93 protein-coding genes, 1 tRNA gene and 4 pseudogenes are annotated in these 89,282 nt (G+C 65.4%); 44 read left to right on the top strand and 54 right to left on the bottom strand.

From position 1 onward, the window contains the following. From ACFE7D_RS00490 to ACFE7D_RS00460, 7 genes and pseudogenes are all read right to left on the bottom strand, one after another. Nucleotides 1-116, bottom strand: a pseudogene (locus tag ACFE7D_RS00490) (ATPase); the annotation flags it as partial. 19 nt (nucleotides 117-135) lie between these two features. Next, complete coding sequence (locus ACFE7D_RS00485; protein WP_375393468.1) at nucleotides 136-348, bottom strand: F0F1 ATP synthase subunit C; 213 nt, start codon at nucleotides 346-348, stop codon at nucleotides 136-138. Nucleotides 349-406: 58 nt separating this feature from the next. Next, a complete protein-coding gene (locus ACFE7D_RS00480) occupies nucleotides 407-1,165 on the bottom strand; it encodes a F0F1 ATP synthase subunit A (protein WP_375393467.1) in 759 nt (252 codons plus the stop codon). Between the two features lie 48 nt (nucleotides 1,166-1,213). Beyond that, the gene (locus tag ACFE7D_RS00475; RefSeq protein WP_375393463.1) at nucleotides 1,214-1,504 is read right to left on the bottom strand and encodes an AtpZ/AtpI family protein; all 291 of its coding nucleotides are present in this window, start codon (nucleotides 1,502-1,504) and stop codon (nucleotides 1,214-1,216) included. Between the two features lie 173 nt (nucleotides 1,505-1,677). Beyond that, nucleotides 1,678-2,049, bottom strand: coding sequence for a YdbL family protein (locus tag ACFE7D_RS00470; protein WP_375393466.1), 372 nt, complete (start codon nucleotides 2,047-2,049; stop codon nucleotides 1,678-1,680). Nucleotides 2,050-2,057: 8 nt separating this feature from the next. Beyond that, nucleotides 2,058-2,285 (bottom strand): YnbE family lipoprotein, encoded by a 228-nt coding sequence (locus ACFE7D_RS00465; protein WP_375393462.1) that lies wholly within the window; start codon nucleotides 2,283-2,285, stop codon nucleotides 2,058-2,060. Beyond that, nucleotides 2,282-5,590, bottom strand: a complete 3,309-nt coding sequence (locus tag ACFE7D_RS00460) for a YdbH domain-containing protein (protein WP_375393465.1) — start codon at nucleotides 5,588-5,590, stop codon at nucleotides 2,282-2,284. The genes ACFE7D_RS00465 and ACFE7D_RS00460 overlap by 4 nt, the downstream gene beginning before the upstream one ends. A gap of 139 nt (nucleotides 5,591-5,729) precedes the next feature. Here ACFE7D_RS00460 and radC point away from each other — a divergent pair, with 139 nt between their 5' ends. Together radC and purB are read left to right on the top strand one after the other, a co-directional pair. Next, nucleotides 5,730-6,419, top strand: a complete 690-nt coding sequence (gene radC / locus ACFE7D_RS00455) for a DNA repair protein RadC (RefSeq protein WP_375393461.1) — start codon at nucleotides 5,730-5,732, stop codon at nucleotides 6,417-6,419. Between the two features lie 166 nt (nucleotides 6,420-6,585). Further along, nucleotides 6,586-7,890, top strand: coding sequence for an adenylosuccinate lyase (gene purB / locus ACFE7D_RS00450; protein ID WP_375393460.1), 1,305 nt, complete (start codon nucleotides 6,586-6,588; stop codon nucleotides 7,888-7,890). 1 nt (nucleotide 7,891) lies between these two features. Here the strand turns inward: purB and astD are convergent, their stop codons facing one another. Next, complete coding sequence (gene astD / locus ACFE7D_RS00445) at nucleotides 7,892-9,304, bottom strand: succinylglutamate-semialdehyde dehydrogenase (protein ID WP_375393459.1); 1,413 nt, start codon at nucleotides 9,302-9,304, stop codon at nucleotides 7,892-7,894. 54 nt (nucleotides 9,305-9,358) lie between these two features. Next, nucleotides 9,359-10,744 carry a protein adenylyltransferase SelO family protein gene (locus ACFE7D_RS00440; protein ID WP_375393458.1) on the bottom strand — a complete coding sequence of 462 codons (1,386 nt, stop codon included), beginning with the start codon at nucleotides 10,742-10,744 and terminating at the stop codon, nucleotides 9,359-9,361. Between the two features lie 79 nt (nucleotides 10,745-10,823). On the opposite strand from ACFE7D_RS00440, the pseudogene ACFE7D_RS00435 reads away from it, so the two are divergent. Both ACFE7D_RS00435 and ACFE7D_RS00430 read left to right on the top strand, forming a co-directional pair. Further along, nucleotides 10,824-11,667: pseudogene (locus ACFE7D_RS00435) on the top strand (alpha/beta fold hydrolase). A 135-nt stretch (nucleotides 11,668-11,802) separates the two neighbouring features. Further along, complete coding sequence (locus tag ACFE7D_RS00430) at nucleotides 11,803-12,918, top strand: glycosidase (RefSeq protein WP_375393457.1); 1,116 nt, start codon at nucleotides 11,803-11,805, stop codon at nucleotides 12,916-12,918. Nucleotides 12,919-13,076: 158 nt separating this feature from the next. Here the strand turns inward: ACFE7D_RS00430 and ACFE7D_RS00425 are convergent, their stop codons facing one another. The 3 genes from ACFE7D_RS00425 to ACFE7D_RS00415 are packed head-to-tail and all read right to left on the bottom strand — an operon-like array spanning nucleotide 13,077 to nucleotide 14,499. Next, on the bottom strand, nucleotides 13,077-13,490 hold the full coding sequence (locus tag ACFE7D_RS00425; RefSeq protein ID WP_375393456.1) for a hypothetical protein: 414 nt from the start codon (nucleotides 13,488-13,490) through the stop codon (nucleotides 13,077-13,079). Further along, on the bottom strand, nucleotides 13,487-14,242 hold the full coding sequence (locus ACFE7D_RS00420) for a prepilin peptidase (protein ID WP_375393455.1): 756 nt from the start codon (nucleotides 14,240-14,242) through the stop codon (nucleotides 13,487-13,489). The genes ACFE7D_RS00425 and ACFE7D_RS00420 overlap by 4 nt, the downstream gene beginning before the upstream one ends. After that, the gene (locus ACFE7D_RS00415) at nucleotides 14,239-14,499 is read right to left on the bottom strand and encodes a hypothetical protein (RefSeq protein ID WP_375393454.1); all 261 of its coding nucleotides are present in this window, start codon (nucleotides 14,497-14,499) and stop codon (nucleotides 14,239-14,241) included. The genes ACFE7D_RS00420 and ACFE7D_RS00415 overlap by 4 nt, the downstream gene beginning before the upstream one ends. 86 nt (nucleotides 14,500-14,585) lie before the next feature. On the opposite strand from ACFE7D_RS00415, the gene ACFE7D_RS00410 reads away from it, so the two are divergent. The 8 genes from ACFE7D_RS00410 (at nucleotide 14,586) to ACFE7D_RS00375 (ending at nucleotide 20,819) form a co-directional block, all read left to right on the top strand. Further along, a complete protein-coding gene (locus ACFE7D_RS00410) occupies nucleotides 14,586-15,773 on the top strand; it encodes an acetyl-CoA C-acyltransferase (protein ID WP_375393453.1) in 1,188 nt (395 codons plus the stop codon). A gap of 317 nt (nucleotides 15,774-16,090) precedes the next feature. Next, nucleotides 16,091-16,879, top strand: a complete 789-nt coding sequence (cobA, locus tag ACFE7D_RS00405) for a uroporphyrinogen-III C-methyltransferase (RefSeq protein ID WP_375393452.1) — start codon at nucleotides 16,091-16,093, stop codon at nucleotides 16,877-16,879. After that, on the top strand, nucleotides 16,876-17,172 hold the full coding sequence (locus ACFE7D_RS00400) for a DUF2849 domain-containing protein (RefSeq protein WP_375393451.1): 297 nt from the start codon (nucleotides 16,876-16,878) through the stop codon (nucleotides 17,170-17,172). The genes cobA and ACFE7D_RS00400 overlap by 4 nt, the downstream gene beginning before the upstream one ends. A 207-nt stretch (nucleotides 17,173-17,379) precedes the next feature. Further along, nucleotides 17,380-19,026 (top strand): nitrite/sulfite reductase, encoded by a 1,647-nt coding sequence (locus ACFE7D_RS00395; protein ID WP_375393450.1) that lies wholly within the window; start codon nucleotides 17,380-17,382, stop codon nucleotides 19,024-19,026. Continuing rightward, complete coding sequence (locus ACFE7D_RS00390) at nucleotides 19,019-19,456, top strand: DUF934 domain-containing protein (RefSeq protein WP_375393449.1); 438 nt, start codon at nucleotides 19,019-19,021, stop codon at nucleotides 19,454-19,456. Before ACFE7D_RS00395 ends, ACFE7D_RS00390 begins: the two co-directional genes overlap by 8 nt. Beyond that, nucleotides 19,449-20,210, top strand: a complete 762-nt coding sequence (locus ACFE7D_RS00385; protein WP_375393448.1) for a phosphoadenylyl-sulfate reductase — start codon at nucleotides 19,449-19,451, stop codon at nucleotides 20,208-20,210. The genes ACFE7D_RS00390 and ACFE7D_RS00385 overlap by 8 nt, the downstream gene beginning before the upstream one ends. A 55-nt stretch (nucleotides 20,211-20,265) precedes the next feature. Then, nucleotides 20,266-20,499 (top strand): DUF433 domain-containing protein, encoded by a 234-nt coding sequence (locus ACFE7D_RS00380; RefSeq protein ID WP_375393447.1) that lies wholly within the window; start codon nucleotides 20,266-20,268, stop codon nucleotides 20,497-20,499. Further along, nucleotides 20,496-20,819 (top strand): DUF5615 family PIN-like protein, encoded by a 324-nt coding sequence (locus ACFE7D_RS00375; protein ID WP_375393446.1) that lies wholly within the window; start codon nucleotides 20,496-20,498, stop codon nucleotides 20,817-20,819. The genes ACFE7D_RS00380 and ACFE7D_RS00375 overlap by 4 nt, the downstream gene beginning before the upstream one ends. Before the next feature lies 1 nt (nucleotide 20,820). Here the strand turns inward: ACFE7D_RS00375 and ACFE7D_RS00370 are convergent, their stop codons facing one another. Then, nucleotides 20,821-22,308: a replicative DNA helicase gene (locus ACFE7D_RS00370; protein WP_375393445.1), complete on the bottom strand. Its 1,488-nt coding sequence runs from the start codon at nucleotides 22,306-22,308 to the stop codon at nucleotides 20,821-20,823. Nucleotides 22,309-22,406: 98 nt separating this feature from the next. On the opposite strand from ACFE7D_RS00370, the gene ACFE7D_RS00365 reads away from it, so the two are divergent. From ACFE7D_RS00365 to ACFE7D_RS00345, 5 genes are all read left to right on the top strand, one after another. Further along, nucleotides 22,407-22,904: a UPF0262 family protein gene (locus ACFE7D_RS00365; RefSeq protein ID WP_174285936.1), complete on the top strand. Its 498-nt coding sequence runs from the start codon at nucleotides 22,407-22,409 to the stop codon at nucleotides 22,902-22,904. After that, complete coding sequence (locus ACFE7D_RS00360; RefSeq protein ID WP_375393444.1) at nucleotides 22,901-23,350, top strand: cytidine deaminase; 450 nt, start codon at nucleotides 22,901-22,903, stop codon at nucleotides 23,348-23,350. Before ACFE7D_RS00365 ends, ACFE7D_RS00360 begins: the two co-directional genes overlap by 4 nt. 78 nt (nucleotides 23,351-23,428) lie before the next feature. Further along, a complete protein-coding gene (locus ACFE7D_RS00355; protein WP_375393443.1) occupies nucleotides 23,429-23,740 on the top strand; it encodes a hypothetical protein in 312 nt (103 codons plus the stop codon). A gap of 28 nt (nucleotides 23,741-23,768) precedes the next feature. After that, nucleotides 23,769-24,125 carry a hypothetical protein gene (locus ACFE7D_RS00350; RefSeq protein ID WP_375393442.1) on the top strand — a complete coding sequence of 119 codons (357 nt, stop codon included), beginning with the start codon at nucleotides 23,769-23,771 and terminating at the stop codon, nucleotides 24,123-24,125. Further along, nucleotides 24,122-24,568, top strand: coding sequence for a hypothetical protein (locus ACFE7D_RS00345; protein WP_375393441.1), 447 nt, complete (start codon nucleotides 24,122-24,124; stop codon nucleotides 24,566-24,568). The genes ACFE7D_RS00350 and ACFE7D_RS00345 overlap by 4 nt, the downstream gene beginning before the upstream one ends. Nucleotides 24,569-24,732: 164 nt before the next feature. Here the strand turns inward: ACFE7D_RS00345 and ACFE7D_RS00340 are convergent, their stop codons facing one another. From ACFE7D_RS00340 to rsmI, 4 genes are all read right to left on the bottom strand, one after another. Beyond that, on the bottom strand, nucleotides 24,733-26,037 hold the full coding sequence (locus ACFE7D_RS00340; protein ID WP_375393440.1) for a homoserine dehydrogenase: 1,305 nt from the start codon (nucleotides 26,035-26,037) through the stop codon (nucleotides 24,733-24,735). A gap of 321 nt (nucleotides 26,038-26,358) precedes the next feature. Then, complete coding sequence (gshB, locus tag ACFE7D_RS00335) at nucleotides 26,359-27,309, bottom strand: glutathione synthase (RefSeq protein ID WP_375393439.1); 951 nt, start codon at nucleotides 27,307-27,309, stop codon at nucleotides 26,359-26,361. A gap of 95 nt (nucleotides 27,310-27,404) precedes the next feature. Next, nucleotides 27,405-27,773, bottom strand: a complete 369-nt coding sequence (locus tag ACFE7D_RS00330) for a YraN family protein (RefSeq protein WP_375393438.1) — start codon at nucleotides 27,771-27,773, stop codon at nucleotides 27,405-27,407. Beyond that, nucleotides 27,770-28,615 (bottom strand): 16S rRNA (cytidine(1402)-2'-O)-methyltransferase, encoded by an 846-nt coding sequence (rsmI, locus tag ACFE7D_RS00325; RefSeq protein WP_375393437.1) that lies wholly within the window; start codon nucleotides 28,613-28,615, stop codon nucleotides 27,770-27,772. Before rsmI ends, ACFE7D_RS00330 begins: the two co-directional genes overlap by 4 nt. A 10-nt stretch (nucleotides 28,616-28,625) precedes the next feature. On the opposite strand from rsmI, the gene ACFE7D_RS00320 reads away from it, so the two are divergent. Beyond that, nucleotides 28,626-29,837 carry a penicillin-binding protein activator gene (locus tag ACFE7D_RS00320; protein WP_375393436.1) on the top strand — a complete coding sequence of 404 codons (1,212 nt, stop codon included), beginning with the start codon at nucleotides 28,626-28,628 and terminating at the stop codon, nucleotides 29,835-29,837. Between the two features lie 12 nt (nucleotides 29,838-29,849). Here the strand turns inward: ACFE7D_RS00320 and hemW are convergent, their stop codons facing one another. After that, a complete protein-coding gene (hemW, locus tag ACFE7D_RS00315; RefSeq protein WP_375393435.1) occupies nucleotides 29,850-31,025 on the bottom strand; it encodes a radical SAM family heme chaperone HemW in 1,176 nt (391 codons plus the stop codon). 42 nt (nucleotides 31,026-31,067) lie between these two features. On the opposite strand from hemW, the gene ACFE7D_RS00310 reads away from it, so the two are divergent. Then, a complete protein-coding gene (locus ACFE7D_RS00310; protein WP_375393434.1) occupies nucleotides 31,068-31,649 on the top strand; it encodes a CAP domain-containing protein in 582 nt (193 codons plus the stop codon). A 187-nt stretch (nucleotides 31,650-31,836) separates the two neighbouring features. Here ACFE7D_RS00310 and ACFE7D_RS00305 read toward each other — a convergent pair whose 3' ends face one another. The 7 genes from ACFE7D_RS00305 to ACFE7D_RS00275 form a co-directional block, all read right to left on the bottom strand. Further along, complete coding sequence (locus tag ACFE7D_RS00305; protein ID WP_375393433.1) at nucleotides 31,837-32,193, bottom strand: hypothetical protein; 357 nt, start codon at nucleotides 32,191-32,193, stop codon at nucleotides 31,837-31,839. 422 nt (nucleotides 32,194-32,615) lie between these two features. Beyond that, complete coding sequence (gene mmsB / locus ACFE7D_RS00300) at nucleotides 32,616-33,608, bottom strand: 3-hydroxyisobutyrate dehydrogenase (protein ID WP_375393464.1); 993 nt, start codon at nucleotides 33,606-33,608, stop codon at nucleotides 32,616-32,618. A gap of 51 nt (nucleotides 33,609-33,659) precedes the next feature. Next, nucleotides 33,660-34,436: an enoyl-CoA hydratase gene (locus ACFE7D_RS00295; RefSeq protein WP_375393432.1), complete on the bottom strand. Its 777-nt coding sequence runs from the start codon at nucleotides 34,434-34,436 to the stop codon at nucleotides 33,660-33,662. A 67-nt stretch (nucleotides 34,437-34,503) separates the two neighbouring features. Then, nucleotides 34,504-35,544 carry an enoyl-CoA hydratase/isomerase family protein gene (locus tag ACFE7D_RS00290; protein ID WP_375393431.1) on the bottom strand — a complete coding sequence of 347 codons (1,041 nt, stop codon included), beginning with the start codon at nucleotides 35,542-35,544 and terminating at the stop codon, nucleotides 34,504-34,506. Between the two features lie 205 nt (nucleotides 35,545-35,749). After that, a complete protein-coding gene (locus ACFE7D_RS00285) occupies nucleotides 35,750-36,895 on the bottom strand; it encodes an acyl-CoA dehydrogenase family protein (protein WP_375393430.1) in 1,146 nt (381 codons plus the stop codon). Beyond that, nucleotides 36,892-37,302: a hypothetical protein gene (locus ACFE7D_RS00280; protein ID WP_375393429.1), complete on the bottom strand. Its 411-nt coding sequence runs from the start codon at nucleotides 37,300-37,302 to the stop codon at nucleotides 36,892-36,894. Before ACFE7D_RS00280 ends, ACFE7D_RS00285 begins: the two co-directional genes overlap by 4 nt. Nucleotides 37,303-37,307: 5 nt before the next feature. Next, a complete protein-coding gene (locus tag ACFE7D_RS00275) occupies nucleotides 37,308-38,840 on the bottom strand; it encodes a CoA-acylating methylmalonate-semialdehyde dehydrogenase (protein WP_375393428.1) in 1,533 nt (510 codons plus the stop codon). A gap of 127 nt (nucleotides 38,841-38,967) precedes the next feature. Between ACFE7D_RS00275 and ACFE7D_RS00270 the strand changes: the two genes are divergently transcribed. Next, nucleotides 38,968-39,486, top strand: a complete 519-nt coding sequence (locus ACFE7D_RS00270) for a hemerythrin domain-containing protein (protein ID WP_375393427.1) — start codon at nucleotides 38,968-38,970, stop codon at nucleotides 39,484-39,486. 17 nt (nucleotides 39,487-39,503) lie between these two features. On the opposite strand, the gene ACFE7D_RS00265 is transcribed toward ACFE7D_RS00270, so the two are convergent. After that, complete coding sequence (locus ACFE7D_RS00265; RefSeq protein WP_375393426.1) at nucleotides 39,504-40,622, bottom strand: aspartyl/asparaginyl beta-hydroxylase domain-containing protein; 1,119 nt, start codon at nucleotides 40,620-40,622, stop codon at nucleotides 39,504-39,506. Between the two features lie 47 nt (nucleotides 40,623-40,669). Next, on the bottom strand, nucleotides 40,670-43,816 hold the full coding sequence (locus ACFE7D_RS00260; protein WP_375393425.1) for a TonB-dependent receptor domain-containing protein: 3,147 nt from the start codon (nucleotides 43,814-43,816) through the stop codon (nucleotides 40,670-40,672). A 195-nt stretch (nucleotides 43,817-44,011) separates the two neighbouring features. Here ACFE7D_RS00260 and ACFE7D_RS00255 point away from each other — a divergent pair, with 195 nt between their 5' ends. Beyond that, nucleotides 44,012-44,548, top strand: coding sequence for a hypothetical protein (locus ACFE7D_RS00255; protein WP_375393424.1), 537 nt, complete (start codon nucleotides 44,012-44,014; stop codon nucleotides 44,546-44,548). A 28-nt stretch (nucleotides 44,549-44,576) separates the two neighbouring features. On the opposite strand, the gene ACFE7D_RS00250 is transcribed toward ACFE7D_RS00255, so the two are convergent. The 6 genes from ACFE7D_RS00250 to ACFE7D_RS00225 form a co-directional block, all read right to left on the bottom strand. Next, nucleotides 44,577-44,816, bottom strand: a complete 240-nt coding sequence (locus tag ACFE7D_RS00250) for a hypothetical protein (RefSeq protein WP_375393423.1) — start codon at nucleotides 44,814-44,816, stop codon at nucleotides 44,577-44,579. A 66-nt stretch (nucleotides 44,817-44,882) separates the two neighbouring features. Next, complete coding sequence (locus tag ACFE7D_RS00245) at nucleotides 44,883-46,646, bottom strand: putative 2OG-Fe(II) oxygenase (protein WP_375393422.1); 1,764 nt, start codon at nucleotides 46,644-46,646, stop codon at nucleotides 44,883-44,885. Continuing rightward, nucleotides 46,643-47,398 carry a FadR/GntR family transcriptional regulator gene (locus tag ACFE7D_RS00240; RefSeq protein ID WP_375393421.1) on the bottom strand — a complete coding sequence of 252 codons (756 nt, stop codon included), beginning with the start codon at nucleotides 47,396-47,398 and terminating at the stop codon, nucleotides 46,643-46,645. Before ACFE7D_RS00240 ends, ACFE7D_RS00245 begins: the two co-directional genes overlap by 4 nt. A 46-nt stretch (nucleotides 47,399-47,444) precedes the next feature. Further along, entirely contained in the window at nucleotides 47,445-48,077 is a 633-nt protein-coding gene (locus ACFE7D_RS00235; RefSeq protein WP_375393420.1) for a 2-dehydro-3-deoxy-6-phosphogalactonate aldolase, read from the bottom strand. After that, nucleotides 48,074-48,973, bottom strand: a complete 900-nt coding sequence (locus ACFE7D_RS00230) for a 2-dehydro-3-deoxygalactonokinase (protein WP_375393419.1) — start codon at nucleotides 48,971-48,973, stop codon at nucleotides 48,074-48,076. Before ACFE7D_RS00230 ends, ACFE7D_RS00235 begins: the two co-directional genes overlap by 4 nt. Further along, nucleotides 48,970-49,887 (bottom strand): SMP-30/gluconolactonase/LRE family protein, encoded by a 918-nt coding sequence (locus ACFE7D_RS00225; RefSeq protein ID WP_375393418.1) that lies wholly within the window; start codon nucleotides 49,885-49,887, stop codon nucleotides 48,970-48,972. Before ACFE7D_RS00225 ends, ACFE7D_RS00230 begins: the two co-directional genes overlap by 4 nt. A 74-nt stretch (nucleotides 49,888-49,961) precedes the next feature. On the opposite strand from ACFE7D_RS00225, the gene ACFE7D_RS00220 reads away from it, so the two are divergent. After that, the gene (locus tag ACFE7D_RS00220; RefSeq protein WP_375393417.1) at nucleotides 49,962-50,774 is read left to right on the top strand and encodes a hypothetical protein; all 813 of its coding nucleotides are present in this window, start codon (nucleotides 49,962-49,964) and stop codon (nucleotides 50,772-50,774) included. Continuing rightward, nucleotides 50,771-50,896 (top strand): hypothetical protein, encoded by a 126-nt coding sequence (locus tag ACFE7D_RS00215; RefSeq protein ID WP_375393416.1) that lies wholly within the window; start codon nucleotides 50,771-50,773, stop codon nucleotides 50,894-50,896. The genes ACFE7D_RS00220 and ACFE7D_RS00215 overlap by 4 nt, the downstream gene beginning before the upstream one ends. Before the next feature lie 74 nt (nucleotides 50,897-50,970). Here the strand turns inward: ACFE7D_RS00215 and ACFE7D_RS00210 are convergent, their stop codons facing one another. After that, a complete protein-coding gene (locus ACFE7D_RS00210) occupies nucleotides 50,971-53,145 on the bottom strand; it encodes a family 1 glycosylhydrolase (RefSeq protein WP_375393415.1) in 2,175 nt (724 codons plus the stop codon). 571 nt (nucleotides 53,146-53,716) lie between these two features. Here ACFE7D_RS00210 and glf point away from each other — a divergent pair. Both glf and ACFE7D_RS00200 read left to right on the top strand, forming a co-directional pair. Beyond that, nucleotides 53,717-55,660 carry a UDP-galactopyranose mutase gene (gene glf / locus ACFE7D_RS00205; RefSeq protein WP_375393414.1) on the top strand — a complete coding sequence of 648 codons (1,944 nt, stop codon included), beginning with the start codon at nucleotides 53,717-53,719 and terminating at the stop codon, nucleotides 55,658-55,660. A 400-nt stretch (nucleotides 55,661-56,060) separates the two neighbouring features. Continuing rightward, on the top strand, nucleotides 56,061-57,296 hold the full coding sequence (locus ACFE7D_RS00200) for a DUF2252 family protein (protein WP_375393413.1): 1,236 nt from the start codon (nucleotides 56,061-56,063) through the stop codon (nucleotides 57,294-57,296). Nucleotides 57,297-57,351: 55 nt separating this feature from the next. Here ACFE7D_RS00200 and ACFE7D_RS00195 read toward each other — a convergent pair whose 3' ends face one another. The 7 genes and pseudogenes from ACFE7D_RS00195 to ACFE7D_RS00165 form a co-directional block, all read right to left on the bottom strand. Next, the gene (locus tag ACFE7D_RS00195) at nucleotides 57,352-59,142 is read right to left on the bottom strand and encodes an IlvD/Edd family dehydratase (RefSeq protein ID WP_375393412.1); all 1,791 of its coding nucleotides are present in this window, start codon (nucleotides 59,140-59,142) and stop codon (nucleotides 57,352-57,354) included. A gap of 106 nt (nucleotides 59,143-59,248) precedes the next feature. Then, nucleotides 59,249-59,689, bottom strand: a complete 441-nt coding sequence (locus ACFE7D_RS00190; RefSeq protein WP_375393469.1) for a hypothetical protein — start codon at nucleotides 59,687-59,689, stop codon at nucleotides 59,249-59,251. 40 nt (nucleotides 59,690-59,729) lie between these two features. Beyond that, nucleotides 59,730-59,825: pseudogene (locus ACFE7D_RS00185) on the bottom strand (UTP--glucose-1-phosphate uridylyltransferase); the annotation flags it as partial. 104 nt (nucleotides 59,826-59,929) lie between these two features. Further along, on the bottom strand, nucleotides 59,930-60,118 hold the full coding sequence (locus ACFE7D_RS00180) for a hypothetical protein (RefSeq protein ID WP_375393411.1): 189 nt from the start codon (nucleotides 60,116-60,118) through the stop codon (nucleotides 59,930-59,932). Beyond that, nucleotides 60,093-60,617, bottom strand: a complete 525-nt coding sequence (locus tag ACFE7D_RS00175; protein ID WP_375393410.1) for a ferritin-like domain-containing protein — start codon at nucleotides 60,615-60,617, stop codon at nucleotides 60,093-60,095. The genes ACFE7D_RS00180 and ACFE7D_RS00175 overlap by 26 nt, the downstream gene beginning before the upstream one ends. A 109-nt stretch (nucleotides 60,618-60,726) precedes the next feature. Continuing rightward, entirely contained in the window at nucleotides 60,727-60,879 is a 153-nt protein-coding gene (locus ACFE7D_RS00170; protein WP_375393409.1) for a hypothetical protein, read from the bottom strand. Nucleotides 60,880-61,120: 241 nt separating this feature from the next. Then, nucleotides 61,121-61,210: transfer RNA gene (locus ACFE7D_RS00165), tRNA-Ser, on the bottom strand. A 145-nt stretch (nucleotides 61,211-61,355) separates the two neighbouring features. Between ACFE7D_RS00165 and hspQ the strand changes: the two genes are divergently transcribed. From hspQ to lptG, 14 genes are all read left to right on the top strand, one after another. Next, nucleotides 61,356-61,745 carry a heat shock protein HspQ gene (hspQ, locus tag ACFE7D_RS00160; protein WP_375393408.1) on the top strand — a complete coding sequence of 130 codons (390 nt, stop codon included), beginning with the start codon at nucleotides 61,356-61,358 and terminating at the stop codon, nucleotides 61,743-61,745. 120 nt (nucleotides 61,746-61,865) lie between these two features. Then, nucleotides 61,866-62,210, top strand: coding sequence for a 50S ribosomal protein L21 (gene rplU, locus ACFE7D_RS00155; protein ID WP_375393407.1), 345 nt, complete (start codon nucleotides 61,866-61,868; stop codon nucleotides 62,208-62,210). Nucleotides 62,211-62,223: 13 nt separating this feature from the next. After that, nucleotides 62,224-62,499: a 50S ribosomal protein L27 gene (gene rpmA / locus ACFE7D_RS00150; RefSeq protein WP_375393406.1), complete on the top strand. Its 276-nt coding sequence runs from the start codon at nucleotides 62,224-62,226 to the stop codon at nucleotides 62,497-62,499. A gap of 181 nt (nucleotides 62,500-62,680) precedes the next feature. Next, on the top strand, nucleotides 62,681-63,229 hold the full coding sequence (locus tag ACFE7D_RS00145; protein ID WP_375393405.1) for a GNAT family N-acetyltransferase: 549 nt from the start codon (nucleotides 62,681-62,683) through the stop codon (nucleotides 63,227-63,229). Nucleotides 63,230-63,272: 43 nt separating this feature from the next. Then, nucleotides 63,273-63,866, top strand: coding sequence for a TetR/AcrR family transcriptional regulator (locus tag ACFE7D_RS00140; protein ID WP_375393404.1), 594 nt, complete (start codon nucleotides 63,273-63,275; stop codon nucleotides 63,864-63,866). Between the two features lie 185 nt (nucleotides 63,867-64,051). Further along, nucleotides 64,052-65,098, top strand: a complete 1,047-nt coding sequence (gene obgE / locus ACFE7D_RS00135; protein WP_375393403.1) for a GTPase ObgE — start codon at nucleotides 64,052-64,054, stop codon at nucleotides 65,096-65,098. A 30-nt stretch (nucleotides 65,099-65,128) separates the two neighbouring features. Further along, entirely contained in the window at nucleotides 65,129-65,686 is a 558-nt protein-coding gene (locus ACFE7D_RS00130) for a Uma2 family endonuclease (RefSeq protein ID WP_375393402.1), read from the top strand. 31 nt (nucleotides 65,687-65,717) lie between these two features. After that, complete coding sequence (gene proB / locus ACFE7D_RS00125; RefSeq protein WP_375393401.1) at nucleotides 65,718-66,818, top strand: glutamate 5-kinase; 1,101 nt, start codon at nucleotides 65,718-65,720, stop codon at nucleotides 66,816-66,818. Next, nucleotides 66,815-67,717, top strand: coding sequence for an NAD-dependent epimerase/dehydratase family protein (locus ACFE7D_RS00120; protein WP_375393400.1), 903 nt, complete (start codon nucleotides 66,815-66,817; stop codon nucleotides 67,715-67,717). Before proB ends, ACFE7D_RS00120 begins: the two co-directional genes overlap by 4 nt. A gap of 43 nt (nucleotides 67,718-67,760) precedes the next feature. Beyond that, nucleotides 67,761-68,009, top strand: coding sequence for an acyl carrier protein (locus ACFE7D_RS00115; protein WP_375393399.1), 249 nt, complete (start codon nucleotides 67,761-67,763; stop codon nucleotides 68,007-68,009). Then, on the top strand, nucleotides 68,006-69,268 hold the full coding sequence (locus ACFE7D_RS00110) for an aminotransferase class I/II-fold pyridoxal phosphate-dependent enzyme (RefSeq protein WP_375393398.1): 1,263 nt from the start codon (nucleotides 68,006-68,008) through the stop codon (nucleotides 69,266-69,268). Before ACFE7D_RS00115 ends, ACFE7D_RS00110 begins: the two co-directional genes overlap by 4 nt. 50 nt (nucleotides 69,269-69,318) lie before the next feature. Beyond that, complete coding sequence (locus tag ACFE7D_RS00105; RefSeq protein ID WP_375393397.1) at nucleotides 69,319-71,253, top strand: ATP-binding protein; 1,935 nt, start codon at nucleotides 69,319-69,321, stop codon at nucleotides 71,251-71,253. 85 nt (nucleotides 71,254-71,338) lie between these two features. After that, a complete protein-coding gene (gene lptF / locus ACFE7D_RS00100) occupies nucleotides 71,339-72,538 on the top strand; it encodes an LPS export ABC transporter permease LptF (protein ID WP_375393396.1) in 1,200 nt (399 codons plus the stop codon). Next, complete coding sequence (gene lptG, locus ACFE7D_RS00095; RefSeq protein WP_375393395.1) at nucleotides 72,535-73,632, top strand: LPS export ABC transporter permease LptG; 1,098 nt, start codon at nucleotides 72,535-72,537, stop codon at nucleotides 73,630-73,632. The genes lptF and lptG overlap by 4 nt, the downstream gene beginning before the upstream one ends. A gap of 3 nt (nucleotides 73,633-73,635) precedes the next feature. Here the strand turns inward: lptG and ACFE7D_RS00090 are convergent, their stop codons facing one another. Then, nucleotides 73,636-74,727, bottom strand: a complete 1,092-nt coding sequence (locus tag ACFE7D_RS00090) for a fatty acid desaturase family protein (protein ID WP_375393394.1) — start codon at nucleotides 74,725-74,727, stop codon at nucleotides 73,636-73,638. 155 nt (nucleotides 74,728-74,882) lie between these two features. Here ACFE7D_RS00090 and ACFE7D_RS00085 point away from each other — a divergent pair, with 155 nt between their 5' ends. Beyond that, entirely contained in the window at nucleotides 74,883-76,037 is a 1,155-nt protein-coding gene (locus ACFE7D_RS00085; protein WP_375393393.1) for an N-acetyltransferase, read from the top strand. A gap of 28 nt (nucleotides 76,038-76,065) precedes the next feature. On the opposite strand, the gene ACFE7D_RS00080 is transcribed toward ACFE7D_RS00085, so the two are convergent. From ACFE7D_RS00080 to ACFE7D_RS00055, 6 genes are all read right to left on the bottom strand, one after another. Next, nucleotides 76,066-76,863, bottom strand: a complete 798-nt coding sequence (locus tag ACFE7D_RS00080; protein WP_375393392.1) for a transporter — start codon at nucleotides 76,861-76,863, stop codon at nucleotides 76,066-76,068. Then, on the bottom strand, nucleotides 76,860-77,630 hold the full coding sequence (gene xth / locus ACFE7D_RS00075) for an exodeoxyribonuclease III (protein WP_375393391.1): 771 nt from the start codon (nucleotides 77,628-77,630) through the stop codon (nucleotides 76,860-76,862). The genes ACFE7D_RS00080 and xth overlap by 4 nt, the downstream gene beginning before the upstream one ends. 8 nt (nucleotides 77,631-77,638) lie before the next feature. Beyond that, nucleotides 77,639-77,977: an iron-sulfur cluster insertion protein ErpA gene (gene erpA, locus ACFE7D_RS00070; protein ID WP_174285983.1), complete on the bottom strand. Its 339-nt coding sequence runs from the start codon at nucleotides 77,975-77,977 to the stop codon at nucleotides 77,639-77,641. Between the two features lie 40 nt (nucleotides 77,978-78,017). Further along, nucleotides 78,018-79,211: a M23 family metallopeptidase gene (locus ACFE7D_RS00065; RefSeq protein ID WP_375393390.1), complete on the bottom strand. Its 1,194-nt coding sequence runs from the start codon at nucleotides 79,209-79,211 to the stop codon at nucleotides 78,018-78,020. Nucleotides 79,212-79,449: 238 nt separating this feature from the next. Beyond that, the gene (locus ACFE7D_RS00060) at nucleotides 79,450-79,905 is read right to left on the bottom strand and encodes a peroxiredoxin (RefSeq protein WP_375393389.1); all 456 of its coding nucleotides are present in this window, start codon (nucleotides 79,903-79,905) and stop codon (nucleotides 79,450-79,452) included. Further along, a complete protein-coding gene (locus tag ACFE7D_RS00055) occupies nucleotides 79,898-82,615 on the bottom strand; it encodes a bifunctional [glutamine synthetase] adenylyltransferase/[glutamine synthetase]-adenylyl-L-tyrosine phosphorylase (RefSeq protein ID WP_375393388.1) in 2,718 nt (905 codons plus the stop codon). Before ACFE7D_RS00055 ends, ACFE7D_RS00060 begins: the two co-directional genes overlap by 8 nt. A 31-nt stretch (nucleotides 82,616-82,646) precedes the next feature. Here ACFE7D_RS00055 and ACFE7D_RS00050 point away from each other — a divergent pair, with 31 nt between their 5' ends. Further along, nucleotides 82,647-82,826 carry a hypothetical protein gene (locus ACFE7D_RS00050; protein ID WP_375393387.1) on the top strand — a complete coding sequence of 60 codons (180 nt, stop codon included), beginning with the start codon at nucleotides 82,647-82,649 and terminating at the stop codon, nucleotides 82,824-82,826. Nucleotides 82,827-82,829: 3 nt separating this feature from the next. On the opposite strand, the gene ACFE7D_RS00045 is transcribed toward ACFE7D_RS00050, so the two are convergent. The 3 genes from ACFE7D_RS00045 to ACFE7D_RS00035 all read right to left on the bottom strand — a co-directional run bounded on the left by ACFE7D_RS00045 (nucleotide 82,830) and on the right by ACFE7D_RS00035 (nucleotide 84,587). Next, on the bottom strand, nucleotides 82,830-83,486 hold the full coding sequence (locus tag ACFE7D_RS00045; RefSeq protein WP_375393386.1) for a sigma-70 family RNA polymerase sigma factor: 657 nt from the start codon (nucleotides 83,484-83,486) through the stop codon (nucleotides 82,830-82,832). Between the two features lie 95 nt (nucleotides 83,487-83,581). Continuing rightward, nucleotides 83,582-83,719, bottom strand: a complete 138-nt coding sequence (locus ACFE7D_RS00040; protein ID WP_375393385.1) for a hypothetical protein — start codon at nucleotides 83,717-83,719, stop codon at nucleotides 83,582-83,584. 64 nt (nucleotides 83,720-83,783) lie between these two features. Continuing rightward, nucleotides 83,784-84,587: a response regulator gene (locus ACFE7D_RS00035; protein WP_375393384.1), complete on the bottom strand. Its 804-nt coding sequence runs from the start codon at nucleotides 84,585-84,587 to the stop codon at nucleotides 83,784-83,786. A gap of 239 nt (nucleotides 84,588-84,826) precedes the next feature. Here ACFE7D_RS00035 and ACFE7D_RS00030 point away from each other — a divergent pair, with 239 nt between their 5' ends. Further along, nucleotides 84,827-84,988, top strand: coding sequence for a hypothetical protein (locus ACFE7D_RS00030; protein WP_375393383.1), 162 nt, complete (start codon nucleotides 84,827-84,829; stop codon nucleotides 84,986-84,988). 125 nt (nucleotides 84,989-85,113) lie between these two features. Then, nucleotides 85,114-86,643, top strand: coding sequence for a sensor histidine kinase (locus ACFE7D_RS00025; protein WP_375393382.1), 1,530 nt, complete (start codon nucleotides 85,114-85,116; stop codon nucleotides 86,641-86,643). Nucleotides 86,644-86,867: 224 nt separating this feature from the next. On the opposite strand, the gene tatC is transcribed toward ACFE7D_RS00025, so the two are convergent. Genes tatC through ACFE7D_RS00010 form a run of 3 tightly spaced genes read right to left on the bottom strand, consistent with a single transcriptional unit; the run spans nucleotide 86,868 to nucleotide 88,405 of the window. Further along, complete coding sequence (tatC, locus tag ACFE7D_RS00020) at nucleotides 86,868-87,641, bottom strand: twin-arginine translocase subunit TatC (protein WP_375393381.1); 774 nt, start codon at nucleotides 87,639-87,641, stop codon at nucleotides 86,868-86,870. Next, nucleotides 87,638-88,108, bottom strand: a complete 471-nt coding sequence (tatB, locus tag ACFE7D_RS00015) for a Sec-independent protein translocase protein TatB (protein ID WP_375393380.1) — start codon at nucleotides 88,106-88,108, stop codon at nucleotides 87,638-87,640. Before tatB ends, tatC begins: the two co-directional genes overlap by 4 nt. A 60-nt stretch (nucleotides 88,109-88,168) precedes the next feature. Beyond that, entirely contained in the window at nucleotides 88,169-88,405 is a 237-nt protein-coding gene (locus ACFE7D_RS00010; protein WP_174285995.1) for a Sec-independent protein translocase subunit TatA, read from the bottom strand. A gap of 187 nt (nucleotides 88,406-88,592) precedes the next feature. Here ACFE7D_RS00010 and ACFE7D_RS00005 point away from each other — a divergent pair. After that, nucleotides 88,593-89,282, top strand: a pseudogene (locus ACFE7D_RS00005) (chemotaxis protein); the annotation flags it as partial.

Raw genomic sequence — 89,282 nt, 5'->3', positions numbered from 1 at the left:
CGCTCGATCCGGGGCACCATCGCCTTGCCGATCCCGAAATAGATCAGCGCAAACACGATCGCGAGCCAGAAGAACTGGGACGCGTAGATTTCGCCGATCTGGGATAGCTGTGGCATCGGGCTTGTCCGCTCGCGCTTACTTGACGACGAACAGGATGAGGATTGCGACGACGAACGCGATCAGGCCGAGCAGCTCGGACGCCGCGAAGCCGATGAACAGGCGGCCCTGCTGGCCGTCCGCAGCACCCGGGTTGCGAAGCGCGCCCTCCAGGAACGAACCGAAAACGTTGCCAACGCCGAGAGCGGACAGGCCGACGCCGATCGCTGCGAGGCCGGCACCGATGTACATTGCACCAAGATCAGTCATGTCGAAACTCCTTTGGAAATCATTAGGTTATACCCCGACCCTAGTGCAGATGCACCGCGTCGTTGATGTAGAGCGTGGTCAGCAGCGCAAAGACATAGGCCTGGATCGCGCAGACGAGCAGTTCGAGCGCCGAAACGCCGACGATCATGAAAAAGCTCAATATGCTGACGAGGATGCCGAGCGGCCCATGCGCGTTGAGCCCCTGAACGACGAAACTGCCGAACACCTCGAGCAGGATATGCCCCGCGGTCATCGCGACGAACAGTCGCAGGCCAAGCGAAAAGGGGCGTACCAGGAACGACACCAGCTCGACCGGGATGATGACCGGCATCAGCAGCGCCGGTGCGCCTTTCGGCACGAACAGCGAGAAGAAATGGAAACCGTGCTTCCAGAAGCCGACGACCAGCACGATCCCGAAGGAAACGAACGCCAGCACCGCGGTGACGGTGATATGGCTCGTCACCGCGAAGGTGTGCAGACCGGGCAGGATCGCCAGCGGCAGGACGCCGATGAAGTTGGCAAACAGGATGAAGAAGAACAGCGAGAAAATGTAAGGCGCGAATTTCTTGCCCTCGGGCCCGATGTTGACGCGCATCATGTCGTCGATGAAGCTGATCGCGCCTTCGACCATCACCTGCCAGCGACCGGGGATCAGCTGACGCTTCAGCCCGCCCGAAACGAAGACCGCCAGCAGCACGAACACCACCACCATGAACAGCGCGGAGTTGGTGAACGACAGATCGAACTTGCCGACCGTGATATGACGGCCGAGCACCGGCTCGACCTGGAACTGTTCCATCGGATCGATCTGACCGGCCACTTTACCCTCGTCCGCTATTGGAGGCGTTCATTCCGCGCGCTCCTTGGAAATACGGTAGATGTTGCGGAACGCAACGATGATGCTGAGGACGAGCAGGATCAGCAGCAGCCAATGCCCGGTGCGAAGCCACCGATCCAGCACCCAGCCGAGCAGCGCGCCGCCGATCGGCACGCCGACGAGTTCGGCCAACACGCGCGACCCCTGCCCGTAACCCTTGGCCGGTGTCCGCCGATCCGCGCCCGACGCACGCGCATCATCGGCCGCACGCGCAGTCGCGATGCGGGCGTCGAGGTCGTCGATCTGGCGGTCGTCGGCCAAAAAATGCTTCCCGATAAAGAAACGCCGCCGGCCCGGGGGGCGGCGACGAGGGCTCACGACGGGCGAACCCGTGCTGGCTGGCGTTTAGGAAACGGGTCGGGCCAAGTCAACCGTCGGGGGCCATGGCGTATTCCTCGACCGCCATGCCGGGCTTGTCCCGGCGTTACGGATAATCAAATACACCGCGAATCGCGTTCCGGCGCGGCGGCGGTGCGGGTCTTCCATATGCCTTCAGGCGTCTTGTACTTCTCGCCCGGCCTGGTCTGCTCGATCAGGTTGCAGCCGCTGGTAAACGCCAGTTGCTCGACAGTCGCGCCGCTGACCGTTGCTTTTTGCGTGTAGGCCGCCTTGCGCTGAATGTTGATGCTGTTCACCAGTGCGCGATATTCGCCGCTGCCTGTGCCGACGAGGCCAAGATAGCCATCGGGCTGCTCGCCCACTTCGCCCGTCGACCGCGCGGCGGCATAGGCCGGGTCGCGCTGCGCCCAGGCGCTGCTCGCCGTAAGAGCCGACAGCGCCAGGGTGCCGGTAATGATGCCAACCATGATGTTCATCAGAAAATCCCCGGATTCTGCTGGATCAGTGCCTTCGCCGCGCCATCGAGACGATAGACTACTTGCTGCGTGACGTTGATGTTCAGGTTGATCTCGATGGGTTTGTCGGGCGCGGAGACGTTGACGCACCCGCCAAGCCCTGCGCTTGCCAACACCACCGCGATCGATCCGCGAACGCGCACGAAACTCGTGATCCTCTCCGGCTTCGTCAATCCTGTTTCGCTCATGGCACGGTCCTGCTTGCGGGGGGCTGAATGGGGGCCGGCACCGAACTCGGTTGGGGCGCGGCCCGCTTTTCCTGTTCCTCGATCAGCGCCGGCAGATTGCGTTCGATCAGCCGCCGGGGATCGTAGAAGCTCGCCGCCGAATCGAGAAGCCCACGAAACGGCGCGCGGATCGTGACGTTGAACACGAATGGCAGCCGCTGGAGCCGACGAACGAGGAAATTGGACTTCGCCCCCGCGCCCTGGCTGACGCCCGCGAACCGCACCGCGGTCACCATCTCGCCCGACAGCGGCCCGTTCATCGTGATCGACAGGCGCTGGTAGCGAAGCGATTTCAGCGCCTGGAACGCCAGATTGCCCCAGAAGCCAAGGTCCTTCTGGCCGATTTCACCAACATAGGCGATGCCGCCCCCGCCGCCCCGGACGGTCAGTGTACCGCGTTCGATCCGACCACCGCTTTCATCGAAGATCATCGGCAGTACGCCGTCGAACACCCCCGTCGCGTTCAGATTCTTGAAGTCGAACTGCAGGAGGAACTGGTCCGCCGCCGCACCATCGACGCGTAAGGTGATCCGGCGTTCGGCGGGCGCGGCGAAATCGAGCAGAGTCGGGTCGAGCGTCAGCGTGCCGCCTGCAAAGGGCCAGCGCGCGCTATCCACGACGATGCGTGCACCGGGCAAGGTCTGGTAGACGATGCGACCGTCATTGACCGCGATGCCGGGATTGATCGTGCGCACCGTCGCGACCTGACCTGGCGCGCTCTGCAGCGACAACAGGTCGGTGAAGACGATCTCCCCCGCCAGCCCCGTCACCGGCCCGAACGCCGCCGCCAGATCGAGCGCGCCGGTGCGGAACCGGCCCATGCTGGTCACGCCGGTCCGCGACCAGGCGATATGCCCGGCACCGGCGATATCGCCCTTCACCGCCGCAATGACGCCGTAGGTCAGCGGGGTCAGCAGGTCGGGCTGGAACGTGTCGGTGAAGGCCAACACCGGCACCGTCAGGTCTGCGGTGCCAGCGCCGGCGGACAGGTCGTGGCGGATCGCGACGTCCGCGACCTTCACACCACGCGTCGGTTCGTGCAGCGCACCCGTCGCATCGATCCGGCCGTTCGCCAGCGTCAGCACGACGCCACGCGCGGAAAGCGGCTTGAACCGCGCATCCTCGTCCACGTCCGCGACGCCGAGCGTCCCACGGAGCGAAAGAACCCCACCAGCGAAACGCCAGTCGCCGGCTGCAGCCGACAACGCCAACGGCACATTGGCGATCGTCCCCGCCCCGCCCGCGAACCGGCCGGCGACCCTGCCACCCGTCGCGGTTCCCGACAATTGCCCGAAATCCAGCTGCGTCTGCCGATCGCTCGGTCCCAGCAGCGCGTGGACACCGTCGACCGCGAAGCCCGCGCCGGCCATCCGAAGCACCGCTTTATCCGTTACCAGCGAAAAGGGGCTTGCCCCGAGCGTTCCGGCTACCCGCACGGCGGCAAGCGCCGCGCCGCCGCCGACCAGGCCGCCCGCGACGTGGACCAGCGCACCATCGACCGGACACAGCCCGGTACGCACCCTGCCGAGGACGAGGCCGGACAGCATCAGCCGATCGAAGCCGATCACCGTACAGCGATCGTCGACCAGCAGACCCGCCGCACCCCAGTGGGCGTGGATCGGCAACGTCAACCCTGCCACCCGCCCCGCCCCCACGGGGCCGGACAGCGTGGCACGGGTCGATACCCGCGTGCCGCCACGACCGGCGACGAACGCGACCGGAGTCAGCGTCAGCCGCGCACCGCCTGCCGCATAGGGATCGACCGTCGCGATGCCGCGGACGGGATCGTCCGCTTTCGCCTGATGAAGCGACGCGCGTATTCCGGGCATCCCACCGCCAGCGACGGCCAGATTGCCATCGATCGTGACGGTGCGTTTCGCGATATCGATTCGCACGCCATCCCCGCCCGACAGCGCCGCCCGAACCCCGCTCGCGCTCGCCAGCCGCGCCGCTTCCACGCGGACGACACCCTGCCCACGCGCCCACGCGAGCGCGACATTCGCGGTGACGCTGACATCGCGCGCCGCTGCGGTGACAGCGTATCCCGATGCGGCTACGAGAGGCGCGATCGGCGTTCCGGTGACACCGGATATCACCGAAGCAATCGCGGTTTCGAGCGAGGTGCCCCACCCCTTTTCTCCTCCCCGGTCTCCTCCCCGGCGAAGGCCGGGGTCCGGTCGCGAAGCGCGCGCGACGGCGCGGTGCACTCGATCGCCAAGGGTCTCCCGGCGGGGCCCCGGCCTTCGCCGCGGAGGGGGTGAGGGTGCGATCGGCAAGAAGTCAGTGCCAAGAAGGACATTCGCGACCCTGACGGTCCCGTCGAATGCGCTCGTTCCGCCAAGCCTGTACGCCCCCGCAACCGCGACTTGGCCTGCGCCCATCGACCCGGTCCTCGGCGCGATGAGCGACACCGCAACCCGCCCCTGGGTCTGCGCCGCGGTGCCCTCGAACGACACATCGCCGTGCGCACGTTGCGCCGCATAGCCCGCCCCGTCGAGCCGCCCGATCGTCAGCACTGCGCGTCCCGTCCACCGATTGAGATCGGCGGTGAGCGTGGTGTCGAGATCGGCGGCGATGCCCCCTACCCGGCCGTCGGCGCACACGATTCCATCGACACGCACCGGGCCGCGTAGCGTCGGTCGTCCCGCGGTCGTGGCGACACGCAAGGCCGCGGCGACCTGCGTCCCGGCGCAACCCAGCGCCATCATGCGATCAGATACCGCCGCTACCGTCCCGCGGAACCCGTCGTCGAGCCGCCCGGACCCGACGATCTTCACGCCCACGACCCCCGCCTGCGTCGCCAGCCGCATCCGCGCATCGGCGATCGCGACATCGATCGCCGGCAACGCGAAGGGCTGGCCCGACGCGGCCGGCAGCAAGCGATCGATCGTACCGAGCGAAACACGACCGCGGACCATGGTGCCGCGGAGGCGAACATGCCCGACGCGCAATCCCGTCAGCCGCGCGCCGCCGAACCCGATCGCGGTCTCGGTCTCGATCCAGTCGGCGACAAGATCGGGCCGCGCCGGGTCGCCGATGACGACATTCGTCAGCCGCTGGTGCCCGGGCCCCAGAGCTGCCAGCGTATAGCGCGCCGGGACACCTGCTGCCGCGAGCGTGCGTGTTATATACCCCTCCGCGATCGGCTTGCGGTCAATCCACAGGAGGAGGAGCGCACCGAGCAGGATCGCCGCGACGACGATCGCCGCACGCGCCGCGCGACGGGAAGCCGGGCGATACGGGATTGGTAGCGCGTCGGGGCGCATGTCGCTCACTCGCCCGCTCCCGGTCGTTACTCGATCGTCACTTAAGCGGCGCAGCAGTGCGGTGGCAACTGCATGCGATCGGATCGGAATCCGATCCATCATGGTCCCTGCCGGCCCGAACGGCGCTAGCTTCGCCCGGATGAGCGACGCCGATCCTGCGGACGATCATGCCGGCCACCGCGCCCGGCTGCGGCGGCGGCTGTTCGAGGGGCGCGGCGATTCGCTGCTCGATCACGAGCTGATCGAGTATCTGCTCGCCACCGCGATCCCCAGGCGCGATACCAAGCCGCTCGCTTGGGCGTTGCTGCGCGAATTCGGCGGGATCGGCGGCGTGCTGACTGCCGATTCGGAGGCATTGTCACGCGTGTCCGGCATGGGCGAGACGTCGATCGCCGCGCTGAAAATCGCACATGCCGCCGCGATCCGCCTGCTGCGCGACGGGATTACCGCGCGCCCCGTCCTCGCCAACTGGCAGGCGCTGCTCGATTATCTGCGGGCGGACATGGTCCATCACGCGATCGAACGGTTCCGCGTCCTCCACCTCAACACCCGCAACATGCTGATCCGCGACGAGGTGATGAGCGAGGGCTCGATCGACCAGGCCGCGGTGCACGTCCGCGAGGTGATCCGCCGCGCGCTGGAGCTGGGTTCGGCCTCGATCATACTCGTCCACAATCATCCCTCCGGTGACCCCGCCCCCAGTCGCGCCGACATCCAGATCACCCGCCAGATCGAGGAGGCGGGCAAGCGCCTCGGCATCGCGGTCCACGACCATCTCGTGATGGGCGCGAACGGGCATGTGAGTCTCAGGGCGCAGGGTTTGATCTAAAACCTCCGTCATGCCGGACTTGATCCGGCATCCATCGTGCGGCGCAATCCACGGTTCTGGTTCGCGGCACGATGGACCCCGGCGCAAGGCCGGGGTGACGGAGGATTTGTCCCCGCTCCCCCACGCTGCTACCCGGCGCGCTTCCCGCGCCTGTCGAAAGCACATCATGGTCCCCCGCTATTCCCGCCCCGCGATGACCGCGATCTGGACCCCCGAAGCGCGGTTCCGGATCTGGTTCGAGATCGAGGCGCATGCGACCGAAGCGCTGGCCGAGCTTGGCGTCGTGCCGAAATCCGCAGCGAAGGCGTTGTGGGACTGGTGGGCGACCAACCCCGTCATCGACGTCCCTGCGATCGACGCCGTCGAGGCGGTGACGAAGCACGACGTCATCGCCTTCCTGACATGGGTTGCTGAGCAAGTCGGCGACGAAGCGCGCTTCATGCATCAGGGGATGACATCGTCCGACGTGCTCGACACCTGCCTCGCGGTGCAACTTGCGCGGGCGAGCGACGTGCTGATCGCCGATATCGACGCTCTGCTGGCAATTCTGAAACGCCGCGCGATCGAGTACAGGCTGACCCCGACGATCGGGCGCAGCCACGGCATCCATGCCGAGCCCGTCACCTTCGGGCTGAAGATGGCACAGGCCTATGCCGAATTCACGCGCAATCGCGAACGGCTGGTAACGGCACGGGCGGACGTCGCGACCTGCGCGATCTCGGGCGCGGTCGGCACCTTCGCCAACATCGATCCGCGTGTCGAGGCGCACGTCGCGGCGAAGATGGGCCTGTCGGTCGAACCCGTCTCCACCCAGGTCATCCCGCGGGACCGGCACGCGATGTTCTTCGCCACGCTCGGCGTCGTCGCCTCGTCGATCGAACGCCTCGCGACCGAAGTCCGTCATCTGCAACGCACCGAAGTGCTCGAGGCGGAGGAGTATTTCTCGCCGGGGCAGAAGGGCTCGTCGGCGATGCCGCACAAGCGCAACCCGGTGCTGACCGAAAACCTGACCGGCCTGGCGCGGATGGTCCGCGGCTATGTCACCCCCGCGCTGGAGAATGTGGCGCTTTGGCACGAGCGCGACATCAGCCATTCGTCGGTGGAGCGCTATATCGGCCCCGATGCGACGATAACGCTCGACTTCGCGCTTGCCCGGCTGACGGGGGTTATGGACAAGCTCGTCGTCTATCCCGGACGGATGCTGAAGAATCTGAACAAGATGGGCGGCCTGATCCATTCGCAGCGCGTGTTGCTGGCGCTGACCCAGGCGGGGATCAGCCGTGAAGATTCCTATCGGGTGGTCCAGCGCAACGCGATGAAGGTCTGGGATTCGGACGGCGCGCTTTCGTTGCTGGAATTGCTGAAGGCCGACCCAGAGGTGACGCTGAGCGATGCCGAGCTGGAGGACAAGTTCGACCTGGGATATCATCTGCGCCACGTCGACACGATCTTCGCGCGCGTGTTCGGGTAGCCTAGCCGTCCCGCATGCCGATGCCGATGCTCGCCCGCGCCGAATCCGCCTCGCTCGACACCACCGGATAGGCGCAATAATCCGCGGCGTAATAGGCGCTCGGCCGGTGGTTGCCGGACCAGCCGATCCCGCCGAACGGTGCGTTCGATGCCGCGCCGTTGGTCGGTTTGTTCCAATTGACGATCCCCGCCCGCGCGTTCGACCAGAACCGGTCGTATAGCGCGGGTGTCTGGCTGACGAGGCTGGCGGACAGGCCGTAGCGCGTGTCGTTCGCCTCGGCGATCGCGGCGTCGAAATCCTGGGCGCGGATCACTTGCAGGATCGGGCCGAACAATTCGATGTCCGGCCGTTCCGCCATGTCGGTCACGTCGATCATCGCCGGAATCAGGAACGGCTTGTCGGGCACCGGCCGCTCCAGATGGCGGAGCGGACGGCCGCCGCGCATCATCAGCGCCAGGAAGCTTTCGGTCAGCTGGTCCGCCGCCTCGTTGTCGATCACCGGCCCCATGAAGGGTGCGGGATCGTCGTGCGGGCTACCTACGATCAGCCGGTCGATGATGGTGTTAATCGTCGCGACCAGCGGCTGCGCCATCGCTTCCTCCACGATCAGCCGCCGCGCGGCGGTGCAGCGCTGGCCTGCGGAGGTGAAGGCGGACTGCACCACCAGCACCGCGGCAGTGTAAAGATCGGGCGTGTCCCACACGACGATCGGATTGTTGCCGCCCATCTCGAGCGCCAGGATTTTTTCAGGCTTGGTCGCGAACGCGCGGTTCAGATTGATACCGGTCCGTGCGGAGCCGGTGAACAACAGCCCGTCGATCCCCGGATGGGCCGCGAGCGCCTGCCCCTCCGCGGGCCCGCCGATCACGACGCGGATACATCCCTCCGGCACGCCTGCGGCGCGGTAGCATTCGACGAGGAACGCACCCGAAGCCGGCGTTTTCTCCGACGGTTTGAAGACCACCGCGTTTCCGGCGAGCAACGCGGGGACGATATGACCGTTGGGCAGATGCGCCGGGAAGTTATACGGCCCCAACACCGCCAGCACGCCGTGAGGCTTGTGGCGAAGCGCGATCCGGCTGCCCATCGACGCGTCGATCCGGCGTTGCGCGGTGCGTTCGGCATAGGCGGTGACCGATATGTCGACCTTCGCCACGACCGATGCGACCTCGCTCCGCGCCTCCCATAGCGGCTTGCCCGTCTCGCGCGCGATCAGGTCGGCGAAGGCTTCGCTGCGCTGGCGAACGACATTGGCGAAACGGCGCAGCGTTTCGACACGCACCGTGAGCGGCAGCGCGGCCCAGGGTGCCCAGGCAGCGCGGGCCAGACCGACCTCATGATCGGGATCGCTGACCGGATTGCGCCAGAGAAGCGCACCGGTCGCGGGTTCGTGCGAGAGGATCTCGTTGGCCATGCGCGCGGAACTAGGCGAATGGCGGTTGAGCGGCAAGATGGCGACACCGACACCTTATCCTCCGCGAACGCGTGGGAATAATGGGGCCAGCGCGGCCCCCATCTCTCGGATCGCCGCCACTTTCGCCGCCAGCACCGACCAGTCGTCCCGCTCCGCGATCGCCGCCCAGATCGCCTCGACCTCGTCGATCAGCATCGAACAGGGCTCCCCCGACCAATAGGGATGCGACCGGTCGTTGCGCGGCATGTAAGCGGCAAGTGCCGCGCGAACCTCGGCCCATGCATCGCCATATTCCTCCGGCAACACGCCGCCGAACGCATCGAAGAAGAACCGGTCGATCCCGACCCCGGTCCTCCGCAACGCGCGCTCGATCGTCTGGACCAGCGCGCGGTCCCCCTCGCCGTCACGCCCGACGACGCCGAACCGCCACAGGATCGCCGCCGCCACCGCTTCCTGATAGCGTGCCGGAAACGCCTCCAGCGCCGCGACCAGCGGGTCGCTGTCCGCAATCAGCCGCAACGATGACGCCAGCTGCATGACGTCCCAGTGGATCGCCTCCGGCTGACGCCCGAAAGCGTACAGCCCCTCGCGATCGAAATAGGCCGCGACGAACCCCGGATCCCAGGTCGGCGCGAACCGCCACGGGCCGTAATCGAAGCTCTCGCCGGTCACATTGATATTGTCCGAATTCAGCACGCCGTGCACGAACCCGGCGGCCATGTACGACGCCGCGAGCGTCGCCGCGCGGTCGACGACCAGTGTGAGCAGCCGCGCCGGATCGTCGCCCGGTTCGTCGTACAGCCGGTCCAGCACATAGCCGACCAGCCGCCGCATGGTCGCTTCGTCGCGCAGATACGCCAGCCGCTGGAACGTGCCGATGCGGATATGCGAATGGCTGAGCCTGACCATCACCGCGCCGCGGGTCGGGGACGGCTCGTCGCCGCGATCCAGCGCCTCGCCCGTCTCGATCAGCGACAGTGTGCGGCTGGTCGGGACGCCGAGCGCCTCCAGCATTTCGGTCGCCAAAATCTCACGTACGCCGCCTTTGAGCGTCAGCCGGCCGTCGCCCGACCGGCTCCATGGCGTCCGGCCCGACCCCTTGGTACCAAGGTCCATCAGGCGGCCGTCCCGCCCGCGCATCTGCGCGAAGGTGAATCCGCGGCCGTCGCCGATATCGGGATTGTACATGCGGAACTGGTGCCCGTGATAGCGCAGCGCCAGCGGTTGCGGCAGCGTATCCGGCAGCGGCACGAACTGCCCGAAATGGCGCACCCACGCGTCGTCGGTCAGCCCCGCCAGCCCGATCTCGGCCGCCGCCCGGTCGTTGCGGAAGCGTAGCCGCGCATCGGGGAAATCCGCCGCGACGACCAAGTCCCACATATCGGGACCTAGCGAGCGGAGTATGGTCTCGGGGCGATAGGCTTGCGGGTCGATCGGCATCCCGCGATATGGCGGACGCACGCCCAAGGACGCAACCATGGCCGCCTATCAAAACGTCTATTAGCGGTCGAACGACGGGTTGCGGCTACATGCGCGCGATTATCCGGGTGGCGACAGCGGCAGAGGCCGGCCACCGATCCTGTGTTTGCCGGGGCTGACCCGGAACGCGCGCGATTTCGACGGGCTGGCGGCGAGGCTCGCCGGGAGATGGCGAGTCATCGCGCTCGATTTCCGGGCCGGGCGGAGAGTGCTTATGCCAAGGACGCGATGACCTGCGTCCCGTTGACCTATGTGCAGGACGTCGCCGCCCTGCTCGCCGCGCACTCGCCGCGCACTCGCCGCGCATTCGATCGACCGGTACGTTGCGATCGGCACGTCCCTGGGCGGGATCGTCACGATGCTGCTTGCGGGCACCGGCGGCGGCGGAATCGCCGGGGCGGTGCTGAACGATATCGGGCCGGAGATCGAGGCCGCGGGGTTCGGGCGGATCCGCGGCTATGCCGGCAAGGCGAGCGCGTTCCCCACTTGGGTGCATGCCGCACGTCACCTCGCCGGGAGCCAGGCGATATCTATCCGACTGGGCGATCGAGGCTTGGCTCGCGATGGCCAAGCGGCTGTACCGCCGGAACGGCGCGGGGCGGATCGTGCTCGATTACGACCTGAAAATTGCAAAGCCGTTTCGCGTGGCGGGCGCTGAGGCCGGCCCCGACATGTGGCGCGCATTGTCGGGGTTGCGTACCGTGCCGACGGTCGTCGTGCGCGGCGGCCGGTCCGACGTGCTGAGCGCGACGACCGCCGACCGGATGGTCGCGACTTTGGATCGGGGGGTGCTGGCGACGGTGCCGGGCGTCGGCCATGCGCCGCTACTGACGGAGCCCGAGGCGCAGGAGGCGATCGATGCGTTGCTGGAGCGGGTTCTCTAACCTCCCCTCCCGTTTACAGAAGGGGATTGAGGGGTGGGCGCTCCCTGTCCACAAGCAGCGTCCGTGGTGATAGCGAGCGCCCACCCCCGGCCCCTCCCGCTTGCAGGAGGGAGCAAAGCTAGGAACGCCCATGCCATGACCCACCTCCACGACGCGCTGATCTTCACGCCGAACGATGTCGACCTGTCCCGATCCCCGCTCGCCGGCAAGATCGACGCAGAGACGTATGTGCTCGGCGCGTTCAATCCCGGGCTCACGCGGCTCCCGAGCTGTAATTTGCTCATGATGGTCCGTGTCGCCGAAGCGCTTCGGACGCCGATCGTCGATGGCTATGTCCGATCGATTCGCTGGCAGCAGGGCGAATATAGGCTCGACAGATGGCCACTGGCGCTGGTCGATACCGCCGATCCCCGCACCATCATCATGCGCGGCGGCGGGTGGCGGATCATCGCGTTGACATCGCTGTCCTGGTTGCTGCCGGTCGAACTGGACCCGCAAGGACGGCGCGTCGTCGCTGTCCATTACGACCGTGCGATCGTGCCCCGCGCCTCGTACCAATGCTACGGCGTCGAGGACCCACGGATCACAAAGGTGGAAGACCGGTATCTTATGACGACGTGCTCGGTCAGCCCGGAGCGGCAATGCGCGACGCTCTACACCTCGGCGGACGGTATGGACTGGACGCTGGAGGGGATCGTCCTCGATCACCAGAACAAGGACATGCTGATCTTTTCCGGGCTGATCGGCGGCCGATATTGGGCGCAGACGCGGCCGCTCGGCGACATGTATTTCGCTTACCCGCCGGACAGCAAATGGCGGCCGGGGCCGTCGATCAATCTGGCCCGCTCGCCCGACGCGCTTCATTGGAAACCGCATGAAGCGCCCGGCATCCGCCCTCATGCCGCGACGATCGCAACGGCGCGGATGGGCGGGGGTGCGCCGCCGGTGCTGACCGACCAAGGGTGGCTGACCCTGTGGCACGGGGTCGAACCGTCGGGCGTGATCGGCATCTACCGTACCTATTGGTCGCTGCTCGATCGCGACGATCCGTCGGTGACGCTTCGCGCCGAACACGTGCCGCTGCTCGAGGCCGCGCCTGCGCTGACCGAGCCGCTGAAAGACCTTATGTACATCGACAACGTCGTCTTCACGACCGGGATCGTCGATGGCGGTGACCATTATGTCGTGGCCAGCGGCGAGGCGGACCTGGCCTGCCGAATCACGCATGTCGCGAAGAGCATATTCGGGTAAGTCTTCCCGTTTACGGGGAAGGACTTACGCTATTTCATTTGCTGTGCGATCGACCGCTTCGTCGCCGCGCCATAAGGAGGCTTCAGCCCCGAAAGCTTGCCGATATCGAACCGGCTCTGCTTGAATACGGACTTGACGTGGCTGAACGTCCCCCATCCTCAGGTGCAGCCGATCAGTCCTGCGACCGGCATTATGATCGTGTCATGGCCCGGACGATCGATCCGCAGCGTCGCGTCGGGCACGGTCGCGCCCTGGGTCAGGTCGGCGCGGGCAGTGACCGCCATGTCGAGCGTCGCGATGACGTCACCCAGGGCATATGTCGTAACGCCTGCAAAGCCGTAGCCCCCCACCCCCGACTGCGCGGTGCGCGGATAATCCGCGACGACGCCGTCGATCGACAGGCGAACCGCGGCTGGATCGGCGACCGCCATCGCGACCAGAATCCGCTTTTCCCCGGAACTCCACAGGAACGCGGCGCACCCGGTCGCGGGCAATTGCTGTTTGGGAATCGCGCCGACCGTCACGCCGTTCGCCGCGGCGGCGACCTGCAACGCGAGAAGAAGCGCGATCATGACGCGATCGATATCATGAAGACCCAAGCCGGGTAAGCCGCGATCGCGAGCAGCGTCCCGAGCGGCATCGCCGCATCGCGCGCCATCGCGCGTCCCCGCACACGCTGGAGCAGGACGAAGCCGAGCCCGATCAGGCATCCGACCAGCAGCACCGCGGGCAGTGTCCGCCACCCAAGCCATAGCCCGATCGCCCCCAACAGCTTGGGATCGCCCCCGCCAAGCCCGACCCGGTGCCGAACGAGCCGGTACGCGCGCGCGGTCGCCCATAATAATCCGAACCCCGCGACGCCGCCGATAAGCCGGTCCGCGATCGGCGGATCGAGCCCGGCCCCGCCGCCCGCTAGTCCGATGATCGCCAGCGTACCGGTCAGCCGGTCGGGCAACCAAAACGCCATCACATCCAGCATCGCCAGCGCGATCAGCAACCAGCCGAACACCGCGCCGGCCACGCCCGACCATCCCGGCGCGACGAGGCCTGCCACGACACCTACCGCGAGCGAAGCCAGTTCGATCGCCGGATGACGCGGATCGATCGCCGCCCCGCAATCCCGACACCGCCCCCGCAGCACAGCGTAGCTCAAGACCGGCACGAGATCGCGTGCGCGCACCGGCGCATCGCAGCGGTCGCAGCGCGACCGGCCGCGGATCACCGACCGCCCCGCCGGCCAGCGGATCACGAGCGCGGCCAGGAAACTGCCGACGATCGCCCCAACCCCGCCAAGCAGGATCGCCCAGGCCGCCGCTTCGTTCATTCCTGGCGCGATTGATCCTTGGCTTGCGTGAAATAGCGGTACACCCCGATCAGGTCGATCACCAGCAGCACGACATTCTGTGTGCCGAGCGCCCAGTCGCGGGTCAGCAATCCCCCCGCGATCCAGGCCAATGCCGACACGCAGAACAACACCATGCCCCAACCCGTATCGCGCTTTCCCAGATCGAGCGCGACGATGGTTGCAGCGATCATGCCGGTACCGGCGGCAGCCCATTTCAGCTCAGTGATGATATCCATATGGTCGCCTACGCCCTCGCGCCGGCTTTGTAATTGACCGGGGTCAATCCTAGATGCAGTGCAGCATAAATTTGGGAAAACTTGTCATGGCCACTGATCCTGTCGTCATTCTGTCCTACGCGCGCACCCCGATGGGATCGTTCCAGGGCAGCCTCGCCGGTGCGTCCGCGACCGAATTGGGCGCGACCGCGGTGAAGGCAGCGGTGGAACGCGCCGGGATCGCAACCGACCGGATCGACAAGATCTTCATGGGCAACGTGCTGCCGGCCGGGCTTGGCCAGGCACCTGCGCGGCAGGCGGCGATCGGTGCCGGCCTGCCTACCTCGGTCGAAGCGACGACGGTAAGCAAGGTCTGCGGATCGGGAATGCAAGCGGCGATCTTCGCGCACGACATGCTGGCGGCGGGGTCGGCCGACATCATCGTCGCGGGCGGTATGGAGAGCATGTCGAACGCGCCGTATCTGATGAAGAAGCACCGCGCGGGCGCGCGGATCGGACACGATACCATCTACGACCACATGATGCTCGACGGGCTCGAAGACGCTTACGACGTGGGCCGCGCCATGGGCACTTTTGCCGAGGATACCAGCCGCGAATACCAGTTCACGCGAGCCGCGCAGGACGATTACGCGATCGAGTCGCTGACCCGCGCGCTCGGTGCACAGAAGGGCGGCGCGTTCGACGCCGAGATCGTCGGCGTGACGATCAAGGGGCGCAACGGCGATACCGTCGTATCCGCCGACGAGCAGCCGTCGCGCGGCGACCCCGAGAAGATCCGAAAGCTGAAGGCCGCGTTCGCAAAGGAGGGAACGATCACCGCAGCCTCCTCCTCCTCGATTTCCGATGGCGCCGCGGCGTTGGTGTTTACCCGTGCATCCGTCGCCGAGGCCGAAGGGCTGAAACCCGTCGCCCGCATCGTCGCTCATAGCGCGCACGCCCAGAACCCGGAGCATTTCACCACCGCACCAGTCGGCGCGGTCAGGAAACTGCTCGCCAAGACTGGCTGGACGGTCGACGAGGTCGACCTGTTCGAAATCAACGAGGCGTTCGCATGCGTGCCGATGGCCTGGATGCACGATCTGGGCGTCGATCATGCGAAGGTGAACGTCAACGGTGGCGCGACGGCGCTCGGTCATCCGATCGGCGCATCGGGGGCACGCATCCTGACGACGCTCATCGCCGCGCTGCAACGAACCGGCGGCAAGCGCGGCATTGCCAGCCTGTGTATCGGCGGCGGCGAGGCGACGGCAATGGCAGTGGAACTCATATCCTGATTCGATTCGGCGTGGCCGATGGCCCAAGATGTGGTCGGAAGTGGACGAACCACACGCTACGTCACCGCGGAAATCGCTTCCGGTAAAGAGGCGTTGGCTGAACTGCGACGGGAAGCGAGCATGGATGGCGGCCATCGCGGAAGCGAAGCCGGATTTGGCTGTGTAGGACAGCGGTTTTATCTTCGTCGTGCCGGGACGGGCCCGGCATGACGGCGTCTTGTGAAATCCTATCGCGCAGATAGGCAAAAGCTTCCCTTCACCCCGCCAAAGCATCACCGCTGTTGCGGCACTCCGTTGCGAGGCGCATTTGCAACGACATGGCCACCCTCCTCGATCCCGATGCCCGCGGGCGTGTCATTCTCGTGGGGGCGGGTCCGGGCGATCCCGGGCTCCTGACCGTTCGCGCGGTCGAGGCGATGAAGATCGCCGACGTGGTCGTTCATGACGGGCTGATCGACCCCCGGGTGCTCGATCTCGCGCCGGCTGCCGCGCAGCGGATCTCGGTCGCCAAGCAGCGCGCGCGGCACACGCTGCCGCAGGAGGCGATCAACACGCTGATCGTCGCGCATGTGAAGACCGGCGCGATCGTCGTGCGGCTAAAGGGTGGTGACCCGTTCATTTTCGGGCGCGGCGGCGAGGAGGTGGAGGCGGTGCGCGCAGCCGGATTGCCGGTCGAGGTGATCCCCGGCGTATCGGCTGCGCTCGGCTGCGCGGCGGAGGCGATGTTGCCGCTCACGCATCGCGACCATTCTTCGGCGGTGTCGTTCGTGGCGGGGCAGTGCAAGGGCTTGGCAGATCAGGACTGGTCGGGGCTGGCCGGCCAGGGCCGAACGCTGGTGATCTACATGGGCGTCGCCACCGCGTCCGACATCGCGGACAAGCTCATGGCGGACGGGGTCGCCCCCGACATGCCCGTCGCGGTGCTGGAACGCGGCACGCTGACCGGCAGCCGCGCGCTGCGGACTCTGCTCGCCGACCTCGGCTCCATGGTAGCGCGCGAAGACGTAAAGAGCCCGGCGATCATCGTCGTCGGCGAGGTCGTCGAACTGTCCGACGCGACGGACAAGCTGGCGCGCTGGGCGCGGATCGCCGAGGACGTATCGTGAAGTTGCTGACCGGGAACGACCTGCCGACGGGCGACGTGATCTGGTGGACGGGCAATGGCTGGTCGCGCCATGTCGAGGATTCGGGGGATGTCGGCGTGGACGGCGAACCGGTCGCTCGCGTCGAGGAAGGCGCGCGCCGCGTGACCGGTGCCTATGTGATCGATGCGACCCGGACCCCGGACGGCCCCCGCCCCGCCCACATCAAGGACCGGATCCGCGCGCTCGGGCCGACGGTCCGCCCCGACCTGACGCTGAAGCCTGCCGATCCGGCGGCGGGGAACTGGGTGATATGAGCGTTCTCGAGAATTCCTCCCCGCTCGCGGGGAGGGGAACCAGCGGATCTGGTGAAGGGGGCTTACCGCAAGCGACTCCCTCGTGGATAACCCCCTCCACCATGCTGCGCGCGTGTTCGAGCGAGATCGTGTCCGCCAGACACGATCTTGGCAGGCCGGGAGCCTGCCAAAGCTCGAACACCCTCCCCGTAAACGGGGAGGAATTGAATGTATAAATACGACACCCACGACCAGGCGATCGTGGACGCGCGCGTCCACGAATTCCGCGACCAGGTCGAACGGCGCCTCGCCGGCCAGCTGACCGAGGACCAGTTCAAGCCGCTTCGGCTGATGAACGGCCTCTACCTCCAGCTGCACGCCTATATGCTGCGCGTGGCGATCCCGTACGGTACGCTCGACGGACGCCAGATGCGGATGCTGGGACATATCGCGCGGACGTACGACCGTGGCTATGGCCATTTCACCACGCGGCAGAACATCCAGTACAACTGGATCAAGCTGGAGGACGCGCCCGATATCCTTGCCGATCTGGCGACGGTCGAGATGCACGCCATCCAGACCAGCGGCAATTGCATCCGCAACATCTCGTCTGACCAGTTCGCCGGTGCCGCCGCGGACGAAGTCGCCGATCCGCGGCCCTGGGCGGAGCTGATCCGGCAATGGAGCACCTTTCACCCCGAGTTCAGTTTCCTGCCCCGCAAGTTCAAGATCGCGGTCATCGCGTCCGATGAGGACCGCGCGGCAATGCGACTGCACGATATCGGCATCCAGCTCGTCGAGCGTGCAGATGAAACGGGGAACTCCGTGTTAGGCGCGAAGATCTTCGTCGGCGGCGGCATGGGTCGGACCCCTATGATCGCACCGGAAATCAAGGACTTCGTCACCGCGGATGACCTGATGAGCTATCTGGAAGCCGCCTTGCGCGTCTACAACCGCTACGGCCGGCGCGACAATATCTACAAGGCGCGGATCAAGATCCTGATCCACGAGATCGGCGCGGCGGACTATGCCCGTCAGGTGGAGGAAGAGTTCGTCGCGGTCAAGGCGCTGGGCATCGACCCGCCGGCGGCCGAACTCGCGCGGATCACCGCCTTTTTCGGCGAACCGGCGTTCGAGGCGAGTCTACCCGACGAGATCGATCGCAGCGATCCCGATTTCGCGGTCTGGGTCGATCAGAATGTCCGTCCGCACAAGCAGCCGGGCTACGGTATCGTCACGATCAGCCTGAAACCGGTCGGCGGCATCCCCGGCGACGCGTCCGCGGACCAGATCGACCTGATGGCCGACCTGGCCGAGCGCTACTCGTTCGACGAGCTACGCGTGACGCACAGCCAGAACATCGTGCTGCCGCATGTGCGCAAGGCGGACCTGCACGCGCTGTGGACCGCGCTGTCGACCGCCGGCCTGGCGGAGGCGAACCTCGATCTCATCAGCGACATCATCGCCTGCCCCGGGCTCGATTATTGCAGCCTGGCCAATGCCCGCTCGATCCCCGTCGCGCAGAAGATCGCGACCCGCTTCGCCTCGCCCGAACGCCAGCGCGACCTGGGCGAGCTGAAGCTGAAGATCAGCGGCTGCATCAACGCCTGCGGCCATCATCACGCCGGTCACATCGGCATCCTCGGCGTCGACAAGAAAGGCACCGAAAATTACCAGCTGCTGCTCGGCGGATCGGCAGCGGAGGATGTCAGCCTTGCCCGGATCACCGGCCCCGGCTTCTCGGAGGACGGTATCGTCGATGCGATCGAGCGCGTGACCGACAAATACCTGGTGGTCCGCGAAGAAGGCGAACGCTTTCTGGACACTTATCGCCGCGTCGGGTTCGATATTTTCAAGGCGGCGATTTATGAGTGACGCCGTCGCTATCCTCCGCTTCCGTACCGACGAACCGCATGATGAACCAGCGGTTGTTCTCGACGCGTTTCTCGCCGGCCAGACCGACACCACTGCGGTCGGGCTGGAAGCGGGCGATGATGCGCGTGCATTGCTGCCGTATCTTGGCCGGATCACGCTGATCGAGGTCCGTTTCCCGAGCTTCCGCGACGGCCGCGGCTATTCGGCCGCCAGCATCCTGCGCGAGGGCGGCTATACCGGCGAACTGCGCGCCGCAGGCGATGTGCTGGTCGATCAGATGCTCTTCATGCGCCGCTGCGGCTTCGACAGTTTCGCCCCCGATGCGCCGGTCGATCCGGCAGTCCTGCAACGTAGCATCGACCGCTATGCCGGGAATTACCAACCCGCCGCCGATGGTGCCGTTCCGGTCTGGAGACAGCGACATGGCTAGCGCCGCCGCCCGCGCGCTCGACTTTATCGATGTCGCCCCCGCTTTCACCGCCGACGACGCGGCCGCGCTGGAGGCAGGGTTCGTCGGCGTATCGACGCAGGATATGCTCGCCCAGCTGCTGACCGGCGAACTGGCGGGCCGGGTCGCGGCGGTGTCGTCCTTCGGCGCGGAGTCGGCGGTGCTGCTCCACATGATCGCGCAGATCGACCGCGACGTGCCCGTCATCTTCACCAACACGCAAAAGATGTTCGGCGAGACATTGGCGTACCGTGACGAACTGGCGGAAAAACTGGGCTTCACGGACCTGCGCGTCTACCGCCCCGATCCGCGCCTGCTCGCGGCCAGGGACGCAAGCGGCCTGCGCTGGTCCTACGACCCGGACGGCTGCTGCGACCTGCGCAAGGTCGAACCGCTGCGCCGCGCGCTCGCGCCGTTCGACGCCTGGATCTCGGGCCGGAAGGGCTTCCAGGCGAAGACCCGATCCGCGATCCCGCGGTTCGAGATCGACGAGGGCAAACTAAAGCTGAACCCGCTCGCCGATTGGGACAAGCCTCGGCTCGACGCCTATTTCGACGCACACAAACTGCCGCGCCACCCGCTGGAGGCGCAAGGCTATCGCTCGATCGGCTGCGCGCCCTGCACCAGCAAGGTCCAGCCCGGCGAAGACCCCCGCGCCGGCCGCTGGCGCGGCTGGGACAAGGTGGAATGCGGCATCCACGTGCCGGAACGACCGGGCGAGGAGCCGGTGTTCTGAACCGTGTTCGGATGCGAAACTTGACGCTGTTGAACGGCCGGACCATCTTTGGAAGATGACCTTCGCAGACTTTCCCCGGATCGCAGTCGATCCCGCGATTTGCGGCGGACGGCCCATTGTCGCAGGGACTCGGGTGCGGGTATCCGACGTGCTCGAAATGCTCGCAGCCGGCACTGCACCCGACGAAATCGTCAGGGATTTCCCGTATCTCGCCCATGACGACATCCGTGCCACGCTGGGTTACGCAGCGATGATGGCCGGTCACCCGGTCGTGCTGGCGGCCGAGTGAGGTTCCTGATCGATGCGCAGTTGCCGCCGGCACTCGCGTCGTGGCTCAACGAGCAAGGACATGAGGCAGACCATGTCGCCGATATCGGCCTGCTCGCGGCATCCGACGTGACGATCGCCCTTCATGTGAAGGCAACGGGTTCGATCCTGGTGAGCAAGGATGCCGACTTCGTACTGCTGCGCATGCCCGACCGGTTCCCGTTCGTGTGGATGCGTTGCGGCGATGCTACCAATCGAGCGCTCCAGGCTTGGCTCGCGACGCGCTGGTCACAGGTGATCGACCTGCTCGAAGCGGGCGAACGGTTCGTCGAAGTCCGCTAGCTCAATATTCCGCCAGGTCCGAGAATTTCGTGATCGTCGGGTCGAACTTCATCCGCACCTTGCCCGTCGCACCGTGGCGCTGTTTCGCGACGATCAATTCGGCGAGGCCGTACACGCGCTCCATCTCGCTCGCCCAGGCAGCATGGTCCTCGAAGATTTTCGAATTGTCGCCCTCTACCGGACGCTTGGGTTCCTTCGACGCGACGTAATAATCCTCGCGGTATACGAACCACACCATATCCGCGTCCTGCTCGATCGATCCCGATTCGCGCAGGTCGGACAGCATCGGCGTCTTGTCTTCGCGGCTTTCGACCGCACGGCTCAGCTGCGACAGCGCCAGCACGGGCACGTTCAGGTCCTTCGCCATCGTCTTCAGCCCGCGGCTGATCTCGGAGATTTCCTGGACGCGGTTGCCGTCCTTGTTCCTGCCCGATCCGGTGAGCAGCTGCAGGTAATCGACCACGACGAGCCCGATCTCGTTATCGTGCCGCCGCTGTAGACGCCGGACGCGGGTGTGGAGTGCGCCGATGGTGAGGCCGCCGGTATCGTCGATGAACAGCGGCAGGTTCTCCAGCTCCGCGGCGGCGGCGGCGAGCTGGCCGAACTCGGCGCGGCTGATCTTGCCCATGCGCAGATTTTCCGAGCTGATCCGCGCCTGTTCGGACAGGATGCGCGTCGCGAGCTGGTCCGCCGACATTTCCAGCGAGAAGAATGCGACCTTCGCGCCGACCGAATCGGCTTTCGCGATCCCGTCCGCCATGTCGCGCATCCATCGCCGCGCGGCGTTGAACGCGATGTTGGTAGCGAGCGAGGTCTTGCCCATGCCGGGTCGGCCGGCGAGGATCATCAGATCGCTGTGATGCATGCCGCCGATCTTGGCGTTGATGCTGTCGATGCCGGTCGTGACGCCCGACAGATTGCCGCCCGAATTGAGCGCGCGCTCGGCCATCTTCACCGCGGCGGTCGTCGCCTGGGCGAAGGTCTTGACGCTGCTCTCCGCGCCACCGTCGGCGGAGACCTTGAACAGTTCCTCCTCCGCCAGTTCGATCTGGGCGCGCGGGTTCACCTCCTCCGACGTGTCCATTGCCCGGTCGATCAGCGTACGGCCGACCGACACCAAGGCACGCAGCATCGCCAGATCGTAAATCTGCTGTGCGAACTGGCGCGCACCGATCAGCCCGGCACCGCTGCCCGTCAGCCCGGCGAGATAGGCCGGGCCGCCCAGTTCCTTCATCCCCTCGTCCGCGTCGAACATCGGGCGAAGCGTCACCGGGGTCGCGAGCATGTCGTTGCTGCGAAGCGTCTTGATCGCGGCGAAGACCCGGCCGTGCAGCGGTTCGAAGAAATGCGCCGGCTCCAGCCGGTCGATGACGTCGTCCGCCAACCGGTTGTCGATCATCATCGCGCCGAGCATCGCTGCCTCCGCCTCGACGTTGCGCGGAAGCTGCGGTTCGGGCGCGGCGTGGGCTGGGAATGCGAGAGTAGCCATCCGGTTGCTTCTACGCGGCTCGCCCCGCCGCTCAAGCGTCGTGCGATGGAATGCTGGGGATAAGTGACACGTCCCCGCACCGGCGCTAACGATCCGTGATGGGCGACCCCCGGATCATCGCGATAGACCTCGACGAACGCAGTCTCGGCTGGCGGTCGGCGGATATCGAACAGGAACGGCGGATCGCGATCTTCGACCTGATCGAGGGCAATCATTTCGCGCCGCAGCGTCAGCATGCCGATGGCTATGCGGGGCCGTACCGGATCAAGCTGGAGTCCGAAGAGGGACGGCTTGGCATCCATATGTACCGCGAGGACGGGTCGCATCTGGAGACCCTGGTGCTGGCGCTCGGGCGATTTCGCCGCCCGATCCGCGATTATTTCGCGATTTGCGACAGCTATTTCCAGGCGATCCGTGCCAGCACGCCGCAACAGATCGAGACCGTCGACATGGCGCGGCGGGGTATTCACAACGAAGCCGCCGAACTGCTGAAGGATCGGCTGGCGGGAAAGATCGAGGTCGATTTCGACACCGCACGGCGGCTGTTCACCTTGATCTGCGTCCTCCACATCCGCGGCGACGAAGGCATGCGATGACCGACGAGATCGACCGCCTGATCGACGCGGCGCGTGCCGCCTCGGCCCATGCCCATGCCCCCTATTCGCGCTTCGCGGTCGGTGCCGCGCTGCTGATGGCGGATGGCAGCATCGTGACCGGCGCGAATGTCGAGAACGCAAGCTACGGCCTGTCGCTGTGCGCGGAAACCGTCGCGGTCGCGACCGCCAGCGCGCAGGGGCGGATCGCACAGATCGTCGCGGTAGGGGTCATCGGCGGCGCGATGGACGCGGACGGTCGGGCGACCGGCGACCGACCGGTCAGCCCCTGCGGCCGTTGCCGCCAGGTGCTGAACGAGGCGGCGCAGATGGCGGGGATCGACCTGCCCATCCATTGCGGTGCAGCCGAAGGCGACGCGGTCGCCAGCTACGCCTTGTCGCAATTGCTGCCGGACGCGTTCGGCCCCGCGGATCTGGGCATCGTCTGACCGTGCGAAACCCGGTCGCGAAGACCGGCGAGACCTGCTAACTGTTGCATACCGACACAAGCGCGACGGAGACGAACGATGGGAATGCTCGACGGACTGCTCAGCCAGGTGACCGGGAATGTCGATGTAGACACGCTTGCGGCAAAGGTCGGGCTGACCCCCGATCAGGTCGAACAGGCGATGACCGCGCTCGGCCAGGCACATGGCCAACCCGGCGACACGGTGGCGACGGCCGCGGACAATACGGGGATCGAGCCGAACAAGCTGCAGGACATTGTCAGCCATATCGGCGGCGAGGGCGCATTGGGCCAGTTCGCCGGCCTGCTGGAAGGACAAGAGGGCGGCATCGGCGGGATGCTCGGCGGGTTGAAGTCCAAGCTGTTCGGCTGATCGCCGAGCCGCAGCGCCGGAGGCCATGATGCTCCTTGCCCTGCTGATCCGGACGGCGGACCCGGCGGCATTGATCGCCGGGGAGAAGCTGCGCACCACCGCGGAAACGCGGTGCACCGTCAATCCGGACACGACCGACATTACCGTGTGCGGGCTTCGCCACGCCGACCGGTTCCGCGTGCCCTTCGTGACCCCGACGGTGGCGCGGGGCGACGATGTCGTGGCCGAGCGCGGCAAGCTGCTCCACCGCAATACGCCGATCCAGGACCTCAGCCCGTTTCTGGTGGGTGGCGGGTTGGCTGGCGTGCATGTCGACATAGCATTCGGTCCCGGCAGCGGATCGGGCAAGGTCGATGCGGGCGGTATCCGGCCGATGGCACCGTGACGGCACTTGCGTTGTTCCTCCTGCTCCAGACCGCCGCGTCTCCGACGCCGCCCTTGGCCCCGAAGCAATGGTCGATCCTGCAAGCCCCCTGCGCGGCAGCAAGCGACGATCAGGGCAAGGACATCGTCGTCTGTGGTCATCCCGATGCGATCACGCCGCGCCTGCCGCTGCCGCAGTTCCGCGGGCCGCCCGATCATCCGGTGCCGTCCAACCCCGATCTGTCGGCCGCGGTCGCGCTCGACGGACCATCGGGCAGAGGCGAATGCGGTGCGTATGGCGAAGCCTGCCCCGTCGCGGGGGGCGGGTATGTCGTCCCCAAGCTGGTCGCCGGCGCGATCGATCTCGCGCAGAACGGGTTCAAGAAGCGCCACTACAAGGACAAGGGCGTATCGATCCCGCTCGACGATCCGCCGGCGGACACCGCGGGGCGGTTGCTGCCGTAGATCGCGCCCAATCCGTAATCCTCCCCACCGTCACCCCGGACTTGATCCGGGGTCCATGGTGCCGTGAGCGAAACGACAAGAGCCTCCGACGGCGCGCGCGCCGCCCGATAGACCCCGGATCAAGTCCGGGGTGACGAAGAAGGTTGAGGTGCATTGTACCCCCTTCACCCCAGAATATGCATCCACAACGGCTGTCCCACGACGCTCGGCGACCCGCGAAGTTTCTCCAGTGCCTGCGCGACGCAGCGTTCGGGCCCTTCGTGCGTCACGATGGCGATCAGCACCTGGCCGTCGGTCATGACCCCGCGCTGGATCAGGCTTTCGATCGACACGCCCGCATCGCGCATCGCCGCGGCGATTTCCGCCAGCACGCCGACCCGGTCCGCCACGGCGAAGCGAAGATAGGCGCGCCCGCGCCGGTCGCCGGTGTCGGCGCGCGGCATCGCGGTCAGCGCGGCGACCGGCATCGCGAAGGCCGGCCCATATTCGCCGCGCGCGATGTCGATCAGGTCCGCGACGACCGCCGACGCGGTCGGCCCGTCGCCGGCACCTGCGCCCTGAAACAGCAGGCGACCGACGAAATTGCCCTCCGCCACCACCGCATTCAACGATCCGGTGACATGCGCCAGCGGATGGTCGATCGGCACGAGATGCGGATGGACTCGCTGGAACAGCCCGTACGGCCCCGCCTCCGCGATCCCGAGCAGACGGATCCGGTACCCGAGCGACGCCGCCTCCGCGACATCGGCGGCCATGATGTGACGGATACCGCTCGACACGACATCGGCAAAGGCGGGCCTGGTGCCGAACGCGACGGACGCCAGGATCGCCAGCTTGTGCGCCGCATCGACGCCGTCGATGTCGAAGCCGGGGTCGGCCTCGGCATAGCCCAACGCCTGCGCCTCGTTCAGCACCTCGGCGAAGTCGTGGCCGCCGCCCTTGTCGGCGGGCGCTTCCATCTTCGACAGGATGAAATTGCAGGTGCCGTTCAGGATACCGTAGACGCGCGCGATCTCGTTCGCCGCGGCACCGTCGCGCAGCCCCTTGATGACCGGTATGCCGCCTGCGACCGCCGCCTCGAACGCCAGTGGTGCCCTCCCCGTCTCGGCGGCCGTCGCCAGTTCCATACCGTGATGTGCGATCATCGCCTTGTTGGCGGTAACGAAACCCTTCCCCGCCAACAGCGTCCGCCGCGCCAGCGTCAGCGCGGGGCCGTCCGATCCACCGATCAATTCCACCACCACGTCGACATCGGCGCGGTCCGGCATCGCGGTCGTGTCGTCGACCCAGTCGAAGCGCGACAGATCGACCCCGCGATCCTTCGTCCGGTCCCGCGCCGACACCGCGACGATCTCGATCGACCGCCCCGCCCGCCGGGCAATGAGATCGCGATTGGCGTCGAGCAACCGCACGACACCGCCGCCGACCGTCCCAAGTCCCGCCAATCCGATCCGCAATGCCTCGGTCATGTCTGTCCCCTATCCGTCATGCCAGCGCCTAGCGGACCAAGCGCCGCGCTGTCGACCGGGTAGCGATGGTGCCGATCCTGGCCCGCGGAAGTGGAGGAAGTGGAGGCGTGCCATTGCGCTTTCCACATCGTTCGAAAACAATGGGTTGGGGGCGTGTTGGTGATTGCGCCCTGTTGGGACGCGTCACGACGCGAAGCGAACCGATGGTTTGCGCGATCATCCGCCGGGGCTCGCATGGAAATTCCAACATTGCCAGTGGGGGCAAGGTCGCCCATCTGCCGCCTCGCGACTGCCCGTTGGCCTGCCCGGGCAATGGAGCCCTTACCTCGCCGCCTTCGCCTCGATCGCTTCCCAGATCGTCCCGGTAACATCCATGCCATCGAAGCGTTCGATCGCGACGATGCCGGTCGGTGAGGTCACGTTGATCTCGGTCAGCCACTCGCCGCCGATCACGTCGATGCCGACGAACAAGAGCCCGCGGGCGGCTAGTTCGGGTCCGAGCAGCGCGCAGATCTGTTCCTCCTTCGCGGTCAGCACGGATTTCTCCGCCGATCCGCCGACCGCCAGATTGGAGCGGATTTCGCCTGCCCCCGGCAGCCGGTTGATCGCGCCCGCGACCTTTCCATCGACCAGCACGATCCGCTTGTCGCCCTTCGCCACATCGGGAAGGAACGCCTGCACCATATGCGGCTCGCGCCAGGTCTGGTTGAAGACTTCCATCAGTGCGGACAGGTTCTCGCCCTCGGGCCCAACCTTGAAGATCGCCTTGCCGCCGTTGCCGTGCAGCGGCTTGATGACGATCGCGCCGTGTTCCTTCAGGAACGCCCGCGTCTCGTCCAGGCTTCGGGTGACCAGCGTCGGCGGCATGAACTGCGGGTAATCGAGAACGAAGACCTTCTCCGGCGCGTTGCGGACGCTGGCGGGATCGTTGACCACCAATGTCCGGTGCGCGATCCGCTCGAGCAGATGCGTCGCGGTGATGTAGCCAAGGTCGAACGGCGGGTCCTGCCGCATCAGCACGACGTCGACGTCGTCGCCAAGATCCAGGCTGACGGGGTTGCCGAACGTGAAGTGATCGCCCTCGACCCGCTGCACCCTCACAGGATGCGCGCGAGTCCACACCCGGCCGTCGCGATAGTTCAGGTCTTCGGCACCGTAATGGAACAGCCGGTGACCGCGCGCCTGCGCGGACAGCATCAGTGCGAAGGTGGAGTCGCCCGCGATGTTGAGGTCTTCGAGCGGGTCCATCTGGACGGCGACGGTTAACGGCATGATGGTCCTCGGTTTCGCGTGCAGTTAGGCAATGCCACTCGCATGTCACGGCGTCCTATCCCGTTCGTTGCGCGCCAGGCAGGGGGGTTTCGGCTTCATGGCATCCACGCATTCTCGATATGCCGCGGCCGTGTGCCCGGTGCGAGCAGGATCACGTCGATGCGGATGTCCTCCCCCGCCCCGGCATAGCACGGCATCAGATATTCCGCCGCCGCGGCCACCCGCGCAAGCCGGCGTTCGTCGATCGCGAAATCCAGTTCGGCGGCGGTGGCGCGCGCCTTCACCTCCACGAACGCGACCAGGCCGCCGCGCTTGGCGACGATATCGACCTCCCCGGCGGGCGTCCGGACGCGGCGATCGAGGATCTGCCAGCCCTTGAGCCGTAACCACCACCCCGCCATCCGCTCGCCGCGCCGGCCTGCGGCTTCGGCGACGCGGCGCTCGCCTGTCCCCCGCGTCCTCATCCCTTCATCGCCAGCGCGCGGGCGTATAGCGTCTTGCGATCGAGCCCGAGCCGCTTGGCGACCTCGCCCGCCGCCCTGGCCGCGGGCAGCCGGGTCAGCGCTTCCGCGAGGGCCGCGTCGCCGTCCTCGGCGCTGGCGGGGGCTGCCTCGCCCGGCGGCGCGACGACGATCACGACCTCTCCGCGCGGCGGCACATCGGCGTAGCGCGCGGCGAGCGTCGATAGCGTCCCCGTCACCGCCTCTTCGAACTTCTTGGTGATCTCGCGAGTCACCGCCGCCTCGCGGTCGCCCAGTCCCTCGGCCAGCGCGGACAGGCACGCCGCCGTCCGTGGTCCGGACTCGTAGAACACCAGCGTCGCACGGATGCCCGCTACCTCCGCGATCGCATCGGCGCGCGCCTTGGCCTTGCTCGGCAGGAACCCGACGAACAGGAACCGGTCGGTCGGCAACCCCGCCAGCGTCAGCGCGGCGACCGCGGCGCAGGGCCCCGGGATCGTCACCACCGCATGCCCCGCCGCGCGCGCGTCGCGCACCAGCTTGTAGCCGGGATCGGAGATCAGCGGCGTCCCGGCGTCCGACACCAGCGCGACCGCCTGCGTCGCCATCCGCGCGATCAGCCCGGGGCGCATCCCTTCCGCATTGTGATCGTGGTACGGCAGCATCGGCCGCTTGACGCCGATATGGCGGAGCAGCCCGGCGGTCACCCGGCTGTCCTCCACTGCGATGATATCCGCGCGCGACAATATGTCGGCGGCGCGCGGGCTCAGATCGCCAAGATTGCCGATCGGGGTCGCGACGATGTAGAGGCCTGGCCCAAGAGACTTGGAATCGAGCGGGTTCATAGGGGCGACCATGGCAGAGCAGCGGACGATAGCACAGTCGCGTTCGAAACGACGGACGGGGCGATGGATCGCCCTGGCGGCAGCGTGCCTGCTCGGCGCGTGTCAGACGGTCGTCCCGCGCGGCGCGGTGGAGGCACCCGAGCGTCGGGCCCCGCGCCTGCCGACCGCGCAGCCCGGCGAAGGCGTCGCGACCGGTATCCCGCTGGATACGCAGCGCAACCGGGTAGCGCTGCTGGTGCCGCTGTCGGGTGCGAATGCCGGTGTCGGCCAGTCGATCGCGAACGCGACGATGCTCGCGTTGCTCGACACGCAGAACGAGAAGGTCCGGATCACCAATTACGATACCGCAACGGGCGCAGCGGATGCGGCGCAGCACGCGCTCGCGGACGGTGCGCAGCTGATCCTGGGGCCGTTGCTGGCCGACGATGTCCGCGCGGTCGCACCGATCGCACACGCGGTGGGCGTACCGGTCATCAGCTTTTCCAACGATGGCGGCGTCGCGGGTAGCGGCACCTATGTGATGGGATATGTCCCGTCGCAATCGGTCGATCGGGTCGTCGGTTATGCGCGCGGACGCGGCGTCACCGCCTTTGCCGCCCTGGTCCCAAACGGGCTTTACGGCCAGCGCGCGTCGACCGCGTTCCTCCGCTCGGTCGAGGGCGCGCGCGGGCAAGTGGTGTCGCTGGAGACCTATGGCCACGCGACCGGCGGGATCGCCGCGGCGGCAGGCAAGCTGGCGGCGAAGGCCCCCTATGGCGCGGTTCTCGTTGCGGACTCGGGTGCGACCGCCGCGCTCGCCGCGCCCACGCTTCGCAAGCAGAGCGGCCCGTCGATGCATGTGCTCGGCACCGAATTGTGGAACGCGGAAAACGGAATCGCCGCGAAGCCTGCGCTGACCGGCGCGTGGTTCGCCAGCGTCGCGGACACGCTGTACCGCCAATATGCCGCCAAATATCGCGTACGGTTCGGCACCTCGCCCTACCGCCTGTCGAGCCTGGGCTATGACGCGGTCTTGTTGACGGTCCGGATCGCCCGCGACTGGCGCGCGGGGTCGCCTTTCCCGGAGGCGCGTCTGCGTGACCAGGGCGGATTTGCCGGGCTGGACGGCGCGTTCCGCTTCGGACGCGACGACATCGCCGAACGCGCGCTGGAAGTGCAGGAAATCCGCGCCGGCGGGCCGGTGGTGGTGTCGCCCGCGCCGAGCGGGTTCGGAGGGCGGTAGCAGGCAGGCGATTTAGACCAGCACCTCCGCGCTCATCACGATCTCCGGCAGGATCGCATCGAGCAACAGCGCCCCCGCCTCCGTCACGCGCAGCCAGCCCCCTGCGCACACGATGAGCCCGAGGGTCGCGAGCCGCGCCACCCCGGCGGCGTCCACCGGCGCTGCACCGCCCGCCAGCCGCGCGATCCGCGTCAGATCGACGCCCTCGCGCAGCCGCAACCCCATCAGCAGCGCCTCGGTCGCGCGGTCGTGCGGGGTCAGCGAGTCCTCCGTTTCCAGGCCGTGGCCGTTGCGATCCACCGCGGCCAGCCAGTTCTCCGGCTTCCTGCGCCGCACCGTCGCCATGCCCAGCCGCCGGCCATGCGCGCCCGGCCCGACACCGGCATAGTCGCCATAGCGCCAATAGGTCAGGTTATGCCGGCTCTCGGCACCCGACCGCGCGTGGTTCGAGGTCTCGTATGCAGGCAGCCCCGCCGCCGCGGTCATCGCGCGTGTCGCCTCGAACAGATCGGCGGCCGAATCGCCGTCCGGGACCCTGATCCGCCCCGCCGCCGCTTCCGTCGCGAAGCGGGTGCCGGGTTCGATCGTCAACTGGTACAACGACAGATGCTCGGTCCCGAACGACAGCGCGCGATCCAGTTCCGCCTCCCATGCCGCCAACCGCTGCCCCGGAAGCGCATAGATCAGGTCGAAGCTCACTCGCGCGAACGCCGTCTGCGCGGTTGCGAGCGCGGCCAGCCCTTCGTCCACGCCATGTGCCCGCCCGAGGAAGCGAAGCGCGTCGTCGTCAAGCGACTGCAGCCCCAGCGACACCCGGTTGACCCCCGCACCCGCCAGATCGGCGAAGCGCGCCGCCTCGACCGAGGACGGATTTGCCTCCAGCGTGATCTCGACATCCCCCGCCATGCGCCAATGCCCCGCCGCGGCGTCGATCACCGCCGCGACCGTCTCGGGCGGCATCAGCGATGGCGTGCCGCCGCCGAAGAAGATCGACCCCAATGTGCGCCCCGGCAGCATCGCCGCCTCGTGGCGCAGGTCCGCCAGCAATGCCGCACGCCACGCCGCCTGGTCCACCGCGGCGCGGACGTGACTGTTGAAATCGCAATAGGGGCATTTGGAAACGCAGAACGGCCAGTGCACATAGAGCGCGAACGGTTTGTCCGGCGATGGTGTTTGGCTGCGGTTCATGCGCGGTCGCTATGCCCCTCCGCAGCAGCCGAAGGAAGAGCGATGGCAGGAAGCGACGCACGCGAACTCGGTCTGCTCGCCGCCGCCGTCGCGATCGCAGGCGGCGTGCTTGCCGGGTGCGCGGCCGGGCCGCCGCGCATAATCGAACGCCGGACGAGCGATGCGCCGGCCGCGCGCGGAGCCGGGCTGCTCCGACAGGCGATGCTGAACGACCAGAACGCCGCGCGCGCCGCGGCCGGCGCATCACCGCTCATATGGAACGACATGCTCGCCGCCGATGCGCTGTCCTATGCCCGCACGCTCGCGAAGACCGGTCGCTTCCAGCATGCCGACCAGCCGCAGGGAACAGGTCGCGAGGGCGAGAATCTGTGGACCGGCACGCGCGGGGCCTATGCCTATGACGAGATGGTCGGGCATTGGGTCGCGGAGAAGGAGGACGTCGTCGACCTGCCGGTGCCCGCCTCCAGCCGCACCGGGCGGTTCGGCGATGTCGGGCATTATACGCAGATCGTGTGGCGTGCGACGACCGAAATCGGCTGCGCGCTCGCGAGCAACGCCACCGACGATTATCTCGTGTGCCGCTATTCCCCGCCGGGGAATATCGCAGGCCTGCGGGATTTTTGACCCTTGTTCGGGCTGATCGCGGTGCATACGTTCAGCGGAGCTGATTTTGTTATTCGCGAGGATGGGGGATGTCGGCTTTCGCCGGAGTTATCTAGATTTATCGCGTCGCTTATTTTATAAGTTCGGCGCATTCTTAGATAGCCGTAGCTTAGAGTATTCTATAGATACACTTAAAAGCATATGCTCCTCACGCCGACTTTAGATAATCAATCATGGCATGAAGATCTAGTTTTTTGAGCTCAGCGACGATGGCGCGCTTTTGTTGCGCATTGTTTCTTTCAAACCAAACCTTTGTATTAGCGCGACCATCCCAAAAGGTTGCAGGCAACATAGAGATTACATCCTTAGCACTTGATTTATACCCCCAGTTGCAGATATTACAGAGAAACAGAATTTCGCCACGTAATCTGAGAGTAGGAATATAAAATACATCCTGTTTAAGATATTTTCTTTTCACAACCTCTCTGTGATTGTTTCCACAATGGGTGCAATTCCTTATGCGTCCAATACCTAAAGTTATATATCCCTGCTCCGTATACATCATGAACGTAATCTCCTAGCCATGGAGGATGTAATCGGCTCGTAATGAATACATATTGGACATTTCAAAGCATAATACGTCTTAGTAGGAAAAACGTTTATAAAGCCGCATAATACGATACCTTCCCTATCATATACCGCTCTAAAGCCCACGTTGTTGTGACAGCGCGGGCATGGCTTATAGACCGTTTTAGACGAAGGCTGCTCTTTCCATTTTGGATCAGAGGCAATCTATCCCGACATGCTATAGACCTTTCATATGGCGTATCCTGGGCGTACCTCAGGACTCTGACATGGGAATATTTACAAACAGTATGTAAGGGGCCAGGCGCTCGCCCAATCCGTCAATCGATAGAAAGTGTCGTCCAAATCGAAGTTATCTTAACCACCGGGCCTTCGCCGGCGAGGGGGTGGGACGGAAGAAAGTCACGCCCCCAGCATCCGGATGATCCCCGAAAAATCGGTGCCGCCTTTCCCCGTCGCGGCGAACGCCTCGTACAATTCGGTCGCGCGCTCCCCAATCGGCGCGGCGAAGCCTGCGTCCTTCGCCGCCGCCATCGCAAGCCGCAGGTCCTTCAGCATCAGCGCCGCCGCGAAGCCGCCCTGATAGTCGTGGTCCGCGGGCGTATCCGGCCCGATGCCCGGCAATGGCGCATAGCTGGTCATCGACCAGCTCTGCCCGGACGAGACGCTGGAGATATCGTAGAATTTCTGCGGATCGAGCCCGAGTTTCTGCGCCAGCAGGAACGCCTCGCATGTCGCGACCATCGTCGCACCGAGCAGCATGTTGTTGCAGATCTTCGCCGCCTGCCCCGCACCGCTCAGCCCGGCATGGATCACCGCCTTGCCCATGTCGGCGAGGTAGGGCTCGGCGCGGTCGAACCCGTCGTTGCTGCCGCCGACCATGAAGGTCAGCGTCCCCGCCGCTGCTGCACCGATCCCGCCCGATACGGGAGCATCGACCGCGGTCAGCCCCTTGGTCCGCGCCGCTTCGGCGACGCGCTTTGCGGTGGCGACGTCGATCGTCGAACAATCGATCAGGATCGCGGACGGCCTGGCGATACCGAAGACGCTGTCGGTATAGACCTGTTCGACATGCGTGCCCGCGGGCAGCATCGTGACGACGGCTTCCGCCCCATCCGCCGCCTCGGTGGCGCTGGCGACGGACAAGCACCCCGCCGCCTCCGCCTTGTCGAGCGCCTCCGCCGACAGGTCGAACGCGCGGACATCGTGCCCTTTCTTCGCCAGATTCGCGGCCATCCCGCCGCCCATATTGCCCAGACCGATGAAACCGACGCGTGCCATATCTCTCTCCTTTTTTCTCCCCTCCCGCTTGCTGGAGGGGTCGGGGGTAGGCGCTCGCTCACCGCGGGTGGGGACGCTGGCCGAAGCGCCTTTCCACCCGTGCCGCTTGCCGATAGCGAGCGCCCACCCCCCAGCCCCCTCCCGTAAACGGGAGGGGGCGCTACCTTACTTCCCCGTCCACACCCCAGCGCGCTTCTCCACGAACGCCGCCATCCCCTCGCCCTGGTCCGCACTCCCGAACAGCCCGTGGAACAGCCGCCGCTCGAACTGCACGCCCATCGCCAGACCCGTCTCGAACGCCGCCGTCACCATTTCCTTGTTCGCCAGCACCGCGAGCGGGGCCATGCCGGCGATAGTGGCGGCGGTCTTCACCGCCTCATCGACCAGATCGTCGGCGGGGACAATGCGGCTGACCAGCCCGGCGCGTTCGGCCTCGGCGGCGTCCATCATCCGGCCGGTCAGGCACATCTCCATTGCCTTCGCCTTGCCGACCGCGCGGGTCAGCCGCTGCGATCCGCCCATGCCGGGGGCGACCGCCAGCTTGATCTCGGGCTGGCCGAACTTCGCGGTATCCGCTGCCAGGATGAAGTCGCACATCATCGCCAGCTCGCACCCGCCGCCAAGCGCATAGCCCGCGACCGCGGCGATGACGGGCTTGCGCGTCTTCGCGAACCGGTCCCATCCGGCAAAGAAATCCGCGCCGTACATTTCGGCGAACCCCCGCGCCTGCATCTCCTTGATGTCCGCGCCCGCCGCAAACGCCTTCGTGCTGCCCGTCAGCACCGCGCAGCCCTGCGCGGGGTCCGCATCGAATGCGGCGAAGGCGGCGAGCAGGTCGGCCAGGACCTGGCTGTTCAGGGCGTTGAGCGCCTGCGGGCGGTTGAGCGTGACCAGCGTCACGCGGTCGCGCTGTTCGACGAGGATGGTTTCGTAGGTGGGCATCGGCTCTCCTTGTGTCCCCGCGAAGACGGGGACCCAGACTGGGCTCCCGCCTTCGCGGGAGAACAATTCAACTTGGCGTCCACGCTTCCGTATCGGGCATCGGCGCAAAGATTTGGTCGATCACATGGTCGGTTACACCCTCAGGCGTATCCGGATTCCAGCGCGGCGCATTGTCCTTGTCGACGATCACCGCGCGCACGCCCTCCAGAAAATCATGCCGCTGCACCACGCGCGCGCCGACCGCATATTCCTGGCGCATCTCGTCCTCGAACGTCGCCATCGCGCGGCCGTCGAGCAGGAGCTTCAGGCTGACCTTCATCGTCTGCGGCGACTTGGTCTTGAGCGTGGCGAGCGTCTTCGTCGCCCATTCGTCCGGATCGGCCGCGAGCGCGGCATAGATATCCTCCAACCGGTCGCTGGCGAACAGCCGGTCGATCTCTTTGCAATGTTGCATGACTTCACCATCGTCGGGCACGTCCGATGACCCTTCGAGGACGAGCGCAATCTCTTGCGGGCGTTCTGTGATCCAGTCCTTCACACCATCCAGTCGGGCACTTGTCAGGTAATGGGTCGCCAAGCCAAGCGCCAAGCAGTCCGCACCATCGATGCGGTGCCCGGTCAGCGCGAGATACTGCCCCATCCGCCCCGGCAGCCGCGACAGGTACCAGCCGCCGCCGACATCGGGGAACAACCCGATCCCGGTTTCCGGCATGGCGAACTTCGTATTCTCCGTCGCGATCCGATAGTCGCACGGCAACGCCAGCCCGACGCCGCCGCCCATGGTGATCCCGTCCATGACCGCGACCGTAGGCTTGGCATAGGTGAACAGCGCGTGGTTCATCCGGTACTCGGCGTGAAAGAACGCGCGCGCATCGACCCCGTCCTTCGCGCCGCTGTCCGCGAGCATGCGGATATCACCGCCCGCGCAGAAGCCGCGGCCCTCGGCGTGGTCGATCAGAACGATTTCGACGGCAGGGTCTGTCCGCCAGGCGTTCAGCGCATCGAGGATGCCCGCGCACATCGGCAGGTTCAGCGCGTGGAGCGCCTTGGGCCGGTTCAGCCGGATGCGGCCGATCCGGCCTTCGATGGTGGTCAGGACGTCGGTCAAATTCCCTCTCCCTGCGGGAGAGGGAGGGAGCAGCCGAAGGCTGCGGAAGGGTGAGGGCGACGCAAGCGCTGCGGCTCGCCCTCACCCCGCGCCGCTTCGCGGCTTGCCCAGCATCGGGTGAATGGCGCCCCGCGCCATTCACCCGATGCTGGGGGCATGGCCGACCCGATGCTCCCGGCGGGAGAGGGAAGAAGAAGCGTCCCCCTCACTGCCGAGTCAGCTCCCGCCCGACGATCATCCGCATCACCTGGTTCGTCCCCTCCAGGATCGAATGCACGCGCAGGTCTCGCCAGAAGCGTTCGATCGGGTAATCCATCAGATAGCCATAGCCGCCGAACAGCTGCAGCGCACGGTCGGCCACCGACGATCCGGTATCCGTCGCCAGCCGCTTCGCCATCGCGGCGAACTTCGTCTTGTCGGGTGCGTTCGCGGTCACCTTCGCGGCGGCGACGTAGAGCAGCGCGCGCGCCGCCTCCAGCTCGGTCGCCATGTCCGCCAGCATGAACTGCGTGTTCTGAAAATCAACGATCGGCTTGCCGAACTGCTGCCGGTCGCTTGTATAGGCGATCGCTTCGTCCAGACAGCGCTGTGCGCCGCCCAGCGAACACGCGCCGATGTTGAGCCGCCCGCCGTCCAGCCCCATCATCGCGATCCGGAACCCCTCGCCCTCGCCGCCGACCATGTTCGCGGCGGGCACGCGCACGCCGTCGAAGATCACCTGCCGCGTCGGCTGCGAATGCCAGCCGAGCTTGCGTTCGTTCGCGCCGAACGACACGCCGGGCATGTCCTTCTCGATCACCAGCGCGGAGATGCCCTTGGGGCCATCCTCGCCGGTGCGGACCATCGTCACATACACCTCGTTCTCGCCGGCGCCGGAGATGAACTGCTTGGTGCCCGTCACTACCCAGTCGTCGCCGTCCCGCGCCGCGCGCGTCTTCAGCGCCGACGCATCGGAACCCGAGGACGGCTCGGTCAGGCAATAGCTGGCGATCCGGTCCATCCCGACGAGCGACGGCAGATACTTGTCCTTCACCCCCTGGTTGCCGAACCGGTCGATCATCCACGCCGCCATATTGTGGATCGAGATGAACGCGCTGGTCGAGGGACAGCCATAGGCCATCGCCTCCATGATCAGCGCCGCCTCCAGCCGGCCAAGCGCGATGCCGCCCGATTCTTCGCTGACGTAGATCGACGCGAAACCGAGTTCGGCCGCTGCCTTGATCGTCTCGCGCGGGAAGATGTGTTTCTCGTCCCATTCGCCCGCGTTCGGTGTGATCCGGTCGGCGGTGAAACGGCGCGCGAGGTCCTGGATCTCGCGCTGGTCGTCGGTGAGGTCGAACTGGCCGGTCATCTGTTTTGCGCCCGCCAAGGAAAAAGCCCCAGTCCAGCTAGAAGAATGCTGCCAAGCCACGCGCCATAACCGACAAGCCGGCCCTCGATCATACGTGGCATCCCACCCTCGTCGGTAGGCAGGCCATGCCGCGACAAGCTCAACATGACCAAGAACGTTAGCGAAATTGCCATTATCCTCCGGATGATCCGCGGCGTGTCGTCGAGCCAAAGCACGATGACGGCCGCGACCACGAGCGGGTTTGCCAACCATTCCACATAACCGAGCAGAAGCCCGAGTACTCCCCATAACAGGTATACATAACCAGGATTGTCAGAATCGTTGATCCTGAGCGCGGGCAGCACCAGCGATAACAGCCAAAGCAAGGCGATCGAACAGGCCAATCCGCGCCGCATCGGCACACTCATCACGCTCACCCCATCGTCGGAATGACGAATGCGTTGCCGCCATGCCCTACCCCGCCATCGGGCCAGCGCTGGGTGACGGTCTTCACCTTGGTCCAGAACTTCACGCCTTCCATCCCGTGCTGGTTGGTGTCGCCGAACGCAGAGCGCTTCCACCCGCCGAAACTGTGATACGCCACCGGTACCGGGATCGGCACGTTGATCCCGACCATGCCGACATTCACCCGCGCCGCGAATTCGCGCGCGGCGTGGCCGTTGCGGGTGAAGATGGCGACGCCGTTGCCATATTGGTGATCGCCCGGCAGCTTCACCGCGGTCTCGAAATCGGGGGCGCGGACGATCTGCAGGACGGGGCCGAATATCTCCTCCTTGTACGCGCTCATGTCGGGCGTGACGTGATCGAACAGGCTGGGGCCGACGAAGAACCCCTCCTCATGCCCCTGCAAGCTGAACCCGCGGCCGTCGACCACCAGCTCGGCCCCCTCGTCCACCCCGGTCCGGATCCAGTCCTCGATCCGCTTCTTGTGCGCCGCGTTCACCACCGGACCGTAATGCGCGTCGTCATCGGTCGATACGCCGACCCGGAGCGCCGCGATCGCGGGGATCAGTTTCTCGCGCAATGCCTCGGCGGTCTTATCGCCGACCGGCACGACCACGGGCAGCGCCATGCAGCGCTCCCCCGCCGATCCGAACGCGGCCCCCGACAGGTCCGCTACGACCTGGTCCAGGTCCGCGTCGGGCATGACGATGCCGTGGTTCTTGGCACCGCCCATAGCCTGCACGCGCTTCCCCGCCGCGACGCCGCGGCGGTAGACATAATGCGCGATGTCGGACGAGCCGACGAAGCTGACTGCCGAGATCGCAGGATGGTCGAGGATCGCATCGACCATCTCCTTGTCGCCGTGGACGACTTGCAGGATGCCCTCGGGCAGTCCCGCTTCCAGAAACAATTCGCCCAGCCGCACCGGCACCGACGGATCGCGCTCGCTCGGCTTCAGGATGAATGCGTTACCCGTCGCGATCGCGACGCCCGACATCCATAGCGGGATCATGCCGGGAAAGTTGAACGGCGTGATGCCTGCGCCGATGCCGAGCGGCTGGCGCATCGAATACACGTCGATCCCCGGCCCCGCGCCTTGGGTATATTCCCCCTTCAGGATGTGCGGGATGCCGCAGCAGAACTCGATGACCTCCAGCCCGCGCTGGATGTCACCCTTGCTGTCCGCAATCACCTTGCCATGTTCGGACGACAGCAGGTGCGCCAGCGAGTCCATGTTGGCCTCGACCAGTTCCTTGAAGCGGAACATCACGCGTGCCCGGCGCTGCGGGTTCGTCGCGGCCCAGGCCGGCTGCGCCGCCTGCGCGGCTGCCACCGCACGGTCGAGATCGATCTGCGTGCCGAGCGTCACACTCGCCTGCACCCGGCCGGTGTTTGGGTCGAACACCTCGCCCATACGCCCGCTCGCGCCGCCGCTGCCGCTGCCGCCGCCGGGGCCGGGGCCGGGGCCGGGGCCCGCTATCAGATGATCGATGATACGCATGCCTTGCTCCTGAATATATTTTGGCGCGCCATCGCACAGATGAACGCCGTTGTCAGTCCCGACGCCAGGGGAACCGATCGGCGCTCGACCGGTTGCGTGATGACGGCAACAAACGTGGGAAGAGCGAATGGATATCTGTCAGTTGATACTCGACGACCATGCCGAGCAACGTAAGCTGTTCGGCATCATCGAGGAGATCGACCGTACGGATATCGCCTCGCTCGACGCGGTATGGGGTCGCCTGCGCAAGCTGCTCGACACCCATGCCGAAGCGGAAGAGCGCTTTTTCTACCCCATCGTCGTCCGCCGCGGCGAGGGCGCGGGCGATGCCGACGGGATGAAGGACGAGGTCGAGGACGCGATCGACGACCATAACGAGATTCGCGACAGCGCCGCCGCGGTCGCCAAGGAAAAGACCGGGACCGACGCCTGGTTCAAGGCCGTCGAGAAGGCGAACGAAGCCAACAGCAAGCACATGGCGGAGGAAGAACGCCAGGGCATGACAGACTACCGCCGCCACACCAGCGCCGACGAACGCCACCGCGCCGGCATCAAATTCGCGGCGTTCGACGCGCGGTATGTCGACGGGGTGAAGGCGGTCGGCAAGGACCCGGGCGACTATATCGCGGAGCAGAAGGTCGGCTGACGGGGGGCGTCGATGATCTACGCCATCAGCGCGTGAAGCACGGTCCGCTCTCTCGCGCTGAGGTCGGGATGCCACAGGTCGCCGATCAGCACCACGCGCGTGTCGTCGCTGTCGTTGACCGCTTCATGCTCGATCGTGTCGTCGAACACGATCGCTTCGCCCAGCATCCACCCGCGACGTTCGCCGCCCACGGTCAGCGAACAGTCTTCGGGAATGATCAACGGAATATGTACAACGAGCCTGACGTTCGTCACGCCGACATGGGGCGGGATGTGGGTATGCGGTGCCAGGATGGAGAACATCAGATTGGGCGATCGGCCGCCGATTACCGGCGTCGGCAAGGCTGCAAAGGCCTTGACGGTTGCCGGACAGCGATCGGCGTTGCCGCGGACGATGCCCCCCCCGCGCCACAGATGCACGGCGCTCCATTGTCGCGAGCGGTTGAGATCTACCCATTGATCGAGCGGAACGTCGGTCGGGTGGTCGATATAGGGCGCAGCCGCCATCGCATCGTCGGCCATCAGCCGTAGATACTCGGCGGTAAAGGCGGCATGCCCGCGCGCCACTGCGGCCAATCCGGCAAAGGTTGCGGAGTCGTGATAGGGGAGCCGCAACAGCATCGGGAGCACCGGCGACACCGCGTCCGCAATGCCGAGTACGAACGCGTCGATCCGCGCGCATTCCTCGCGCGTACAGCCGAGCCGGTCGATTTCCGAAGCCGCGATCCCGGACAATCGCACGGTCCGCGAACGATGCGCAGTGTCGCAGTAGCGGCGCGCATGCTCCAGCCGGGCACGAAGCGCGGGCGGTGCGGCATCGGGTTCGTCGATCAGGGACAAGGCGGCGCGATACGGCTCTTCGGCATCGTCGCCCTTCGCTTCGATCAGGCCCGCCTTCAGCAGCAGCGATAGGGGGTCGCGCGGTTCGATCGCCAGCGCATGGCCGATCGCGATCATCGCATCGTCATGCTGGCCCAGCGCACGACGGATCGCCGCCAGTTTCTTCCAGGTCGCGGCATCGCCCGGGTCGTGTGCCGCCAGTTCCGCCAGCAGCGCCGCAGCAGCCGGCAAGTCACGCCGTGCTGCAGCCGCATCGGCCTGCCCGGCGAGTAGAAATTTCTGGTCGTCGCGCGACATTAGGGGAACTCCGCCGGCAGGTTCATCTGCCAGCGGAGTCCAGACCCTTAGAAGTCGACGGTCACACCGGCGAAGAGGTACCGGCCCATCGAGTCATAGACCTGCGGGTAGGTGTTGCCGTTGCCGAACGTGCCCGACAGGTTGTTCGAACCGACGAGCGGCGGGTCCTTGTCGAGCAGGTTGTTCGCGCCGACGTGCAGCGAGAACTTGTCGGCAACGCGAACGCTGGTCGATAGATCGAAGTAGTTATACGCGGGCAGACGGCTGTCCGAAGCGTAAACAATGCTGGGGTTCGATATGAAACCGTTCGAGCTAGATGCATCGACATTCACGCCCGAGTAGTGTCGCCAATTCAGCGAAACCTGGAAGTTACTTGGGGCATTATAAGTCACACGAAGCTTTGAACGATATTTTGGCGCCGGAACGCCGCAGTTCGTACCGTAGTAACCAGAACAGTTATAGGTAGTCGTTCCATCAGCCAGCGTCGTTCCCGGAGACTGCTTCAAGTCAATCAGGAACGTGCCGGTATAATCAATCCCAAGCGATCCTATATTATGGAGACCAACGCGCTCGAAGTCGAAGCGATAGCTACCAGCCACGTCGACACCGCGCGTCTGAAGCTGACCGATATTCAAGGTCGTATTCACGACCTGACCATTGGTGCCCAGAAACAGTGATCCGTTGGTGGGATCGCGCTGGACCAGGCTACAAAATGTCGGGCTACCGTTGGCGAGGCACTGGTTCAAAATGATCTGCGCACCAACAGTACCGATCGCGCCCTTGACCTTGATGTTGAAGTAATCAGCCGAGATAACCAGGCCACGCAGCACGCCCTGCGTCGGAGCGATGACTGCACCAGCGCTGTAGGTATCCGACACTTCGGGCTTCAGGTTAGGATTGCCGCCACCGAATTGGACGTACTGGTTGGCCGTATTGTTGACGATGTTTCCGAACTCCGCGGCCGTCACGCCGGACCGGGCGCACTGAGCAGCGGTATATCCCGTCGCACCAGCCGCGGGACCTTTCGTTGTACCGTTTGTAAGGCCGTTAACTGCAGCACCGGAGCAGGGATCGCTTCCCGTGAACAGACTCTGGCTAGCGGGCGAGAACAGTTCCTGCACGTTCGGCGCACGAACCGCGCGATTGTAGCTTGCGCGAAGCCGCAGCGGACCGACTGGCTGCCAGACGACGTCGCCCTTGTACGTGTCGGTGTTGCCGGCAAGGTTATAGTGCGACCGGCGATAGCCACCATTCACGACCAGCGACTTGAACAGCGTCTTGTCTTCGATGACCGGGACGCTCGCTTCGGCGAAGAATTCGTAGACGTTGAACGAACCGGCCACACCGATGGTAGGGCCACCTTGACCGGCAAGATCACCGCTGGTGAATTCCGCATCGGTCAGCAACTGCAACTGCTCCTTGCGATATTCGGTACCGAAGTTGACACCGACGCCATTGGACGCGAACGGCGACTTGATGCCGTATTTGCCCAGATCACCCGTGACTGAGAAGTTGGCAACGTATTCGTCTACCGTGCCTTCCTGAAAACCCGGGGTCTGCAGGTAGTTAAGCGCGCCCGGCGTAACCGAATTAAGCGCAAAGATGTTGTAGGGGACGCAGCCCTGAGCAACTGCATTGGGGTCGGCGCAGATAATTGCTCCGGCTGGCTGGGTTGTGTTGTAAAGCGTACCCTTGGGATTTGCTGCCGTGATGCTTCCGGGAATGATCGCGTTGACAACGTCGTTCAGCGCCGCACGAGTACGGTTGACTGAAAAATCGTTCTGATAGTTCTCGGCGTAGACGACGCGGCCGAACTGCAGGTAGCCATCATAGCTGAAGGCAGGATCGATCTGGCCCTTCATACCGACGACGTAGCGATAGTCGGTGTGACGTAGATCGTTCGCACGACCCCCGCCCTCGACGTTGCGCTTACCGATCGAGACGGCACCCGTGGCGGTAGTCGATCCAGCATTAGCGCCGCAAATTTCACCAGCTTCTTCCGCCGACAACAGCGGATTGTTGCAGTTGACGTTGATAGTCTGGCCAAAAATGCCCGAAGGGGCGATGACCGCGGTCGATCGATCGTCCATGAACATGAATTCGATGTACGGGTCGAACGCTGGCGTGATCTCGTAATCTGCGAACACACCAGCGGTGTAACGCTTATCGGGACGCTGGTAATAGTTGTACGGCGCGAAGTTGAAAGCGTCGCGCCCGCCGTTATAGGCATAGAAGGTGTTGCCGGTAGCCGGATTGATCGTCCGCTGTGCGCTGCCTATGATGAAACGTGCAGGGCTGGTTGTTCCCGAACCAGAGCAATTGAAGCCTAAAGCTGACGTAACCTCGGCGAGCGAACAGGCCGAGTAATCGTAACTGTCCTGCGTCACCGCCTGGATCTGGCGATAACCGGCATAGGCGACCACATGGCTGCGGCCATCCGCGCCACCAGTGCCGATGACGGCAGTGATGTTCTGCGTCGCGCCCAGGTCGGTATGGCCCTGCGGGTAGGCGAACCCGCGACCCCCAGCCGGATCGCGGAAAACGGCGTCCGCGGTCGCGTTGTTGTTGTCATGGTCCAGGAAGCTGTACTGCGCGTCCAGGCGAACGCCCTCGAACCGCGTGTTCATCACGAAGTTGACGACGCCCGCGATCGCGTCGGAACCATAGGTCGACGACGCACCGCCGGTAAGTACATCGACGCGTTCGATCAGCGCGGCCGGTACGAAATTGATGTCGGCAGCCGACGAACCGGGATCACCTGGCATCAGGCGGCGGCCGTTGATCAGGACCAGCGTGCGCTGCGAACCGAGATCGCGAAGGTTGATCGTCGCGGTGCCGCTGGCACCGTTCGACAAGTTGCCACCCTGGCCGGCGAAGACCTGCGGCAGGCTGTTCAGCAAATCCTCGGTGCGGGTCACGCCCTCGAGCTTGATCTCCTGCGCGTTGATCGTGGTCAGCGGGCTGGCCGACAGAGCGCCTGGGCTCGTGATGCGCGAACCGGTGACGACGATGTCCTGGCCGCTTTCGGATGCGGGCTGCGCCGGGTCTGTCGGGAGCGCCGAAGCCGAACTGCCACCGATGACTGGTGCAGTCGGCAGCGTCTTTGCCGGGTTGTCTTGCGCGAAGGCTGGCATCGCGGCGAACGCGCCGGCGATGACGGTCGTCGCGAGCAGCAACGGCTTGACCTGCTTCATCATGGAAATTGCCCCTTTGAAAACGCCGAGACCGCTGACGGGCCTTCTGGGGACGCTCCTCTATGTCTCGCTCGATCCAATCAAGTCACAAAATCGTAATCTCCGACACTTTTACAACGTGTCGTTGCGCCGAAGACACAGCTTGCATGATGCGCATTACGCAGTCAGTCAGTGTCGATCGATCGAGGAGAAAATATGCCGGCCCGCCCTTTGCTGCACCTCGTGTCGGCATTCGCATTGCTCGCGCCCTCACCGGCGCTGGCTGCGGACAGGCGAGCCGCTGCGGATCAGTCGCAAGCGATCGATACGCTGCTCGCTTGTCGCAAGATCGCGACATCTGCCGATCGGCTCGCATGCGTCGACCGCGAACTCGACCGGTTGAGCGCACGGATCGATTCGGGATCGATCGCGGTCGTCGACAAGGCGCAGGTCGAGCGGCAACGCCGCGAACAATTCGGGCTTGCCCCCAGAGGTAGCGCGATCTTTGCAAACGAAGCGAACGGTGGAACCGTCAAGGAAGTCCGGGGGGCGATCGCAAGCGCCTCCACCGATGCATCGGGCAAATGGGTGTTCTCGCTGCAGGACGGCAGCCGCTGGCATCAGATCGACGATTACACGATCGGCAGTGCGCCGCGCGCGGGAACGACAGTGCTCATCACTCGTGCGGCGCTGAATTCATTCAAGATGAGCGTCGGCGGACAGCCCGCGATTAGGGTCCGCCGCACCGGCTGACTGCGATCGGCTAAACGGCGAGCCAGTGTTACTCGTGAATATTGGTACGCTGTGCGTTCTCCGTATCGGACCTCACGTTCTGGCGATCCTGATCCCATTCCGCTTTGGTCCTGCAAACCCGGTGCCCACCCAGCCGGGTGCCCAGTTGTTGTGCCTCGACACAAATCAGCTTGTCGGGTTGCGGCCTGCGTCCAACGGGCGTCGTCGGCGTCTGGGCCGTACCTGCGGCAACCTGCGCCACCATCAACAATCCGATCAACACGGTCATTGCCCATCCCCCCCGGCAAAACGCTACGGATCAACATATCGCATTGCGCCGCGGCGTCAAATCGCGTCAGGTCAGCGGCTGCACGTCGAACGCCACGGTCAGCCGTTCACCCGCCGGGGCGGGGCGCGTGCCGTGCCACATCGTGGACGGAAACAACGTGACCTGCCCCACGGCCGGTTGCACCGTCCGTACCGGTGGCAGGTCGAGCCCGAGATCGACGGGCGGCTGCCCCAATGTCAGCCATCCCGCCTCGTCATCCGCTCGTCCGTCCGTCATCGCGTCGGGCAAAGCGATGTAGCATGCGGAGCTGAGCCATCCTTCGCTGTGGACATGGTTGACGTGATGTCCGCCGTCCGACAGCCGGACCGACCACGACCCGGCGAAACGAAACTCGCTGCGCGGTACGGAAAGCGTTGGGTGGGCGCGATCCAGTGCGGGCAACTGGTCGATATGCGCCCGAACCGCGCACTCGATCGCGACGCGAAGTCTTCGAATAGCGGGCGACTGCCGGGATAGCAGAACGCCGTCCGTTTGCGTGCCGCCGCGCATGGACTGTTCAAACGGCGCGTGACGCGCGGTGTGCAGCGTGCGCAACTCGGCAGCGAGAACCACGAGATCGGGCGCGTCGATCCCCAGATCATAGGTGCCGACCAGCTGCGGATCGCCTTCCAGCCACGCATGGCGCGGGTCGCTGAGCATTCGCCACGCCGTACCCATATAGGGGGTTGCGAACCGCGCCGCCGGGCCTGCCATCATAGGCTGCCCGATCGCAATCGCATCGTCCGGCCGGCAGGTGCGCAACGAATGACGCAGGCGAGCGAGCAGCACGACCGGGTCGGCAATCGCGTCCAGTCGCGCGAACGCCGCATCCGCGCGCGCGATATCCCCGATCGCGCTTGCCGCCTGCGCTTCGATCAGCACCAACGGCAGCGTATCGCCCAGCGCCGCCCTGATGGCATGCAGCATGCCAAGTACTGCATCGTTTGCGCCGACCGCCGCAATACTCCGCAGCATGGTCGTCGCCACATTCGCATCGCGGGGCGCGGCAGCCAACGCGACTTCGGCTGCCTTGAGACTCGCCCCGTGTCCCTGCCACCGATAGACCAACGATACGAGCGCGGCCCACCCCTCCGCCCAATCGGGTGCGCGTGCCAAACCGGTTTGCAGCGTTGCCTCGGCAAGGTCGGACTGCCCTGCACCAGCCTGGGCCGCTGCCAGTCCGAGCCGCGCCGGCCCGCTGTCCGGCGCGGCGGCTAGCGCGATAGTAAAGGCGGCGGTGGCGGGCAGACCCAGTTCTTCGGACATGCGCGCACACGACAATAAACCACGCGGATCACGCGGCGCGAGCGCAACGACGTGGTTGAACGCCGCCAGAGCATCCGCAGCCCGGTCCGCGGCGTGCAAAGCTGCCCCCAGCGCCTGCCACGCCATCGGCGATCGCGGTTGGTCGCGCGTCAAACCCTCCAGCAAGCCGATCGCGGCAGCCACCTTTCCGGCGTCCATCGTGGCGAGCGCATGTCGCAGCCGGAGCGGCGGGGAGTCGCCTGGGGTCGCCGCGATGGCGCGTTCGTAAAGCGACGATGCGAGCTCCGTTTGACCAATCGTCGAAGCGAAGGCCGCGTAATCGGCCAGAAAACGCGCGTCCGCCTGCGCATCGGCCAACGCGGAGGCAAACAGCGTCGCCGCAACCTCAGTCTGCCCGTCCTGCGCGGCCCTGACTGCGGCCATATGAGCGGAATGAAGAGACGGTGCGGCGGTCATGCGGTCCCTGCCTATCGCGGGTATTGGCGCAGCGCGACCGGGATTGTCGCGTGGCGTCGCAATCGTCACCCGCGTCGACGGGGAGGCATTCCCGGCAACCCTGGTGCACCGCCCTGGGCGATCAGCGCGAGCACGTCGTTGATGATCTTGTGCATCGCGGCGTTGGCCGCAGCGCCATCAGCGGCTTCGATCGCGATCAGCACCGCGCGGTGCTCGGCGAGATCGGCGCTTCGCCCCTGGAAGCGGTTGGTGAAGCGGATCGACGACCGAAGAGCGGTGGACACCAGATCCTCGAACTGCGCGAAGAACGGATTGCCGGCGGCGCGAAGGATCGCGACGTGGAACGCGATGTCCGCGTCCAGCGGATCGTCGTCGCCGGCTTCCGCCGCGACCATCCGGTCGAACCCGCCGCGGATCGCGGCCTTGTGGTCGGGACCGGCGTGATCGGCTGCGAGCCGCGACGCCATCGGTTCGATGCCGATCCGAAGTTCGTTGAAATGACGCAGCAGGGGCAACGAGAATTTGCGGTCGAGCAGCCAGCCGAGCACATCGGGGTCGAACAGGTTCCAGTTCGTCGCCGGCTGGACGATCGTCCCCTGCCGCGGCCGGGCGGACAGCAATCCCTTCGCGGTCAGCATCTTGACGGCCTCACGGGTCACGGACCGGCTGACCCCGTGCTGGGCGGCCAGATCGGCCTCGGTCGGGAAACGCCGTTCCTCGTAGATACCGGTCACGATCGCCCGACCGAGCGCGTCCAGCATGCCGTGCGTCAGGTTTCGCCCGAGCGATGTACGGACCTCGTGCGGCTGCGGCTCCCTCATCCGCCATGCCTCGCCGATTTCGCCCGATGCGACAAGCCGGCGCGGCTCAGGGCGCGATGGCGCGCCATGCGGCGACCACCGCCTGCGCCTTGCCGGCGACTGTCCCGGCATCGTCGCCCGGGCGGTAGATGGCACCGCCGACGCCGATCCCTTCCGCACCCGCCGCCAGCCATTCGTGGATGTTGTTGGCGTCGGTCCCGCCGACGCCCCAGGTTTTGACGTCCTTGGGCAGGACGTCCCGGATGGCCTTCAGATAGGCCGGCCCAAGCGCCATCGCCGGGAACAGTTTCAGCCGGCGCGCGCCCGCGGCGATGCCGCGGAACGCTTCGCTGGGGGTGACGAACCCCGGCATCGGCTCCAACCCGCGCGCCACGGCACGGGCGATGACCGCGGGGTCGATATTGGGCGTCACCATGATCCGCGATCCCGTATCCGCGAGCCGATCGACCGATGGGACATCCAGCACCGTACCGCCGCCGATCAGCGCATGATCGCCGTAAGCCTGCTGGATCGCGGTGATGCTGGCGAAGGGGTCGGGAGAGTTCAGCGGGACCTCGACCATCCGGATCCCGGCGTCGATCAGTGCGGACGCGATCGACACGGCCTCTTCCGGCTCGATACCGCGCAGGATCGCGACGATGGGCGGTGCACCGTCTGCGAGAATGTCGTCGATCGTCACGATTTGGTCTCCAGTGCGTTCAGTCCCGCAAGCGCAGCGGCGTCGCCATCGACCAGGTCGACGGCGATCGCATATCCGGCAAATGTGCGGCGGTAGCGTTCGGTAAGCCGGGGATCCCCGACCAGCGCGATCCGGCCCGTCCGCGGTTCGTCGTGCAACGCTTCCGCGATCTCGCCGCCGATCAGCAGGCCGGAAAGATAGCCAAGCGCCCAGCCATGCGAGCGCCCTTCCAGCAACTGCGCGCTCCGTGCCTCGAACAGCGCACCGATCACCTGGCCTGACCGGGACCGATCGAGTCCATGCGCAAAGCCCTTATCCTCTTCGCCCGGATCGACGGTCGAGCCGGCGGCAGCACGCGCCAGGATCGAATGATCGCGAAGCAATGCGAACAATTCGCCCGTCAGATAGGTGCGAAAACCGGTGACGCGACCGTCCTCGATCGTCGTCCATTTGCTGTGCGTGCCGGGCAGGATGACGCGGTGCCGTCCGGCTGAGAGCCGCAGGTCGAGCGCGATCGCACCGAAGATCTGCGTTTCCTCGCCGCGCATCACGTCGGGAACGCCGGCCTTCATGGCCAGTCCGGCCAGGATCGCCACCGGGATGTCGTCGAGCGCCAGCCGCGCCGCACCAGCGATCCATGTCGCCTGGTCGGCGGGGCAATCGACATAGGGCACCTCGACCCAGCCGTTGCGCGATCCCACCATCCCGCACAGCGCGATCGCCGACGGATCGCCCGCCGCGCGCCATGGGACGAGCGCCTCACGCAATACCGCCTCGGGCGGTGTGCTGGCGGTGCCGATCCCCGGTGCCTCGCACCGATCGGTCACCACGCCCGATTCGATCCGGAACAGCCGCAGCCGGCTCGTCCCCCAATCGCCGACTATGCGGTAGCTCATCGTGCGATCCTGACCGGCGTGATCGGGATGCCCGGCACCGGCGCGTCGAATGCGAACAGCCCGCCGGCCAGGGGTTGCGCGGTCAGTTCCTCGTCCGACAACCCGGCGCGCGCGGTGGTGACGAAGGCGGTCCTGAGGTCGGGGCCACCGAACGCGACCTTGGTGATGTTCGCACATGGGAATGCGACCGTCGCCAGCAACGTTCCGTCGGGGCCATAGCGCCGGGCCTGCCACCCGCCCCACAGGCCGACCCAGACGCAGCCTTCCGAATCGATCGACGCGCCGTCCGGATGCCCCTCCTCGGGCGCTATCGTCACGAACGGCTCTCCGTCGAGCAGCCGATCGGTGGCGGCGATGTCGAAGCGCGTGATGATGCCGGCGACGGTATCGACGTGATAGAGAAAGCGGCCGTCCGGACTGATCGCGGGCCCATTGGTTATGATGCTTTCGCCGCCGGCGACGGTGATCGTCTCGCCATCGAAAAGATGGACCGCCCCGGTCACCTTCGTCTCGGCATCGTCCATCGTCCCGAACCACAGCCGGCCGGACGGATCGACCGCGGCATCGTTGGTGCGATTATGCGCAGGCATGTCGATCGTCGCGACCGGGTCGCCAAGCGTTCCGTCGCGCACGATATGCAACCCGTCGCCGCTGCCGACGATCAGCCCTCCGTCATCGGTCGGCAGCACGAAGCTGGGGCGACCGCCGACCGCGACCGTCGATCCCGCCCCGGTCGCCGGATCGTAGCGGTGGAGAGCGCCGCGCTTGATATCGACGAACCACAACGCAGCATCGTCGGCGATCCAGGCAGGACCTTCGCCCAGTATCGCCGCGACGGGCCAGAGCAGGCGACTGAGCAGTTCATCCTCCTGGTCTTCACTGAGGCCAAGGACTCGACAGGTCCGATCGATCATATAATTACTGGCGCAGGGCAGACGCAACCGCCGATGTCGGGGTGGCCGGCATAGACCGGCGGGAGAGTTCCACCGTGCAACTGGGTTTCATCGATATCGCCGTCATCGTCGCGTACGGCGTCGCGATCTTCGGGCTCGCGCAATATGTCTCGCGTGACAAGGTGGGGGCCGGGCCCAAGAATACCACCGATTATTTCCTGGCGTCGAAGGATCTGCCCTGGTGGGCGATCGGTGCGTCGCTGATCGCGGCGAACATTTCGGCGGAGCAGATCGTCGGCATGTCGGGATCGGGCTACGCGATCGGGCTGGCGATCGCGTCCTACGAATGGATGGCGGCGCTGACGCTGCTGATCGTCGGCAAGTTCTTCCTGCCGATCTTCCTGCGCAACGAAATCTACACGATGCCGCAATTCCTGGAGCGGCGTTACGGCCCCGGCATCCGGACGCTGATGGCGCTGTTCTGGCTCGCGCTGTACGTGTTCGTGAACCTGACCTCGATCATCTGGCTCGGATCGATCGCGGTCACGAAGGTGGCGGGCGTCGACCAGAATATCGCGCTGGTGGCGCTGGGTGCGTTCGCCTTGCTGTACCAGATCCGCGGCGGCCTTAAGGCGGTGGCGCTGACCGACATCGTGCAGGTGACGTTGCTGGTGTTGGGCGGCCTGATCGTCGCATGGCTGACGCTCGGGCAATTGGGCGCCGGTCAGGGCGTGATCGCCGGCTGGCATGTGCTGACGACGCGCATTCCCGACCATTTCCAGATGATCCTGGCACCGGGCAATTCACCGGCTTCTTCACGCCTGGGATCACCGTTATCTTCCTGCTCGGCCTGTTCTGGAAACGCGCGAGCGAGGCCGGCGCGATCACCGCCGCCGTCGCGTCGGTGATATTGTCGTGGGTGTTCAAGGCGAAGTGGACCGGCCAGCCGTTCATGAATCGGATGGGCGTCGTGTTCCTGATCGCGCTCGCGCTGGCAGCGGTCAGCGGCGTGGATGGCTCGTCCGCTTGAGTTGATGGTCCGGCGGGATGATGTCGATCGTAAAGGGGATGCCGACCCCATGAGCGATCAATTGAGGGACGGTTTCACGCGCAGCGACGAATGGATTGCGCGCGGACCAACCCGTCCGCAAATGCTTCGATAGCTTCGCTCAGCGGCGGCAACGGCACGCCGCGTCGACTGACGAGCGGCACCGACAAGGGCCGCGGGGCGATCCATTGCGGCAACTGCCCCGTCACCGGCTTTACCAAACGTGTATCGAGCGCACAGGCCTCCGCGATACGCCGCGCGAACGCCGCCCAGCTCAGCGCCTCGGCATTCGTCAGGTGCCAGATGCCGGTGGCACCATCGATCAGCAGGTCGAGCGCGCCGCTTACGAGATGCGATACGAAGGTCGGGGTGACCACATGATCCTCTGCGGCACCGAATGGCTGGCCCGACGAAAGCATGCGGACGACGGCGGCGGCGAAGTTATGGGGATCGTCGGGTGAGAAGAACGCTGCGGTGCGAAGGACAAGCGACCCAGACAGGGTAGCGCAGACCTGTTCCATCGCGGCCTTGCTTCGACCATAGACGTTGAGCGGCCCGACCGCATCATCCTCGGCATAAGGCCGTTCTGCAGTGCCGTCGAATACCAGGTCGCTCGAGAAATTGACGATGCCGATGCCGCGCGCCGCACAGGCTTCGGACAGGGCGACCGCGCCGACGGCGTTGGCGCGAAAACAGGCATCGACATTATGCTCTGCCGCATCGACATCGACCCATCCGGCGGTATTGACGACCGCCCAAGGTCGGACCGTGTCCAGCGTTGCCGCAATCGTCTCGGGTCGGTCGAGATCGAGCGTCCCGCGCCCTGTCGAGACGCAGGCGATATCGCGGGCCGCACAGGCGCGTGCGAAGGCCTGACCCAAAGTCCCGGTCGCGCCGCAGATCAACAATGGCTGCGCCGCATCGGCACCGCCGCCGGTCGCAAGCCCCGCCGGGCGCATGATCGGGGGGTATATTATCCGTTCCGGTCTGCGCCACCATCCGGCACCCGCCAATACAGGGTGCCGGGGCGAATCATGGGGCAATCCTTTCCACAACGCCGCCAGCGCGGTCGGGCGAGGCCGGTCGCCGACGACCTCGTAGACACCAGATTCGTATTTGCCGGGCCTGGTCAGCAAGGTGTTCCACCCGTGGCTGCCAAGCAGCGACCATGCCGTGACCGCGCGGATATCGATGCCGTCCGCCTTAAGCGCTACGGCCTCATCCCAGGCGTCCGCCGCCCAGCGCAGCTGTTCGTCGCGCGTGCAGCCATTATGCACCTCCGTAATGGCCAGCGGCACCTTGTAGCGATCCCATGTTTCGCGAAGCGCATTGGTCAGGCCCGCCGGTGCCGGGGTCAGGACACGGATGGCTTCGGTGTCGGCATAGTGCAGCTGGCCGTTCCCTCCGTAGGTCCGCGCGTCGTACCGCTGGAGCCGATGATCGAGAAATCGGTCGCTGGTCAGATAGTGGTTGACCCCGATGATGTCGGGGGGCGACGGGTCGTCGGCGATCTGCGCCAGCCGCCCGCCGAGGCCATGGCGCGATAGGCGCAGCCATAGCGGATGATGCCGCGTCACCCGGCCGAACAGCAGATCCCATCCGGCCCATCGGCGCAGATTGTCGAAGGCTGCCTGTTCGGCGAGGTGAAGCGTTGAATAGGTCCGCCCGACATCATCGGTCTGGATCAGGCGAGCGGTGGGAATTACGCGCCGGATTGCCTTCATCGACAGCCGCACCGCATCGACCTGATTGACCAGCATGTGCCAGAACGAGCGCTCTGTTCGGTGATGCGGATACCAAAGGCCGTAGAGCCCGGAAAAGCGCGCCGTCGTCAGCGGTTCGTTGATCGGCGTCCAATCCCCGATCCAATCATACCGTTCAGCGACCCGCCCGGCGAACTGCGCGAGCGCGGCAGCAAAACCGTCGTCGATCAGACTGGTGTGCGAAGGTCCGCTGCCATGATGCACCAGCCCGGCGATCGGGCGGACACCGCGATCGCGGAGGCCTGTCAATCGCCGATCCGTCCAGCGCCAATCGGCGCTTTCGAGTCCGTCGGGGGCGATCCTTTCCCATATCAATGGATAGCGAAGTGCACGCAGGCCAAGTTCGGCAAACAGGTCCAGATCGTCGTCGCGATCGTGGTGACCGCTCAACCGCGTCTGGTCCACATACCCGTTCTGCGTACGATTGACCGTATATTCGAGGCCGCCCCATAATTCCAGCGCGGTCATGCGGTTTTCCCTTTTCGACCTTGACACCTCAAACGGGCCCGTCTTGTCATCGTTCCCTCAATCGCGCTTATCCATGTTATGGGGCGGTGTTTCATCGGAACATTCGATTACCATGAAATGTTGCTACGATGATATTACAACGGGGAGCCCATCAGTGACTGCGCAGATTTCGCCGATAAATGACGTCGTTACGCAGCGGCCCCTGACCGACGATATGCGCCCGACCTTGATCTGCTTCAGTCATTTGCGATGGTCCTTCGTATTCCAGCGTCCGCAACATCTGATGTCGCGGTTCGCACTCGAGCACAATGTGCTGTTTTGGGAAGAGCCTGTTTACGTCAAAGGGCTGGGGAACAGCCGCCTTCGACGCGAGGTCTGCCCCAATAGCGGCATCGCGATACTTGTACCGGAATTGGATCCTGATAACCGCATTTGCGAAGACATGGAATTGTCGACGCTTCTTGATGACATCGCCGGAGGGATCAAAGGACCTTTGGTTCGCTGGTATTATACCCCGATGATGCTGTCTTTTTCGGATCATGTTCGTGCGGATTGCACCGTCTATGATTGCATGGATGAACTTTCCGCGTTCAAGAACGCGCCTCCTGAATTGTTGGCGCGTGAACGGGCGTTGCTGGAGCAGGCGGATATTGTCTTTACCGGCGGCACAAGCCTCTACGAGGCGAAGCGTGATCGCCATTCCAACGTCCACGCATTTCCATCCAGCATCGACGCGCCGCATTTCGCCCGTGCCCGTGATACGATGGACGATCCCGTGGATCAGGTGGACATTCCGCGCCCCCGGCTCGGTTTTTGCGGAGTCATCGATGAGCGGATGGATCTCGATCTGCTCGCCGCCATCGCCGATGCACGACCGGACTGGTCACTGGTGGTGATCGGACCAGTCGTGAAGATCAGTGAGAGCGATCTGCCGCAGCGGTCGAACATCCATTATCTTGGCCGTAGGAGCTACGATGCGCTACCCGACTATATGGCGGGGTGGGACGTCGCGCTGATGCCGTTCGCGATCAACGCGGCGACTCGTTTCATCAGCCCCACCAAGACGCCGGAATATCTGGCCGCGGGTTGCCCCGTCGTATCGACGCCGATCGTCGATGTCGTTCGCCACCATGGCCATCTCGAAGCGGTCGGCGTCGCCGCCACGCCGGAAGCATTCATCGCCGCGTGCGGCAAGGCGCTGGCGTTGCGTAGCAGCGGAGACTTCGCCTGGCGCGATGCCGCGGATACGCACATCGGGCGCGGATCGTGGAGCAGCACCGCGATGGAGATGGCCGCGTTGATCGCCACGCAGATCACCGTCCATGACCGCATCGAGGCTGTCGTTTCCCCCGTTACATGGCCAGCACGGCGCGAGCGGTACGACGTCATGGTCGTCGGTGCCGGGTTCGCCGGTGCGGTCATGGCGGAACGGTTGGCGCGTGACGGGGGGAAGCGGGTGCTGGTCGTAGACCGTCGTCCTCACGTGGCCGGCAACGCGTTCGATCGGGTGGATGATGCCGGCGTGCTGATCCATCAATATGGGCCGCACATCTTCCACACCAACTCGCAGGACATCGTCGATTATCTGTCGCGCTTTACCGAATGGCGGCCGTACGAGCACCGTGTGCTGTCGGATGTCGATGGCAAGCTGGTACCGATGCCGATCAACCGGACGACGCTGAACGCGTTGTACGACCTCGATCTGCGGACTGATGCCGATGTCGACGCGTTCCTCGCCAGTCGCGCGGAATCCGTTGATCCGATCCGCACCTCCGCCGATGTCGTGATCTCCAAGGTAGGTCGCGCGCTCTACGAAACGTTCTTCCAGGGCTATACCCGAAAGCAATGGGGCATGGACCCGTCCGAACTCGACAAGTCCGTCACCGCGCGAGTGCCGACGCGCAGCAACGCCGACGATCGCTATTTCACCGACAGTTTCCAGGCAATGCCGCGCGACGGCTATACCAAGATGTTTGAGCGGATGCTCGATCATCCGAATATCGATCTGCTGCTCGGCGTCGACTATCGCCAGGTGCGCGATGCCTATCCGCACGACCATCTCGTCTTTACCGGGCCGATCGACGAATATTTCGGACATCGGTACGGCAAGCTGCCGTACCGATCGCTGCGGTTCCAGCACGCGACGCTGGATATGGAATGGCTTCAGTCGGTCGCTACGGTGAATTATCCGAGCGAAGACGTGCCCTATACGCGGATCACCGAATATAAGCACCTGACCGGACAGACCTCAGCAAGGACCAGCATCACACATGAGTTTCCGTGCGCCGACGGCGACCCCTATTACCCGATCCCGCGCGATGAGAACCAGGCGCTGTACAAGCGTTACGAGGCGCTGGCCCTGGCTGAACCGGGTGTCAGTTTCGTTGGACGCTTGGCGACGTACCGCTATTACAACATGGACCAGGTGGTCGGGCAGGCGCTGTCGACCTACCGCCGTCTGGTGACCGATTGGCAGGAAGAAGAATCGCCGGTGACCAGTTGCAGCGTAGCGTAGCCCGACCAGAGAGACGGGCGACGGCCGTGTCGCGGAACGTCGGCGCGGTGCCGGTGGCCGATGCCGACGCGTTCCAGTCGGACATGTAATGGCGGCACTGGCTGCGCGGGATGACGGTTGAGGACTCGTTTGCCGGTCCCGTACGAGCCAGACGCATCGCGGCATCGTCTAAATTTGCGCGTGGTCGTCGCCGGTCATTGTCGGCGCCTGAAGCAGGTGTCGAACCTTGCAGTGCGCGCGACATGCCGGGTTTCTCCGGTCCGGCAATAAGCACGACGGCGACAGACACCGGATGCTTTTCCCCTCCGGTTCGATATAGGCTAGACGCAATCTCTTCTTCTGCTCGGACAATCCCGCTGCAAGGCGTCGAACATGTCCCATCCGCTGACGGACCCGATCCATGACGCCTCCAACACCTTCCGATCGCAATGCGGTTCTGGATACCGCCCGCGCGCTGAAGATGGCGCGCTCCGCCCATGCCTATGTGCGCGGCAATACGGTCAAATTCTATGAATGGCTGGCGGCGTCGCCCGTGTCGGCCCGCATCCCGGTCGGGCCGTCGATCTGGATTTGCGGCGATTGCCATCTCGGCAATCTGGGTCCGCTGTCGGACGGCGAGGGCGATGTCGAGGTGCAGATTCGCGACCTCGACCAGACCGTGATCGGCAATCCCGCGCACGACCTCATCCGGCTTGGACTATCGCTGGCGACCGCAGCGCGCGGATCGGACTTGCCCGGCGTTGCGACCGCGCGGATGATCGAGGAAATGGTCGACGGCTATGGCGATGCGCTCGCTCGACGGAACGCAAACGATGCCGATGCCGATGCCGATGCCGATGCCGATGCCGATGCCGATGCCGAACCCGATGTCGTCCGCATGGTCAAGCGTCGCGCGATGGGACGGCGCTGGCGTCATCTGGCGGAGGAACGGATCAACGGCACCGATCCGCGCATTCCGCTCGGCAGGAAATTCTGGGCGATCGACGACGACGAACGCGCCGCGTTGACCGCGCTGATCGCGGACCCGGACATCAAGCGGCAGATCCTGTCGCTCAATCCCGACAGCCATGACTGCGACGTCCGGCTGGTCGATGCGGCCTATTGGATGAAGGGCTGCAGTTCGCTCGGCCTGCTGCGCTACGCCGTATTGTTGTCGATCAAGGGCGCGAAGGGGCGAAGCGATTATGCGCTGGTCGATCTGAAGGAAGCGGTCGCGCCCGTCGCACCGGTCGCGGACGGTGCGCAGATGCCTGCGGACGAGGGCCAGCGCGTCGTCGCCGGTGCGCGCGCGCTTTCGCCGCATCTGGGCGGCCGGATGATTGCGGCGACATTGCTGGCCCGATCGATGTTCATCCGCGAACTCGCCCCGCAGGACCTGAAGCTGGAGGTCGAGCAATTCTCGCATTCGCAGGCGGTGAGGGCGGCGCGCTACCTCGCCTGTGTCGTCGGCAAGGCGCATGCGCGGCAGATGGACGATGTCCAGCGCCGAGAATGGCGATCCGCACTGCGCGACCACGGCGACCTTGCGATCGATGCGCCGTCCTGGCTGTGGCAGAGCGTCGTCGATCTCGCCGCCAGCCACGAGGCAGGGTATCTCGACCATTGCCGCCACTATGCGCTCGGCGCGGCGGCCTGAGCGAACGCCTGCGTAGGTCCGGTCCGACGCGCGGGCGCGGTACCCCGCCGTGGTGTCAGTGGCTGTCACGCGGCAGGCCGCGGGTCTGCGCGACCCGCTGATAGGTTTCTGCCCCTTCGAGGATCGCGCCGGTATCGAACTGGCCGACCAGCGATCGCTGGATCTGCTGCCACGGCGTCTGCGATTCGGGATATCGATACCCGCCGGCCTCGACCAGGATGCGGCGACGTTCGGCCAGTTCGTCATCGGGGATCAGCACATCGGCGGTCCCGCGGCCAAGGTCGATCCGCACGCGGTCGCCCGTCCGAAGGAGCGCCAGCCCGCCTATAGCCGCCGCCTCCGGCGACGCGTTCAGGATCGACGGCGACCCGCTCGTGCCCGATTGCCGCCCGTCGCCGATGCAGGGCAGCGCATGGATGCCCTCGCGGATCAGATAGGCGGGCGGGCGCATGTTCACGACCTCCGCGCCGCCGGGATAGCCGATCGGCCCCGCGCCGCGCATGAACATCAGCGTCTCGGTGGTAATGCCGAGCGCGGGGTCGTCGATCCGGCGGTGATAATCCTCCGGTCCGTCGAACACGATCGCCGGCCCCTCGAACGCTTCGGGGTCGTCGGGGTTCGTCAGATAGCGGGCGCGGAACTCGGGCGAGATCACGCTGGTCTTCATGATCGCGGCGTCGAACAGATTGCCGCGCAGCACGACGAAGCCCGCCGCCTCCTTCAACGGCGTGGCGAAGGGGCGGATGACCCGTTCGTCCTCGATGGCAACGCCGCGGCAATTCTCGCCGATGGTCCGGCCGTTCGCCGTCATCACGTCCTCGGCGATCAGTCCCTGTTCGATCAGCTGCGCGACCACCGCAGGCACACCACCCGCGTGATAGAAATCCTCGCCCAGATATTCGCCCGCCGGCTGCAGGTTGACGAGCAGCGGTACGTCGAGGCCATGCTCCTGCCAATCGTCGATCGACAGTTCGACCCCGATGTGCCGGGCGATGGCGACAAGATGGATCGGCGCGTTGGTCGATCCGCCGATCGCGGAATTGACCCGGATGGCGTTCAGAAAGGCGTGGCGCGTCATGATGTCGGACGGCTTCAGATCCTCACGCACCATCTCGACGATCCGCTTGCCCGTCTCATAGGCCATTTCCTGCCGGTCACGGTACGGCGCAGGGATCGCCGCCGATCCGGGCAGCTGCATCCCCAGCGCCTCGGCAAGGCTGTTCATCGTCGTCGCGGTGCCCATCGTGTTGCAATATCCGGTCGACGGCGCGGACGAGGCCACGAGCTTTACGAAGCCCGCCGCATCGATCTCGCCCGCCGCCAGCATTTCGCGCGCCTTCCAGACGATCGTGCCCGAGCCGGTGCGCTTGCCCTTGTGCCAGCCGTTCAGCATCGGGCCGACCGACAGCGCGATCGCCGGGGTGTTCACCGTCGCCGCCGCCATCAGGCAGGCGGGTGTCGTCTTGTCGCAGCCGATCGTCAACACCACGCCGTCCAGGGGATACCCGTAAAGCGTCTCGACCAGGCTGAGATAGGCCAGGTTGCGGTCGAGCGCCGCGGTCGGGCGCTTGCCGGTTTCCTGGATGGGGTGGACGGGGAATTCGATCGCGATCCCGCCCGCGTCGCGAATCCCCTCACGCACGCGCTCGGCCAGTACCAGATGATGGCGGTTGCACGGGCTGAGGTCGCTGCCCGTCTGCGCGATCCCGATGATCGGCCGGCCGGATTGAAGCTCAGTCTGGCTGAGCCCGAAGTTCAGATAGCGTTCGATATACAGCGCGGTCATGTCGACATTGGCGGGATTGTCGAACCACGCCTTGCTGCGGAGCGTTGGGGTGTCGGACATCTTGACCTCGTGATCGATGGAGCCAGAGCGCAGGAATTACGGATTAAGCTTATAGGTCATGGCACTAAGCGATAACGCAATAGGCGAGGGAGCCTGATCGTCCGGATCACCACCATGTCGCATAGAATGCGATCAGGATCAGGATGACTCCGACCGCGCCGATGTCGAAGCCGGAGGATGTGGCGTAGTTCACGTCGCGCGTCTCGATCGTGTCCGCATCGGTCCGCGTCGGGATAAGCAGCGACACCAGCACCGCGGAAAAACCGCGTGCGGGCGCATTTCCTGCCACGGTCAGCACGCGGATTTGCTGAATCAGCGTCAGGTCGTTAGCGTGATGCGTTCCATAAGCGCATCGGTCGATTCCTGATTTTTCCTGATTTTCGGACGTGAACGATAGCGAATCGTCACTGCTCTGGACCGCAATGTTCGACCCCGTGACCTTGCTGCAGGTCCCGAAGAAATGCAGCACGTCGGCCCGTTGCATGTCTGGACCGGAGTCGAACGCCAGGCCGTTGATATGGCCGCCGGTCGAATTCTTGATCTCCATGCCGAAGCCGGTCAGCGGGCCTGCGGTCTTGACGCGACGTCAGCATCTCCTCCGGCATCGCCCTGGTCACCGGCAGGAAGCGCGTGCCCAGTCCCGCGATGGGGAAGACCACCTTGCGTACGCGCTTGATCGTCATGGTCCATTCCTTTGGTGGGTGGCGACGACGCTACCAATCACGCCCCGCTTCCAGAGCATCAAAGCAGGTCCGTACTGCTGTAACGACCGACGCGACACCGTGGATCACAGGCCGTTGGCAAGGCTCCCCTCGATCCCATGCAGGATCGCGAGCGATTTGCCCAATGTCGTCGCGGTGTCGCCCACCCCCCGCCGCCCGGCACGAAGCTGTTCGAACTTCGCATTCCCGTCGATCGGGATTAGCCGGGCGTCGAGGCGACCGCACCTCCTACGCCTTGGCGGTGCCTGACCCATGCTCGGCATAGAGCGAAGCATAACGGCGCGTGACCATCGGCAGCGCTTCGCCGATCCACCGCGCCATGTCTTCCTCCTCGCCGAGCGATTTCTGCAGCAGCGGGGTCGCCTGGACGAAACCGCCATCCTCGGCCAGCACCAGCAACGACTTGTAGCTGGCGATCTCGAAATGCTCGAACGCGTAGTTGGCGAAGCTGTTCTTCACGATCTCGTCGCCGGCGACGGTATGCGCGATCGCGGCCATGCTCCCCGAAAGGCCGAGCGCGGTGTCCTTGAGCGTCGAACCGCTGGTATCGAAGGCCGCGAGAATCTCGTCCAGCCGTGCGATCTGGCCGTTCGTCTCCTCGATGTGGAGGCGGAGGCGGTCGGCGACCTCGGGATAATGCTCGATCCGCGCGACTTGCGGCGTCATGATCGACAATGCCTGATGCTCGACTGCATGCACATTCCGAAGGCCGGTAATGAAGAGTTCGCGAAGGACGTCGTGCTTTGTTGCCATGGTTTGTTGCTCCTTGGTGTGAAGACAGGATGTCGGGTCACAGCGGTTGCCCGGCCTGGCACCGTTCGAGTCGACCGGATCGTGCGTGCATGTTACGGTCACCGCGTTCTCACCGCTCGATCGATAGCGTTCGCAGCCGTTCCTGGTTCCGGACGCGACTGGCGAAATCTGAATCCATCAGCCGCCGATAGGCGCGTAGCCCCGGCGTGCATTTGCGCCGCGCACCGCGCATTTCGCCGGTAGAAATAGGCATCGCCGACATGAAGCAACCGCCGGCCATCGTCTTGGCGGACCGCGACCCCGGCCTCACCTCAGGTGTGGCCCGGCAGCGGGACCAGCAGGATTTCCGGCGGCAGGCCTTGGCAGGTCGCCTGGCGCGTCGAAGCCGAACCACGGTTCTCCGCGCGCCATAGCAGCGCCAGTTCCGCACATCGTCCAGTCGTCGCGCCCGCCAGCGCGCTTGTCCAGAGGGGCGCAAGCGATGACAGATTTACCGAGCAAATTGGCGGAGAGGGTGGGATTCGAACCCACGGTACCCGTTAAGGCACGCCGCATTTCGAGTGCGGTACATTCGACCACTCTGCCACCTCTCCGCGAGGGATTTCGCGGCACCGCGAACGGGGCCGGTCGGTCGAGGGCGTGCCCCTATCGCAAGCATTCGGGGCGTGCAAGCAGCGGCGACGATCGCGCGGTCGGTTCACGGCTTGTGCGATGCAAAACAAGGATTAGATGGGTTGCATGCCCAGTCACGATGTTATCAGTTTCAGCGCCACCGGTTCACGCGGAGCGCTTGATGCGCCGCCGATCGCGCACGCCCGTTTCTCGATCGGTGATGTCGTTCGCCACCGGATGTTCGATTTTCGCGGCGTGATCTTCGATGTCGATCCGGTTTTCGCAAACAGCGAGGAATGGTATGAGGCGATCCCGGAGGGTATCCGTCCGAAACGGGATCAGCCTTTCTATCATCTGCTCGCCGAGAATATGGAGTCGAGCTACGTCGCATACGTCAGCCAACAGAATCTCGTGGCCGACGAAAGCGACGAGCCGGTCGATCATCCGGCTATATCGGGGCTGTTCACCGGCTATGCCGATGGCCGCTATCGTTTGCGGCAACAACACCGCCACTGAGCAGGCGAACTCTGGGGCTTGTGGTTGACAAGCCGCCACTCGTCCCTTAGCCGGCACCTCTTTCCGGACGGGGTCATCCGAATCCTGCCGGGCTATGAATTTTTGAAAGTGATCAGGGCCATGTTCGCAGTCGTGCGCACGGGCGGCAAGCAATATCGCGTCGCCGCCGGAGACAAGATCGTCGTCGAGAAGATCGACGGTGATGCAGGCGCGTCGGTGACGCTGGGCGACGTATTGCTTGCAGGCGAAGGTGCCGAGATGCAGTCGGTCGAAGGCTTCACCGTCGCCGCCGAGATCGTCGCGCAGGCGAAGGCCGACAAGGTCATCGTGTTCAAGAAGCGTCGCCGTCACAATTATCGCCGCAAGAACGGCCACCGCCAGCAGCATACGATCCTGAAGATCGTCAGTGTCGGTGGTCATACCGCCAAGAGCACCGAGGGCGATGCCCCGGCTGCCCAGGCATAGGGAGTAGCTTCGGATGGCACATAAGAAAGCAGGCGGTTCGTCGCGCAACGGTCGCGATTCGGCCGGTCGTCGCCTCGGCGTGAAGAAGTTCGGTGGCCAGGAAGTGGTCGCGGGCAACATTCTCGTGCGCCAGCGCGGCACCAAATTCTATCCGGGTTCCAATGTCGGCATCGGTACCGACCACACCTTGTTCGCACTGGCCGACGGTCGTGTGTCGTTCAAGGAAGGCAAGATGGGCCGCAAATTCTGTTCGGTCGATATCCAGGACATGGCGATCGCGGCCGAATAACATCGGGTAACCAGACGGGTTGCCCACCAGGGCGACCCGGGTTCCGCGCAAGCGGACCAGCCAGTCAGGGAGACGGGTCCGCCCCGGCTCCCTTTTTTATTGCTCCCTCCCCAATGCGTTGTCGCGGCCCCGTCATTCCGAAGTGGCAGCGGCGACGCGACGCGACGAGGAGGAAGCGGATATGTTCGCGCGCACGAAGAGACTGACGCTGCGGCCGGGCTGGCCGGAGGATGCCCCTGATTTGGCGAAGGCGATCGCGCATGAAAGCATCGTGACGAAGATTTCTCACGCGCCATGGCCTTACACGATCGACGATGCCGCGGCGTTTCTCGCGCGATCGCGGACGGTCGACGACGTCGTGATGCTCATCACCATTCCCGACGGGCCGGCGCCGCGGCTTGTCGGCTGCATCGGACTTCACCCCGAGGGCGACCGGCATGAACTGGGCTATTGGCTGACGCCCGATGTCTGGGGACGCGGCTATGCCACAGAAGCGGGGCGGCAGATGTTGCAGATTGCTCGCCATGCGCTGGGGCTCAACCGCCTGAAGGCGGGGTTCTACATCGACAATCCCGCATCCGGTCGCGTGCTGACAAAGCTGGGCTTTCGCCATACCGGGCGGACGGAACCGCAATTCTGCCGCGCCCGCGGGCGAGATGTCGCGTGCACGAAGGTCGAACTGGACTTGGACAATGACGACCGACCGGGTGCGATGCCGCTCGCGGCGTAACCGGCTTGTCACGGCGCGGTAAAAATCCGACAGCGATGGGCAGATGACCGCCGCTCTTGCCCCCGCTCCTGTTCCGCGCCGCCGCCTGTCGCCCGAGGACTCGCGCGACGCCGCGCTAGACGCGGCGCGGTCGCTGTTGGTCGAGCACGGGCCGCAGGCGGTCACGCTCAAAGCCGTCGCGGCGCGGATCGGGCGGACGCACGCCAATCTGCTTCACCATTTCGGGTCTGCTGCCGGATTGCAGAAAGCGCTGATCGCACGGATGGCGCAGGGGATCGTCGGGACGATCGGCGCGGCGGTGTTGCGGACCCGCGCCGGCGACCAGGACCCCGGCGAGGTCGTCGACCTGACGTTCGACGCGTTCGGCAGGGGTGGTGCCGGCGCGCTCGCCAGCTGGATGATCCTGTCGGGCAACGAAGATGCGCTCGACCCGATCCTGACCGCGATCCACGATCTGGTCGATGAGCTGGCCGAGGGGCATAGCGAGGGTGAGCGATCGATCCATGAGGAGACGCTGCAGCTGGTGCTGATGGCGCTGGGGGATGCGCTGCTTGGCGCGCCGATGGCGCGGGCGCTCGGGTTGCCGCGGGACAAGGCGCGGGCGTTGGCGCTGGAGGCCTTGCTGGCGAAGCGGTGATCCAGGATCGACGCAGCGCCGCGGCCTTTCTTCATCACCCCGGACTTGATCCGGGGCCGCGCTTCTTCTTTGGCGTACGAGACGCCGCGGCAAAGCCGCGTCGTCGGTCCTCGCATGGGCGAGGCCGTCCGGGCGTGCGCTGGAGCCTCGCTTTAGCTGCGCTAAAGCGGTAGGCCGCGCACGCCATGCATTTCCTCGACCAAGCGAAGATCTTCGTCAGTTCCGGCTCCGGCGGCCCCGGGGCCGTCAGTTTCCGGCGCGAAAAATTCATCGAATATGGTGGCCCGAACGGCGGCAACGGCGGCAAGGGCGGCGATATCGTGTTCGAGGCGGTCGCCGGGCTGAACACGCTGATCGATTTCCGCTATACGCAGCATTTCCGTGCACCGCGCGGCAGCGGCGGATCGGGACAGAACCGAACCGGTGCGGGCGGCGACGATCTGGTCATCAGGGTGCCGGTGGGCACGCAAATCCTGTCCGAGGACCGCGAGGATATCCTGCTCGACTTCACCCGGGTCGGACAGCGCGAGATCTTCATGCGTGGCGGTGACGGCGGGCGCGGCAATGCCAGCTACAAGACCTCCACCAACCGCGCGCCGCGCCAGCACGGCACCGGCTGGCCATGCGAGGAAGCGTGGATATGGCTTCGGTTGAAACTGCTGGCCGATGCCGGGCTCGTCGGGCTGCCCAATGCGGGCAAGTCGACCTTCATCAACCAAGTGACCAACGCGCAGGCCAAGGTCGGCGAATATGCCTTCACCACCACCCGACCGCAGTTGGGCGTCGTCAGCCACAAGAGCCGCGAGTTCGTCGTCGCGGACATTCCCGGCCTGATCGAGGGTGCGGCCGAAGGCGCGGGGATCGGCGACCGCTTCCTGGGCCATATCGAACGCTGCCGCGTGCTGCTCCATCTGGTCGATGCGAACGACGAGAATGTCGGCGAATCGTACCGGATCGTACGCGACGAGCTGGAGAATTACGGTGCCGGGCTGATCGACAAGCCGGTCGTCGTCGCGCTGAACAAGATCGACACGCTGGATGACGAGCTGATCGAGGTCCTGACCAGGGAACTGGCCGAAGCGAGCGGCACCGACGTGATCCCGATCTCCGGCGTCAGCGGGACCGGCGTGGATTGGGCGCTGGACACGCTGATCGAGGCGATCGGCCCCGCGCCGGATGCCGTGCCCGCGGACGACGAAGGCGAAGACGCGATCGAATGGTCGCCGGTTTGAACGAGTACACCTTCGTGATATAAGATATTTATGGCGAGCGAACCGATCTATCCTTTGCTGACGGCCGAGGAGTTCCTCGAGATCGATTTCGGTGACCGTAAGGCCGAACTCGATAACGGTATCATCCGGATGATGGCTGGCGGCACGGCGCGGCATGCAGACGTTCAGGGCAATATCTTCGCTTTCCTGCGCGTAGCACTTCGCGGAACCGGCTGTCGGTCTTACAACTCCGACATGGCAATACAGACCCATGACCGGTCGATCCGTTACCCCGACGTCAGCGTATTTTGTGATCGTGGAAACGCGTCCAATGATCAGCTGAAAGCGTTCGACGACCCCCGCATCCTGTTCGAGGTGCTATCCGCCGGCACCGCGCGCACCGATCTGCGTATGAAGCTTGACGAGTATAAGGCGCTTGCCAGCGTTGATACCATCGTGTTCGTCGACATCGCCGTGGAGCGGTTGCGCATCGTCCAGCGAACCGAAGTGCATGGGTGGTCCGACATCCGTCATCAAGGCCCCGTCGATGTCGCATTGCCGTCGTTGGCCCTCAGCGTCCCTCATGACGAAATTTTCGCGCGCGATTGATCCGCGCGCCGAGCGCGCTAACGCGATCGAAATGATTTTCCCCCCCGCTTCCTGCCCCCGTCTCGTCGTCAAGGTCGGTTCGGCATTGCTCGTCGATCCCGACGGCCAAATACGGCGCGAATGGCTGGCGGGGCTGGTCCGCGACATCGCCGGGCGGATGCGTGCGGGCCAGCAGGTCGTCATCGTATCATCCGGCGCGATCGCGCTGGGTGCACGGCGTCTCGGTCTCGCGAAAGGCGGTCGGGCAAGCCTGGACGATGCCCAGGCCGCGGCGGCCACCGGGCAGATCGCGCTTGCGGGCGTATGGGCGGCGTTGCTGGAGGCGGAGGGGCTGGTTGCCGCACAGATGCTCGTCACGCTCGATGATCTGGAGGATCGGCGGCGCTATCTGAACGCCTCCGCCACGCTGGCGCGGCTGATGGCGCTTCGGGCGGTGGCGGTGGTGAACGAGAATGACAGCGTGGCGACGGCGGAAATCCGGTTCGGCGACAATGATCGGCTGGCGGCGCGTGTCGCGCAGGCTGCGGGCGCGCGCGGGGTCGTGCTGCTGTCCGACGTCGATGGGTTGTACGATCGCAACCCTGCCGGGCCCGGCGCGATGCACGTCGCGCGGATCCAGCGGATCGACGCGGTGGCGCATATGGCGGATACCGCCTCCGCCTCGGGCATGGGATCGGGCGGTATGGTTTCCAAGATCGCGGCCGCACGCATCGCCACTGCCGCGGGGATCGACCTGGCGATCTCTAGCGGCCGAGTGGACCGGCCCCTATCGGGCGATCACCGCCATAGTCTGTTCGTCGCGGAGGATCGCGAGGTATCCGCGCGCAAGGCATGGCTTGGCGGCGGACTGACCACGAAGGGCGCTATCCATGTCGATGCGGGGGCTGCGGGGGCGCTGGCGAAGGGAGGCAGCCTGTTGGCGGCAGGCGCTGTGCGGGTGGAGGGCAAGTTCGGGCGCGGTGATGTCGTCGCGGTCGAAGGACCGTCCGGCATCATCGCGCGCGGGCTGGCGGAATATGATGCCGCGGACGCGGCGGCACTGGTCGGCCGGCGCAGCGACGAACACGCCGCAATCCTCGGCTATGCGCCGCGCACCGCATTGGTCCACCGCAGCCATCTGGTGATGCTGTGATCCTTGCGATCACGGGGGGCACCGGGTTCGTCGGCAGCCATCTGATCGACTACGCGCTTGCCGCGGGGCACCATGTCCGCGCGCTTGCCCGCAGGTCGCAGGCACCGCGTGACGGCGTCGAATGGATTGCGGGTGCGCTCGACCGGACGGACAGCCTCGATACGCTGGTCGCCGGCGCGGACGCGGTCGTTCACGTGGCCGGCGTCGTCAACGCGCCCGACCGCGCCGGCTTCTCGGCAGGCAATGTGGACGGCACCGCGGCGATCGTTGCTGCCGCGTCGCGGGCGGGCGTGGCATGCTTCGTCCATGTCTCCTCGCTGGCTGCGCGCGAACCGGGCCTGTCCGCTTATGGCTGGTCCAAGGCGGGGGCGGAAAAGGTCGTGACGGCCAGCGATCTGGACTGGTCGATCGTTCGTCCGCCCGCGATCTTCGGGCCGCGCGATACCGAGATGCTGGAACTGTTCCGCATCGCCCGATACCGCATCATGCCGCTGCCGCCGGCTGGCGGTCGGATGTCGCTGATCTACGTCGAGGACCTCGCACGCCTATTGCTGGTGCTGGCGACGGGGACCGCGACATCCCGCCAGATGCTCGAGCCCGATGACGGGGTGCCCGGCGGCTGGGACCACCGGGACGTGGCCCGCGCGATCGGCGGTGCGGTCGGCACGTCGGTGCTGCCCCTGTCCCTCCCCCGCCCGCTTCTCCGAACGCTGGCACGCGCGGATACGGTGGTACGCGGCACGCGCGCGAAGCTCACGCCCGACCGCGTCGCGTATTTCTGTCACCCGGACTGGACCGCGCACCTGCCGCCGCCAGCCGATGTGTGGACGGCGCAGACCCCCACGACCGAGGCGATGGCAACCACCGCGCGATGGTATCGCGAAAATCGACTGCTATAGCGCCGCAACCCCGCCGCATTTGGCTGCCATCCGGACGAGCATGATGACCGACCGCCAGACCATCGTCGACACCGTCACCGCGCAGATCGCGCCGTTCAACAAGAAGGGTGCCGCAGTCACCGACACGACCACCTTCCAGGGCGATCTCGAATGGGACAGCCTGACCGTCATGGATTTCGTCGCCGCGATAGAGGACGAGTTCGAGATCATCATCACGATGAACATGCAGGCCGAGATCGAGACCGTAGGCCAGCTGGTCGATGCGGTCGCGAAGCTGAAGGCCACCGCATGACCGGGACCGGACTGCAATCCCAGCGCGTCGATTTCGATCCGCCGCCGGTCGCCCCGGAGCGCGACCTGATGAGCAAGTTCGACGGCCTGATTGCGGAACGTCAGGCGCTGCTGGATACCGGCGTCACCGATCCGTTCGCGATCGTGATGGAAGAGGTGCTGTCGCCGACGCAAGCGATCATCAAAGGCCGCGAGACGATCCTTCTCGGCACCTATAATTACATGGGCATGACGTTCGATCCCGACGTGCTGGCGGCAGGCAAGGCGGCGCTCGACAGGTTCGGATCGGGTACCAACGGCAGCCGGATGCTGAACGGCACCTTCCACGACCATATCGGAGTCGAACAGGCGCTGCGCGACTTCTACGGCGTCAGCGGCGCGATCGTGTTCTCGACCGGATATATGGCGAACCTCGGCATGATCTCGACGCTCGCGGGCAAGGGCGAGTACGTCATCCTCGATGCCGACAGCCACGCATCGATCTATGACGGCTGCCAGCAGGGCAATGCCGAGATCGTACGCTTCCGGCACAATTCGGTCGAGGATCTCGACAAGCGGCTCGGCCGCCTGCCGAAGGAGCCCGCCAAGCTGGTGGTGCTGGAAGGCGTCTATTCGATGCTCGGCGACGTCGCGCCGCTGAAGGAGCTGGTCGCGGTGGCCAGGAAGCATGGCGCGATGGTGCTGTCCGACGAGGCGCATTCGATGGGCTTTTTCGGCGATCACGGCCGCGGCGTGTACGAAGCCCAGGGGCTGGAGGGCGAAGTCGATTTCATCGTTGGCACTTTTTCCAAATCGGTCGGTACCGTCGGCGGCTTCTGCGTGTCGAACCATCCCAAGTTCGAGGCGATCCGGCTAGCCTGCCGTGCCTATATCTTCACCGCCAGCCTGCCCCCCTCGGTCGTCGCGACCGCGACGGCGTCGATCCGCAAGCTCGCGACGGCGAACGAAAAGCGCGCACGCCTCTGGGCGAACGCGCGACAGCTGCATGGGGGGCTGAAGGCGATGGGCTTCACGCTAGGCACCGACCAGCCGGACAGCGCGATCGTCGCGGTGATCCTGAAGGATCAGAAACAGGCGATCGCGATGTGGCAGGCGCTGCTGGAGGGCGGGCTCTACGTCAACATGGCGCGGCCGCCGGCGACACCGGCCGGCACCTACCTGTTGCGCTGTTCGCTTTGCGCCGAACATTCGACAGTACAGCTCGACCGCGTGCTGGCGATGTTCCGCGATGCGGGGCGGACCGTGGGCGCGATCGGCTAAAGCACGCGCGACATCTTTCGCACGGTTGCTGCTTGCGATAAGCTGCGACCATGCGGGACGAGGGCGACACAATAGCCCCGAAGGACGGATCGACCTGGCGCATCGCGGCACTCGTCGTGATGGCGTTGCTGGGCGTGGCGGTGCTCGTCGCGTTGATCGTGACGCTGGGCGACGTGAACCGGCAGCGCGACCGCGCGCTGCAACTACAGGCGCACAGTTTCAACGTCATGATCCTGTCGCGTACGTTGGCGGGTACGATCGCCCGGTCGGAGGCATCGCTCGGCCGCTACGTCATTTCCGCCGACAAGCAGCTGGGGCGGCTCTATTCCGACGAGTGGGTTCAGGCGGGCAACGAGATCGACCAGCTCGACCGGATCACCGCCGACAACAACGAACAACAAGGAAGGATCGATCGCCTGCGCGCCGCCTATGACGCGCGCGGCAAGGAATTGTCGCTGACCGCGCTCAGCACGAATTACGGGATGAACAACCAGGCGCTCTCGCGTTACTATCAGGCCCGGCAAGCGGAATCGCTCAACGCGATCAACCGTACGCTCGACCAGATCATCGCGCGCGAGCGCGTGTTGCTGGAACAGCGCGCGAGTGCGGCGGCGCGGTCGGTCGATCAGTCGACGGGGATCGCCGAAGTGCTGGCGGTGTTCGGCGGCCTGATCGTTCTGGGCGCGATCGCGATGGGATGGTTCACGATCAAGGCGCTGGGCGAGCGTGCGACCGCACGCCAGGACGCCGACGAAGCGCAGGAGCGCGCGGAGGAACTGGCGATCGCCGTTACCCGCGCGACCGACGAACTGCGCGCCCAGGAGGCGAAGTTGCGCCAGGTTCAGAAGATGGAGGCGGTAGGGCAGCTGACCGGCGGCATCGCGCATGATTTCAACAACATGCTCGCGGTCGTGCTCGGCGGTCTCGAGCTCGCGCGACGCAGCTTGAAGGGCGATGCGACAACAGCGCACCGGCACATCGACAGCGCGTCGGAAGGCGCGAACCGCGCGGTCGCGCTGACCCGCCGCCTGCTCGCCTTCAGCCGGGAGGAGTCGCTCAAACATGAACCGCTCGTAGCGGCGACTTTGGTGGCCGGCATGATCGATCTGCTGGACCGCACGCTTGGCGACGCGATCGAATTGGTGACCGAGGACCAATCGGATGGCTGGCGCGTCTGTGCCGACCGGATCCAGATGGAGAATGCGATCCTGAACCTGGCGGTCAACGCACGTGACGCGATGAACGGGCGCGGCACGCTGACGATCGTGACCGGGCATACGGCGCTCGCAAGCCATGCGGTCGGTCAGTGCGTCGCGGGCGAGTATGTAACGATCGCGGTGGGCGACAGCGGCTGCGGAATGACGCCCGATATCGCCGAACGCGTGTTCGAACCCTTTTTCACGACCAAACCCGTCGGCAAGGGTACCGGGCTCGGGCTCAGCCAGATTTTCGCACTGGTCCGTCAACTTGATGGCGAGATCGGGATCGCGACCGCGCCGGACCAGGGTACGACCGTCACATTGTACCTGCCGCGCGAATTGTCCGAAACGCTGGCGGATGCGGTGGCCGAACCGGCGGCGCCGGCCTCAGCCCCGCGTGCGGTCGATATCCTGGTGGTCGAGGACGATCCGCGCGTTCTTGCCGCGACGATCGATGCGCTCGAGGAGCTGGGTCACCGTGCCGTGGCGTGCGACGATCCGCTGACGGCAACCGCGCTCCTCGACACGCACAGGATCGACATCATCCTGACCGACGTGCTGATGCCGCGCCAGACCGGTCCGGAGATGATCGCCGCCCTGCCCGACCGGTTCGCCCACATGCCCGTGATATTCGTGACCGGCTTCGCCGGCGATACCGAAGCAAGCGGGGTCGGCGATCACCAGGTACTGCGAAAGCCGTTCACGCTGCAGGCGCTCGAAGCGGCGATCGACGCGGTGACCCCGCATCGCGACACGGAAATCTCGATCGACATCGCCGCCGAATAAACCCTTCGCACATGGCGCACGAATATCGGCTGACGCCTATGCCCCGGCGCTCTATAGCACGCCAACGCGTCCGTCCGGGAACCGAATGAAATCCATCGATCGCTATATGGCCCGGCTGATCGCGGTCCCGTTGTTCTCGACGCTGATCGTTGCCGCGATGTTGCTGGTGCTCGACCGCATGCTGCGATTGTTCCAGTTCGTCGCGACCGAGGGTGGCCCGATCAGCGTGGTATGGCGGATGCTCGCCAACCTGCTGCCCGAATATCTGGGGCTGGGCATTCCGATCGGGCTGCTGCTCGGCATCCTGCTGGCGTTCCGGCGGCTTGCGACGTCATCCGAACTGGACGTGATGCGCGGCGTGGGGATGAGCTACACCCGGTTGCTGCGCGTGCCGTACATGTATGCGATCGTCCTCGCGCTCCTGAACCTGGCGATCGTCGGCTATCTGCAACCGGTATCGCGCTACTATTACGAAAATCTGCGTTTCGAACTGCGCACGGGCGCGCTCGGCGCGTCGATCAAGGTCGGCGAATTCACCCATCTCGGCGACCGGATGACGATCCGGATCGAGGAAAGCCGCGACAAGGGCCGCAAGCTGTCGGGCATATTCGTTCATGCGCAGACGCCGAAGGGCGACTGGATCGGCGTGACCGCGGACCGCGGCCAGTTTCTCGCAACCGACGACCCCAACGTCATCATCTTCCGCCTGACCAACGGCACGCTGATCCACAACCGCGCCGATTTCGTGACGCCGCGCGTGCTTACTTTCTCTTCGCATGACCTGCCGATCAACCTGCCCAAGTTCGAAAGTTTCCGGCAGCGCGGCGGTGCGAACCTGGAATATACGCTGCCCGAACTCGCGCGACAGGGACACACCGCACCGACTCACCTGCTGCGCGATTCGGTGCGGGCCGAATTCCATTTCCGCGTCATCGAGGTGGCGACGATGTTTCTGCTGCCGCTGCTCGCGCTTGCGCTCGGTGTGCCGCCCAAGCGATCCAGTTCGGCGTTCGGCGTGTTCCTGGCGATCGTGATGATCGTGACCTTCTTCAAGATCAACCAATATGCGACCAGTATCGGTGAACTGGGGAAGGTCGATCCGCTGATCGCCTTGTGGGTGCCGTTCACGATCTTCGCCGCCCTGGTATTCTGGATGTATTACACGATCGCCTATGTTCCCGGTGGCCAGCCGATCGGAGCACTGGAACGCGGCTTTTCCAAGCTGGCGAGTGCGATCACACGGCGGATGCCCGGCCGCCGCCCGCGAACGGTGGTCGCGCCATGACGAGTTTCGGCTTTTTCCCGTCGCGCACCGTCGCCGTCTACATGGGGCGGCTGTTCCTCACCCGGACCTTCGGCATTCTTGCCGGGCTGGTGCTGGTCCTGCTGGCGCTCGCGCTGCTCGGCGAGTCGGGCAAGATCCTGGCGATGCACGGCAACGGCCAGGGCGAGGTATGGCGCTATGTCACGCTACGCGCGCCGCAGATCATCTCGACCTTCCTGCCCTATTCGGTGCTGCTCGGCACGATCCTGACGCTCTTCACGATGAACCAGAACAGCGAGATCGTCGCGCTCAAGGCGTCGGGTCTATCCGCGCACCAACTGCTGGCCCCCCTGTTCGTCGCCAGCCTGGGCGTCGCGATCTTCAGCTTCTCGTTCAACGACCGCATCGCCACGCGTGCAACGGCGACGCTCAGCGCGTGGCAGAATGTCGACTATGGCCCCCTGCCCGTCGACCGCGGCGACCGGTCCAACGTCTGGGTGCGCGATGGCGACGACTTGATCGAGGTCGACCAGATCCGGGGGCGCGGCGACAATGCGACGCTGACCGGCGTCACGCTGTACGACCGCACGGGCGGCAACATGGTCGGCATCGTCCGCGCGCCGGAAGGCCGGCGGCAGGGCGACGGCTGGCTGATCGGACCGGCGGCCCGGTTCGACGTCGCCAAGGGGACGCTGACGAAGCTGGGCGCGACCGTCATCGGCCGCGGCGTCCGGCCGGATCAGTTCACGCTCGTATCGGTCGATGCGGACGGATTGTCGTTCGGCGCGCTGGGGAATGCGATCAGCGACCTGTCGGGGGCGGGTCGCCCGACCAAGTCGCTCGAGGGTGCGCTATGGCATAAGCTTTCGGGACCGTTGTCCTCGGTCCTGATGCCACTGCTCGGGGCGATCGCGGCGTTCGGCACGGCGCGCTCGGGCAAGCTGTTCGTACGTGCCGTGATCGGCATGATGCTGGGGTTCGCCTATTTCGTGGCGGACAATTTCGCGTTGGCGATGGGGGCGCTGGGTGCCTACCCACCGTTCCTCGCGGCATGGGCACCATTCCTGCTGTTCCTGATGATCGGCGAAGTGGTGCTGATCCGCAGCGAGGAATAGCGTTTACCGCGCACCCATCGTGCTGCGCGCGATGCGGTGGACGAGGCCGGGCAGTCCGGGATAGCTCGCGCGGTGATAGGGCGACTGATCGTCCAGCGCTGCCGATATACGCCGATGCGCCTCGCCGAGCGAATGATAGGGCAGCCCCGGCAGCAGATGATGCAGCGCATGGTAACGAAGCCCGACCGGCGCCCACAAGGCGGGCAGCAGAGTCGGCGGCGGCACGTTGACCGTGTCCAGATACTGCGCGGTGACGGTCATCACCTCGCCCTCGTTCTCCCAGAGATGCGCGACCAGGGTGCGCACCTGGTTCAGGACCGCGACGCCGGACGCGACGCCCAGGACGACGACGAACGTCGCAAGCGGCATCGTCCCGGTCGCGACCAGAAGCACCAGCGCGATCGCCCAGATGCCGCATGCCGTTTCCAGCCGCAGCCACTGCCCGCGCGCCTCGCCTTCGGGCGCGCGACGGCGGAATGCGGGATTGATCGACAGGCTGGAATACCGCTCCACGACCAGCGTCCGCAGCGTCGGTGACAGGGCGGAGAGCGGCATCAGGACCGCATAGCGGACGATCAACGCGACCGGGGCAAGCGCAGATACCAGAATGAACACGGGCAACGTCCACGGCTTCATCAGCGCGAGCGGCAGATATTCGGGATCCTCGCTGGTGCCGTAGCGGGTGCGCGCGTGATGAAGGTTGTGCACGCCCTCATACATGAACGACGGGATCAGCATCGGCACGCCGACCAGCGCGTTCCAGCCTGCGCGAAAACCGGGTACCGCCGAATGCTTCATATGCGTCAGCTCGTGAATGAAGCTGAGCGCGCGGTACAAGGCCAGCACCGCGACGAGCCCGGCAACGACCGCCAGTCCGGTCGATGGTACGAAAATCGCCGCCGCCAGTGCGCCATAGCCGAGCGCGACGGACGCGATCAGGTCGGCCCAGTAGATGCGCGGCGACGGCAGGTTGAGTTCGCGCGTCAGATCGGCTGCGACGCGAAGCATCGCCTTGTCGTCGGCGATCCGGTGCGTCGGCACGCGCGCATCGTCCGTCGCTGCGGCGCGGGCATCGATACGGAGCGAGCTGGTCATGGCATCGGGCATTGGCGAAAGATAATGGCGGCAGCATGGCATTTACAGGCCGGCGATCGACCGCGGCGATGCACCCCGTCGACAATGCGACTTTTGCTCGCGCTGGTCCATCGTGCCGGCTACCATCGACCGCATACACGCGGGGGACAGCACACATGGCGACCAATCTGACGATCCGGCCGATCGAGACGAAGAAGGACCGCAAGGCGTTCGTCGACCTGCCATTTCGTCTCTACGCCGACGACCCGAACTGGGTGCCGCCGCTGAAGGGGGAGGCGCTTGGCCTCATCACCCCCGAGAAGAACGGCTGGTACAGCCACGCGAAGGTCCAGCTGTTCCTGGCCGAGGAAGCGGGCAAGGTCGTCGGGCGCATCTCCGCGCATATCGACACGCTGGCGCTGACCATGCCCGCGGGCCAGGGATTCGGTCCTGGCGTCGGCCAATGGGGGCTGATGGATGCCGAGCGCGAGGACGTGTTCGTCGCGCTGATGGCCGCTGCGGAAAGCTGGTTGCGTGCGGAAGGCATGACCCGGGCGCTCGGCCCGATCTCGCAATCGATCTGGGAGGAGCCGGGCCTGCTGGTCAGCGGCTTCGACCACCCGCCGACGATCTTGATGGGTCATGCGAAGCCCGAATATCGGGGCTGGATCGAGCGCGCCGGTTACGCCGTCGTCAAGGAACTGATGACCTACGATCTCGACATCCGGAAGGAATTCCCGCCGATCGTGAAGCGGATCATCAAGTCGGGCGAGAACAACCCCCGGATCGTCGTGCGCGAAGTGGACAAGCGCAGGTTCGAGGAAGAAGCCGCGATCATCCTCGCGATCCTGAACGATGCGTGGTCGGACAATTGGGGCTTCGTCCCCCTCACCCCGCCCGAGATCAAGGATGTCGGCGTCAAGCTGAAGCCGATCGTGTTCAACGACCTGATCCGCATCGCCGAACTGGACGGGCGGCCCGTCGCGTTCATGATCACGCTGCCCGACCTGAATGAGGCGATCAAACCGCTGAACGGCAATCTGTTGCCGTTTGGCTGGGCCAAGCTGCTTTGGTGGCTGCGCAAGCCAAAGGTCCGCACGATGCGGGTGCCGCTGATGGGCGTGGTGAAGGAGTTGCAATCGTCGCGCTTGGCGAGCCAGCTGGCCTTCATGATGATCAATATCATCAAGCGCGCCTGCGTCGAACATTATGGCGCGACGCGAAGCGAGATCGGCTGGATCCTGGAAGACAATCAGGGAATGCGATCGATCGCGGAGACGATCGGCAGCAGCGTCAACAAGGTGTATCTGGTATACGAACGAACGCTGTGAGATCTTGCTGACCAGCCGTGCGCCGTTGTCAGAACAGGATCGCCCCGCCGCTGATTACCCGCACATCGGGGGTGTCGCGGTTGAGGCCGAACGCACCGAGGAGGTCGATCTGGAACCGCTTCGTCGGACGCCAGGCGATCGACGACGCGGCGAGCAGATGCGTTTCATGTCCCGACGGATCGTTGTCGCGCTCGACCGACAATTCCTGGTATAGCGAGACGTCGTCGGTCAGCTTGTACCGCAGCCCGCCGATGCCGCTGTACGCCAGATGCCGGCCCGCGCCCGACTGGTTCGCGGCGGCGTCCGCCTCGGCGGTGAAATCGACCGCCAGCTTTTCGGTCAGGTTATATTGCACGGGGATGATCCCACCCGCGCTCCATGTGCCTGCTCCCACCGGGTAGCGGCCGGTCGGGACGGTCACGAACGCCTGGATACCCGCGGAGAAGGGCTTGCCTTTCTCGCCCGTCAGATGTTCGCGCACGGCAAAGCTGATATCGCCCGTACCATCGACCTGATCGATCTGCCCGGTCGTCTTGTCGCGCGTGCGATCGTGGCCGAACGCGGTCCAGCCGAATTGCACTTCGGTATCCTTGCCGACGCCGATCCGGGCAAGAAGGTCGGCAGCGACGATCCTGTCGTCGCGCTGGTCGCTACGGTCGTCGCGCTGCCAGTCGAGCGTGGAGAATTCGAAATGGACCTGCCCCGGCTCGGTCGTACAGCTCGACCCGCCGAGACTGGGCCGGGTCGGGCAGAAACGCGGTTCGTCCTGGGCCATCGCTGGCGTCGCCGCCGCCATCAGCAACACCCCGAAAAAAAGCGTCTTCATCGCAGCATCACCCAGGTTGGCGCATGATCGCTCGCCTTTTCGCGCCCACGATATTGCTTGTCGACACCCGCATCGATCAACCGATCCGCAACCGCCGGGCTGAGCAGCAAATGATCGATGCGAAACCCCGCGTCGCGTTGCCAGGCACCCGCCTGGTAATCCCAGAATGTCCATACGCCGCCCGCCGGATGCCGGGTGCGCAGCGCGTCGGTCCAGCCCTGCGCCAGCAGGCGGCGATACGCCTCGCGGCTTTCGGGCTGCATCAGCGCATCCTGCGCCATTGCCCGCACCGAATAGCTGTCGTCGTCATTGGCGATGACGTTGTAATCGCCCGCTAGCACCGCGGGCACCTCCTCGGCCAGCAACAGGCGCGCGCGTGCTGCCAGTCGGTCCATCCACCGGAGCTTGTAATCGAATTTCGGTCCCGGTTGCGGATTGCCGTTGGGCAGATACAATGCCGCGACGACGAGTCCGTCGACATCGCATTCGAGATAACGGCTATGTTCGTCCTCCGGCTCGCCGGCGAGCCCCCGTTGCCGCTGGGCAGGCTGTGCGCCCTTCGCGAGCACCGCAACGCCGTTCCATCCCTTCTGTCCGTGCCACACCGCGCCATATCCGGCCGCCTCGATATCGGCGATGGGGAAGGTCTCGTCGGATGCTTTCAATTCCTGCAGACAGACGATATCGGGCTGCGTCTCGGTCAGATATTCGACGAGCCGCGGCAACCGCGCCTTGATGCCGTTGACGTTGTACGTGACGATCTTCAACGTAAACGTCAGATCGCGAAGCTGGAGCCGCAGCCGCAGCCCGACGCGGCGTTCGGATTTTCCACCTTGAACGCCGCCCCGCCGAGCGATTCGACGTAATCGACGGCGCAACCGCGGACGAGATCGAGGCTGACGCTATCGACGACCAGCCGGACGCCGTTCGTCTCCGCCACCGCGTCGTCGGTCGCGATGCCGTCGGCAAACCCGAATTTGTACTGAAATCCCGAACAGCCGCCGCCATCGACCGACAGACGCAGGATCGCGGGTTTGCCCTGCTTGCCCGCGATCGTCGCCACACGCGCGGCGGCGGAAGGCGTCAGGATGATTTCGGGTGCAAGCGTTGCCATCTGCCGGAGATAGGACGCTGCCTCCCCAAGGGCAACCGGCTCAATCCTGCGGCGCAGGCCCGTCGCTCGACACGGGGATCGAATGGATGGCCCGGTCCTGTGCCGCGAGCAGATAGTCGGCGGTGGTCAGGAACGGCACCGGGTTGACGGCATGCCCGTCGATCCGGACTTCGTAATGGAGGTGCGATCCGGTCGAGCGACCCGTCGATCCCATCAATGCGATCAGTTCGCCGCGCTTCACATGCTGGTTCGCGGAGACGAGGATCCTGGACAAATGACCGTAGCGTGTGGCGATGCCCTTGCCATGATCGATCTCGACCATGTTGCCATAACCGCCCGTGCGTTCGGCATGATCGACCACGCCGTCCGCGGTCGCGTAGATCGGGGTACCTATGGGGCCCCGGATATCCACGCCGGCATGCATTGCCGCGGTGCCCCGGAACGGATCGGTGCGAATGCCGAAATTGCTGGTGAAGGCCAGATGCTCGACCGGCTGGGTCGACGGGATGGCAATCGTTCCCTGCTGCAGCGTGTCGAGCTTCTTCCAGGTCTGGAACAAGGTGCGGAACTGCTGGTCGGCGCGCAGGTCCGCGGCGGCCTCCGGACTGTTCGCCGCGATCAACGGTCCGCCCATGGCTTGCGACTTGCCGCGCGCGAGGATGCGCTCGGGTTTCAGGCCGAGCTTGCGTACCGTGGCGGCGGTCTGCGCATATCGTTGCTCCAATACATGCCGCGCCTGCCCCGCCAACGCGACCTGACGCGATTCGACCTTCGTCATCGGCGCAACGACATCCTTCGCCAGCCGGTCGGTCTGCGGATCGACCGACAGTGTCGCGAGCGCGAACGTCTGCGCATCGCCCTTGCCGGTCAGCGCGGCGGCGATCAGCGCCTGGCGCTGTTCCATCCGCGCGGCATGGACCACGGCGAATTTGCGGATCGTCGTGACGCGCGCCTGCATGGCGTCGATTTGCCGTTCCATTTGGGTGATCTGCACGGCAGCGTTGGCCGGCGCGACGACCCCCACCGCCGCGGCGGCATGATAGGCGGCCTCCGCCGCGCCATACCCCGAAAAACCGAAGGCGACGACGCCCAATGCGGCGATCCCGACCTGGGTCCGGCCCGCGATGCTGAAGCGGCGCAGGGCACGGCCATCATGGAACAGAACATCGCGGGTAGTGAAAAGCGCCCGGCCACGTGACAAGACTGCACCGGCGGTATCGGAAATCTTGGCCATCGGACCCCAAAAGATGCGCCTTCAGCCCATACGGGACCCCGGCCTCGTTGCCGCGCCGGATACACACCCCGACCCGCCCCTGACCTCTCGATGTCTGGCCGACGTTGTCCGACCGGCGCAATAGCTGCTCGGCCGCCGCGCGTCAGACCGGCATCGGCCTGCGCCGAGCCGTTGAAGATCGCGCCGATCGTCGACCGAACGGGTCGATATCGGGATCCCGCGCGCCGGACCCGTCGGATTACAACGCCTTCACCGCCTCCAGCACCGCCGCGGCATGGCCCGGGACGCGAACCTTGCGCCACGTCCTAGCCAGTTTACCATCCGCATCGAACAGGAACGTCGCGCGCTCGATCCCGAAATAGGTGCGGCCATACATCGATTTTTCGCCCCAGACGCCGAACGCGTCGCAGACCGATCCGTCCGTATCGCTGCCCAATGTCACGCCAAGCGCGTATTTGGCGGCGAACTTGCCGTGGCTTTCGGGCGAGTCCTTCGAAATGCCCATCAGGCCCGCCCCCGCCGCAGCGAAATCCTCGCTCAAAGCAGTGAAGTCCTGCGCCTCTCGCGTGCAGCCCGATGTATCGTCCCTGGGATAGAAATATACGATCGTCGGCGTCGGCAGGTCGCGGAGACGGACCGGCGTGCCGTCCATGCCTGCCACCGTCACGTCAGGCATCATTGCGCCTTCATCCATCGTTCGTCCCCGTCAAGTTTTGCCAGATCGCGCGGACGCTTTGCTGCGTCGTGGTCAGCGTTGCAACCACCGCCGCCCAATCGTCCAGCCCGAGCGTGCGCGCGATCAACGCGCGCGTCGGCGCTGCGGGGTCGCGGCCGTCGGGTGCGACGAGCCGCAGCGTGACCAGCGCGCGCGTCAGGACGTCGTTCGCCGCCCGCATCGCCGGCGGCAGATGTCCGGCGGCGACCAGGAGATCGATCGCGCTTCCCAGCCGCGGATCGAACCCCGTCCGATGGACCAATTGCGCGATCTGCACGGCGAACTCCAGATCGACGAGCCCCCCTGGCGACAGTTTCACGTCGAGCGGCCCGGCAGGCGGCTTGTGCGCCGCCATGTCGCCACGCATTGCTATCGCTGCCGCGACGATATCGCGGTCCGGCCGTGCACCTTTCAGCACGTCGCGCAGTATCGTCGCCACCGCCGCGCGCGTCGGCGCCGATCCGAAGATCGGCCGCGCGCGCGTCAGTGCCATATGTTCCCAGACCCATGCGTCCTCCCGCTGGTAACGGGCGAACGAATCGACCGTGACGACCAGCGGCCCCTGGGTACCGGACGGCCGCAACCGGGTATCGACCGCATAGAGCGGCCCCGCGGCGGTCGCGACCGACAGCGCCGCGGTCATTCTGGCGGCTAGCCGATTGTAATATAGCGTCGCGCCCAACGGCCGCGCGCCATCTGACGCGGCAGAGAAATCGCCGGTGAACAGATAGATCAGATCCAGGTCCGAGGCGTCGGTCAGCTGTCCGCCGCCGAGTCGCCCCAGCGCAAGGATCGCAAACTCGCTGCCCGGCACGCGGCCGTGCGTGGCGACGAATTCCTCGACCGTTGCGGCCCCGATCACCGCAATCGCCGCCTCCGCCACGCGGGCATAGCCTTCGGACACGATCAACGGATCGGCGGTTCCGGCGACGATCTGGACGCCGAGCGCGAACTTCTTTTCGCCCACCACCCGCCGGACATGATCGAGCCGCCGCTCATATCCGGCCGCGTCTCCGCCGCGCATCTCCGCCGCCAGCGTATCGACATCGCCGACGTCGTCGAATGCGGTCGCATCGATCAACCCGTCGAGCAACGCCGGCTGCCGCCCCAAAGCCTCCGCCAACGGCGCGGCATGGCTGAGGATCAGCGTCAGCAGAGTCGCCAGCGCTGGCCGCGCATCCAGCAGGCGGAACAGATTGATCGCGCTCGGCAGGTGTTCGAGCAAGGCGTCGAACCGGAGCAAGGCCGCCTGTGGATCGGGCGCGCCGCCGATCGCCGGGACGAGCGTCGGCAGTACCGCCTCCAGCGCCTCGCGCGCCGCGGGGCTGCGCAGCGCGGGGTAGGTGGCTGCCCGCCACGCCTCCAGTCTGGCCCTGGCCGCCGCCGGGTCCGGAAAGCCCGCGATCGTCAGATCTTCTTCCAGTGCCACCGGATCGTGAACGAGCATCCGCGGCGAGCCATCGTCGAGTACGTCGTAGATCGTCCCGACCGCGGCCACCCGAGGCGCGAGCAGCGCGATCAGCGCATCCCCCTCCTTCAGCCCGTGCAACCGCGCCACACCGTCCAGCGCTTCACCCGCGGGCAAGACATGGGTCTGGCGATCGTCGATCATCTGCACACGGTGTTCGATCGTGCGAAGCAGCGTGTAGCCATCGGTCAGCGCCGCCGCCTCGTCCGCGCCGATCCACCCCGCCGCCGCCAATGCCGCCAGCGCATCCCGCGTCGCGGGCGCGCGAAGCGACGGATCGCGGCCGCCGTGAATCAGCTGATGGATCTGCGCATAGAATTCCGCCTCGCGGATACCGCCGCGCCCTCGCTTCAGATCGTAGCCGGACCCGAGTCGCTGGCCCTGCGCGTGATGATCGCGGATCAGTCGCGACATCCCGCGCAGTTCGCGCACCGCACCGAAATCCAGTGCGCGGCGCCATACGAAGGGACGGATCGCGTCCAGGAACCGCGTACCGAGCGCGATGTCTCCCGCCGCCGCTCGTGCGCGGATGAACGCCGCGCGCTCCCAGGGCAGCGCCTGCGATTCGTAATATCCAATTGCGGCATCGACGGGCAGCGCGATCGGCGTCGCTTCGGGGGAGGGCCGCAGGCGAAGATCGACGCGAAGGACATAGCCATCGCCGTCGCGGGCCTGAAGCAGTTCCACCGCGCGCCGCGCGATCCGGACGGCGGCATCCTCGGGCACCTCGCGCGGGCGACAGGGCAGCGTGGCGGGATCGAAGATCAGTATCGGGTCGATATCCGAAGAATAATTGAGTTCGCGACTGCCCTGTTTGCCGAGCGCGATGCCGGCAAACCCGCGGACCGGTGCGTCGGGAGTGCGTTCGGCGATAGCGGCACGGATCGCGGTATCGAGCGCCCGATCGGCGAAGTCGCTGAGCGCATGGGTTACCGCGGTCAGATCGAGAATGCCGGCGAGGTCGCCGATCGCGACCGACAGCGCCAGCGCCCGTCGATCGAGCCGAAGCCTTTGCGCGGTCGGCATGTCCGGCCTCGAGGAAGACGCGGTCAGGTCCAGCCGTCCATCGGCCAAGGCTTCGGTGATCGCCGGTTCGCGTTCAAGCAGCAGACGCAGGAACGGCGACCATGATATCGCCCGCGTAACCGCATCGCGGAGGTTCGTTCGGGAGGAAAACGCTTGCATGGAATTTGCGCATTCCTGCGGTAAATAAAGGCGCAACGTTTGACGGGCCCGGACGTTTTAAAGCTCTATGGCAAGTTTGGTAGCCTTTCCGCAAACGCACAGCCGGGGCAGCTATGTCGTCGCAGGTCCGGTGCGCACCGGCGCGATCGGCGACATCCTTCGCGCTTCGTTCACGCCGGGCAAGTTTGCCCAGGACGAAATCGACCGTCTGTTGACGCAACTTGATAAGCCTGACGGACTATCGTGACAATTACCGGCCGCGGCTGAGGCCGTCGACTTCTGCCATGATCGTATCGAGCGCGGTTTTGGTCGAGTCGACCTCGAACGATCCCCGTGACGGCAATGTGCCCCCCGCCATCAGTGCCTCCAGTGCGACACGACCGCGCGCGACCCGGCTTTTGATCGTGCCGACCGCGACATTGCAGATGTCTGCCGCCTCCTCATAGGCGAATCCGCCCGCGCCGACCAGGATCAGCGCTTCGCGTTGTGGCTGGGGCAGATGAAGCAATGCGCGTTGCATGTCGCCCAGTTCCACATGGCGATCCTGGCTCGCCGGCGCCGCCAGGATCCGGTCAGCGACCAGATCGTCCCACTCGCCCTTGAAGCGCGCGCGTCGCATTTGCGACAGATACAGATTGCGCAGGATGATGAACGTCCACGCCCGCATGTTGGTGCCCGCCTGGAAACGCTTGCGCGCGGCCCACGCCTTCAGCAATGTCTCCTGGACGAGATCGTCTGCCAGATCGCGGCTGCCCGACAGCGAGCGACCGAACGCGCGCAGATGCGGGATCACCTGCCCCAATTGCACTTTAAATTCGGGATCGGACAACGAAACATGTTCGACGACGACCGGTTCGCCTTCGTCATCGTCCTCGTCGCAGACATCGCGCGGCGCGGTTGGCGTCATTGGAATTTCTCACCCCGATCGGCGGGCAGACGGCCCCGACCCATCCAACATAGGAACCCGATACGCCGATTGCCAGCGTTCACCCTGCCCCGTCCTCAGCGGAAGAACAGGATCGCGAAGATGACAATGAGCAGCACCAGCGATATACCGAGAACATAGCGCACGCGGCCGGTCGTCTCACCTGCGCGGGCATCCACGGCGTCCAATTCGGTTGGTTTATCCGGATCGTTCATGATTTCCAAACCTCCCAAAACCGTTTTGGGTCCGTAACCTTTCGATAAATACCAAGGCCAAGGCTCAGGCCACCGGCACCGTGTTCTGATCGAAGAACAGCGCCTGGCTGATCGCCGCCTTCACCGTCGATCGCTGGAACGGCTTGGTGATGAGGAATGTCGGCTCCGGTCGCTCGCCCGTCAGCAGCCGTTCGGGGAAGGCGGTGATGAAAATCACGGGGACATCGAATTCGGCGAGGATGTCCTTCACCGCATCGATCCCCGAACTGTCGTCCGCGAGCTGGATGTCAGCCAGCACCAAACCCGGTCGATCCTCCATCGCCAAACCGACCGCTTCGTCGCGCGTCACCGCGACACCGGTCACGTCGTGACCGAGGTCGCGGACGATCGTTTCGATGTCCATCGCGATCAGCGGTTCATCCTCGATGATCAGCACGCGGGCATGCGTCTGCTGCTCGATCTCCGCCATCGCTTCCGCAACCAGTTCGTCGACTTCGCCGGCGTCGACCTCGATCAAGAAGGCGGCGTCCTCCTGGGTGAATCCTTCCATCGCCGTCAGCAGCAAAGCCTGACGCGACAACGGCGTCATCCGTGCGAGGCGCGCGCGCGCCGTCGCCTCGTGCCGTTCGGCCAACACGTCGGTCCGTTCGGCATCTTCGTCGAAATTCGTCGAATTCCATATGCCCTGGAACATCCGGTAAAGCCCCAGCCGGGGATCGACATCGCGCGGGAATTGGTCGGGGGCTGCGACGATCGCCTCCAGCGTAGCGCGGACATATTGGTCGCCATGCGTCTGGCTACCGGTCAAGGCGCGGCCATAGCGGCGCAGGAAGGGAAGATGCGGGGCAAGCTGCTGACCGAGCGACATGGGGGTGGGATACTCCTGATCTGAAGACGCTCAATGTGCCGAGCACCGCATGGTTGCAACCCGAACATGGGCAAAGGCCCAATCCCGGGACACGAAACATGCGGGGTTTTCGCGCCTGACGCGGAACCAACGAGCGTATATTTGGTTTCGTTCACAGGAATATGCCTGTCGCAGGTGTTGCCGATACGATAGGGGTTAATGCGTCGCCTCTCTGAGGCCGACAGGGGGATATTTTTGATTTGGGCCAGGACACGCCGAAGCGATCGAGCAAGGACGACAGCAAGACCCGTATGCAGGGCAAGGATCGCGATATGGGATCGGCGCTTCGTTCCGTATATCTGAAGACGGTCGAAGAGTCGGTGCCGGCTGAGATGCTCGATCTTCTCGGCAAGTTAGACTGACGACCGGGCCGGATGGCCATGCCATGATGCCAGATCCTGTGGTTGCGACGGGCAGGGCGACCGAACAACGTGTAACGCGAGAGGATGATCGGCCGGTAGGCCGACTCCATTGCCGATTGGCGCAGATGCCAACGGGCGCAAAGCTTTTCCTGATCCTGAGCGGCGCATTGTTGCCGCTAGCGGTAATCGCAGTCTTCGCAACGCTGCAAATGACCCGGATCACCGTCGAGGATGTCCGGTCGCGATTGCGCGTCACCGCCAACGAAAGCGCGCACGCGCTCGCGATCGAACTGGCGGGCGACATGACGGCGTTGCGCGTTGCTGTCCGGGCTTTGGGAACCGATCCGGCCGATGCGCCCAGTTGCGCACGTGCGCAGGGAGTGTTCGCACAACAGGCCAATTCCGGGACCCGTTTTGCTATCCTCGATCCGCACGGGACGCTGATCTGCGGCGATCCGATCGCGCGAGCGGCCAATCCGGGTAAAACCGACCGCGGAATAGCTGCGGCGATCCTGCCGGATCGCGGGCTCGTCCTGTCCATCACCGGTCCCCGCGGTGGCAATACGGCGCGGGCCTTTTTCCCCGCTTCGTTCCTGTCGATGGTTGCCGCGCCCACGACCCGCGCCACGGCGTATGGCAGCGTGCTGACGGACGACCGCGACGACCAACTGGTGCTCCAAGCGATTCCCGGCGAACAGTCATTCGACCGGCTGGAAACCTCGCACATCGACCTGGGTGTCGCCGGTCTGGCACTGCGAACCACGACGCGCAGCGCGCCGATCACGTCGTCGTTCGTCGTCGCTCTGCTGTTGCCGCTACTTATGTGGGCGGCCGCGGCCGGCATCGGCTGGTTCGTCGTGGATCATCTGCTCATCCGGCCGCTGCGAAGACTGCGCGCCGCGGTTGCTGCGTTCACGCCCGGGGAGATCATCGATCCCGTCGCGATAACGTCGCTCCCGGCGCAGGAAATCCGCGAGTTGGGCGATACGTTCCGCGCGATCAGCCGGACGGTGGCGCTTCACGAGGCGGGGCTGGCGGAGGGGCTGGTCCGCCAGACCAAATTGACACGCGAAGTGCATCACCGTGTGAAGAACAATCTCCAGGTCATCTCGAGCCTGATCAATTTCCATGCGCGCGGTGCACGGAGCGCGGACGCGACCGCGGCTTATGCCTCGATCCAGCGACGGGTCGACGCGCTGGCGGTCGTACACCGCAATCATTTTGCCGAGATGGAGGAAAATCGCGGGCTGAACCTGCGCGGGGTCATAGGGGAACTGGCCGCCAATATCCGCGCGACGGCTGCGGATATCAGTATGAGCATGCGGATTACGCTGGATGTCGATCCCTATCTGGTCACCCAGGATGTCGCGGTGGCGCTCGCTTTCCTGATTACCGAATCGATCGAGCTTGCGACGAGCTGCGATCCGTCCGCGCACATCCGCGTCGCGGTCACGCCAAGTGATGCCGACGCGACGAAGGCGGTGCTCCGCGTCGTTTCGCGCGCGCTGGTCGACGGCGACCTGCTGCGCGAACTCGTGAAGTCCCGCTATGGCCGCGTCATGGAGGGCCTGTCCCGGCAGCTCCGCGCGCCCTTGCACCATGATCCGTTGGTGGGAGCGTACGAGATTCCGTTTGCGGTCCAGGGACGTGATTAGAACGGTCAGGGGAAAAACCAGACCGACCGCGGAACCAACCTTGCCGATCGCCGTTTGAACATTCGGATAGCGACCTTATGCCCCCCCGCTCTCGCTATCCGCGAATAGGCCCGGAAGCGTCCACCCTCCCCCCCCGGTGATGCTTTCGGGTCTTATTGTTTTCTGCAGACGGCCAGCAATTGGATCGATCACCGTGCGGATCGATCACCGTGCGGATCGATGGATCAGTCGTCGATTGCGGCCACTGCGGCCACCGGCTCACGTGCCCGCCGACGTTCGGTTATCCAGATGCCGACCAGTGCCGCCTCGTACAAAAGCACGAGGGGGATCGCGAGCAGGAGTTGCGAACCGACATCCGGCGGCGTGAGAACGGCAGATACCGCGAAGGCTGCCACGATCGCATATCGACGCGCGCCGACCAGTTGCTTGCGGGTGACAATCCCGGCGCGCTCGAGCAGCATCAGCAGGATGGGCAACAGGAAAGCGAGCCCGAAGCCGAACAGCAAATGCATGATGAAGGAGAGATATTCGGCGACATCGGGCAACGCCTGTCGCCTCACGCCTCCGATGTTGCCGGAATATCCCAGAAAGAAATGCAACGCGATCGGTACCGCGACGAAATACGCCAGCGCAGCCCCGCCCAGGAACAGCACGGGGGTCGCGGCCAGGAAAGGCAGCACTGCGCGCTTTTCCTTTTTATAGAGACCGGGGGCGACGAACCGCCAGAGCTGGTTCGCGATCACCGGGAAACTGAGCATCATCGACGCGAAGAAAGCGAGCTTCACCTCGGTGAAGAACCCGCCATATACGGTCGTGAAGATGACCTCCTTCTGACCCGCCGCGCGCAAGGGTGCCAACAGGAAGGCGAACACCGGTTCGACGAAATACATCGCGACCGCGAAGCAGAGCACCAGCGCAGCGATACAGTATAGGAGACGGCGGCGCAGTTCGATCAGATGATCGAGCAACGGCGCACGACTGTCGTCGATCTCGCTCACGACGGTGCGCCGTCCTTCGGTGGCCGGGAATCATCGGCAACAGGGGCCGGCGCGACGACGGGCCGTTCGACGTGGACCGGCACGCCGACGCCATCGGCGGGGCCATCACCGGCGGGGCCGGCATCGACGGGACCGCCATCGGCAGGGGGTAGCGCCTTCATTTCCGCGCCGTCGTGCGTGACCGGCGTGGCGGCGTCGGAATGTTCGATCGCGGGCTGACCGACCGCCGGCTGCGGATGCTCGCGCATGATGCGCTCGTTTTCCGTCGCCCAGCGCTTTTCCATTTCCTCCAGTTCCGCCTCGCGCACCATCTCGTCGAAGCCCGATCGGAATTGCCGCGCGACGCCGCGCGCCTTGCCCACCCAATAGCCAACGATCCGCATTGCCTTCGGCAAGTCCTTCGGGCCGATCACGATCAGCGCGACGAACGCCACGAGCAGGAACTCGGAGGGCGCGATATCGAACACGGTGCGTCCCTTAGCGGACGGAGAACGGGATGACGGTGAGGATCAGCGGATCAGGTCCGTTCAGCGATCGTCGCGGACGCGGTTGCCATCGCGGTCGAACGCCGGATCGGCGGATTTCTGTGCGTCGATCCGCGGTGCCGGCTTCGCCGGGTCCTCGTCATGTTCCGCCATGCCCTTCTTGAAATTCTTCACGCCCTTGGCGACGTCGCCCATCAAGTTCGAAAAGCGACCCCCGCCAAGCAGGAGGATCGCAACAACGGCGAGAACAAGCAGATGAATCGGGCTAAAACTGCCCATGGCAAGTCTCCTGGAAATCATCCTGTACGTAGGCTTCAAAATGTATCACCGCAATGGTCCCGGTCGAATGGGCGCACCCGCGACCGTGGCGAGGATCGGCGCGTCACGGACCGCTTTACCTAACCCCCCGTTAAACATTCGGTCCTAGCAACGAGGATCAACGACCTAGCGCGATGGAGCCGTCCCTTTGCCAACCACCGATCTGTCCGTCCCGGGGTCGATCGCCGCCGCGATCGACCTTCCCAGCCGGCTCAAGGCATTCGATTTCGACGGCTCGCTGGCCGGCACGGCACGCATAGCGTGGGAAGTCATCGCCCCCGAAATCACCGAGGTCTCCGAAGCCTATCGGACGCAGTGGTTGCGCTATTTTGCGGACGAGCGCGTTTGGGCACCCCAGGATACCGCCCGCATGATCGAACTGGGCTGCGTGTTCCTGCGCAACCGCTTCCTCGATACCGCCGGCCGCCCCTGGATCGAAGCGATCGAACGATCGGTCGACGCCGCCTATCGGGCGGACGTCTCGCCGCTGGCGCTGCTGTCGATGATCAGCGCCAGCGACCGTGCCGCGCTCGACGTGCTGATCCGTCGGCTGGAACGAGCAGATCCGCGACTGCCGATGCTGATCGATACGCTGATGCGCCTGTCCGCGCTCGAGGGTGAGATCACCGTCGCCATCTACCAGCGTCACCGCGAGCTTTCCGCCCACGGCGCGCGGGACCGGTTGGCGAGCGAGTTCCGGACCGGGATCGCCGCTTTGGTCGAGGATGCGACCGAGGAAGGCCATGCCCTGCGCGCGCAGACGGTGCGCAGTTCGGCCTCCGCCCGCGGTGTGCTCGGCAAGGCGAGCGAGGTCGCCGCCGCGGCCGAGCAATCCGCG

The organism is uncultured Sphingomonas sp., assembly GCF_964244235.1.
Lineage (GTDB): Bacteria > Pseudomonadota > Alphaproteobacteria > Sphingomonadales > Sphingomonadaceae > Sphingomonas.
The sequence above is the reverse complement of the archived record's forward strand: the minus strand, read 5'-3'. Positions and strand labels throughout refer to the sequence as shown.

What these genes read in the sequence shown, in the direction of transcription:
- ACFE7D_RS00485 (WP_375393468.1), bottom strand. Translation starts at nt 348, where the DNA reads ATGTACATCGGTGCCGGCCTCGCAGCGATCGGCGTCGGCCTGTCCGCT.
- ACFE7D_RS00480 (WP_375393467.1), bottom strand. Translation starts at nt 1,165, where the DNA reads ATGGAACAGTTCCAGGTCGAGCCGGTGCTCGGCCGTCATATCACGGTC.
- ACFE7D_RS00470 (WP_375393466.1), bottom strand. Translation starts at nt 2,049, where the DNA reads ATGGTTGGCATCATTACCGGCACCCTGGCGCTGTCGGCTCTTACGGCG.
- ACFE7D_RS00465 (WP_375393462.1), bottom strand. Translation starts at nt 2,285, where the DNA reads ATGAGCGAAACAGGATTGACGAAGCCGGAGAGGATCACGAGTTTCGTG.
- ACFE7D_RS00460 (WP_375393465.1), bottom strand. Translation starts at nt 5,590, where the DNA reads ATGCGCCCCGACGCGCTACCAATCCCGTATCGCCCGGCTTCCCGTCGC.
- radC (WP_375393461.1), top strand. Translation starts at nt 5,730, where the DNA reads ATGAGCGACGCCGATCCTGCGGACGATCATGCCGGCCACCGCGCCCGG.
- purB (WP_375393460.1), top strand. Translation starts at nt 6,586, where the DNA reads ATGGTCCCCCGCTATTCCCGCCCCGCGATGACCGCGATCTGGACCCCC.
- astD (WP_375393459.1), bottom strand. Translation starts at nt 9,304, where the DNA reads ATGGCCAACGAGATCCTCTCGCACGAACCCGCGACCGGTGCGCTTCTC.
- ACFE7D_RS00440 (WP_375393458.1), bottom strand. Translation starts at nt 10,744, where the DNA reads ATGCCGATCGACCCGCAAGCCTATCGCCCCGAGACCATACTCCGCTCG.
- ACFE7D_RS00430 (WP_375393457.1), top strand. Translation starts at nt 11,803, where the DNA reads ATGACCCACCTCCACGACGCGCTGATCTTCACGCCGAACGATGTCGAC.
- ACFE7D_RS00425 (WP_375393456.1), bottom strand. Translation starts at nt 13,490, where the DNA reads ATGATCGCGCTTCTTCTCGCGTTGCAGGTCGCCGCCGCGGCGAACGGC.
- ACFE7D_RS00420 (WP_375393455.1), bottom strand. Translation starts at nt 14,242, where the DNA reads ATGAACGAAGCGGCGGCCTGGGCGATCCTGCTTGGCGGGGTTGGGGCG.
- ACFE7D_RS00415 (WP_375393454.1), bottom strand. Translation starts at nt 14,499, where the DNA reads ATGGATATCATCACTGAGCTGAAATGGGCTGCCGCCGGTACCGGCATG.
- ACFE7D_RS00410 (WP_375393453.1), top strand. Translation starts at nt 14,586, where the DNA reads ATGGCCACTGATCCTGTCGTCATTCTGTCCTACGCGCGCACCCCGATG.
- cobA (WP_375393452.1), top strand. Translation starts at nt 16,091, where the DNA reads ATGGCCACCCTCCTCGATCCCGATGCCCGCGGGCGTGTCATTCTCGTG.
- ACFE7D_RS00395 (WP_375393450.1), top strand. Translation starts at nt 17,380, where the DNA reads ATGTATAAATACGACACCCACGACCAGGCGATCGTGGACGCGCGCGTC.
- ACFE7D_RS00390 (WP_375393449.1), top strand. Translation starts at nt 19,019, where the DNA reads ATGAGTGACGCCGTCGCTATCCTCCGCTTCCGTACCGACGAACCGCAT.
- ACFE7D_RS00385 (WP_375393448.1), top strand. Translation starts at nt 19,449, where the DNA reads ATGGCTAGCGCCGCCGCCCGCGCGCTCGACTTTATCGATGTCGCCCCC.
- ACFE7D_RS00380 (WP_375393447.1), top strand. Translation starts at nt 20,266, where the DNA reads ATGACCTTCGCAGACTTTCCCCGGATCGCAGTCGATCCCGCGATTTGC.
- ACFE7D_RS00370 (WP_375393445.1), bottom strand. Translation starts at nt 22,308, where the DNA reads ATGGCTACTCTCGCATTCCCAGCCCACGCCGCGCCCGAACCGCAGCTT.
- ACFE7D_RS00365 (WP_174285936.1), top strand. Translation starts at nt 22,407, where the DNA reads ATGGGCGACCCCCGGATCATCGCGATAGACCTCGACGAACGCAGTCTC.
- ACFE7D_RS00360 (WP_375393444.1), top strand. Translation starts at nt 22,901, where the DNA reads ATGACCGACGAGATCGACCGCCTGATCGACGCGGCGCGTGCCGCCTCG.
- ACFE7D_RS00355 (WP_375393443.1), top strand. Translation starts at nt 23,429, where the DNA reads ATGGGAATGCTCGACGGACTGCTCAGCCAGGTGACCGGGAATGTCGAT.
- ACFE7D_RS00350 (WP_375393442.1), top strand. Translation starts at nt 23,769, where the DNA reads ATGCTCCTTGCCCTGCTGATCCGGACGGCGGACCCGGCGGCATTGATC.
- ACFE7D_RS00340 (WP_375393440.1), bottom strand. Translation starts at nt 26,037, where the DNA reads ATGACCGAGGCATTGCGGATCGGATTGGCGGGACTTGGGACGGTCGGC.
- gshB (WP_375393439.1), bottom strand. Translation starts at nt 27,309, where the DNA reads ATGCCGTTAACCGTCGCCGTCCAGATGGACCCGCTCGAAGACCTCAAC.
- ACFE7D_RS00330 (WP_375393438.1), bottom strand. Translation starts at nt 27,773, where the DNA reads ATGAGGACGCGGGGGACAGGCGAGCGCCGCGTCGCCGAAGCCGCAGGC.
- rsmI (WP_375393437.1), bottom strand. Translation starts at nt 28,615, where the DNA reads ATGAACCCGCTCGATTCCAAGTCTCTTGGGCCAGGCCTCTACATCGTC.
- ACFE7D_RS00320 (WP_375393436.1), top strand. Translation starts at nt 28,626, where the DNA reads ATGGCAGAGCAGCGGACGATAGCACAGTCGCGTTCGAAACGACGGACG.
- hemW (WP_375393435.1), bottom strand. Translation starts at nt 31,025, where the DNA reads ATGAACCGCAGCCAAACACCATCGCCGGACAAACCGTTCGCGCTCTAT.
- ACFE7D_RS00310 (WP_375393434.1), top strand. Translation starts at nt 31,068, where the DNA reads ATGGCAGGAAGCGACGCACGCGAACTCGGTCTGCTCGCCGCCGCCGTC.
- ACFE7D_RS00305 (WP_375393433.1), bottom strand. Translation starts at nt 32,193, where the DNA reads ATGATGTATACGGAGCAGGGATATATAACTTTAGGTATTGGACGCATA.
- ACFE7D_RS00295 (WP_375393432.1), bottom strand. Translation starts at nt 34,436, where the DNA reads ATGCCCACCTACGAAACCATCCTCGTCGAACAGCGCGACCGCGTGACG.
- ACFE7D_RS00285 (WP_375393430.1), bottom strand. Translation starts at nt 36,895, where the DNA reads ATGACCGGCCAGTTCGACCTCACCGACGACCAGCGCGAGATCCAGGAC.
- ACFE7D_RS00280 (WP_375393429.1), bottom strand. Translation starts at nt 37,302, where the DNA reads ATGAGTGTGCCGATGCGGCGCGGATTGGCCTGTTCGATCGCCTTGCTT.
- ACFE7D_RS00275 (WP_375393428.1), bottom strand. Translation starts at nt 38,840, where the DNA reads ATGCGTATCATCGATCATCTGATAGCGGGCCCCGGCCCCGGCCCCGGC.
- ACFE7D_RS00270 (WP_375393427.1), top strand. Translation starts at nt 38,968, where the DNA reads ATGGATATCTGTCAGTTGATACTCGACGACCATGCCGAGCAACGTAAG.
- ACFE7D_RS00265 (WP_375393426.1), bottom strand. Translation starts at nt 40,622, where the DNA reads ATGTCGCGCGACGACCAGAAATTTCTACTCGCCGGGCAGGCCGATGCG.
- ACFE7D_RS00260 (WP_375393425.1), bottom strand. Translation starts at nt 43,816, where the DNA reads ATGAAGCAGGTCAAGCCGTTGCTGCTCGCGACGACCGTCATCGCCGGC.
- ACFE7D_RS00255 (WP_375393424.1), top strand. Translation starts at nt 44,012, where the DNA reads ATGCCGGCCCGCCCTTTGCTGCACCTCGTGTCGGCATTCGCATTGCTC.
- ACFE7D_RS00250 (WP_375393423.1), bottom strand. Translation starts at nt 44,816, where the DNA reads ATGACCGTGTTGATCGGATTGTTGATGGTGGCGCAGGTTGCCGCAGGT.
- ACFE7D_RS00240 (WP_375393421.1), bottom strand. Translation starts at nt 47,398, where the DNA reads ATGAGGGAGCCGCAGCCGCACGAGGTCCGTACATCGCTCGGGCGAAAC.
- ACFE7D_RS00230 (WP_375393419.1), bottom strand. Translation starts at nt 48,973, where the DNA reads ATGAGCTACCGCATAGTCGGCGATTGGGGGACGAGCCGGCTGCGGCTG.
- ACFE7D_RS00225 (WP_375393418.1), bottom strand. Translation starts at nt 49,887, where the DNA reads ATGATCGATCGGACCTGTCGAGTCCTTGGCCTCAGTGAAGACCAGGAG.
- ACFE7D_RS00210 (WP_375393415.1), bottom strand. Translation starts at nt 53,145, where the DNA reads ATGACCGCGCTGGAATTATGGGGCGGCCTCGAATATACGGTCAATCGT.
- glf (WP_375393414.1), top strand. Translation starts at nt 53,717, where the DNA reads ATGGATGAACTTTCCGCGTTCAAGAACGCGCCTCCTGAATTGTTGGCG.
- ACFE7D_RS00200 (WP_375393413.1), top strand. Translation starts at nt 56,061, where the DNA reads ATGACGCCTCCAACACCTTCCGATCGCAATGCGGTTCTGGATACCGCC.
- ACFE7D_RS00195 (WP_375393412.1), bottom strand. Translation starts at nt 59,142, where the DNA reads ATGTCCGACACCCCAACGCTCCGCAGCAAGGCGTGGTTCGACAATCCC.
- ACFE7D_RS00190 (WP_375393469.1), bottom strand. Translation starts at nt 59,689, where the DNA reads ATGGAGATCAAGAATTCGACCGGCGGCCATATCAACGGCCTGGCGTTC.
- ACFE7D_RS00180 (WP_375393411.1), bottom strand. Translation starts at nt 60,118, where the DNA reads ATGGGTCAGGCACCGCCAAGGCGTAGGAGGTGCGGTCGCCTCGACGCC.
- ACFE7D_RS00175 (WP_375393410.1), bottom strand. Translation starts at nt 60,617, where the DNA reads ATGGCAACAAAGCACGACGTCCTTCGCGAACTCTTCATTACCGGCCTT.
- ACFE7D_RS00170 (WP_375393409.1), bottom strand. Translation starts at nt 60,879, where the DNA reads ATGTCGGCGATGCCTATTTCTACCGGCGAAATGCGCGGTGCGCGGCGC.
- hspQ (WP_375393408.1), top strand. Translation starts at nt 61,356, where the DNA reads ATGCCCAGTCACGATGTTATCAGTTTCAGCGCCACCGGTTCACGCGGA.
- rplU (WP_375393407.1), top strand. Translation starts at nt 61,866, where the DNA reads ATGTTCGCAGTCGTGCGCACGGGCGGCAAGCAATATCGCGTCGCCGCC.
- rpmA (WP_375393406.1), top strand. Translation starts at nt 62,224, where the DNA reads ATGGCACATAAGAAAGCAGGCGGTTCGTCGCGCAACGGTCGCGATTCG.
- ACFE7D_RS00145 (WP_375393405.1), top strand. Translation starts at nt 62,681, where the DNA reads ATGTTCGCGCGCACGAAGAGACTGACGCTGCGGCCGGGCTGGCCGGAG.
- ACFE7D_RS00140 (WP_375393404.1), top strand. Translation starts at nt 63,273, where the DNA reads ATGACCGCCGCTCTTGCCCCCGCTCCTGTTCCGCGCCGCCGCCTGTCG.
- obgE (WP_375393403.1), top strand. Translation starts at nt 64,052, where the DNA reads ATGCATTTCCTCGACCAAGCGAAGATCTTCGTCAGTTCCGGCTCCGGC.
- ACFE7D_RS00130 (WP_375393402.1), top strand. Translation starts at nt 65,129, where the DNA reads ATGGCGAGCGAACCGATCTATCCTTTGCTGACGGCCGAGGAGTTCCTC.
- proB (WP_375393401.1), top strand. Translation starts at nt 65,718, where the DNA reads ATGATTTTCCCCCCCGCTTCCTGCCCCCGTCTCGTCGTCAAGGTCGGT.
- ACFE7D_RS00115 (WP_375393399.1), top strand. Translation starts at nt 67,761, where the DNA reads ATGACCGACCGCCAGACCATCGTCGACACCGTCACCGCGCAGATCGCG.
- ACFE7D_RS00110 (WP_375393398.1), top strand. Translation starts at nt 68,006, where the DNA reads ATGACCGGGACCGGACTGCAATCCCAGCGCGTCGATTTCGATCCGCCG.
- ACFE7D_RS00105 (WP_375393397.1), top strand. Translation starts at nt 69,319, where the DNA reads ATGCGGGACGAGGGCGACACAATAGCCCCGAAGGACGGATCGACCTGG.
- lptF (WP_375393396.1), top strand. Translation starts at nt 71,339, where the DNA reads ATGAAATCCATCGATCGCTATATGGCCCGGCTGATCGCGGTCCCGTTG.
- lptG (WP_375393395.1), top strand. Translation starts at nt 72,535, where the DNA reads ATGACGAGTTTCGGCTTTTTCCCGTCGCGCACCGTCGCCGTCTACATG.
- ACFE7D_RS00090 (WP_375393394.1), bottom strand. Translation starts at nt 74,727, where the DNA reads ATGACCAGCTCGCTCCGTATCGATGCCCGCGCCGCAGCGACGGACGAT.
- ACFE7D_RS00085 (WP_375393393.1), top strand. Translation starts at nt 74,883, where the DNA reads ATGGCGACCAATCTGACGATCCGGCCGATCGAGACGAAGAAGGACCGC.
- ACFE7D_RS00080 (WP_375393392.1), bottom strand. Translation starts at nt 76,863, where the DNA reads ATGAAGACGCTTTTTTTCGGGGTGTTGCTGATGGCGGCGGCGACGCCA.
- erpA (WP_174285983.1), bottom strand. Translation starts at nt 77,977, where the DNA reads ATGGCAACGCTTGCACCCGAAATCATCCTGACGCCTTCCGCCGCCGCG.
- ACFE7D_RS00065 (WP_375393390.1), bottom strand. Translation starts at nt 79,211, where the DNA reads ATGGCCAAGATTTCCGATACCGCCGGTGCAGTCTTGTCACGTGGCCGG.
- ACFE7D_RS00060 (WP_375393389.1), bottom strand. Translation starts at nt 79,905, where the DNA reads ATGGATGAAGGCGCAATGATGCCTGACGTGACGGTGGCAGGCATGGAC.
- ACFE7D_RS00050 (WP_375393387.1), top strand. Translation starts at nt 82,647, where the DNA reads ATGGCAAGTTTGGTAGCCTTTCCGCAAACGCACAGCCGGGGCAGCTAT.
- ACFE7D_RS00045 (WP_375393386.1), bottom strand. Translation starts at nt 83,486, where the DNA reads ATGACGCCAACCGCGCCGCGCGATGTCTGCGACGAGGACGATGACGAA.
- ACFE7D_RS00040 (WP_375393385.1), bottom strand. Translation starts at nt 83,719, where the DNA reads ATGAACGATCCGGATAAACCAACCGAATTGGACGCCGTGGATGCCCGC.
- ACFE7D_RS00035 (WP_375393384.1), bottom strand. Translation starts at nt 84,587, where the DNA reads ATGTCGCTCGGTCAGCAGCTTGCCCCGCATCTTCCCTTCCTGCGCCGC.
- ACFE7D_RS00025 (WP_375393382.1), top strand. Translation starts at nt 85,114, where the DNA reads ATGCCAACGGGCGCAAAGCTTTTCCTGATCCTGAGCGGCGCATTGTTG.
- ACFE7D_RS00010 (WP_174285995.1), bottom strand. Translation starts at nt 88,405, where the DNA reads ATGGGCAGTTTTAGCCCGATTCATCTGCTTGTTCTCGCCGTTGTTGCG.